A 115,343-nucleotide genomic window follows, 5' to 3' on the forward strand; every position below is an offset into this window, starting at 1 on the left:
CAGGCCCGCATTGCCGAACTGGAAGCGCAGCTGGAAACCGCCATCCAAAAAGCGGCGGAAGAGCGTGAACGCGCCCTGCGTACCGCCGCCGAGATGGAGAACCTGCGCCGTCGTACCGAGCTGGATGTGGAGAAGGCGCACAAATTCGCTCTGGAGAAGTTCGCCAATGAACTGCTGCCGGTGCTGGACAACCTTGAGCGTGCCATCGAACTGGCCGACAAGGAGAACGAAGCCCTCAAGCCGATGATCGAAGGTGTCGAGCTGACCCTGAAATCCATGCAGAGCGGCGTGGCCAAGTTTGGTCTGGTGGCGCTCGACCCGATCAACCAGCCGTTTGACCCCAATGCCCATCAGGCGATGAGCATGGTGCCGAGTGCCGATGTGGCCCCGAACACCGTCATTGCAGTGATGCAGAAGGGCTATGACCTCAACGGTCGGGTGATCCGTCCGGCCATGGTGATGATCGCCAAAGCGGTCGACTGATTGGCTGTGGGTGCCCGAGCCCGCCCTGTGGCGGGCTTTTTGTTTCGCAGTGCAGCACCTGTTCATCTTGCCCGGTTTACGGCTCAACGTGACCGCGCAACCATGACAAAGGGTGTGGTTTTTTAGGGTCGGGGCTTGAAGCTGCGTCTGGCGACCCCATATAGGTAGCAAGGCCGCGGCGGCACAAAAAATTTGATGCCGGGAGCTTGAAAGCCAGATTGGCAGCCCCCACCTAGCCGTTAACGCATTAAGGCGAGTTCCTCGCCAGTTTATTCAAAGTATTTGGAGATTCGTCAAATGGGTAAAATCATCGGTATTGACCTGGGTACTACCAACTCCTGCGTCGCTATTCTGGATGGCGACACTGCTCGCGTGATCGAGAACGCAGAAGGCGATCGTACTACTCCGTCCATCATTGCCTATGCCGATGATGGCGAGATCCTGGTTGGTCAGCCGGCCAAGCGTCAGGCCATCACCAACCCGAAAAACACCCTGTTCGCCATCAAGCGTCTGATCGGTCGTCGTTTTGAAGATGAAGAGGTGCAGCGTGACCTGAAAATCATGCCGTACGCCATCGCCAAAGCTGACAACGGCGACGCCTGGGTTGAAGTGAAGGGCAAGAAAATGGCACCGCCGCAGATCTCTGCCGAAGTGCTGAAAAAGATGAAGAAGACCGCCGAAGACTATCTGGGCGAGCCGGTAACCGAAGCCGTTATCACTGTTCCGGCCTACTTCAACGACGCCCAGCGTCAGGCTACCAAGGATGCCGGTCGCATCGCAGGTCTGGATGTAAAACGCATCATCAACGAGCCGACTGCTGCTGCTTTCGCTTACGGCGTGAACAAGGTCAAGGGCGAGCGCAAGGTTGCCGTATATGACCTGGGTGGCGGTACTTTCGATATCTCCATCATCGAGATCGACGAAGTTGAAGGCGAAACCACCTTCGAAGTACTGGCGACCAACGGTAACACCCACCTGGGTGGTGAAGACTTCGACAACCGCGTCATCAACTATCTGGTAGACGAGTTCAAGCGTGAGCAGGGCATCGACCTGCGCAACGACCAGCTGGCTCTGCAGCGTCTGAAAGATGCCGCCGAGAAAGCCAAGATCGAGCTCTCTTCTGCCCAGCAGACCGACGTCAACCTGCCGTACATCACTGCAGATGCCACCGGTCCGAAGCACATGAACATCAAGGTGACCCGCGCCAAGCTGGAATCCCTGGTAGAAGACATGGTGAAGGACTCTCTGGAGCCGGTTCGTGTCGCCCTGAAAGACTCCGGTCTGGCAGTTGGCGAGATCGACGACGTGATCCTGGTTGGTGGTCAGACCCGTATGCCGCTGGTTCAGAAGACCGTTGCCGAGTTCTTTGGCAAAGAGCCGCGTAAAGACGTCAACCCGGACGAAGCCGTGGCCATGGGTGCTGCCATCCAGGGTGCCGTACTGTCCGGTGACAAGACCGACGTACTGCTGCTGGACGTTACCCCGCTCTCCCTGGGTATCGAAACCATGGGCAGCGTGATGACTGCGCTGATCGAGAAGAACACCACCATCCCGACCAAGAAGTCCCAGGTGTTCTCCACTGCCGAAGACAACCAGTCTGCCGTGACCATTCACGTGCTGCAGGGTGAGCGTAAGCGCGCCAGCGACAACAAGTCTCTGGGCCAGTTCAACCTGGAAGGCATCCGTCCGGCACCGCGCGGTCTGCCGCAGATCGAAGTGACCTTCGACATCGATGCCAACGGTATCCTGCACGTCTCTGCGAAAGACAAAGAGACCAACAAAGAGCAGAAGATCACCATCCAGGCCTCCTCTGGTCTGTCTGATGACGAGATCGAGCGCATGGTACGTGAAGCCGAAGCCAACGCGGCCGAGGACAAGAAGTTTGAAGAGCTGGTACAGGCTCGCAACCAGGCTGATGGTCTGGTCCACTCCGTACGCAAGCAGATCACCGAAGCCGGTGAAGCCCTGCCTGCCGACGACAAGACCAAGATCGAAGCAGCTCTGAGCGAGCTGGAAGTTGCCATCAAGGGTGACGACAAGGCTGCTATCGAAGCCAAACAGCAGGCTCTGCTGGAAGCGTCCCAGAAGCTGATGGAAATTGCCCAGCAGCAGGCTCAGGCCCAGGGTGCAGCCGGTGCTGATGCCGGTCAGTCCTCCTCTTCTGCCAAGGCTGACGACGACGTAGTCGACGCCGAGTTCGAAGAAGTGAAAGACGACAAGAAGTAAGCCCTACCCAGATGGGCGGAGTCCGCTTCGCCCATCGGCTTGGTCAATGAATTCACGGGCGTTGGGTAACCAACGCCCGTCTGCGTAACCACAGGATGAGTATGTCGAAGCGCGATTTCTACGAAGTACTGGGTGTGGCGAAAGATGCCGACGATCGCGAGATCAAGAAGGCGTACAAGCGCCTGGCCATGAAGTATCACCCGGATCGTAACCAGGGTGATGCCGCATCCGAAGAGAAGTTCAAAGAGGTCAAGGAAGCCTACGAGGTCCTGACCGATGCCAACCTGCGTGCCCGTTACGACCAGTACGGCCATGCCGGTGTCGACCCGAGCCAGGGTGGCGGTGGCCACGGTGGCTTTGGCGGCGGTGCCGACTTCGCCGACATGTTTGGTGACGTATTCGGTGACATCTTCGGCGGTGGCCGTGGTGGTGCTCGTCGTGGCCCGGCCCGTGGCTCCGACCTGCGCTACACCATGGAGCTGACGCTGGAAGAGGCGGTACGCGGGGTCTCCAAGGAGATCAAGGTGCCGACTCTGGTTCACTGTGAAGTCTGTAACGGCTCCGGTGCCCACACCGGCAGCAGTGCCCAGACCTGCCCGACCTGCCACGGCTCCGGCCAGGTGCAGATGCGTCAGGGCTTCTTTGCGGTGCAGCAGGCGTGTCCGCACTGTCACGGTCGCGGCAAGATCATCAAGGATCCGTGCCGCAAGTGTCACGGTGAAGGTCGCTACCAGCGCACCAAGACCCTGTCGGTGAAAATTCCGGCGGGCGTCGATACCGGCGATCGCATCCGTCTCTCCGGCGAAGGGGAGGCAGGGGAGGCAGGGGCTCCGGCAGGGGATCTCTACGTACAGGTGCACGTCAAAGAGCACGAGATCTTCGTGCGTGACGGCAACAACCTCTACTGCGAAGTGCCCATCAGCTTCACCGCAGCCGCCCTGGGTGGCGAGATCGAAGTGCCGACCCTGGATGGCCGCGTCAAGCTCAAGGTCACTCCGGAGACCCAGACCGGCAAGATGTTCCGCATGCGCGGCAAGGGCGTGAAGTCAGTACGCTCCGGCCAGGTAGGGGATCTGATGTGCAAGGTGGTGATCGAGACTCCGGTCAACCTCACCGAGCAGCAGAAAGAGCTGCTGCGCCAGCTGGACGAATCGTTTAGCGGTGCCGCTGCCAAGACCCACAAGCCGAAATCGGAAGGCTTCTTCGAAGGGGTGAAACGCTTCTTTGACGATCTGACCAGCTGATTTCAGCGACCCGAATAAACAGAGCCGGCCTTGTGCCGGCTCTTTTTTTGCCCGCTATTTCGCCAGGAACCGCCCTATTGAGTGGATCCTGATGAGGGATCCTCCTCACAACTCCCGCCAATTCCTGCTGTACAAATGTTATCCCGCTCACACTGTTGCTGAAACGGTTTAGTTGTCATATTGAGTTAGCTAAATTGGTTTAGCTATGCTCTGGCTGTCGATAACAACAGCGCCCGTCCGGGCCACAGATGACAGGTGAGGAAGATGATGATGTTCAAGAGCAAGTTGGCGCTGGCGGTAGCGCTGGGATTGGGGATGAGCAGCCCGCTGTGGGCGGCGCAGGCGAGTGTCGCAGGTGAGAGTGTCGAGGCCAGACTGGCTGCGCTTGAGGCGCGGGTACAGGCTGCTGAAGCGAGAGCCGAGGCAGCAGAGAGCCGTGCCAGTCAGGCGGAAGTGAAGGCGAGCGCCGCCAGCGAGCAGGCGCAGGTGGCCGACAGTCGCAGCCAGAAGGTTGATGAGAAGACCGCCGGTGCCCAGGGCTTCGAGTTTCACGGTTACGCCCGCTCGGGCCTGTTGGTAAACAGCAATGGCAACGGCGGGCGCGGCGGCCCCTACATCACTCCGGCAGGATCCGTGGGTGGGGCTGTCGGTCGCCTTGGCAACGAGGATGACACCTACATGGAGGCCAACCTGCTGAAAACCCAGACCTTCGAGGATGGCAGCTGGGCCCGCTACAAGCTGATGCTGGCGGACGGGGTGGAGACCAGCAACGACTGGACCGCCAGCGATTCGAGCCTCAATACCCGTCAGGTGTTTGCCGAGATCGGCAATCTGGCGAGCTTCGACGGCCCCTTCAAGAATGCAGTATTGTGGGCGGGCAAGCGCTTTGACCGCGATAACTTTGACATCCACTGGCTCGACTCCGACGTGGTGTTCCTGGCCGGTACCGGCGGCGGCGTCTACGACGTGCAGCTGGCCGACAGCTGGAAGGCCAACTTCTCCCTCTATGGCCGGGATTACGGCGACATCAGCGCCAGCGGTCTCTCCGATATCGAGAGCTACATCCTCACCATGAACAACCGCGTCGGTAACTGGCAGTGGATGGTGAACGGTCTCTCGGCCAAGGAGAATGACGCCCGCATCAATGACAAGGGGGCGGGCAGCGAGGCGGCGGACAAGGGGGCACACACCCTGCTGGCCTACCACGGCGAGAGCTTCTTTGGCATCAACCCCGGTTTTGCCAAGGCGGCGGTGTTGTATGGTCATGGGCTGGGGGCCGAGGTCAAGGGGCTGGGCTCTGACAGCGAGCTGCTGGCGGACGCCGATGCAGTGCGGGTTGCCGTGTTTGGCGCCACCGATCTCAACTCGCGCTGGCGTTTTGCCCCGGCCCTGCTGGCCGAGCAGAGTCAGGATCGCTACGTGAAAGGGGACGAGTACCGCTGGCTCACCTTCAATACCCGGGTAGCGCAGGTGCTGAGCCAGAACGTCGAGTTGGTCTACGAGGCGGCCTGGCAGTACATGGATCTCGATCCCAAGGGCTACAAGGGACGCCAGGCGGTGAACGGCAACTTCACCAAGCTCACCTTCGCCCCCACCTTCAAGGCGCAGACCGCCGGTTTCTTCGAGCGGCCCGAACTGCGGGTGTTCGCCACTTGGATGGACTGGTCCTCCGAGCTTGACAACTACGCCAGCGACGATGCCATGGGCCAGAGCAACTTCACCGCCGGTGGCGAGTGGAACTTTGGCGTGCAGATGGAAACCTGGTTCTAGTTCGTTATCCCGATCACAAAAATGGCAGCCGGTGCCGAGATCTGTTGGTTGGCTAAAACGGTTTAGCTGATAATGCCAGCCAACAGAACAGAGTTCGGGTTTGACCGTGGATCCGATGCAGCAGTGGAGTAGCAAGGTGACGAATCGTGTGTGGGTAATGGGGGATGCGGTGGTGGACTTGATCCCGGAAGGGGCATTGCACTACCTCAAGTGTTCGGGTGGTGCGCCCGCCAATGTGGCGGTTGGTGTGGCACGGCTGGGTGGCGATGCGGCCTTTATCGGCCGGGTTGGTGCTGACCCGTTCGGCCGCTTTATGGCCGACACCCTGAGCGGGGAGGGGGTGGATATCGGTGCGCTGCGGCTCGATCCAGACCATCGCACCTCTACCGTGCTGGTGGCACTGGATGATGAGGGGGAGCGCAGCTTCACCTTTATGGTGCGCCCCAGTGCCGACCAGTTCCTCACCCCAAATGAGTTGCCCCAATTCGATGCCGGTCAGTGGTTGCTCACCTGCTCCATCGCGCTCGCCAACGAGCCGGTACGCACCAGCTGCCTGCAGGCCATGGCGGCCATCAAGGCGGCAGGCGGGAGGGTCTGCTTCGACCCCAACCTGCGCCCCGAGGTGTGGGGCAACCCCGCCGAGATGCTGCCGCTGGTGCGTCAGGCAATTGCACAGGCGGATGTGGTCAAGCTCTCCATCGAGGAGCTGCAACTGCTGAGCGGCGAGGATGAGCTGGTCTCCGGGCTTGCAACTCTCTCGGGCCCTGCATTGGTGCTGGTGACCAGAGGGGCGGCCGGGGTGGTGGCTCGCCTTGATGGCGAGTTGCTGGAGTGGGTGGGGCAGAAAGTGACGCCCATCGACACCACGGGGGCGGGGGATGCCTTCGTCGCCGGTCTGCTGGCGGCGCTGGCAGGGCGCTCGTCGCTGCCGACGCAGGCCGAGTTGCCCGCCATCCTGGCTCAGGCCCACGGCTGCGGGGCGCTCGCCACCACCGCCAAGGGGGCGATGACGGCGCTGCCGACCCGCACCGAACTGGATGCCTTTTTGCGATCAGGCGCAAGCGGCTGTTGAGCTGCGGCTAGAAGCCCGGCTCGACAGCCCCTACTCTCATGTGACAAGGGCCCGCCAGCGTGGCGGGTCATAAGAGGAAGAATATGAATATCAGTGCGATAGCCAAGGATCTGGTGCCCCTGCTCGGGGGCAAGGAGAATATCGTCAGCGCTGCCCACTGCGCCACCCGGCTGCGGTTGGTGCTGGCCGATGACAGCAAGGTAAACAAGGCTGCCATCGACAAGCTGGAGGGGGTCAAGGGGTGCTTTAGCAACGCGGGCCAAATTCAGGTGATCTTCGGCACCGGTCTGGTCAACAAGGTCTATGCGGAGTTTGTGGCGATGACCGGTACCGGCACCGCCAGCAAGGCTGAGCTGACCGACATGGCGGCGGCCAAGCTCAACGTGGCCCAGCGGTTGGCGCGAACCCTCTCCAACATCTTCGTGCCGATCATTCCGGCCATCGTCGCCTCGGGCCTGCTGATGGGGCTGCTCGGCATGGTGCGCACCTATGGCTGGGCCAATGCCGACAGCGCTCTGTTTGTGATGCTCGACATGTTCAGCTCGGCGGCCTTTATCATACTGCCGATCCTCATCGGCTTTACGGCAGCACGTGAGTTTGGCGGCAATCCGTACCTCGGGGCGACCCTTGGCGGCATCCTCACCCACCCGGCGTTGACCAACGCCTGGGGCGTGGCCGGTGGCTTCAAGACCATGGATTTCTTCGGGCTCGATGTCGCCATGATCGGCTATCAGGGCACCGTCTTCCCGGTGCTCTTGGCGGTCTGGTTTATGTCCCATCTGGAGAAACAGCTGCGCAAGCGCATTCCGGATGCGCTGGATCTGATCCTCACGCCGTTCCTCACCGTCATCATCACCGGCTTTGTGGCGCTGCTCTTTATCGGCCCGGCGGGTCGGGTATTGGGGGATGGTATCTCGTTCGGTCTGAGCGCCCTCTATGAGCAGGCAGGTTGGCTGGCGGGGCTGGTATTTGGTGGCTCTTACTCGCTGATCGTCATCACCGGCATTCATCACAGCTTCCATGCCATCGAGGCGGGGCTGCTGGCCAATCCGCAAATTGGCGTCAACTTCCTGCTGCCCATCTGGGCCATGGCCAACGTGGCACAGGGCGGGGCTTGCCTCGCGGTCTACTTCAAGACCCGCGACGTGAAGATCAAGGCCATTACCGTGCCGGCGGCCATGTCGTGCCTGCTGGGTATCACGGAAGCGGCGATCTTCGGGGTGAACCTGCGTTACATCAAACCCTTCCTCGCCGGTCTGTTTGGCGGGGCCTGCGGCGGCGCCTACGTGGTGGCGGCCAAGGTGGGGATGACGGCGGTGGGGCTGACCGGTATTCCCGGCATGGCCATCGTCCAGCCCATGAGCCTTATTCACTACATCATCGGGTTGGTGATCGCCTTTGGCGCCGCCTTCGCCGCATCCTACCTGCTCAAGTACAAGGTGGAGTGATGAAGGAAAGCGATCTTCTCAACCAGATTGTCCGGTCGCTGCTGGCCGGACAGCTCAAGGCGGCGGCCGATCCTCATCGGCCCCGCTGGCATCTGGCAGCCCCGGTGGGGCTGCTCAACGATCCCAACGGCTTTATCGAGCACGACGGGCGCTACCACCTTTTCTACCAGTGGAATCCGCTGGGCTGCGAGCACCGCAACAAGGGCTGGGGCCATGTCACCTCCACTGATCTGCTGCATTGGCAGCACGAGCCGGTGGCGCTGTTGCCCACCGAAGCCTATGAGAGCCACGGCTGCTATTCGGGCTCTGCGGTGAGCGACGAGCAGGGGCGTCTGACCCTCATCTACACCGGCAATGTCAAATACCCGGATGGCAGTCGTACCGCCTATCAGTGTCTGGCCCGCGCCGATGGTGAGGGAGGCTTCGAGAAGCTGGGGCCTGTGCTGGATCTGCCCGAAGGCTACAGCGGCCACGTGCGCGACCCCAAGGTGTGGCACGACGGCCAGCAGTGGCTGATGGTGCTGGGGGCCCGCACCCTGGATGACAAGGGGGAAGTGCTGCTCTATCGCGGTGACACCCTGCAAAGCTGGCAGCGGGTGGGCCCCATCGCCGGTAGCGGGCGAGGTGGGCTGGGTGAGTTTGGCTATATGTGGGAGTGCCCGGATCTCTTCCCGCTGGGGGAGCGCCATGTGCTGATCAGCTGCCCGCAGGGGATTGCCCCGGTGGGCGAGGATTATCGCAACCTCTACCAGTGCGGCTGGCTGGCGGGGGATTTCGACGGCGAGCGCTTCGAGCACGGGGCTTTCCACGAGCTGGACCGGGGCTTTGAGTTCTATGCGCCGCAAACTACCCGAGACAGTCAGGGTCGCCGCCTCTTGCTCGGTTGGCTGGGGCTGCCGGAGGAGAACGAGATGAGCCAACCTACTGTCGCTCACGGCTGGATCCACCAGATGAGCTGCCCGCGGGAGCTGTTCTGGCAGGATGAGTGGCTCTGCCAGCGACCGGTGGCGGAGCTGGCGGCATTGAAGGGAGAGCTGACCCGCTTCGAGGGGACGCTTGGCGAGTTTCCGGGGTTGGCCATCGACTCGGCCTGGCTCGATCTGGATCTCTGCGGTGAGGGGAGCCTCTGGTTTAGTGCCGTGGCCGAGCTGGTGTGGCAGCCGGGGCGCATCACCTTGCGGCGCCAGAACTGGCAGAGCGGAGCGTGGGAGACCCGCAGCAGCCCATGGGCTGGCGGGCGGATCACCGTCCTGTGCGATCGCTCCAGTCTGGAGTGTTTTATCGATGAGGGGCATCACAGCCTGTCGGCGCGCTACTTCCCCGGGGAAAAGCCGCAACTTTCATCAGGTGACGGCGATGATGGCTGCAAAATTTGCCTCAATCACTGGCCGCTGTCAGCGTGCCTAGTACAATAGCCCGGTTCTAGTCAGCCGGGAGGCCAGGTGGAGAAGAAGAAACGGATCACTATTGCCCAGATCGCCGAACTGGCGGGGGTGTCCAAGGCGACCGCCAGTCTGGTGCTCAACGGGAAGAGTGCGGAGTACCGCATTGCCGACGATACCCGCAAGCGCATTCAGGCGGTGGCGGAGGAGTGTCACTACCTGCCGAGCTTTCACGCCCGCTCCCTGCGCGAGACCCGCAGCTACACCTGGGGGTTGGTGATCCCCGATCTCACCAACTTCGGTTTTGCCCGCATCGCCCGCGCCCTCGAGGCCCACTGCCGGGAGGCGGGCATCCAGTTGCTGATCGCCTGCTCCGAAGATGATCCCGCCCTCGAGCAGCGGGTGGTGGACAATCTCATCAGCCGCCAGGTGGATGGGCTGATTGTCGCCTCCAGCGGCCACAGCGATGACATCTATGCCCGCATTCACGACCGCCTGCCGGTGGTGCAGCTCGACCGCCACATCGGCGAGTCGCGCCTGCCCATGGTGATCTCCGATGCCTGCAAGGCGACCGCCGAGTTGGTGCGGGACATGGCCAGCGAGTGCGGCGAGCAGATCTACTACTTCGGCGGCCTGCTGGACCTCTCCCCCAGCCGCCACCGGCTGGCGGGCTATGAGCTGGGGCTCCATCGCGCCGGTTTTGAAGCCGATGCCGCAAGGGTGCGTCATCGCGACTATCAGCCGAGCTCCGGTTATCAGCTGATGGCCGAGCTGGTGGCCGAGCTGGGAGCGCCCCCCAGGGGGCTCTTTACCGCCTCCTTTACCCTGCTGGAAGGGGTACTGCGCTATCTCAACGAAGCGGGGCTGATGGAGACGGGCATGCGGTTGTGCACCTTCGATGATCACGACCTGCTCGACTGCATTCCCATGCGCATCGACTCGGTGGCGCAGGATTGTCCGGCGCTGGCCCTCGCCGCTTTCGAGCTGATGCAGCAACTGATAGCGGGCAGTCCTCCCGCACAGACCGCCCAGGTGATCACCCCCAGGGTGCGCTGGCGCAGTCGCCGCTAGCCACTCTTCGCCCATCCATATGAAAAAGCCCCCGCCATTGCTGGCGGGGCTTTTTGCTGTGGGCGGATTGCTCGTTCCTCTGACCAACGGCTCAATCGGTGGTACTGGTGCGCCAGAACACCTGCTTGATATGGGGGTGGATGCCGAGTTTCACCATCAGGGCATCCAGCTCGTCGCCATCGATGGAGGTAGCCAGCAGCACCGCCGAGATCTCCAGATCCCCCTCGCCAAACGGCTCGATGTCGAGCTCGCTCAGGGGGTAGTTGGCCTGCTCCAGCATCTCTTCGAGCCAGTGCAGCACCTCTTTTTGATGTTCGCGCTGGGTCAGCGCCGTCACCTTGTAGGTCACTTCGGTGTCGGTATTGTCCACCGGGCGGCGGTTGATCTGATTGACCAGCGGTCGCAGCAGGGTGTTGGCGGCGAGCACGAACAGGGCGCCCAGAATTGCCTCCATGGCCAGCCCGGCGCCACAGGCGGCACCGACCGCAGCGACACCCCAGAGAGTGGCGGCGGTGTTGATGCCGCGGATATTGCCCGACTCGCGCATGATGACGCCGGCGCCGAGAAAGCCGATGCCGGAGACGATATAGGCCACCACATGGACCACGTTGTAGTTGCCGCCGTGCAGGTCATAGATACGCTGGGCCAGACTGACGAACAGGGCGGCCCCTACGGCGACCAGCACGTTGGTGCGCAGGCCCGCGGTACGTTGGCGGTACTGGCGCTCCAGCCCGACCAGACTGCCAAGCACAAAGGCGAGCAGCAGGCTGGCCAGGGTGTCGAGCAGGGAGAGCATGTCAATTTGTTGCCACATCTTCATGGCGTACTCCTTCTGATAAGCGCTGGCTTGGCGCAATCCATGATGAAACGCCGGGAGGCGGATGGATCAGGGGATGATTGCGCGGATGGCCAGCAGAAAAACAAAAACGCGGCGTCCCGGGGCGCGAGCATCATCATATGCCCTGACGCTCGGAGAGGACGCAACAAGCGGGGCCAGCGTGGCTGGCCCCTTTCACTGTGGTTAACGCAGGTGTGCGGTCAGTTGAGTTCGGGATCGCAGTCGATGCGCGGGCGCAGTTGCCAGCGCACCGGATGTGCCACCCCGACCTGATGAACGAACTGCACCAGATAGCGTCGCTGGGGCGGGGTGCACTGCAGGTTGAGCACCAGCTCTCGCCCGCCGCCGCGACCCGGCTTCATCGATTGCATCGGTTGCAGCCCCGCCGGTTGCAGGGTGTGGTTCACCATATCCAGCACCTGTTCCATATCGGCGCGATCCTCACAGCGGATCTGCAGCCGGTAGTGGTGCTGACGCGGTTTGCCGCCCAGCCAGCGTGGCAGCATGCCACAGCCGAGCCGGCTCAACAGGGGGTGAGCACGGGTAGCAACAGAACCTGTTGCGACCGCGCGATCCGCAGCCGGTTTGATTGAGATAAAACGCATAGCAGCCTCCTTGTGGGAAGCAGAAACTATGCAGGCATGGCGACCGTGGCGGTTGGCCACTGGTTGCCAGACGTCAAGTGTAAAAAGGGAGAAGAGGGGAGTGGATTTCCGCTTCTCGCAGGGTTGCGAGCATGCGGCAGAGAAAGACCTGCGGCTAGCTCGCGACCTTGGTACCGACGATGAGGGTCGGTCTACAACTGTCACTTGATGAGTTGCCCACTGATGGTCTCCGCTATTGATAAGAGGCTCGAATGATAGCCGAGGCGGCAGGCAGGGTAAACCCCGCACCGCCCGCAGCAACATCTTGAAACATAATCGAAAGCCCCGTTTTGCCGCGCAAGGCCGCGAAAAGCAGACCCGGCGAGGGCCGGGTCTGCGGGGTCATTCGGTCTTGTCGATGCCGAGGTATTTGAGCATCAGTTTCTCGTAGATGGGCTCGGTATCCCCCACCTGCATCTTGTGCAGGAAGTACTTCTCAAAGGCGATCTTGGCCAGATGGACCCACTTTCCTTTCTTGAACCAGGCGACGTTGCGCGGCGGGATCTGCGGCATGGCGACGAAGGCGGCACCTGTGTCCCCCATGTCTGCCAGACAGATGGCATTCCATACTGCCTTGGTCACCGGCGGCTGGCCGCTGAGCTCCGCCTTGATGTTGTGGCTCAGGGTGCGCACCATCGCCTCAATCATGTAGCCGGTCTTGGGCACCCCGGTTGGTACCGGCGTCTTGTGCGGCGGTGCAATGGCGATGCAGACCCCGGCGGCGTAAATCTGCGGGAAGGCGGGGTTACGCTGGTGCTCGTCGACGATGACAAAGCCGCGGGGATTGACCAGCCCCTCGATGCCCCGCAGTGGCGCAATGCCGACAAAGGCGGGCAGCATCATGGCGTGTTTGTAGGGCAGGGTGTGGGTGCGCTTGATGTTGCCCTCATCGTCCAGCTCCTCCACCGTCATCTGACCATCTTGCGCCGCCACGGTGCGGGCATTGCAGATCCACTGCACGTCGCGCATCCGCAGTTCGCTCTCCAGCATCCCCTTGGAATCGCCCACACCGTTTAGACCAAGGTGGCCGATGTAGGGCTCGCTGGTGACAAAAGTCATGGGCACATTCTTTCTCACCTTCTTGTCGCGCAGGTGGCGATCGAGGATGAACGCGTACTCGTAGGCGGGACCGAAGCAGGAGGCGCCCGGCATGGCGCCGACAATCACTGGGCCGGGCTCATCGACCAGGGCACTGACACTGTGGCGGCACTCTTCGGCGTGGGAGAGGGTACAGACGCTGGTGGTGCCACCGGATTCGGGGCCAGCCCCCGTCACCTCGTCAAAGGCGAGGGCCGGGCCGGTGCAGATTGCCAGAAAGTCGTAACGCAGGGTCTGGCCATCGGAGAGGGTGAGCTGCTGCGCCGCCGGTTGCAGCTCGGTCAGGGCTGCATGGATAAAGCGGATCCCCTTTTTCTTCACATGGGGTTCGATGGGGATCGAGGTCTCCTTGCGCTCCCGCCACTGGACGGCAATCCAGGGGTTGGAGGGGGTAAATTCAAAGTCCGGCTTGTCATTGATGAGGATCACCTCATGCTGCTTGCCCAGTTCGGCCTTGAGTTCGTAGGCGGCAGACATGCCCCCGAGACCCGCGCCGATGACGATTACCGTTGCCATGTTCAGCCTCCTGCGTTTATTACACGCTCATGTGAGCCGGGTCATCCGACCCTGTTATTTAAATCCTATCCGTTTGAGGATCATCGCTGCCGGGCAGAAACCGGTGAAGGCGCTCTGGATCAGGTTGACCCCGACAAAGGCACTCAACCAGACAAAGCCCGGATGGACCCAGGCGGTAAGGATCAACGAGAGCAGCAACATGCAACCTGCGACGATTCTGACTCCGTTATCTACTGTCATGGTCCTTCTCCTTATCTACTTTAGATATTGCTAATTTAGTGTTGTTTTATACAATAGAACAAATATCAGCAATTGCTAATTTACTCTTATGAGCCAATTCGACGAGATGAACAGACATGCGACAGCCGCCGCCTCCCTGCTCAAGGCGTTGGCTCATCCCGAACGCCTGATGGTGCTCTGCCAGCTGGTGGAGGGGGAGAAGGGGGTCGGGGAGCTGCTGGCCCATAGCCAACTCGGGCAGTCGGCGTTTTCCCAGCAGTTGTCGGTGCTCAAGCGCTACGGCTTGATCCGTTCGCGCAAGGTCTCCCAGCAGATCTACTACTCGCTGGTGAGCGAGGCGGCCGCCGATGTGTTGGGGGCGCTGCAAACCCATTTTTGTCACTCAGAAAATAAGGAATCTTGATGATGGAAAGCCAATGGCTGCTCTCTTTGGGCGGCGGCATGCTGGCGGGGCTGTCGGCCCTGATCCTGATGTTGTTCAACGGCCGGGTGGCCGGGATCAGCGGCATTCTGGCCGGTGCACTGCAACACCGTGCACCGTGGCGGGTGCTGTTTCTGTTGGGGCTCGGGGCGGGCGCCTGGTTGGCGCTGACTCTGGGTTGGGCCAGTATGCCCGCATTCACCACGCTGCCCGGGTGGCCCGTTGTGCTGCTGGCCGGTCTGCTGGTCGGCATCGGTACCCGTCTTGGCAATGGCTGCACCAGCGGCCACGGCATCTGTGGCATGGGGCGGCTCTCCCTGCGCTCCATCGTCGCCACCCTGACCTTTATGGTGGCTGGCTTTATCACCGTCTTCGTCACTCATCATCTGCTGTAAGGGGCTGATTGCCATGAAGTTGCTGACAAGTTTGTTTGCGGGTGTGTTGTTCGGACTGGGGATGGCCATCTCCGGCATGATGGATCCCGCCCGGGTCACTGGTTTTCTCGATCTGGCCGGCTCCTGGGATCCCAGCCTCGCCTTCGTGATGGGGGGCGCCTTGCTGGTCTTTATGCCGGGTTATTTTCTGCTGGTGAAACCCCGTCGCCAGAGTGTGCTGGGGGAGCCCATCGCAGCCGTACCAGCCCCTCGGCTGGATCGCCGGCTGATCGGTGGGGCCGCGCTGTTTGGCATCGGCTGGGGATTGGTCGGTATCTGCCCGGGGCCTGCTCTGAGTCTCATTTCCAGCGGGCAGCCCATGATAATGTTGTTTATAGCGGCCATGGTGGCCGGGATCTTGCTGTTTGACAGAGGGCTGGCCAGGGTGCTGACCAAGGCGCCAGTTCGGGGAGTGGATAAGGTGCGCCAGTCCCATACCGCCTGATCCCGTGAAGTGACAGATTACGCCAGGGAAGGAGAGTAATGATGGAAAAGATCCGGTTGCTGGGGATCACCTTGTTGGTGATGACATCGCAGGCCATGACATCCCCCCGGGCCCTTGCCGCTGAAGGGGAGCCAGAGCCCCCGTTGACAGTGGCGCCACAGCCGGTGACCGACTGGCTGACGCTGGATGGCACCGTCAGTGCCATCAATCAGGGGACGGTGGCGGCCCAGACCAGCGGCCGGGTCTCCCGCATGCTGGTGGATGTGAACGATCAGGTGCAGGCGGGGCAGCCGCTGCTGGAGATTAGCGGCAAGGAGCAGTTTGCCGCCGTCACGGGGGCCGAGGCGCGGCTGGCTCGGGCGCAGGCTCAGCAAGTGGAAGCCGAGCGCCAGCTCGCCCGCTTTCAGGCGCTGATTGCCAAGGGGGTGATCACCCGCGCCCAGCTCGACAATGCCCAGGCGACGGATCGCGCCGCCCGCGCCGAGGTGAACGCTGCCGATGCGGCCCTCACTCAGGCCCGTGAGGCCTACGGTTATACCCGCATTCTGGCCCCTTACGCCGGAGTGGTGACCAAACGGCTGGTAGAGCTGGGGGAGACTGTCGCCCCCGGTACCCCGCTGCTCTCCGGCTTCTCCCTCGACACCTTGCGGGTGGAGGTGGAGTTGCCCCAATCCGCCCTTTCGCTGGCTCGTGAGCCTGCGGATATGCAAGTGCTGCTGCCGGATGGCAGGGCCGTTACCCCGGTCAAATTGACCCGCTTCAACTATGCCGACAGCCAGAGCCACGCCTTCAGGTTGCGCCTCGACTTGCCGCCGCAAACCGCCGGGGTATTGCCCGGCATGTGGCTCAAGGTGCAGCTCAAGCAGGGTGAGCGTCAAGTGTTGCAGGTGCCGGATCGCGCCCTGCTGCGGCAAGGTGAGTTCAACGGCGTCTATCTGCAGCAGCCCGCTGGCTGGGCCCTGACGCCGGTGCGGGTCGGCCATTGCGTCGAAGGACAGTGCGAGATCCTGGCCGGGCTGCAAGCCGGTGACAAGCTGGCTCCCGATGCCTGGGCGCTGCAGCAGGAGGTGGCCCATGAGTAGCGAGCTGAACGGCAACAAGGAGAGGCTGGGGCCTGCCGGTCGGCTGGCTGCGCTGTTCCAAGGCTCGGCCATCACCCCGCTGCTGGCGCTGGTGGGGCTGTTGCTCGGCCTGTTTGCGGTGCTGGTGACCCCCAAGGAGGAGGAGCCGCAGATTGATGTCACCTTCGCCGATGTCTACATTCCCTTCCCGGGAGCCACTCCGGCTGAAGTGGCCTCTCTCGTCACCACCCCTGCCGAGCAGGTGGTTTCCCAGATAAAGGGAATTGATACCCTCTACTCTTTTTCCCAACCCGATGGCGCCCTGCTGGTGGTGGTATTCAAGGTAGGGGTAAGCCGCGAGCAGGCCATCGTCGATCTCAACAACCAGCTCGACTCCAACCGCGACTGGTTGCCACAGGGGATCGGAGTCGGTCAGCCGCTGGTAAAACCCCGGGGGATCGATGATGTCCCCATCGTCAGTTTGACCTTATGGAGCAAAGATTGGAGCAAAGAGGGGAGCAAGCAACTTGGGGCCCCCGAGCTGACCCGGGTCGCCCATGAGCTGGAGACCGAACTCAAGCGCATTCCCGGTACCCGCGATATCTACACGCTGGGCAGCCAGAGCGCCGTGCTGCGGGTGATGCCGGATCCTGCGGCCCTCAGCGCCCACGGCATCAGCTGGGGCGATCTGAGCCAGCGACTAGCGGCCGCCAATCAGGTAGGCACCACACAGGCTATCGAGCAGAACAACAGTGAGATCAAGGTGCAGGTGGGGCAGTTCCTGCAAAGCGAGCAGGAGGCTAGAGAGCTGGTGGTGGGACTGCACGACGGCAAGCCGGTCTATCTGGGGGAGGTGGCCAGGGTCTCTCTGGGTCAAGAGACTCCGACCAAACGCAGTTGGATGGGGATGGGACAGGCCAGTTATCCGGCGGTGACGCTGGCCATCGGCAAGCAGCCCGGCCAGAACGCGGTCGAGGTGGCCAAGCGGGTGGAAGAACGGGTCGAGAGCCTCAAGAATCGACTCATCCCGGCTGGCGTCGAGGTGACGGTGACCCGTGACTACGGCGTCACCGCCGAGACCAAATCCAACACCCTCATCGGCAAGCTGATCTTTGCCACCACGGCGGTGGTGCTGCTGGTGCTGGTGAGCATGGGCTGGCGCGAGGCGCTGGTGGTGGGTGTGGCCATCGTTATCACCCTGGCGCTGACCCTGTTTGCCAGCTGGGCGTGGGGCTTTACCCTCAACCGGGTGTCGCTGTTTGCGCTGATCTTCTCCATCGGTATCTTGGTGGATGACGCCATAGTTGTGGTGGAGAACATTCACCGCCATCGCGGTTTGGGCAAGGGGGCACTCAAGGATCTTATTCCGGGGGCGGTGGACGAGGTGGGGGGGCCGACCATACTGGCGACCCTGACCGTTATCGCGGCCCTGCTGCCGATGGCCTTTGTCAGCGGGCTGATGGGCCCTTACATGAGCCCCATCCCCATCAATGCCAGCATGGGGATGCTCATCTCCCTGCTGGTGGCCTTTATCTTCTCCCCCTGGCTGGCGAGCCATTTGCTCAAAGGTGAGGTGCATGGTGCCCACGGCGAGGCCAAGGCTGGTCTCTTTCACCGGCTGATGACCCCTTTCCTGATCGGTGATGGCGCCAAGCGTACCAGACGCAAACTCTGGCTGGTGGTGTTGCTGCTGGTCGGGGCCGCCACCGCAATGCCGGTGGTGCAGTGGGTGGTGCTCAAGATGCTCCCCTTTGACAACAAGTCGGAATTTCAGCTGGTGCTCGATATGCCGGAGGGGGCGACCCTGGAGCAGACCGAGCGCACCCTGCTGGCGGTCGGACGAGAGCTTGCCAAGGTGGAGGAGGTGAAGGATTACCAGATCTACGCCGGCACCGCCGCCCCCATCAATTTCAACGGGCTGGTGCGCCACTACTTTATCCGCAGCGGCGCCAACGTGGGGGATATTCAGGTCAATCTGGTGGACAAGCATGAACGGGATCGCAGCAGTCACCAGATTGCCCAGTCGGTTCGGGCGCCGCTGCAGGCTATCGCCAGTGCGGCAGGGGGCAACCTGAAAGTCGTTGAGGTGCCCCCCGGCCCGCCGGTCTGGTCCCCCATAGTCGCAGAAGTGTATGGCCCGACGCCTGCCGCCCGTGAAGCGACGGCTCGCGCCGTAGAGGCCCGTTTTGTGGCCACGGCGGATCTGGTGGACGTAGATATCTATCTGACCGACCCGCAGCCCAAGTGGCGGCTGGTGGTGGATCGCAGCAAGGCGGCCCTGCTCGGGGTCGATCTCGGGGATCTGGTGAACACCCTCAATGGCGGGGTGGGTTATCAGGATGCCAGCTGGCTGCAGGGTCACGGCGCCAAGTATCCGGTGCCGATCCGCATCGAACTGGCTCCCGGTGACAAACGGGATCTGGCGGGCGTACTGGCCCTCAAGGTGCGCAGCCAGAGTGGCCAGCTGGTGCGGGTCTCCGAGCTGGTGAGTCGCCGTGATGAGGTGGCCCCCAGCTATATCATGCACAAGAACATGCAGCCCATGGTGATGGTGGTGGCCGACATGGGCGGCCACACCGACAGCCCGCTCTACGGCATGTTTGCCGCCGGTGCCGACATCGACCTGCCCCAATATTACGTGCAGCAGCCCGACAAACTGGGGGAGGTGGCGCTGTTGTGGGACGGTGAGTGGAAGATCACCTACGAGACCTTCCGCGACATGGGGCTAGCCTACGGGGTGGGGATGATCCTCATCTATCTGCTGGTGGTGGCCCAGTTCCGCTCCTATCTGGTGCCGCTCATCATCATGGCCCCCATCCCGCTCACCATCATAGGGGTGATGCCGGGCCACGCCCTGTTGGGGGCCCAGTTTACCGCCACCTCGATGATCGGGATGATCGCCTTGGCCGGGATCATCGTACGCAACAGCATCCTGCTGGTGGACTTTATCGAGCAGCAGCGCAGCGCCGGGGTGGCGTTCGAGCTGGCGGTGATCGAAGCGGCGCAGGTGCGGGCCAAACCCATCATGCTGACGGCGCTGGCAGCGATGATCGGGGCTCTGTTTATCCTCGACGATCCCATCTTCAATGGCCTCGCCATCAGCCTGATTTTCGGGATCCTGGTCTCCACTTTGCTCACCCTGGTGGTGATACCCTTGCTCTATTATGCCCTGCTCTCCCGACGCACATGACGGGAGTCACTAGCGAAAGGATGCGCGATGAAGAGAGGTTGGCTGTGGTGGGGAAGTGGCGCCGTAGTAGCGCTGGCTGCTGTGGCATGGTGGTGGCGGCCACAGCCGACGCCGATCAGGCTGGCTGAGGTCGGGCGTGGGGATGTGCTGGTCACCGTGGTCAATACCCGGGCCGGCACCATCAAGTCGTGTCAGCGGGCCGGGCTCAGTCTGCCCGGTGGCGGCGTGGTGGAGCGGATCGCCGTCAAGGCCGGGGACAGGGTAGCCCGGGGGGATCTGCTGCTGACCCTCTGGAGTGACGATATCCGCGCCGATCTTGCCCGTGCCCGTGCCCAGCAGGCCCTTGGCAAGACCCAGCGCGAGGAGCGTTGCAGCGAGGCGGCCTACTACGAGCGGGAGGCCAACCGACTGGCCACCTTGCTGGCCAAAAACCTCACCTCCCGCACGCTTGCCGAGCAGGCCCAGAATCTGGCCGATACCCGCCGCTATATCTGCCGCGCATCCCGTCAGCAGGAGCGGGTCGACGAGGCGCAGGTTGCCCAGGTGGAGGCTCGCTTGAGCGAGCGCCGCCTGCAGGCACCGTTTGCCGGGGTGGTGGCGGAGGTCAACAGCAAGCTGGGCGAATACATGACCCCCTCACCGCCCGGAGTGGCCATGCCCCCGGTTATCGATCTTATCGACGATAACTGTCTGTATGTCTCAGCCCCCATCGATGAGGTGGATGCCGCCCGCCTCAAGGTGGGGCAGTCTGCCCGGGTACTGCTCGACGCCATGCCCGGACGCGATTTCGCCGCCACCGTCACCCGCATCGCCCCCTATGTGAAGGAGCTGGAGAAGCAGGCTCGTACCGTCGAGGTGGAGGCTGCACTCACTGCCCTGCCCACCGATGTCCCCCTGCTTATTGGCTACAGCGCCGACCTTGAAGTCGAGGTGACCCGTGCCACCAATGTGCTACGGGTGGCGGCCAGCAGCCGGGCCGACGATGGCAGCGTGCTGCGGCTGGAAGGGGATAAGCTGGTGCGGGTGGTGCCCCGCTGGGGCGTGGAGAACTGGAACTGGATTGAGGTGGCCGAGGGGCTCGCCGCCGGTGATCGGCTGGCGGCCCAGCCCGGACAGATTGTCGGGGAGGGCCCTTTCAGCGCCGCCACGGAGCAGCCGGATGAGTAATCTCATTCGCCTCGATGCCGTCAGTCGTCGCTTTACTCTGGGTGGCAGCGAGGTGGCTGCCCTCGATCGCGTCTCTCTGCGGGTTGCCGAGGGGGAGTATCTGGCGGTGATGGGCCCCTCGGGATCCGGCAAGTCGACCCTGCTCAATGTGCTGGGGTTGCTGGATCGGCCCGACGAGGGGCGCTACTGGCTGGGAGGGGAGGATACCGCCACCCTGTCAGAGCCGGCGCTGGCCCAGCTGCGCGGCCATCGTATCGGTTTCGTGTTCCAGTCGTTTCACTTGATCTCCCGCCTCACCGCCCGTGAAAACGTCGAGCTGCCGCTGATGCTGTGCGGGATTGCTCCCGCCGAGCGCCATCGCCGCAGCCAGCAGTTGCTGGGGGAGTTGGGGCTGGAGAACCGGGCCGGACACCGCCCTGCCGAACTCTCCGGCGGTCAGCGTCAGCGGGTAGCCATCGCCCGTGCCATGGCAATGGCGCCGCGGCTGATCCTGGCTGACGAGCCCACCGGCAATCTCGACTCCCGCTCCGGGGAGGAGGTGATTACCCTGCTGGAGGGGCTCAACCGGGAGCAAGGGATCACGCTGGTGGTGGTGACCCACGATCCGCGCCTCGGGGAACGAGCGGGCAGGCGGATACTGATGAACGATGGCCGTATCAGCACCGATAGCATTGATAGCACTCATAGTGACGGAGGCTGAATGCGGCGGCCCGATGTGATCCGCTTTGCCGCCGTGGCCCTGCTGCGCCAGCGCTCACGGGCACTGGTGCTGATCCTGGCGGTGAGTCTGAGCGTCACTTCGGTGCTGCTGCTCACCGCGCTGGGGGAAGGGGCGAGGCGCTATGTGGCCGACCAGTTCAGCTCCCTTGGCAAGGATCTGCTGGTGATGTTCCCGGGCCGCAAGGAGACCACCGGCGGGCTGCCGCCGGTCACCGGCAACAGCCTGCGGCAGATCACTCTCGATGACATGCACTATCTTGGCCAGCACCAGCCAAACGTGCGGCTGGTACCGCTGGTGATGGGCTTTGCCGAGGCCAAACAGGGGGCGCGGCTGCGCCAGACCATGCTGCTTGGCAGCAGCAACGGGCTGCGCGATACCCACGGGCTGGAGCTGCTCTCCGGCCGCTGGTTGCCGGGGGATGCCGCAGAGGATAGACCGGCCGTCCTGCTCGGGGCCAAGGTGGCCCGGGAGCTGTTCGGTCAGGCCGACCCGGTCGGCCAGTGGCTGCGTTTTGACAATCGCCGTTTTCGGGTGGTGGGGGTCTTCACCAGCCAGAGCAGCAATCTGGGGATGGATATGGCGGAAGCCGCGCTGATCCCGGTCGGCAGCGCCATGCGGCTGTTCAATACCGAGGGGCTGTTTCGGCTGCTGATCCAGCCGCTGGCGGGGCAGGCCGTGCCGCCGCTGGTCAAGCGACTGGAGCAGCTGATGCAGGCGCGCCACGGGGTGCTCGATGTGACCGTGGTGCGCCGTGACGCCATGCTGGCCACCTTCTCCACCATTCTCTCGACTCTCACCCTGGCGGTTGCCGGTATCGGCGCCATCAGCCTGCTGGTCTCCGGCATCATGATGATGAATCTGGCGCTGATCAGCACCCGCCAGCGCACCGGCGAGATCGGTCTGCTCAAGGCGCTGGGGGCCGACAGTCGCCAGATCCGCCAGCTGTTTTTATGGGAGGCGCTGCTGCTGAGCGGCGGTGGCGCGCTGTTTGGCACAGCCCTGGGCTATGCCCTGGTGGCCCTCGCCGGAGTGATTTGGCCCAGTTTTCCGGCGGCGGTCCCTTTGCTTGCGACCCTCTGCACCATACCGGCGGCCCTGCTGACCGGGCTGTTTTTTAGCTGGCTGCCCGCTTCCCGGGCGGCACGGCAAGATCCGGTCAGTAGCCTGCGCAGCGGGCAATGGAGTGGGGGCTGATGCGCGCCGCTGATCTGCTGTTCTGGCTCTGGCGCGCCTTGCTGGCGGGGCGCAGTCGCAGCCTGCTGTCGGCGCTGGGTATCGCCATCGGGATCGCCTCGGTGACCCTGCTCACCGGCATCGGCGAGGGGCTCAGGCTCTATCTGCTCGACAGCTTCTCCCAATTTGGCACCCGCTTGATCGCCGTGACGCCGGGCAAGACCGAAACCGCAGGCGGCCCGCCCGGTATTCTCTCCAGCAGCCGTCCCCTGCTGCTGGAGGATGCCGATGCCCTCGCCAGATTGCCAGGTATCGAGGCGGCACTGCCGGTGGTGCAGGGGCAGGGGGAGGTGCGCAGCCGCGGGCTGACCCGCAGCACCGCCATTCTGGGCACCGGCCCGGCGGCGCTCTCCGGCTGGCGCCTCACCTTGGTGCAGGGGCGTTTTCTGCCCGCAGATGACAGCGCCATGCCCCGCGCCTATGCGGTGCTGGGTTCAAAGGTGGCGGCGGAGCTGTTTCCCGGTGGCGATGCGCCGGGGAACTTGCTGCGCGCCGGTGATCGCCGTTTTCGGGTGGCCGGGGTGCTGGCCCCCAAGGGGCAATTTCTCGGCTTTGATCTGGACGACATGATCTATCTGCCCGCCGCCCATGCCCAGGCGCTGTTCAACAAGGAGGGGTTGCAGGAGATCGACGTTATCTATCGCGCCGGGCAGAGGGAGGCCGACATCTCGGCCCAGATCCGGCGGGTGCTGATCGCCCGCCACGGCGCCGAGGATTTTACCCTCACCTCCCAGCAGGACATGCTGACCAGCCTCGACAAGATCCTCTCCATCATCAAACTGGCGGTCGGTGGGCTCGGCATCATCTCGCTGCTGATTGGGGCGGTCGGCATCTTAAGCATCATGAGCATCGCCCAGCAGGAGCGGATCCCCGAAGTGGGCTTGCTGATGGCGCTGGGTTGCCCGCGGCGCCGCATTCTATTGCTGTTCCTGCTCGAAGCCGTGGTGCTGGCGCTGCTGGGTGGGGCCATGGGACTGGCCCTGCTCGGGGGGCTCAAGCTGCTGCTCACCCTGCTGGTGGCCGGGTTGCCGCTCACCCTCCATCCTCTCTATCTGCTGCTGGCGCTCGGTTGCAGCGCGCTGGTCGGCCTGCTGGCCGGGGTCGCCCCCGCGCTGCGGGCAGTGCGTCTCGACCCCGTGGTTGCCCTGCGGGGTGACTAGGCGATCCCTTCTGCGACCGGCTGGTTGCGCTCAGATCTGAACAGGGGGAAGTAGCGGCGATCCGCCTGACTCATGTGGCCGACCACCAGCTCCTGAATGATGAAGTTGAGCAGCTCGTCGTTGCCCAGCTTCCCCGCTTTGGCGGCGTGCAGCAGCTGACCTGCCTTGTTGAGCAGGCGCTGGTGATCCTGGCGGTGGCTGGCCAGCTCCCGATAGTCGCTCTCCGCCAGCATCTGCTCTTCAAAGGCGAAGTGGTGACGGGCCATGTCGAACAGGCTTTCCAGACTCTCCAGAAACGGGGCCGGGTGTTCGTGTTGATCCTTGACCCGCTCCAGCAGCCGGTTGGTCAGCACGAACAGCTGGCGATGTTCGGCATCGATGCGCGGGTGACCGCACTCGTGGCCGGGCTGCCACAGCAGGGCACCCTGCTCCGGATCAAGCCCTGCGCTAAAGAGGCAGACCCGGCCACGGCCGCGATGCTTCGCCTGATACATCGCCTGATCTGCCTGGTGCATCAGGGTCTTGGCATCCTCTCCGTGCTCCGGATAGAGCGCCAGCCCGATACTGCTGGAGATAAGCAGCTCCTGCCCCTCCAGCTGGAACGGATCGCGCAACTGGCGGTGCAGCTTATCGGCCACCGCCAGCACTTCATCGCCGGTATCGGGCAGCAAGATGACGAACTCGTCGCCCCCCAGCCGCGCCACCAAATCCTGCTCCCGCACACAGTGACGCATTCGTTCGGCCACCAGATTGAGCAGGATATCCCCGGTCTCGTGGCCGAAGGTGTCGTTGATCGGCTTGAAGTGATCGAGATCGATAAACATCAGCGCCAGCGGACGGGGCGCCTCCTGCTCCAGCAGCTCCTTGAGCCGTTGTTGCAGCAGGCGGCGATTGGGCAGGCCGGTGAGGGGGTCGTAGAAGGCGAGGCGGTGCATCATGGCCTCCCGCGCCGCCCGCTCGGTGATATCCCTTGTGACGCCCAGGATCGCCTCGGGTTGGGCCGTGCCACTGCCATGGAGCGTGGTGATGGTCTCGGTCGCCACCAGATGGCCATGCTTGTGACGCAACTGGGTGCGGATGACCCGGCGAGTCTGGTCGTGTTCCCCCCGTTGCCAGGCGGTGAGGGTGGCGGAGATCTCCTCGCGCAGCAGTTGCCGCGAGGCATCCGGCAGCAGTTGCTTGAGTGGCATGGCGAACAGCTCGGGAGCCTCGTAGCCGCTCAGGGCGGCGATGGCCGGACTGACATAGCGAAAGCGCAAGCTGCTGGCATCCATGGTCCAGATCACATCGGCGCTGTTCTCCGCCACGAAGCGGTAGTGCTGTTCGCTCTGGGCCAGCTCACGGGTCAGCCGCTGGCGATCCCGCGCCTCCTGACGCAGCCGCAGATAGAGGTGCAAGAAGATGCCGAGCAGGGTCATCAGGGTAAAGGTGACGAGCATGGCCACCGCCACGCTCTTGTCGAGCAACTTGCGCTGCTGGCGCAGCCGCTCTTGCGCCGGGTCGTAGATAAAGTGGTCTAGGTTGGGCAGTACCTGGAGCATGCCCGCCTCCAGATAGGTTTTGGCGATCTGCAGCCAGCGCTCCTGCTGCATGTAACCCGGTTCGACAAGATCCGGCTGCATCAGTGCTCTGGTTTCGCGGGCCTCGAACGCCAGCTGGTCACGACCCGCACCGCTCGGGTACTGCTCCATGATCAGGTTGATCATCTCTTCTGGGTTGTCCATCGCATAGCGCCACCCCTTGAGGCTAGCCTGCTGGAAGGCGTAGACCCGATCCTGTCGGGTGATCAGCTCCCGCTCGGAGGTAAACAGGTTGTCACCGTAGAAATCGAAGCCGACGGTACGCGGTCTGAAGACCCGATAGGGGACCCCTTTTTGCTGCAGATAGAAGGGTTCGGTGGAGCTGTAGGCGCTGATGGCATCCACCTCGCCCGCCAGCAGTGCCTGCAGTCCTCTCTCATAGGGAACGGTGACCCAGTCACGGCGCTCGTTATGCCGGGTCAGATAGGTCAGCAGCTCGTTGGAGCCCGGCTCCAGCATCAGCCGCTTGTTGGCCAGATCCGCCGGGTTGCGGATATCGGGCCGTTCCAGCGTCAGCAGCACCAGTGGCGAGTGTTGCAGCAGGGCGGCGAGCACCACCACTGGGCGGCCGGCTGCCCGGTCCAGCAGCAGGTCACTGCCGCTGATGCCAAAATGGGCCTTTCCCGAGATCACCTCGCTGACCACATCGGTTCGGTCGTTCGCCTCGCGCAGGGTGACCCGTAGACCGGCATCCTGATAGAAGCCCTTGGCGATGGCCGCATAGTAACCGGCAAACTGGAATTGATGTTGCCAGGGCAGTTGCACGATGACCTGCTCCTCGGCCCGCAAGGGGGGAGAGGTCAGGGTGGCAATGACCATACTGACCAGCATCGGCAGGAACCAGCTGGGGCGCTGGCGGGGGTCGGCGTTCTCCGTCATACAGCGTTCTCTCGGGAGGCGGTGTCTAAACTAGATTCAAGCAATTCGTTGTAACCTGCAAGAGGGGTGAAGTCGTTTGCAATGGGGTGTCCGGGACATTAAAAGTCATTTTTGTGTCATTCATCACACTTGATATACACATACTGTTTTTTGGCGAGTTATGTGACGAAGAAGAGAGCCATATGGCCAATTAAAGTGGCCGCATTCTAGCCATTTTTTCCCGTTTTTATCGTTGCCATTGTGGCTTGACTGCATTTTTTTAGCGGTTTCACGTCAAGTTGTGTCGTTATATCAAAAGATACTTTTACGGGGCGGTCGGGTGTGAAGCCAATGTATCCATGCTGCTGCGCGCCAGTTAAGGTGAAACGGGTCAGTGATGGCCCCGCCAGTGTTATCATGTTGCCCCCTGTTCCGGATAAGGTCCTGTTATGTCCCGCTTGCGTCTGCTTCTCTCCGACTCTCACGATCCCCTGTTCAATCTGGCTGTCGAGGAGTGCATCTTCCGCCAGATGGACCCCGGCCAGCGGGTGCTGTTCCTCTGGCGCAACGCCAATACCGTGGTGATCGGTCGGGCCCAGAACCCGTGGAAGGAGTGCAATACCCGCCGGATGGAGGAGGATGGGGTAACCCTGGCGCGCCGCAGCAGTGGCGGCGGCGCCGTGTTCCACGACCTTGGCAACAGCTGCTTCACCTTCATGGCGGGCAAGCCGGAGTATGACAAGAGCATCTCCACCGCTATCGTGCTGGACGGGCTCAAGCGGTTGGGGATAGAGGCCTTTGCTTCCGGTCGCAACGATCTGCTGGTGGCCACCCCGGACGGGGATCGCAAGGTATCGGGGTCAGCCTACAGGGAGACCCTGGATCGCGGCTTCCACCACGGCACCCTGTTGCTGGATGCCGATCTTGGCCGCCTCGCCAACTACCTCAATCCCGACCCCAAGAAGCTGGCCGCCAAGGGGATCAGCTCGGTGCGCAGCCGGGTGGCGAACCTGTGCGAGCTGCTGCCGGGGATCGACCATCAGCAGGTGAGCGAGGCGCTTGCCGAGGCATTTTTCCACCACTACGGTGCGCGAGTTGAGCCCGAGCATATCTCCCCGGTGCAGATGCCGGATCTACCGGGCTTTGCCGAGACCTTCGCCCGCCAGCGCAGCTGGGAGTGGAACTATGGCCATGCCCCGGCGTTCAGCCATCTGCTGGAGGAGCGCTTTGGCTGGGGCGGCGTGGAGCTGCACTTTGATGTGGAGAAGGGGATTATCACTCGGGCGCAGCTGTTCAGCGATACCCTGGAGCCAGCTCCGTTCGACGTGTTGGCGGTCGAGCTGGTTGGTTGCGACTATCGGTCGGAGGCGGTTGCCGCGCGCCTGCAGCCCTGGCTGGCGGCCTTCCCGCAGCAACAGGTCGAGCTGGCGGAGTTTGCCCAGTGGCTGTTGGCCTCCCTGCGTTGAGGGGGACGCTGGCTGATGGCCGTCTGGTAGTAAGGACTATATCAGCCAACATGTGAACGAGATCACGAAATGCAAAGAGGCGCCCCAAAGGCGCCTTTTTGCCAGCCCTTGTCATGGCTGATACATGACAAAAAGTAGGGTAGGCCATTAGATATTGTCGCTGTCGGCCCCGCTGGCACAGGGGTATAACGGCCGCACATTTGCTGTACTAATGGTATAAAAATGAGTGACTTAGTTTATCTGAAAGACGAAAGCGTCAACGCCGTCCACCCCGAGTTCTCAAGCCGGTTTGCAGCCGTAAAAGCCAACTTTTTCTCGCGCAATCCCGATCTCTGGCCGGTTTTTCGCGAACCCGGATTTGCCACCCTCAATGAATTTCGGGCCCGTGGCCTGGCCCCGGATGCCCGTCTGAACGCCTGGCCAGATGGCCGCGCCCGCCTTGCCGATCTCTGCGAGACCATGCCGGTGCCCGCCACCATGCGCACCCCGGGCGAGCCGATGGCCGAGCTGCTGTTCGCCGCCGCCCTGTCGAAGGATTGGGAGAACCCCTCCAGCGTCGAGAACGTCATCACCATGTCGGCGGATCCCGCCATCTACGGCGCCCAGCTGGGCATTCTGGCCAACCCCAATCTGGTCTACTCCGAATATGCCGGGGTGGCCGAGGAGCTGGAGAAGAAGGTGGTGCGCCAGATTGCCCTGCTGGCGGGTTATGACCCGGCCCGTGCCACCGGCATCTTCACCCAGGGGGGCACCTTCTGTAACCTCTATGGCTACCTGCTCGGCATTCGCAAAAGCCTGCCCGAAGCCAAGCACAAGGGGCTCGGCCACTATCAGGATTACCGCATTATCAATTCCCAGGGCGGTCACTACTCCAACATCACCAACCTCTCCCTGCTCGGGGTCGATATCGAAAACAAGACCATCCGCATTCAGGTCGGCGAGAACAATGACATCGATCTCGACCACCTCGAGCGCACCCTGACCGCCTGTTTTGCCCTGAAGCACGTGGTGCCCACCATCATGCTCACCATGGGCACCACCGATACCTTCGGGGTCGATCAGGTGAAACCCGTGTTCGAGCTGCGCAATCGCCTCTGCGAGCAGTTCGAGGTGACGGTCAAGCCGCACATCCACGTCGACGCGGCCATCGGCTGGTCGATGATCTTCTTCCTCGATTACGACTTCGCCGCCAACCCGCTTGCCATCAACAGCGCCACCCTGGCGGGGATTGAGCGCAACGTGGCGCGCTTTGCCGAGCTGAAATATGCCGACTCCTTCACCGTCGACTTCCAGAAGTGGGGTTATGTGCCCTACACCTCCAGTCTGGTGATGATCAAGGAGCAGGACGATCTCAAGGCGATGGAGAATGACCCGGAGAACTTCTCCTACTTCGAGCGGGACATTCAGGGCCAGACCCACCTGCAATCCACCATCGAGTGTTCTCGTGGCGCGAGCGGTTTATTCGGTGCCTATGCGGCGCTCAACTACATGGGGGTCGAGGGGTATCGCACCGTGCTGGCCCACTGCCTGCAAAATGCCAACTACTTCCGCTTCCGGTTGAGCCAGCTCGGCAACGTCAAGCTGGTGGCGCAGGAGAATCAGGGGCCGAGCGTCGGCTTCAAGATCTACAACCCCGAGTGGGTGAGTGATCCGGAGGCTGAGTTCGCCTTCGAGCTGGCCCGCTCCAGCGATCCCGCCTACAAGGCCCGTTTGCAGCGCAACACCGACTACCACCGCAGCCTGTTCAAGGGGCGCGGCAAGGTGGGGCTCTTCACCAACTGGGTGGAGGCGGTGGCCCACTCCGACTACGACGCACGGGGCAAATACTCCTACATCGCAGGGGAGAAGGCCGTCTTTATGAACCCCGCCTGCACTCGCGAGCAGATCGACGCCTTTATCGACCATATTCGCGGTTGAGGGCGGTTGTTCTGACTGCCGATGGCGGCCAATAGTGGTCAGTGGTGGTTGAGGATGCTCGCCAACAGATAAGCAAAGGGCAAGCCGGTTGGCTTGCCCTTCTGTTTTCACGACGGTATGCGAAAGCGGCGGAAAAGGCCGGGCTCAGAGGGCCAGCAGTTGCTCGTTCTCGACAATTTCGCACCCGGCGGGCAGTTTCGATAGGGCGATCATGGCGCGGGCCACCTGCTGGGCTTCGATGGCGCGCCAGCGGGCGAGCTTGCCCACCAGCAGCGGTCGAAACAGCGGATAGATGGCCTGAAAGATCTGCTCCGAGCGGCGCGGCGGTTGGCGATCCCCCAGCAGCATGGCGGGCCGCACGATGGCGAGCCGTGGCCAGGATTGGGCCAGCAGGGCCTGCTCCATCTCCCCCTTGGTACGTGGATAGAGGGCCGGGGACGATGCGTTAGCTCCTATGCTCGAGACCACGATCAGCCGCTGACAGCCGTGGCGGCGGGCCAGTTCGGCAAAGGCGAGCACATAGTCGAGATCGACCCGGCGAAACGCCTCGGCAGAGCCCGCCTCCTTGCGGGTGGTGCCGAGGGCACAGAAGGCGATATCCACCGGGCGGGAGAGGGTGACGCTGGCCAGATCATCAAAATTGACCGGCAGCCAGTGGTGCGCCTTCTTGCCCGGCTTGCGACAGAGCAGGGTCAGTTCATGTTCGGCAGGCAGTTGCTGCACCAGTTCGCGACCGATCAGGCCGCTGGCTCCGGCAATCAGGATCCGGCTCATGGGGATTCTCCCTGTGTCATTCGATGGTGTTAATGGAGTGGTGGCTGCTCATCAGCATCAGGCAATTTGCAGGCAGCTGCAATGGGGGGGAATGACTCAGTGTTGCCGGTCAGGATACATAGCGCGGGGGCTGGATAAAACAAAACCGGCGCGAGGCCGGTTTTGCGAGATATCAGAGCGGGGTATTGAAGGCTGCTGGCAGCGGGAAGTCACCCGTCACTGTGGTCAGCCTGTCATTGGCGAAGGTGACGGTGAGCTCTTTGCGCTCCTTGTCGCCGTGGCCCGGCTGGAATTCATAGAGGTAGTACCAGGTGTTGGGGTCAAAGCCGTCGCGCAGCATGGGGGTCCCCAGCACATAGCTGACCTGCTCGCGGGTCATCCCCTGGCGCAGTTTGTCGACCTGTTTTTGTTCCACATAGTTGCCCTGGGGAATATCAATGCGATAAACCAGGCTGCAACCGGAGAGGGTGAGGGCGGTCAAAGCCGCGGCAATCAGGTGTTTCATCCGCATATCGAGTTCAGATCATCCATACAGTCTTTTTGGCTCGGCAAATCATACCGACTCCCTCCACGGAAGTAAAAAGCCATTGATCCATCAGCCAATAAAAAGGGTCGCACTGCGACCCTTTCTGGCAATCAGGCAGCGATTACATGGCTGCGCGGAAGATGGCGACGATCTCTTCGTGGCTCGCCTGTTTCGGGTTGGTGAAGCCGCAGGCATCTTTCAGGGCGTTGCTGGCCAGGGTATCGAAGTCATCGGCCTTGACGCCGAGCTGCTCCAGACCGGCCGGGATCTTCACATCCAGCGCCAGCTGCTTGATGGCGGCAATGGCGGCGGCGGCGCCCTGCTCATCGTTCATGGCGCTCACGTCCACACCCATGTAGCGGGCCACCTCTTTCAGGCGAGCGGCGCTCACCTGGGCGTTGTAGGCCTGAACGTGGGGCAGCAGCACGGCGTTGCAGACACCGTGGGGCAGGTCGTAGAAACCGCCCAGCTGGTGCGCCATAGCGTGTACGTAACCGAGGCTTGCGTTGTTGAAGGCCATGCCGGCCAGGAACTGGGCATAGGCCATCTGCTCGCGGGCGTGCAGATCATCGCCCTGGTTGACGGCGGTGCGCAGGTGCTTGGCAATCAGTTCGATGGCCATCACGGCGCTGGCATCGGTCACCGGGGTGGCGATGGTGGAGACATAAGCCTCGATGGCGTGGGTCAGGGCATCCATGCCGGTGGCGGCGGTCAGACCAGCCGGCTTGGCCAGCATCAGCTCGGGGTCGTTGACCGACATCAGCGGGGTAACGTGCTTGTCGATGATGGCCATTTTCACGTGGCGCGCTTCGTCGGTGATGATGCAGAAGCGGGTCATTTCGGAGGCGGTACCGGCGGTGGTGTTGATGGCGATAAGCGGCAGCTGCGGCTTGGCGGAGCGATCCACCCCTTCGTAATCCTTGATGCTGCCACCGTTGGCGGCGACCAGCGCGATGCCTTTGGCGCAGTCGTGGGGCGAGCCGCCACCCAGCGAGATGACGCAATCGCAGCCGTTGGCCTTGATCATCGCCAGACCCGCTTCGACGTTGCTGGTAGTGGGGTTGGGTTTGGTCTCATCGAAAACAGCGCTTTCAATGCCATGTTCAGCCAGCAGGGTGGTGAGCTTGGCGACCACGCCAATCTGGTTGAGGATCTTGTCGGTGACGATCAGTGCCTTGCGATAGCCGTAACCCTTGATATCGGCGGCGGCCTCTTGCAGACAGCCGGCACCCATCAGGTTGATTGCGGGAATATAGAACTTGAATGTAGCCATGATGGACTTCCTGTAGTTAGCCATTAAGTGGTAGTTGGCCGCTAGGCTATCATCTCGAAAGGGATACAAAAGCATCTTGTTTACAACTTTACGGGGTCGATCACGAGTCGTTAATTAAGCGCTGAACCGGGCTTGACTTTCCCTGTTCGAGACCCTTTTTCAGAAAAACGTTTGTCAATTATTTCATTGGGTTAGCAAACGTTTTGCGCGATCTTTGTGACTGTCAATGCGTGGAAGTGTGAGGCGCTTCAAGGAATTGGAAAGCGCTTTCGACCATAGTTGGCGCCTCCCCGAAGAGGGGGGTAAAGGCTTGAAAGTATCATAAAGAATCATCTTAACTTGCGCCCTGACCATGCTGGCAGGGGGCAACCAGGAGTCCACTATGTCTGATGTATTTCACTTGGGTTTGAAGAAAGCGGATCTGCAAGGCGCCACCCTGGCGATCGTCCCCGGTGACCCCGAGCGCGTCAAGCGCATCGCAGAGCTGTTGGATAACCCGGTGCACCTGGCCAGCCATCGTGAATTCACTACCTGGCGCGGCGAGATGGACGGCAAGGCCGTGATCATCTGCTCTACCGGTATCGGTGGCCCGTCCACCTCCATCGCGGTAGAAGAGCTGGCCCAGCTGGGTATCAATACCTTCCTGCGTATCGGCACCACCGGCGCCATCCAGCCGCACCTGAACGTGGGTGACGTGATTGTGACTACCGGTTCCGTGCGCCTTGACGGTGCCAGCCTGCACTTTGCACCGATGGAGTTCCCGGCTGTTGCCGACTTCGACTGCACCACCGCGCTGGTCAACACTGCCAAAGAGATGGGCTCCAAGCTGCACATCGGTGTGACTGCCTCTTCCGATACCTTCTACCCGGGTCAGGAGCGTTACGACACCGTATCCGGCCGAGTAGTGAGCCGTTTCCAGGGTTCCATGAAAGAGTGGCAAGCCATGGGCGTGCTGAACTATGAGATGGAATCTGCCACCCTGCTGACCATGTGCACCAGCCAGGGCCTGCGTGCCGGTATGGTAGCTGGCGTTATCGTCAACCGTACCCAGCAGGAAATCCCGAACGCCGAGACCATGGCGAAGACCGAATCTGATGCCATCAAGATCGTACTGGGCGCTGCCCGCAAGCTGATCTGATAGCACCACAAAGAGTGGGGGGTGGGGGCCGTTGCGAAAGCACGGCCCCTATCTTTATCCGCCGTTTGTCCCTTTTCTTCTTGCGTCACGCCTTTCTCTATTCCCGCCGCACTCGCGTCTATTGCCATCTACTGACGGCCTCTACTGATTGCTCCTAAAAAGGCGCGGCACAGCGGATCTGCATCGGCTCGCCGCTCACCGGATGAGCAAAATCCAGCTCGCTGGCATGCAGCATCAGCCGCGGCGCCTGTTCGCAGCCGGGTTGCAGCAGGCCGCCATAGAGATCGCAGCCGAGGATGGGGTGGCCCAGCAGCTGGCTGTGGATGCGCAGCTGATGGGTTCGGCCGGTCTGTGGCACCAGTCGTACCCAGGTCAGGGGAACGGTCTGCCCCTGCATCTGCAACTCCAGCCGCTCAATCACCTGATAGCGGGAGCGGGCGGGTTTGCCGCTGGAGGCGCAGATCTTCATCAGCGGGAAAATGGCCGGGTCCTTGGCGATAGGGGCGTCGATAACTCCTTCATCACTGGCCAGATGACCGCACAGCAGGGCGCTGTAGGCCTTGCTCACCGCCCGCTGACTGAACTGCTGGCAGAGCAGGGCATTGATGGCCTTGTTTCTGGCCACCACCATGATACCTGAGGTGCCAAAATCGAGGCGATGCACCAGGGTGCAGTCTGGGAAATCCTGCACCAGTCGATAGTGAACCGAGTCGAGGTTCTGCGGGTTCTTGCCTGACAGACTCAGCAGGCCGCTCGGCTTGTTGATGAGCAACAGGTGCTCATCCTCGAACAGGATCTCGATGGCGGCATTGCAGGGCGGGGCAATAAAGGTGTCGACGATAACGGACATAGGTGGCACAGGCTGGAAACGGGGGGCGATCATACCCGAACCGGCGCGGCCGGGCGAATGGGTGGTGCGCTGCCTCGGAAAATGAACGGCATGACGCCATGCAAACTTTTGATAGTGAGCCGTGTTGAGCTAGGTGGCGTGCCGTGCAAACCGCCCAGGTCAGCAACAAGGCCCCGTTTTGTGACCCCTTCCCGAGTTCATCCGAGGCTTGCTTGTTAAGGTATGGCTCCCTGTTATGTTGTAAGGACTCATCCCATGGCACTGCCCGTTATTCTTGATTGTGATCCCGGCCACGACGACGCCATCGCCCTCATTCTGGCGCTGGCCAGCCCTGAACTGAAGGTGCTGGCGGTTACCACCAGCGCGGGCAACCAGACACCGGACAAGACCCTCAACAATGCCCTGCGCATCCTCACCTTGCTGGGGCGCGACGATATTCCGGTGGCGGCGGGGGCGCCGAAACCGCTGGCCCGGGAGCTTATCATCGCCGACAACGTCCATGGCGAATCGGGTCTCGATGGCCCCAAACTGCCTGATCCTGCCTTTGCGCCACAGGCCATGACTGGGCTTGAATTGATGGCCAAATGTCTGCGCGAGAGCCTAGAACCTGTGACCCTGGTGCCGACCGGGCCGCTGACCAATATCGCCCTGCTGCTGGCGGCGCATCCCGAGCTCAAACCCAAGATTGCCCGCATTGTCTTGATGGGGGGCACCGCAGGGGCTGGCAACTGGACGCCGGCCGCGGAATTCAATATTTATGTGGACCCGGAAGCGGCCGATATGGTCTTTAAGTCGGGTATCCCCATCACCATGTGTGGCCTTGATGTGACCCACGAGGCGCAGGTGATGGACGAGGATATCGAGCGGGTGCGCGCCATCACCAATCCGGTGGCCCAGTGTGTGGCCGGGCTGCTCGACTTTTTCATGATCTACCATCGGGATCCCAAGTGGGGATTTGCTGGTGCACCGCTCCACGACCCCTGTACCATTGCCTGGTTGCTGGCTCCCGAGCTGTTCCACGGGGTCGAGTGCCGGGTCGATATCGAGACCAGCGGGGAGCATACCGTGGGGATGACGGTGGTGGATCGTTATGGTCTGACCGGCAAGCCAGCCAATGCGCTGGTATTGTTGGGGCTGGATCGTCCGGGCTTTATTGATCTGCTGGTGACGCGGCTGCGGGCGTTTGACTGAGCGCCGGTTCATTTTTGCAAGAAGGGGCGGGGAATGTGGAAGAGAGGCTTGGTGCTGCTGGCCGGGTTGCAACTGACAGGCTGTGCGACGCCATTTGAGCGGATGTGGCAGGGGCTGGCGACCTGTGAATTTACCGATCTCTATGTGGATGAGACGGGCAGGCCCGCCAATCTACAACTGGCCAACTACACCCCCTACAAGGTGAGCGATGGCTTTGCCTGGTACAAGGTGCACGAGGAGCTGCACGGCCTGCCGGTGGTCGGTTTTATCGTGCCCGCCTCCAGCTTCGAAGTGCACGCCCTGTTTGTTGATACCCCCATCGCCAATGCCCGCCGCTTGACCCACAACGCCTACGGCAGCGAGTTTGGCGACGAGCAGAAGCATGACGAGGGCTCAGCCCCTCTGCTTTTGCGCGATCCCAACAACCCCAAGCGCTCCATCATTGACTGCACCCGCGGCGAGTCTGACGGAGAACTTGAGGATTCGGCCATGCCCGAGTAGGGCCACCTGTCACGCCATCGGCCTGAAAAAAGAGGGGCCAGCCTTGTCAGCTGGCCCCTCTTTTTTATTGTTGCTTAGCGCCCTGATCAGGGATAGCTCAGCGTCTCCTTGATAAGCGGCAGTTGAGCCTTGATCCATGCCGGATTGATCGGGCCCCAGTCGCTGATGCGGTAGTGTCCCTGCAGGTGGCGAGCCCCCTCGGTCTGCTCGAAGGCGCAGCTGATGTCGAGCTCGGCCAGCGCGCTCAGGGTATCTTGCGCGGTGCGGCGCGGCATGCCGGTCGCCTCCATGATGGCAGGTACCGTATCCGTGCCCTGGCTGATCAGCCAGGCCACGTAGAGCCGCCGGTAGAAGCTGGTGCGGGTCTTGCTCGGCTCACTCATATCTCGTCCTCAAGACGATCGAAGTAGCGCCAGGTTGCGATGGCGGCTTTACCCATCACCAGTGCCCAGAGGCCGAACCAGAACCAGCGGAAGAAGCTCCAGGTGGAGGCGTCAGGCTCTGTGCTCTCGATCTTGGTGACGTTGGGGAACATGGAGAACATGTTCACGCGCCAGCCGTAGGAGGTGATGATGGCCAGGCGTTTCTCGAACTCCATCGACTTGGCCTTGGCTTGGACGTCGGCGGCGTTGAACTTGAAGTAGAAGGGCCAGCCCCACTCGGTATCTTCATTGCGAAACACCCGGATCTTCTCGCCGGGGCGTTCGGTGTAGATGTAATAGACGTCGGTGGTGGGGCCGTCAGCCGGGTTTTTCTGGCTGATGGGGCCATCCTTGTCGGTGCGCTTCACCTCGACCCCAGTGATGGTAGCGATGGTGTGCTCCGGCAGGTAGTAGTCGAGCCAGGCGGCGGAAATGAGGGCGATGAGCCCCAGGGCGATAAAAGCGGGTTTCTTGAATCTCAGGCTCATGGTGTGCTCACGTGAGGGGGAGTAACGTGCCTCTACCATACCGATATTTGACAGGGCAGCCCAGCCCCTTATGGCGCCACAAGCCAAAAAATGGCGTTTAAAACAGAGACAAAGCCATTGCTCCATCAACAAGAAAGGCCCTTGCGGGCCTTTTTGTCTGGTTCACTTTGTGCGCTTACAGCTGGAATTGAGCCAGCTGTTTGCGTTGCTGCTCGGCGAGCTGGGAGAGCTCGTTGCTGGCACTGGCGCTCTGGCTGATGCCGGCGGAGCTCTGGCTCACGATCTCGTGAATATTGGTGATGTTGCGGTTGATGTCGGCAGTGACGCAGGACTGCTCCTCGGCGGCAGTGGCGACCTGGGCGTTGGCGTCGTTGATCTGGCGCACGGCACCGGTAATGCCGCTTAGCAGATCCTGCACCTGAGCCGACAAGCGCTGGTTATGGCTGAGGATCTCCAGGGTCTCCTGCACGCCGTTGTTGGCGGATTGGGACTGGCTCTGCAGCCGCTCGATGATGGCCTGGATCTCCTTGGTGGAGTCCTGGGTACGGGCCGCCAGCATTCTCACTTCGTCGGCCACCACCGCAAAACCGCGACCCGTTTCACCGGCACGGGCCGCTTCGATGGCGGCATTGAGCGCCAGCAGGTTGGTCTGCTCGGAGATCCCCTGAATCACTTCAATTACCTTGCCGATCTGCTCGGACTGGGATTTGAGCTGGGCCACGATGGCGGCAGCATCTTCCAGACTGCCCGCCATCCGGCTGTTGGCGGCGATGCTTTCGGTAAAGAGGGCGAGCCCCTGTTCGACCCGGCCATTGGCATCCCGCGCCAGCTCATCGGCGATGGCGGCGTTGTGGTTGACGTTGTCAGCGGTGCTGGAGAGTTCGGTCACGGCGGAGGCGACCTGTTCGATCTCGCTGTGCTGCTGTTTTGCATTGGCCTCTGACTGGGTCATCACGGCGGCCAGCTCGGTGGCGGCGGAGGCGACGCTGTTGCTGATCCCGGTCAGGTTCTCGATGGTGTTGCCGAGCTGGGTAAGGGTGAGGTTGATATCTTTGGCCAGACGGGTCAGCTCGTTGTTGCCCTCCGCTTTGGCGCGCACGTTGAAGCGCCCTTGCGCCACGGCGTGCATCACCTCTTGCAGCTGACCGATGGGACTGACGATGCGACCGGAGAGGACCCAGCCACAGATCAGCGCCGCCAGCAGGGTACCGGCGGTGAGCAGCAGGGTACGCAGCAGGGTGGCGTCGTAGTGGGCCTGCTCTTCGGCCAGCTCTTGCTGGATCAGCTGGTTGATGTGGGCGGACATGCTGTCTATCTGCTTGATCAGCTGTTCACCCAGCTCGCGGAAATGGAGGCGAGCCGCCTCGTAGGCGACCGGATCGCCGCCACCCTGATGTTTTTGCGCTAGCAGCGGCAGCATGTTGTTGCGGGTGTGGCCAAGGTAGGCCTGCAGGGCGGCAGCGACCTGACGGTTATCCTGCTCGGCACCGGGGAGCACCAGACGGCTGAGGATGGCGTTGATCTCCTGCTCTGCGCTGTTGAGGTTTGCGGGCAGAGCGGCAAACAGCTTGGCATCGTAGAGGCCATAGATGGCGCTGGTGCGCAGCCGGTAGGTGGCGTGGATCAGTTTGGCAATATCGTCCTTGTGCTGGACCACGGTCTGGGTCGTCTCATCTATGTCATTGATGGCTTCATCCAGACCCTGTTTGCTGATGGCGATCATCACCATCATCAGCAGGCTGGCCAGCAGCAAAGGTATCAAGACCTGAACGCGTATTGATAGATTATTCAATGACATAAATGGCTCTAATCCGGAATTGGAGGAGCCGACATCTTACACATGCACGTCAGGAGCTGTCACAGGCTTTTATTGCTGAAATGTGCTGAAGAAAAGGTTTTTTCTTGTGAGAAAGGAGCCATTTAGGCATGATTGAGCGCTTTATCCCCTGAATATGTGGTACAACTGGCTGGGTTGTATCAATCCTGTCCCGTTTTCGTGATTTCCCGCTCTCGTCATATGGAGGTGTGTTGTGTCCAGCTGGATCGATCCGGCCATTCTGGCTCTGTTTATCCCGACCTTTTTCTTTGTCTCGGTGACCCCCGGCATGTGCATGACCCTGTCGATGACCCTGGGGATGAGCCTGGGGGTGCGCCGCACCCTGCACATGATGTGGGGGGAGCTGATCGGTGTCGGGCTGGTCTCGGTGCTGTCGGTGATCGGGGTGGCAGCCATCATGCTCAACTACCCGGCCATCTTCGCCGCCTTCAAATATGTGGGGGGGGCCTATCTGGTGTGGCTCGGCATTCAGATGTGGCAGGCCAAGGGGAAGATGGCCATTCCGGCGGATCTCTCGGCCGGTCAGCAGACCAGCGCCATGGGGCTGGCGCTGCAGGGCTTTGTCACCGCCATCGCCAATCCCAAGGGGTGGGCCTTCATGATCTCCCTGCTGCCCCCCTTTATCTCTGCCGACAAGCCGATGGCGCCGCAGATCGGCGCGCTGGTGGCGCTTATTCTGGTCATCGAGTTCTCCTGCCTGCTGCTCTACGCAAGCGGTGGCCGCACTCTGCGCCACTTCCTCGCCAAGAGCGGCAACGTCACCTTGATGAACCGCATCGCCGGTACCCTGATGCTGGGGGTGGGAGTCTGGCTGGCGCTCGGCTGAGCGCCGTCAGTGACCCTCGCCAGAAAAGAAAAATGCCACCGATCGGTGGCATTTTTTATGGGCGCAGGGTGGCTCAGTGAGGCTTGAAACGCTCGACCCAGGGGTTGGCGGTGAGGCCGTGCAGGATGACGCTCAATATGATGGTGCAGAGCACGGTGGCGATGATGGGGCGCTGGCCAATCAGGGCTGGCTCGTTTTGCAGCACCATCACCGCAAAGACGATACTGGCAAGGCCCCGCGGCCCGAACCAGCCGATAAAGAGCTTGAGCTCCGGCTTGAGGCCGGTACCGATGAGGCTCAGCCAAACCGGCACCATCCGCAGCAGGGTGAGGCTGGCAATGGCATAGAGCCAGTATTGCCAGTGCAGCAGCTCCGGCAGAATGGGCATCAGGGTCGCGCCAAACACCATCCAGATCACCACGGAGAGCAGGTCGCCGTAGCCTTCGCAGCTGTCCATATAGGCGTGCTTGTGCTCGCCGAGCCGGTGGCCGATAAAGAGGCCGCCGACAAAGGCGGCGATAAAGCCGCTGCCACCGAGAGTCTGGGCCAGTGCAAAGCAGAGCAGGGCCAGCCCCGGCATGGTGAGCTGGCGCCAGAGCGGCAGTTGCCAGCCGTTGAGATAGGAGATTTTCAGCAGCCGGATGGTGAGGCTGGTCAGCACAAAGGCGACCAGCAGGCCAATGCCGATCTCCTCCAGCATCAGGGTGATAGCCAGAGTGGCGGTGCCTGCGTGCTGCTCGGTGGGGGCGATAAGAGCCAGCAGCAGAAGCAGCACCGGTACGCAGATGCCGTCGTTGAGGCCGCTCTCCTGATTGAGCCCTTCACGCACAGGTGCAGGCACCGCGGGGTTGCTGACCACCGCTTTGCCGAGCGCCGCATCGGTGGGGGCAAGAATGGTGGAGAGGATGGCCATCTCCAGCAGTGGCAAGTCGGGGAAGATCCAGTGGCCAAACAGGGCGCCACAAAGCAGGGTGAGGGGCAGGCCAATCAGCAGCAGCCGGATGGGGAGCTGGCGGTTGGCCAGCAATACCTGCCAGTTGGTGTTGGCGGCATCGTTGAACAGCACGATGACCAGCGTCAGCTCGGCCAGCAGCTTGATGCCGGCGCTGTCGATAGAGAGGGAGAGCAGCTCCAGCCCTCCCGGCCCCAGTAACCAGCCGGTCAGCAGAAAGAGCAGAGGGCCGTTGACCAGTTTTGACTCGAAGCGCCCCGCGATCAGGCTGTAGACCAGCAAGAAGGCGGCGATCACCGCCAGATTCTGGTAAAGCAGGTGTGCATCCATACAACCTCCTTTCTTCCCCCGCAGGGGGCGGTTTAGTCGGTCAGGCAGTCGGGGTCGAACACATACTCCCCATCCAGCCAGCGCACGATTTCGTCGACGCAGGCTTGATCGCGAAACGGCAGGTAGCGCGTCTTGAGGGCAGCAATCTGCTCGGGGGTGAGCTGTGCCAGCCCCAGATCCTGAAACAGCGGCAAGTCGGCCTCGATCATCGCCGAGATCTGCGGGCCGCAGGTGGCGTTGAGGGCGGCGTGCAGTGCCTTGTCGGGATCGTACTGCTTGCCGAGCCGGTAGCTCATTGGCAGGGTAGCGAGGGGCAGGGCGGAGAGCGCCGCCTGCTTCATCGGGTTGACCGCGTGGCCAGCGACCAGCTCCGCCAGCTCGGCGGGGCGGTTCTCGAAGGCGCGCAGGTGCAGGTAGCTGCTCGCCTTGCTGCCATCGTTAACCGGGTAGTTGTCCCACAGGAAGGGCTTGCGGCCGAGCAGTTCGGTCACCTGTTTGAGGTGGCTGGCCGGATATTCGCTGGAGCAGACCTTGGGGCCAGTCCAGAAGATCTCGAAACGGCGATCGAGCTGCTCGCCAAGCTCCTCCAGATAGCGGGGGGGCATGGCGCCAAACACCTTCTCCAGCACCGGATCGGTCGAGTAGTAGCTGGGGCAGAAGATAAGGCGGCTTGCCTTGCTGTGGGCCGCGATGTCGTGGGCGATGGTGAGCTGGTGACGGGCCAGGTCCGGGGTATCCCCCTTCATGTCGTCAAACAGCACCGCCAGAATGTCGGGCTGGAGCATCTCGTCGATGAGGCGCACTTTCTCAAGCAGTGCCGAGCGTTTGCGATCATAGTCGTGATGCGCCCCCATGGGGCTCAAGCCCACCCCGAAGGCGAGCCCGTTGGCGCGGCACTGGCGCGCCAGCTCGGCGAGATCGGCCAGCTGCTGCTCGGGCCAGGGGAGGGCCCAATGCTTGCGCAGATAGCCATCCTCTTTCGGGGCATAGATATAGAAACCGTAACCGTGGCGCGGCAGCCACTGGGCGTAACGGGCGCGGGCCTGCCAGCTCCATCCCTTGCCAAAAAAGCCTTCAATCACCCCCAGGTTGGCTGCGGGGGGCAGGGGGCCGGACAGCAAACTTTGATATGGCATAACTCTCTCCCTTCTTGCTGGGGACTTGATACGGGACGGTCGGTCAGACCGGGTCCTCTTCCTGAAAGCGCACCCCGATCTTGCTCGGCACGCTCTCGTCCATTTCGGCCACGGTCCAGATCAGGCCCTGCCATTCGATGTTGTCACCGACCACCAGATTATCGCCCAACTGACTGGCAATAAAATCACCCAGTGTCTGATCCGCCACCTCGCTCACATCCAGCCCGTAGAGGGGGGCGAGATCCACCAGCCGCGCGGCCGCTTCCAGCAGGAAGTCACCGAAGAAGCGGGGGCCGAGATCCTGCTCCGGCGCCTGACTAAAGAGCTGGCCGAGGGCGGGGAGGTCACGTTCGTGACCGATCACGCAGAGGATGTCATCGGCCTGCAGACAGGTACTGCCCGAGGGGTGGAGCAGCTCGCGGCCACGAAACAGGGCACAGATCCGGGTGCCGGTAGGCATCTGCAGATCCCGCAGCGGCGAGCCGATGCACCACTTCTCCTCCCCCAGCTGGTAGACGAAGGTCTCCCACTGGCTGTCGAGATCGATTTCGAGCCCGGAGCGGTTGATGGGGGACGGCGGTGCCGGTACCTCCACCCGCGCCAGTTTTGAGGCCAGCGGCAGCGAGCTGCCCTGCAAAATCAGCGAGACCAGCACCACGAAGAAGGCGACATTGAAGTAGAGCTGGGCGTTGGGCAGCCCCGCCATCATGGGGAACACCGCCAGAATGATGGGCACGGCGCCGCGCAGGCCGACCCAGGAGATAAACCAGCGCTCGCGGGGGGCGAAGTTCTTGAACGGCAGCAGCCCAATCCAGACCGATACCGGGCGGGCAAACAGGATCATCCACATCGCCAGCGCCAGCGCGGGCAGGGCGATGGGCAGCAGCTTGTGGGGGGAGGCGAGCAGCCCCAGCACCAGAAACATGCCGATTTGGCTGAGCCAGGTCAGACCGTCCAGCACCGACAATGTGGTGCTGCGGCTGCGCAGGGCGAGGTTACCGAGCAACAGACCGGTGAGATAGATGGCGAGAATGCCGCTGCCACCGACCGCCGTGGTGAGGGCGAAGATCAGCAGACCGCCGCTGACGGTGAGCAGCGGATAGAGCCCCGGCGCCAGGCGGGCTGTGTTGATAAGACGCCACAGCAGCCAGCCGCCGCCAAGGCCAATCCCGGCGCCAAGACCAAACTGCTTGACCAGTTGCAGCAGCAGGAAGCCCCCATCCAGCCCTTGTTGGGCGGTGGCGAGCACCTCGATCAGGGTGACGGTGAGAAACACCGCCATGGGGTCGTTGCTGCCTGACTCTATCTCCAGCGTCGCGCTCACCCGCTCGTTGAGGCTGCGTCCGCCAAGCAGGGAGAAAACCGCCGCCGCATCGGTGGAGCCGACGATGGCACCGATCAGCATCCCCTGCATCAGGTTGAGGTCAAACAGCCAGGCGGCGGCGAGACCCGTCAGGCCGGTGGTGATGGCCACCCCGACCGTCGCCAGCGACAGGGCAGGCCAGAGCGCCACCCGGAACGAGGAGACCCGGGTGCGCATGCCGCCGTCGAGCAGGATGATGGCGAGCGCCAGGTTGCCCACCAGATAGGCGATGGAGTAGTCAGCGAAGTGGATGCCACCGGGGCCATCCTCACCGGCCAGCATGCCGACGGCGAGGAAGATAACCAGAATGGGAATACCGAGGCGGGAAGAGAGGGCGCTCAACAGTACGCTGGCTCCCACCAACAGGGCAGCGACAAAAAAGAAACTGTTGATGGTAGCGGCATCCAAGGGCGAACTCCTTCCTGGTAATGTGCAAAGTAGGCACATTATATGCAGTTAGGCCCCCCTTGTGTGGCTTATTTGTGCATCAATTTGCACTTTCTTACATTTTTCATCCCTTTTTTCAGCATGGCCGCGCCATATTCTGACAGTGACGGGGTTATCGAAAGCGGAGTCAAAGGAGCGTCGATTTCAGGATGCGCAGGGAGGAAAGGGCGGGGAAAAGCGAAACGGCACAGCAGAGGGAGAGGGGAGCACAAGGGCGCTCCCCACGGGATGGGGCGGGATTCAGTCGTCCTCGTCATCCTTCACTTCGCGGATCTTGTCCTTGTAGTTGGGTAACTGTTTTTCCAGCCGTTTCATGTCTTTGATGGCATTGAGAAACAGCCCGAGCAGGAACAGCATCGGCAACCCTATCCACAGCCAGAGATTCATGGGATTTTCCTTTCGTCAGGACAGGTGGTGACATAACGGGCCAAAATTTCATCAAGGTTGGCCAATATGGTCGACTTGCCTTCAATATCCGCCTGTTGCAGACAAAGCGCCAGTGCCGCGGGATCGAGCCGCTGCTCATCGGACTCCAGCGAGAAGCTGATATGCCAGGGCTCGTAGGCGACCCCGCTCTCTGCCCCGACCGGCTTGGCATAAGGGAGGAAGAAGCCGAAGTCGCTCATATGGTCGCTGAGCCACTCGCTGAGATCTGCAAACCAGCCCCCGGCTTCATACTCCCAGGGCTCCAGTGCCAGTTTGGTATCGGCAGGCAAACAGTCCGGGTCGTAGATGTCGAGATCGGTCCCCCAGTGGTGACGACTGGTGCCGGGCAGGGCACTCCAGCGCAGGATGGCGTGCAGCCGCTCCACCTCGCTTAGTTGCAGGGCATCGATGGGCTGGCTGTTGGCATCGAGCAGCGGCCGCTCGCCGCGCCACTTGCCATTCCAGATGGCGAGCTGGCGATCAAAGCCCCGCCAGCTGGAGGCCGCCTGCAGGTTGAACCCCTCATAGGCGGCAGCCACCTGCATGTCGTTGAAGGCCGCCGCGGTGGCGGCGGTCAGACGATGGGGGCCGCGCCCCACCAGAATTAGGTGACTCTCGTCGAGCCCCAGCAGTTGTTCCTGCGTCATGCCAGCAATCTCTCGAGCACCCCTTGGTACATGTCGGCCAGCAGATCCAGATCGTCCGCCTTCACGCACTCGTTCACCTTGTGAATGGTAGCGTTGACGGGGCCAAGTTCAATCACCTCGGCGCCGGTGGGGGCGATAAAGCGCCCGTCGGAGGTGCCGCCGGTGGTGAGCAGGGCCGGTCGCTGACCATTAACCTGTTCGATGGCCGCCACGGCCGCATCGAGCAGCGCGCCGGTGTCGGTGAGGAACGGCTGGCCGGAGAGGGTCCAGCTCAGCTGATAATCGAGGCCGTGTTTATCCAGCAGCGCTTCGACCCGTTCGCGGATATCCATGTCGGTCAGTTCGGTGCTGAAGCGGAAGTTGAACTGGACCTGCAGCTCGCCCGGAATGACGTTGGAGGCGCCGGTGCCGGCCGAGATGTTGGCGATCTGGAAGCTGGTGGGGGGGAAGTAGGCGTTACCCTCATCCCACACGGTGGCGGCGAGTTCCGCCAGCGCTGGCGCGGCTTTGTGAATGGGGTTGTCCGCCAGATGGGGGTAGGCGACATGGCCCTGCACTCCGCGCACCAGCAGATCACCAGTGATGGAGCCGCGGCGGCCATTTTTCACCACATCCCCCACCACGGCGGTAGAGGAGGGCTCGCCGACGATGCACCAGCGGATCTTCTCGTTGCGGGCCTCCAGGGTGTCGATCACCCGGGTGGTGCCATTGATAAAGGGCCCCTCCTCATCGGAGGTGATGAGAAAGGCGATGGACCCTGTGTGATCCGGATGCTCGGCCACGAAGCGCTCGACTGCCACCACCATGGAAGCCAGCGAGCCCTTCATGTCGGCGGCGCCGCGCCCGTAGAGCACACCATCCTTGATGGTCGGCTCGAACGGCGGGGTGTGCCATTTGTCCAGCGGCCCGGCGGGCACCACGTCGGTGTGACCGGCGAAGCAGAACAGTGGCCCCTCGCTGCCACGGCGGGCCCAGAGATTGGTGGTGTCCTCAAACACCATGGGCTCGATAACGAATCCGATCCTGGCGAGGCGCTCCGCCATCAGGGTCTGGCACCCTTCATCGAGGGGGGTAACGGAGGGGCGGCGGATCAGATCCTTGGCCAGTGCGATGACATCCGACATCAGTTGTCCTTAGTTGTCCTTAACGGGAGAAGAGGGATTGGTAGTGATCAGCCTTGAAACCTAGGGTCAGTTCGCCGTCACGGTCGAGCAGCGGGCGCTTGATCATGGCCGGATGTTCCAGCAGCAGGGCGCGCGCCTTGGCGGTGTCGAGTCCCTGTTTGGCCTCATCCGGCAGGGCGCGGAAGGTGGTGCCGCGGCTGTTGAGCAGGGCTTCCCAGCCGAGTTTTGCCAGCCAGCTGTCCAGATCGTCCGGGTTCAGGCCGTCGGCGCGGTGGTCGTGAAAGCGGTAGTCGATACCGGCCTCATCCAGCCACTTGCGGGCTTTCTTGATGGTGTCGCAGTTCTTGATGCCATAGAGGGTGATGGCCATGGGGAGTCCTTCTCTTGTGGGCGCTGGCCGTGGGCCGCGCCCGAAAATCCGAATCAACGCAGTGCAAGGGCCCGATTCTGGCATTGTGGCAATCCCATGGCAACGCCGATGGTCCGGCTCGCGGGTTTTGCCGGAACTGGTCACACCTGAACGGCGATTTTGAGCACAAGGTCAGAAGCTGTGGGGCTGGTGTGCCCGATGGGGTTGGGTATTGCGGGAGAAGATCGACTATTGCAGGAGAAAAAGAGAAGGGGGCAAACACCAGATAGCCAAAACGCGCCAGCGGGCGCGTTTTGGTCGGCATCATCAAGCACCTCAATCAGTGCAGGGTGGTCCACTCATGGTCAAAGACCCGGGCCCGTTCCCAGGGTGCATCAGGCAGGCTGGAAGAAAGGCCAGTGTATTTGCCCACGTCGTCCACCACGATGGCGGAGAGGATCGGCAGGTTGTTTTCGGTGCAGTACATGCGGATGCGTTGCAGCAGGGTGCGCAGTTCATCCTGGCACTGCTCCAGCCCGGCCTGCTTGGCCAGTTTGGAGTAACGAATGGTAGTGCGTTCCTTTGCAGACTCGACGAGGATGTCCCACAGCTTGTAGTCGCAGGTCGAAGCACCTGCGGTGGCTTGGCTTGTCATAACTCTCTCCGGCGCGAAATGGTCGCTATATGTCGAAGCGCATCTTCGCCAGTTCGGCGCCGTCATATGTTGATCCAACGCAAAAAAGAGGGGAGTCGCGTCACACAATTCCCGGATATGGGGTGATAAAGGTTTTCCGGTAGTTGAAATAACGAAAAATTGTTACATGGCCGACATATTATGCTAATGAATCACGGTGACGGCACCTTTATTGATAGGGATCAAAGGCAAACAGTGGTCAGATCACTAGATTTCGCTCTTCGATAAATTTATCAGGAGTGAATATTGGAACTTTTATTCGTCTTGCTCGTTCTGGTCGCCGTGGTCTACGGCATCATCAAGGATTACAACCCGCAGGCGGTGCTGGCGCTGGCGGGCATGGCCATTTTTGCGGTGGCCTACTGGCTGGGGCTGCACCCCATTCTCCCCGCTGACAAGAGCACCGGTTTCGCCCTGTTCGACCTGTTCGAAGTGTTCAAGGGGATCTTCTCCTACCGCGCGGCGGGCCTCGGCCTCACCATCATGGCGGTGGCGGGTTTTGCCACCTACATGTCCCATATCGGGGCCTCCCAGGCGCTGGTGCGGGTGGCGGTCAAACCGGTGGCAGGCATCCAGTCCAGCTACCTGATGCTCTCCATCTGCTATCTGGTGGCGGTATTCGTCTCCCTGTTCGTCACCTCCGCTACCGGCCTTGGCCTGCTGTTGATGGTCACCATGTATCCGGTGATGCGCAACCTCGGCATCAGCCCGGCCTCCGCCTGTGGCGTCATCGCCACCTCACAGGCGTTTGAAATTGGCCCGACCCAGACCAACGCCATCTTCTCCGCCGGTCAATCCGGCATGGATCCGACCAGCTATTTTGTCGACTACCAGATCTGGCTGGTGGCCCCCATGCTGCTGGTGACCATGGTGCTGCACTTCTTCTGGCAGCGTCACTGCGATCGCAAGGATGGCTGGGATCCGGCGCTCCATCGCGGCGATCACGCCGAGCTGGACGAACAGGGCACCGAGAGCGTGCAGGCGCCCACCTGGTATGCCCTGCTGCCGATCATCCCCTTCGTGCTGATGATGACCTTCTCCAAGCTGCTGGTGAGCGACATCAAGATGAGCGTGGAGGTGGCCATGCTGCTGTCGGTCTTTATCGGCATGCTGTGCGAGCTGCTGCGTAGTCGCTCGGTGCGTACCGCGTTTGCCGGGCTGTCGAGCTTCCTCGACGGTATGGGCAAGGTGTTTGGCCCCGTGGTGGCGCTCATCGTCTGTGCCGAGCTGTTTGCTGAATCCCTCAAGGCCATCGGTGCCATCGACACCCTGCTGCACTCTGCCAGCAATGCCGGTATCGGCAGCGGTCTGATGACCCTTGTGATGGTGGCGCTGATCATGGTAGCGGCGGTCATCATGGGCTCCGGCAATGCGGCGTTCCTCAGCTTCTCGACCCTGGCACCGGCGGTGGCGGCCAAGTTTGGCGTACCTGCGGTGACCATGCTGCTGCCGATGCAGCTCGCTTCCAGTATCGGCCGTACCGTCTCCCCCATCGCGGCTGTGCTGATCGCCTGTGCGGGGATTGCCAAGGTATCGCCCTTTACCGTGGTCAAGCGCACCAGCGTGCCGATGGCGGGGGCGCTGGTGACGGCGCTGGCCCTCAATTATCTGCTGTTCATGTAGTGATGTGGGTTATGTAGTGGTGTTTGGAATTTACCGGTCGGGCGGGTGGCATGGCTGCCCGCCTTTTTCTCACTGTGTCGCATTGTTGCAATAGACGATCGGCCATCAATGCTGATTGTTGCATGGAGAAGATAATGACAGTTGTAAAGAGCCCGTTTTCCCTCGATAGCTATCTGGCCGATTTGGCCCCGCTCATCAACCTCGATTGCGGTACTCGCACCCCGGCCGGGGTAGCGAAAGTGGCCGACATCATGACCGAGAAATATGAGGCCATCGGCTGGCAGGTGACCCGCCACCAGTTCGCTGCCGAGTGCGGCCCCTGCCTCGAGATCACCAATGCGCCGGGTGCCGATCACTACGACGTGATGCTGTGCGGCCACATGGATACCGTCTTCCCCGAGGGGACGGCGGCCAAGCGCCCGCTGAAAATCGAAGGCAATCAAGCCTTTGGTCCCGGCGTCTCGGACATGAAGAGCGGCCTGCTCTCTATCTGGTATGCACTCAAAGAGATGGATCCGGCATTGCTTGCCAAGCTCAAGGTGCTGGTCTGCTACAACTGCGACGAAGAGATTGGCTCCCCCTGGTCCAAGGATTGGCTGGTGAAAAAAGCCAAACAGAGTGGCTGCGTGCTGGTGGCCGAGGCAGCTCGTCCCAATGGGGATCTCATCAGCGCCCGCAAGGGCAATGCCAAGTACCGCATCACCTTCCACGGCAAGGCGTCCCACGCCGGTTCGGCCCTGACCGAAGGTGTCTCTGCTATCACCGAGCTGGCGCATTGGGTGCTGGCCATCAACGAGCAGGTCAACATGACCACGGGCACCACCATGAACGTCGGCGTGGTACAGGGCGGCACCGGCGTCAACGTGGTGCCGGACTTTGCCGAGGCGATCGTGGATTTGCGCTTCTGGAGCAACGAAGAGGCCGCTGCGGTACACGACCGGCTCACCTTTATGGCCAACAACCCCTTCCTCGCGGGTTGTCGGGTCGAGGTGGATCGCCAGACCTTCAAGCCGGCGATGCGCCCGAGCGGTGACACCGAGGCGTTGATGGCGCTGGTGGAGGCGGCAGCCAAGGAGGAGGGGATCCCCTTCAACTGGCTGGAGGCCGGTGGCGGCTCGGATGCCAACTTCACCGCCGCCGCGGGGGTGCCGTCGCTGGATGGTTTCGGCCCCATGGGGGGCGGTTTCCACTCGGAGGCGGAGTTCCTGCTGCTGGAGAGCATCGAGCCACGCATCCGCCTGCTGCAGCTGGTGCTGGGCAAGCTGGCGAAATAAGCCGGTTTATTCCTTGTTCGGGTCGTCATGGCCCGCTCAAAACTGGCCCGATCAAACCCAAACGGGAGGCTGTTGCCTTCCGTTTTTTTATCTCGATTTTTCGCGTGTCCCTGAACGAGCGTGCCAGATGGCCTGAGGCCGTTATCCCTGTGGCTCGGCCAGATAGGCCAGATGATCCTGCCGCACCACCTGCCAGCCATCGAGGTGCAGCGGGGCGGCAAAGCCCGGGCCGTCGGTCACCATGGTGTGGTATTCCCCCTGCTCGCCGCATGCATCGAAGCCCTCGCGCTCGGCCAGTTGCTGCAGATCGCTGAGGGTGGCGGCATCGAGGGTGCGCCCAGTCCACTCGAGGGCCAGTACCCGGGTATCGACGCAGGAGAGGTGGGCGACGATGCCGCGGGCCAGCATATCCGCCAGCAAGGCTTGACGAGATTGTTGCCAGAGCGGGGTATGGACGGTGAGATCCAGCGGCTGGCAGCGTTCGCGGATCCAGTTTGGTGCGCCGCCCACGCTGTCGATATCGCCGGTCACCACCCCGTCGAGGGCCCACTCCTCCTTGAGCCGCGCCAGTGCCCGCTCATAACCGAGATCGAACGGCGCTTCTATGGTGACCAGCAGATGGGGCAGCCCGAGGGCTTCCGCCTGACGGCGCACCAGCGGCAAGGGGTGAGCGAGAAATCGGGGCTCTGGCGGCGCAAAGGTGGCCAGTGCCACCACCTGATGGCCCGCTTGACGGGCATGACAGAGGGCCAGCATGGCATCTTTGCCACCGCTCCAGAGCAGGATGACGCGAGACATGGATGAGATTCCGGTGGTGAACGAGGGGGCATGCTACCCAGCGGCGTGGGCAGAGGTAAAGGTATTGTGTCCGGAAATGGCGGCGGGGAAATGGTTGGGGTCACAGAGCGGGAAAAAAGCAGGCCCCCGAAGCGGGGGCCTGTATTGCAATAGCGTGGTAAACGCCGCTGCGATTAGAGCAGGATGCTGGTGAGGATAAAGCCCAGCGAGCAGGAGGTCACCACTCCGATCAGCCCCGGAATGATGAAGCTGTGGTTGATGATGAACTTGCCGATGCGGGTGGTGCCGGAGCGGTCGAAACCGATACAGGCCAGATCGCTCGGGTAGGTTGGCAGCACGAAGTAGCCGTAGCTCGCCGGCAGGAAGGCGATCAGCAGCTTAGGCTCCACACCCAGCGCCAGACCCATGGGGGCGATGGCGGTGAGGGCGGCGGCCTGGCTGTTTACCAGCTTGGAGATGAGGAACAGCACCAGGGCGTAGGTCCAGGGCTGGGCCTGTACCACATGGGCCAGAGTCTCTTTGAGCAGCGGCATGTGAGCCTGGAAGAAGGTCTCACTCATCCATGCGACCCCGAATACGGAGAAGATGGCGACCATGCCCGCCTTGAAGACGGCACCGTTGGCGATCTCGCCCGGCTTGACCTTGCAGCGCATCAGGATGATGGCACCGGCGATCAGCATCATCATCTGGATCACCAGGTTCATGGAGAGCGGGCCGGTCTTGTCCTTGATGGTGAACACCGGACGCAGACCTTCGTTGGCACCGAGCAATACCACGGCAGCGATGGCGGCGAAGAAGATCCAGGTAGACCAGTAGGCCTCTTTCGGGAACTTGGTGTTGAGCAGGGTTTCACCACCGCCGTAGATGAAGGCACGCTGCTCCGGGTCTTTGATCTTGGCCTGGAACTCTTCGTCCTTGTCCAGATCCTTGCCGCGACGCAGGCTCCACAGGGCCGCCACGATGACACCGGTCAGGGAGGAGGGGATGGCGATCATCAGGATGTCGAGCAGGCCGTAAGCCTGACCGATACCGTGACCGGCCGCCAGAATGGAGACCATGGAGACCACGGCAACGGAGACCGGGGAGGCGCAGATGGCCATCTGGGAGGCAACGGAGGCGACAGCCATCGGGCGCTCGGGGCGGATGTTCTTCTGCAGCGCGATGTCAGCGATGATTGGGAACATGGTGTAGACCACGTGGCCGGTACCGCACAGGAAGGTGAGGGTCCAGGTGGTGAGCGGCGCCAGGATAGTGATGTATTGCGGGTGACGGCGCAGCAGACGCTCGGCCACTTGCATCATCAGGTTGAGGCCACCGGCAGTCTGCAGGGTGGCGGCACAGCCGATCACCGCCAGAATGGTCAGCATTACCTGAACAGGCGGTTCGCCCGGCACCAGGCCGAAGACGAAGGTCAGCAGGAAGAGACCGATACCACTGATGAGACCGAGTCCCATGCCCCCAAAGCGGGTACCCAGCAGCAAGCAGCCGAGTACCACTAAAAATTCCATCAAGATCATTCCGTTACCTCGTGTGATTCAACCCATATTGCCGCGGGTAGCCTGAACCATGAATTGTCATTGTCTGTTTTATTTAGCCCAAAAGGGTTAGTTGCTATTCTGCTCCCCTGAAAAAGTGAAAAAATTGAGTTACTTCAATAACTCGATGAATTTTTGATTAAACCACTTAAAAACCACGTACTAACAAAACCATTATTTTTGTCACCAAGTGGTATCACTCGGGGCCAAGCCATCGTGTGGTCATGGTGGCAGCACAGAGTAGCAGCAGGGCTGCAGGGGAGGGGCATAAAAAGGGCTCGATTGCGGCAGAAGAGGATGAAAAAGCCAGCGCTCAGGCTATTTTTGCCAGCAAGGGCTGACTTCGGCGGGTCTGCTCACTTGGCCGCAGGTGCTTGCTGAAGATAGCGGCGCTGATAATCCTCGCTCAGCTTGGCAATATCCAATCTGGCAATGGCCTGTGCCACCCGTTGCTGCAACGCCTGCTGGTCGGGACGAAACATGATGTGCAGGCTCTTGTGTTCGAGGATCTTCGGGTGAAACTGCAATCCGGCGCTTATCAGCTTGCGATCATGGTTGATGAGCCAGTGAAAGACATCCCGGTCGATCACCGCCAGATCGAGCCGGTCGCGCTGCAATTTGCGCAGGTTGAGCAGGTCGGAATCGACGGCGGCAGTGTTGAGGCGCTTGCTGGCCATCAGAGCATCGAATTCACGGGTGTTGACGTACCCCTCCACCACGCCGATCCGGTAGGGGGCAAGATCCGTGAGCTGCTGCCAGGGGATGGGGGCGCCTGAGCGCTGCGCTATGCCCAGCACGCTGTCGCCCACGCTGGCGGAGCTGCGCCACAGGGTCGGCAGGGTGTCGGAGAGGTACTCGGGAAAATAGCCGCTATAAGGCTGGGTCGGGTCGGCCGCCAGCCGCACTGCCCGCTGCCAGGGATAGAAGTCGAATGTCACCTCCAGTCCCGCCTCGGCAAAGGCTCGTTTGACGATATGACCGGTGAGGCCGCCATCGGGCAGGCTCTGGCTGGTGTAGGGGGGCCACTCCAGGGTGGTCAGACGAACGGGCTCGGCCCACAGTTGAACAGGCATGCAGGACAGCAGTAGCGAGAGCAGCAGGCGATATCCCATAGGCGACGAGTTCCTTGTGCCGGTTGATCCTGAGTATCACCCATAACGGTGACAATAAAAAAGCCGACCCACAGGTCGGCTTTTGCAATGCAGTGGCAAGATGCCGCTGATCAGAACTCGGCGGTACGCGGAGTACGCGGGAACGGGATCACGTCGCGGACGTTGCCCATACCGGTCACGTAGACCACCAGACGCTCGAAGCCCAGACCGAAGCCGGAGTGCGGCACGGTACCGAAGCGACGCAGGTCGCGGTACCACCAGTAATCTTCCTTGTTCAGGCCCATCTCGGCCAGACGGGCATCCAGCACGTCCAGACGCTCTTCACGCTGGGAACCACCGATGATCTCGCCGATGCCCGGTGCCAGTACGTCCATCGCGGCAACGGTCTTGCCGTCGTCGTTGAGGCGCATGTAGAAGGCTTTGATATCTTTCGGGTAGTTCTTCACCACCACCGGAGACTTGAAGTGCTCCTCGGCCAGATAGCGCTCGTGCTCGGAGGAGAGATCGATACCCCAAGAGACCGGGAATTCGAACTTCTTGCCGCAGTTTTTCAGCACTTCGATGGCATCGGTGTAGTCGATCTGGGCGAAGTCGGAGGAGACGAAACGCTCCAGACGGCCGATGGCATCCTTGTCCACGTGCTGGGCGAAGAACTCCAGATCGTCGCGACGCTCGGTCAGTACGGCGTTGAAGACATACTTCAGCATGGCTTCGGCCAGTGCGGCGTTATCTTCCAGATCGTTGAAGGCCACTTCCGGCTCAACCATCCAGAACTCGGCCAGGTGGCGGCTGGTGTTGGAGTTTTCAGCGCGGAAGGTCGGGCCGAAGGTATAGACCTTGGAGAGTGCGCAGGCATAGGTTTCGGCGTTCAGCTGGCCGGATACGGTCAGGAAAGCCTCTTTGCCGAAGAAATCTTCGTTGTAGTCCACCTTGCCGGCGTCGGTGCGCGGCAGGTTTTCCATGTCCAGAGTGGAGACGCGGAACATCTCGCCAGCACCTTCGGTGTCAGAGGCGGTGATGAGCGGGGTCGCAACCCAGAGGAAACCCTCTTCGTGGAAGAAGCGGTGGATGGCTTGCGCCAGGCAGTGACGAACGCGGGTCACGGCGCCAACGATGTTGGTGCGCGGGCGCAGGTGGGCCTGTTCACGCAGGTATTCGATGCTGTGGCGCTTGGCAGCCATCGGGTAGGTGTCCGGATCTTCGACCCAACCGACTACCTTCACCTCGGTCGCCTGCAGTTCGAAAGCCTGGCCGCTGCCCTGAGAGGCGGCAACCACGCCGGTCACTTCCACGGAGCAGGCAGTGGTCAGACGCAGCACTTCATTCTCGTAATTGGCCAGGGTATTGGGGACAACTGCCTGTACCGGATGGAAACAGGAGCCATCGGAAATGGCCAAAAATGAGATCCCCGCCTTGGAATCACGGCGAGTCCGGATCCACCCTTTGACAGTTTGGGTGGTGCCGACCGGATACTTACCGGCCAGCACATCTACTACGGATGCGTGCGTCATCGAAATATTGTCTCCAGCTTGTTCTTGCAGCGCTATTTGCAACACTAGGGAGTCTGGCCCGGGCACAGATGGCCCACCATGGCAGACTAAGCCGTCAATCTTACCCGCGCGGGTTTGATAAACAAGCAAAAATGTCGGACTCTGGTGGGGTTTTCGGCATGGTTCACTCAACAAGAGTGTCACGGGCGCAGGAGAGGTGGGTGAAAGATCGGCGGCATGGGCCAGATTGGCTGACACGGGTGTTGCAGGGGCTGGTGATGCTCTGCTGGGGCGGCTTTATCGTGCTGCTCTCCCTTTACCACTATGCCCGTCCCGAAATTGCCTACGGTTTTCTGGTCTATGGCGGGATCGAGGTGCGCGATTATTGGGACCCGGCCCTTACCCCCTGGCTGGTCTACGGGCTCTGGAGCTGCTGCGCCCTGACGCTGGCGGTGTTGCTGCTGGAGCGCAAGCGCAGCCGCCGTCAGGATGACTCCCGGCATGTCAATCTGGCCATCCTGCTATTGGTGCTGATCGCCAGCTTGCTCTTCTACTACGTCGGTTAAGCGTTCGTCTTAGCGGGGCTGATCCGGTTCCTGCCTGCTGGCCTTGGCGCGCTTGCCGAGCTGGCGCTCCACACTGTCGAGCATCTGGTTGTAGGCCACCGCCACCCGGCCAATCTCGTCGCCGTCATCCCCCTCCAGCCGGTGTCCGAAGTCGTGCAAGTCAGTCGCCTCTTCCATGGAGCGGGTCAACTGGTTGAGAGGGCGCACGATCCAGGTGCGGATGACCCAGAGGGTCAGCAGCAGTCCCATCCCGAAGATGCCGGTTAGGATCAGCGCCGAGGTGAGAATATTCTGCTCGACCCGGGTAAACAGCGAATCGAGGGAGTAGTCAAAGCGCACCGCACCAAGCACGGTATTCTCCGGCACCAGATGACAGCTGGTGCAGTCGGTGCCGCGAAAATCCTTCTTGGCCAGCAGCGGTCGGGTGACCACCAGACGGCTGTGCATGCCGTTGTGCACCACCTCCAGGCTCCCTTTGCCCGCCAGAGCCAGCTCATCAAACTCATCTTTTACCTGTTCTGTCTCCCGTCCCGGCCCGAACTGTTTGCTCACCGCGTCGCCACGGACGATGCGTGCATCCTCCACATGGGCATGGTCGAGAAACTTGCCGCGCAGGGTATCGCGGGCATCCATCTTGCCGGTCAGCATCAGCATGTTGAGGCCGTCGAAATAGGCTTCGGTCTGCTCGCGGCTCTGCTCCTTGATGAGGGTCAGGATGAGATCGCGCTCGCGCACCGCCTGATAGGCTGCGGAGAAGACCAGTACCATGGAGAAGATGAAGAGCAGGAAAAAGTTGATTTTGGCAGCAATGGAGAGGCGCATGAGCAGTCTTTCTTGATGGTAAAACCGCAGCAGTTTACCCCTCTTGGGGCCTCAGGTCTGGTGTTTTGCTCACATTACGGCAAGTGAAAGCGCACTGAAGTGGATAAAGTTGCCCTCTTTATATATCAAATGCCGGTAGTCAAACGGGCGGCAGCGATGGCCGCCCGTTGCTTGCATTAAAACTCGCCCTCGGCGATGGCCTGACGGATGGCGCCGGTCAATACCCGTAACTCTTCAGGGGGGATGACGAAGGGGGGCATCAGGTAGACCAGCTTGCCAAAGGGGCGGATCCAGGCGCCCAGTTCGACAAACTTGCGCTGGATGCGCGCTACATCCACCCGCTCTTTCATCTCCACCACCCCGATGGCGCCGAGCACCCGCACATCCGCGACCGCCGGGTGCAGGGTTAGCTCTACCAGTTCTGTTCGCAGCTGATGCTCGATGGTGCGCACCCGCTCCTGCCACGGTGAGGCCAGCAGCAGATCGATGGAGGCGTTGGCCACCGCGCAGGCGAGGGGATTGCCCATAAAAGTGGGGCCGTGCATAAAGACGCCGGCTTTGCCGTCACAGATGGTGCGGGCGACATGCTCGGTGGTCAGGGTCGCCGAGAGGGTGAGGTAGCCGCCGGTAAGCGCCTTGCCCAGACACATGATGTCGGGGCTGATCCCCGCCCAGTCGCATGCAAACAGCTGACCGGTACGGCCAAAGCCGGTGGCGATCTCGTCGGCAATCAGCAGCACACCGAACTCGTCGCACAGGGCGCGCACCCACTGCAGGTAGCGGGGGTGATAGAAGCGCATGCCGCCAGCCCCTTGCACTATGGGCTCAAGTACGATGGCGGCGATCTCTTCGTGATGATCCGCCATGAGTGTCGCCAGCTCCACCACGCACTGTTCATCCCACTCGGCGTGGAAGCGGCAGCTGGGTGCTTCGACAAAATAGTGCTCCGGCAGGAATCCCTTGTAGAGCTCATGCATGCCGCCGTCCGGATCGCAGACGCTCATGGCGCCAAAGGTGTCGCCGTGATAGCCGCTGCGCAGGGCGACAAATTTGGCTCTGGGCGTTCCCTTGGCGTGCCAGTACTGCTGGGCCATCTTGAGCGCCACTTCCACTGCCACCGAGCCGGAATCGGCCAGAAAGACCCGATCAAGCCCCTTTGGAGTGATCTCCACCAGCTTGCGGCAGAGCTCGACCGCCGGGGCGTGGGTGAGGCCGCCAAACATCACGTGGGACATCTTGCCGAGCTGGGAGGTGGCGGCGGCGTCCAACTCCGGCAGCTGATAGCCGTGCACGCAAGCCCACCAGGAGCTCATGCCATCCACCAGTTTGCGGCCATCGCTGAGGGTGATGGTCACCCCTTTGGCGCTGGCCACTTCATAGCAGGGTAGGGGGTGAGTGAGGGAGGTATAGGGGTGCCAGATGTGGTGCAGGTCGAATTCTTGATTGGTCATTTGTTGTTCTGTTGTCAATTGGTTTGATCTGGTCGGTGTTGACAGTCTACGCGTGCTCTCTACACTAGCCAACAATTTCAGCCACTTGGCACTGCGCATCACCCTGAGCGCGCGGGCCCGGCGGCGGGTTCTGTGGCCGTCCATCCCAAGATGGCGGGCGTAGGATCCCACTAATAACAACCGGAAGCCATGTATGAATGCTCTCACCGCGGGCGGTCACGCCCTTCGTCATGACTGGACCCTCGCCGAGGTTCAGGCCCTGTTTGCCCTGCCGTTCAACGATCTGCTGTTTCAGGCCCAGACCGTCCACCGCGCCCACTTTGACCCGAACGAAGTGCAGGTGAGTACTTTGCTCTCCATCAAGACCGGCGCCTGCCCGGAAGATTGCAAATACTGCCCCCAGAGCGCCCGTTACCACACCGGGCTTGAGGCCGAGCGGCTGATGGAGGTGGAGAAGGTGCTGGAGCGGGCCCGCGAAGCGAAGGCCAATGGCTCGTCACGCTTTTGCATGGGGGCCGCCTGGCGCAATCCCAAAGAGAAGGACATGCCCTACATCATCCGGATGATTGAGGAGGTGCGCGGGCTCGGTATGGAGACCTGCATGACCCTGGGGATGCTCACCGCCGATCAGGCGGCCCGTCTTGGCGCTGCGGGGCTCGATTACTACAACCACAACCTCGACACCTCGCCGGAGTTTTACGGCGAGATCATCTCCACCCGCACCTATCAGGACCGGCTCGATACCCTGGAGCATGTGCGCGGCGCGGGCATGAAGGTCTGCTCCGGCGGCATCGTCGGCATGGGCGAGCAGGCGAAAGATCGGGCGGGCCTCTTGATGGCGCTGGCCAACTTGCCCCGTCATCCCGAAAGCGTGCCCATCAACATGCTGGTCAAGGTAAAGGGGACGCCGCTGGAGGATCAGGAGAACCTCGACCCGTTCGAATTTATCCGCACCATCGCCGTGGCACGGATCATGATGCCAGCCTCCCATGTGCGACTCTCTGCCGGGCGGGAGAAGATGAACGAGCAGATGCAGGCGATGTGCTTTATGGCCGGGGCCAACTCCATTTTCTATGGCTGCAAGTTGCTGACCACTCCCAACCCGGACGAGAACAGCGACATGCAGCTGTTCAAGCGGCTCGGCATTCGTCCCGCCCAGCGGGCCCAGAAGCCGGATCAGGTACAAGAAGAGGAGCTGCTGGCCGAGGTGAGTCGCCAGAGCGAGCCTGCCGAGATGTTTTATGACGCCACCCGCCCCCGTGCCGGGGCTGCGCGGTCATGACTGGCCCAGCAGTAACAGGCCCCTTTGCATTGGGCGCGGCGCTGGCCGGGCGCGAACAGGCTGGCCTGCTGCGCAACCGCATCGCGACCGACGGGGCGAGTGGCGGGCAGCTCAGGGTCGCGGGGCGCGACTACCTCAACTTTTCCGCCAACGACTATCTGGGACTGGCAGATCACGGCGCCATCAAGGCCGCCTTCAACGCGGGGATTGAGCGTTATGGCACGGGCTCCGGCGCCTCGCCACTGGTGACTGGTTACAGTCGTGCCCACCAAGAGCTGGAGGAGATCCTGGCCGAGTGGCTCGGGGTGCAGGCGGTGTTGCTCTTCAACTGCGGCTTTTCTGCCAATCAGGCGGTGCTCAAAGCCCTGCTCGACAAGGAGCATCTGCTGTGGCAGGACAAACTCAACCACGCCTCTTTGCAGGAGATGGGTAGCCAGCTCCCTTGCAAGATGAAGCGTTTTGCCCACAACGATATGGCGGCCCTTGAACGGCAGCTTGAGCCAAATCGCGGACTGATTGTCTCGGAAGGGGTGTTCAGTATGGACGGGGATCAGGCCCCCTGGGGTGAACTCGCGGCATTGGCAGCCCGGAGCGGCAACTGGCTGATGATCGACGATGCCCACGGCCTCGGCGTGCAGGGGCCCGAGGGGCGCGGCACTCTGGCGGCGCAGGGGGTTCCTCCTGCCAGCGTACACATCCAGATGGGCACTTTTGGCAAGGCGCTCGGGGTTGCCGGTGCCTTTGTCGGCGGCAGTCGCGAACTGGTGGAGTATCTGGTCAACTTCGCCCGCCATTATGTCTACAGCACCCATATGCCCGCCGCGCAGGCCTGTGCGGTCAGCAAGAGTATCGAACTGGTACGTGCCGCCGATGAGGCCCGCGCCCATCTTGGCCAGCTGATCGCTCGCTTCCGGCAAGGGGCAGAGGAGTTGGGTTGGCAGCTTGGCGCGAGCGATACCCCGATCCAGCCGCTGCTGGTGGGGGAGAGCAGTGTTGCCCTGCAACTGGCAGAACGGCTGCGGGAACGCGGCGTCTGGGTGAGCGCCATCCGCCCGCCCACTGTGCCAGTCGGTACGGCCCGGCTGCGCATTACCCTGAGCGCGGCTCACCGCGAGCAGGATGTGGATCGCTTGCTCGATGCCTTGGGGGTCTGCCCTGCAGTTACAACGCTTGGGGAGGCTCATCATGACTGAGCGTTTTCAAACGGTGGACAAGGCGCAGCTTGCTCGCCGTTTCGGCGCCGCCGCTCGTCATTACGATGCCCACGCCCGCTTTCAGCAGGAGGTGGGTCAGGCGCTGTTGGAATGGATGCCAGACAGGCTGGTTGGCACTGATCTGACGGTGAGCGGGCTGGATCTGGGCTGCGGCACCGGCTTTTTCTTGCCCCAACTGGCGAACCGTTGTCACCAGCTGGTGGGGCTTGATCTCGCCCCCGGCATGCTGGCGCAGGCCGCCTTGCGTGGCAGCGGCGCCCGCCTGCTCTGCGGCGATGCGGAGCAGCTTCCTTTCGCCGATAACGCGTTCGACTGGGTTTTCTCCAGTCTGGCGTTGCAGTGGTGCGAGCGTCCGGCCCAGGCTTTTGGCGAGTTGCTGCGGGTGGTCAAACCGGGCGGCCAGATCTTTTTCTCGACCCTGCTAGATGAGTCACTCTGGCAGTTGCGAGCCGCTTGGCAGCAGCTTGATGGTCGCGCCCATGTCAATCGCTTCCTCAGCCTGCCACAATTGGAGCAGGCGCTGGCTAGCGCCGGGGTATCTGCTCCCGAGCTGCGTTGTATCACCTGGGATCTCGCCTATCTTGAATTGCCGCAGTTGTTGCGCGATCTCAAGGGGATTGGGGCCAATCAGGTCAATGACAATCAGGGGAGTGCCGCCCCGGCCGGTCTGAGCGGTCGCGCCAGATTGCAGCAGCTGGCTCAGGCGTATGAGGCGTTTCGCCAGCCCGATGGCAGGCTGGTCGCCAGTTATCGGGTGTGCCTCGGCCGCCTCAGCAAGCCTTGCTGAGCGCCGGGAATCGCAGTGTGTGCAGGGTAGTCAACGGGCCCTGCCAAGGAGAGAACCGTATGAAATCATTCTTTATCACCGGCACCGATACCGATGTGGGCAAGACGCTGGTGGCGCGCACCCTGCTGCGTGAATTCAGCGCACAGGGAATCAAGTGCGCGGGTTACAAGCCGGTCTCGGCCGGATGTGCCCGCACCCCGGACGGGCTGCGCAACCTTGATGCTGTCCTGTTGCAGGAGGCGGCGAGCCTGCCGCTGCCCTATGAGGTGGTCAATCCGTTCGCCTATGAGCCGCCGATTGCGCCCCATATCGCCGCCAGCGAGGCGCGCCAGCCCATCACTATGCAGGGGTTGAGCGAGGGGCTACGCAAGATTGAACAGGCCGGGGCCGAACTGGCGGTAGTGGAAGGGGCGGGGGGCTGGTATCTGCCGCTCGATCGCAAGCATCTGCTGTCGGACTGGGTCAAGCAGGAGAACATGGCGGTGATTATGGTGGTGGGGGCCAAGCTGGGTTGCCTCAACCATGCGCTGCTCACCTTTGCCGCCATTCGCAATGATCAGCTGCCGGTGGCGGGGTGGGTAATTAATCGGCTCCATGGTTCCATGAGCCATTATCAGGAAAATCTGGACACCCTGAGGGGCTTGCTGCCTGCCCCCTTCCTCGGCGAAATTCCGTTTATAAACAATCCGCTTGAAGCCGATTTGCAGGGGCGTCTCGATATCTCGCCGCTACTTTGACGGCATATTCAGCGAACATTCATCGAATCTCCCTAGAATGTCGACATTAACATGATCAGGTGGGGATCCCGAGTGATCCCCGGTCATGTCCCTTATCTTCACAAGGAGTCTATATGAAGCGAATTATGCTATTCCTGGTGACCAACCTGGCCGTCATGCTGGTGCTGGGGGTGGTACTCAATATCCTGTTCTCGGTTCTGGGGATCAACAAGTCCAGCATTTCCGGGCTGTTGGTGTTCTGTGCCGTGTTCGGTTTTGGGGGTTCCTTTATCTCCTTGCTGATGTCCAAGTGGATGGCCAAGCGCAGCTATGGCGTCCAGGTCATCGAGCAACCCCGTAACGAGACTGAGCACTGGCTGGTGAGTACTGTGGCCCGTCAGGCCCGCGAAGCGGGTATCAAGATGCCGGAAGTGGGGATCTACGACTCTCCCGAGATGAACGCCTTTGCAACCGGCGCCCGCCGCGATGATTCGCTGGTGGCGGTCTCCTCCGGCCTGCTCTACAGCATGAGCCGTGACGAGGCGGAAGCGGTACTGGCCCACGAGGTTAGCCACGTGGCCAATGGCGACATGGTGACCCTGACCCTGATCCAGGGTGTAGTGAACACCTTCGTGATGTTCTTCGCCCGGATCGTGGCTGGCGTGATCAGCAACTTCTTCAGCTCCAACAACGAGGAAGAGAGCAGCAGCTCCGGCGGTTTTGCCTACATGATCACCGTGTTCGTGCTGGAGATGCTGTTCGGTATTCTGGCCTCCATCATCGTCATGTGGTTCAGCCGTCAGCGCGAGTTCCGTGCCGATGCCGGTGCCGCCAAGCTGGCCGGTCGCGACAAGATGATTGCCGCCCTTGAGCGCCTCTCCCGCGGTGCCGAGCCGCAGCTGGAAGGCTCCATGATGGCCTTTGGCATCAACGGCAAGCGCTCCATGAGCGAGCTGTTCATGAGCCACCCGCCCATCGAGCAGCGTATCGCCGCCCTGCGTGGTTGATAGATACTGAATGACGGGGATACCCCGAATAAAAAACGGCTGCCTTCGGGCAGCCGTTTTGCTTTTCAGCGTTCTTTAAAGCTTGAAGTGCCCCATCTCCTGGCGCAGCACCCGTGACAGCTGCTTGAGCTTGGCCGCCTCTTGGGACACGTGACGGGCGGCATCCCCCGACTGCTCCGAGAGGGAGGTGATGTTGCCGACGGTAGAGACCACCTCGTTGGCGGCGGTGGACTGCTCGCGCAGGGTGTGGCTGATCTCTCCCATCAGGCCGGTGAGGTTGGAGGCGTGGCTCTGGATGCTGGCGATCGCCTCGCCGGTCTGGTTGGCCAGCGTGACCCCGCGAGAGACGTTGTTGACCGTGTTCTCCATGCTGCGGATGGAGGCATCTGCCCCGCTCTGGATTTTGCTAATCATCCCGGTGATCTGCTGGGTTGAGGCCGCCGAGCGACTGGCCAGATTGCGCACCTCGTCGGCGACCACTGCAAAGCCGCGACCCTGTTCACCGGCCCGCGCTGCCTCGATGGCCGCGTTGAGAGCCAGCAGGTTGGTCTGATCGGCGATGCCGCGGATCACCCCGATGATCTCCGAAATCTGCTGGGTATGGCCGTTGAGCTCGGAGATGGTGCTGGCCGCATCCCCCACCGTGGTGGAGATATTCTCGATGCTGCCGAGAGTCTCTTTAATGACCCCCGAGCCCTCCTCCAGGGTATTGGCGGAGACCTTGCTCAGCTCGTCGGCATGGGTGGCATTGTCGGAGAGGTGGCTGATGCTCACCACCAGCTCCTCGATGGCGGCGGCCATGGTCTGGGTGCTGGTTTGCTGATCGGTGGCAAACTGGGCAGTCTGCTCGGCAATTTGGGCGATGCTATCGGCAGAATGGGATAGCTCCTCGGTGGAGTGAGAGACCTTGGCGATGATCCCCTTGAGGGTGGTCTGCATACCGCCGAGCAGGCCGATCAGGCTCTCTTTCGATCCTGCCGGCACCTTGATGGGGCGCGAGAAGTCCCCTTCCGCCATCATATGGAGATCGGTCTTGAGCTGTTCGACCGAGGTGCCCACCAGATCGAGCAGGGAGCGATAGGTGCGCCAGAGGAAGAACATCAACACCAGACCGAGGGCGATAAAGAGATAGCGCAGCATGTCGGTATTGGTGATGGCGCTCTCGACTGCCTCATGGTTGCGCTGCTCCATCATCACGTAGAAGTCATCGATGGGGGACATGATGCGCCCCTTGTTCTGGTGATAGGCCTTGTCATGCATCATGGCGATGGCTTTTTGCTGGTTGGCAACCGGGTCTCCATCGCTCTGTTGCACCAGTTTGAAGGCGGCGACCTCGGTGTTGACCAGGGCATCCGAGTTGTTTTTGGCCTCGTTCAGTTTGGCGAGCTCCCCGTCGGTAAAACCGGCATCCTTCATCAGATCGATCAGGCCGCGGCGAACATTGCTGTCAGGGCGGGGATTCTGGCCGTTGGCGGCGACAAAGTCCCAGTAGATACGGTTGTAGCCATCCGGTCTCGGCTGCTCGCCGTTGCGAATGGCCAGGATCCGCATGTACTGCTGTTCGTAGGCTGGATCCTTGGTGATGACGTAGGTGCGCCCGAGTCGGGTCAGGTCATCGGAGGATTGGCGCAGTTCGTCGGCCAGCAGGTAGGAGACATATTGTTGTCGATAACTCTCTTCCAGCTGTTTCCCAGCCCAGCTGTAGGCGAAAAACACCAGTGACAGCAGGATCAGGGTGATGACGGATAGCAGCAGGTTGAGCTGAAAGGCGGGCTTGTTCTGTTCCATGGTATGGGCGTCCTTTCCCTATGGCTGAGTGTCGTATGGAGCATCGCCAAGTCAATGGCTGGCAAGGCTTTTTGCTCTGAGAGTATAGGAAGGGAAACTTACAGATGAAGGCGGTGGGGACAAATTAAGGGCCGATCAGGTGAACAAGTGTGGATAAAGATGACCGGGGTCAATTCCCCGGTCATCTGGGGGGGCGTGAGTTAACGCGGCTTGATCACCCGATCATAGGATTTCAAGGTCGGTGAGCGGCACGGCGCAGCAGGCAAGGATCTTGCCCTCTGCCCGCTCGGCGGCGGTGATGGCGGGGGCGTCGGGGTGATCCACCTCGCCCGAGATCAGCGTCTGTTTGCAACTGCCGCAGATGCCGGCGCGGCAGCTCCAGGGCAGCTCTACACCTTGCTTGTTGGCCTGATCCAGCACAGTGCCCTGATTGTTGCCGGTAAAGGCTTGGACGCCGATACGCAGTTGCACCGCCTGATGGGGGCGAACCACCGAGAGAATCGCGCCGCCAAAACTCTCCTGTTTGATCCGTGCGGCTGGAACGCCGAGGGCTGCCACTTTCGCCGCCGCATCGGCCATAAAGCCGTGGGGGCCGCAGATAAAGACCTCTTTCCCGGCCAATCCTTTGACCAGTTGCAGATGCTCATCATTGAGTCGCCCTTGCAGCCCCTGCCAGTGATTGTCCGGCTGGCTCAGGATAATGGTGAGGGTCATCCCCTGCTGCGCCATGGCGTGCAGTTCGCTGGCGGCGGGAATGTCCGCTTCACTGCGGCACAGGTGCATAAAGTGAACCTCTTCCAGCTCCCCGCGTAGCGCCAGGGTGCTGGCAATCGCCAGCATGGGGGTGACGCCGGAGCCTGCGGAGAGCAACAGTAGATTGCGCTCGGACCCTAAGTGAAACTCGCCAGCGGGGTTGGCGGCCAGCAGCCGATCACCCACCTGCAACTGCTGGTGCAGCCAGTGGGAGATGCGGCCACCCTCCACCTTCTTGACGCTGATGCTGTAACGCTCCGGGTGGTCCGGCGTAGAGCTCAGGGTATAGCGTCGTTGAATCCGCTCGTTTTTGATATCGAGGCTGATGGGCAGATGCTGGCCCGGCAGGTAGTCGGGCAGGGGCTCGCCATCGGCTGCTTCGAACCAGAAGGTCTCCAGATCCCGCGCCAGCGGTTCGCGGGCCACGCAGACCAGCTCGCGCTTCTTCGGCGCGGCGGCGGGATAGACCACCGGACGGGTGCGCTCCAGTACCTCGATCTCGCTGCCTGCTTCAATCCACCCCTCGTTCAGCGCCACCAGATTCTGGCCGAAGTAGACCTCGCCATCCTCGCCACGGCGGTAGCGGGTGAGGGTGGCCAGCGGCTCTTTCAGGGCGTTGAAGCGATCGGTGCCTGCTTCCACCGTGGTCATGATGCAGCGGCTGCAGGGCTTGACCACTTTAAATTCCACTTCGCCGATGCGGATACGCACCCAGCTGTCCTCCTCGAAGGGCTGGGTATTGCTTGCCACCAGATTGGTGCGGAACTGGCTCATCTGGTGCAGGGCATCGGAGCGCAGATTGAGATCCTCAAGGGAAGCCTGGCTTATCAGCAGCAGCGGATAACCGTCGGCAAAGCTGACCCGGGTGCCGGTCTTCTCGCGAAAGCGATCCGAGGTTTCACCCAGCCAGAGCAGTTGCACCGTCTCCCCTGCCACCCGGCTTAGCCACCCATCGGCTTTGGGGTCGGTGTGCAGGGCGGTGAAACGGTCGCTCCAGACTCCGGTAGCTTGCGGGGCGCGGCTGAAGTCGACCTCTTGCAGGGTGAGCGGTTCAAAGCCCGGATAGCGCAGTTGCAAGCCTCCTTCGATGGGGGTGGCCACGATCTGTTGCAGCTGGGGATGGGTACGGGCGGTGATAAAGGTGCCGTCCGGTTTGACCACCATGTAGCGGCGATCCCCTGCCAGTCCCTCTTCGGTCACCCGGGCGCGAGCCAGCGGCATACCTGCAGTCGATTTGATGGGGTAGAGGTGAATGCTGTCTAGCCTGGGCATCTTCATATCCTTGTGACGCGGCGCGATCGCCTGGAAAAAGGGGAACATAACGGTTCCCCGGCGATCCGGCAATCCTTTCCAGGGGGCGGTCTATAGTTGGGAAAACAGAACAAGAGGGCATCGGGATGAAAATAAGCTGGTTGCTGGCGGGGAGCCTTTTTTGCCACGGGCTCTGGGCGCAGGAGCTGACCCTGACCACGGGAGAGTATCCTCCTTACTGCTCCGAGACGCTGAAATATCAGGGGCTTATCCCTCATGTGGTGAGCGAGGCATTCAAGAGTGAAGGGGTGAGCGTCAAGTTCCAGTTTCTTCCCTGGAAGCGGGCCTTTCGCTTGTCGGAGGAGGGAGTGGTGGATGGCACAGTCCACTGGTATGAGTCGAGCGAGCGGCGCAAAACCCATCTCTACAGTGATCCCATCCTGAGCGAGACCTACGTCTGGTTCTATCTCAAGTCCGATCCGCTGGAATGGCGTGGCTATCAGGATCTGGCGGATCGCAAGCTGGCTGCGGTCAGTGGCTATACCTACAATGCAGATTTTTTTGCAGCCATCGCGCAGGTGCCGCTGCAGGTGCAGTTCGTCACCCGGCTGCGCCAGAGCTTCGATCTGCTGCTCTCCGGCCGCGCCGACCTGACCCTGGAGAACATAGATGTTGGCTACTACTCCCTGCGTCAGTTCTACCCGGCCAGCACGGTCGATCTCTTTGCAACCCATTCAAAACCCGTGATGAAGGTTGAAGGTCACCTGCTGATCAGCCGCAAGCGCGCCAACGCTGACGAGCTGGTCAAAACCTTCAATCGGGGGCTCGCCAAACTGAAAGCCAGCGGTCAGCTGGAGAAGATGTTACTTGAGTCACGTTCTGGTCTCTATGAACCATAAAGTGCAACATTTTTTGATCCTGATTCGCTAATCAGTACAAAAAAGCGGCCATTATCGACTCAGTTCCCAGTTTCTAACGCTTTCGCTTCTTCCCCATCCGGCCACCGTCCGCTTCGGCTACACGGTATCAAGCGCCATCGGGTGGGGCCTGTCACACAAAAAGAAGAAAGCAATGTATGAGCAAACAACTGGACATGACCCCATTGCCGGATCTCTCCCTGAAAACGGGAACAGGCCCGGTGCGTACCCGGCTACCCGTCTGGCGGCCGGCCCTGCCACCCTGCAATCACGCCTGCCCGGCCGGAGAAAATATCCAGGCCTGGCTCTCTTTGGCGCAGGCCGGCCGTTTTGAGGCGGCCTGGCAGACCCTGATCGAAGAGAACCCCTTGCCCGCCATTCATGGTCGGGTCTGCTATCACCCCTGCGAGAGCGCCTGCAACCGCGGTCAGGTGGATGAATCCGTCTCCATCCACGCCATCGAGCGTTTCCTTGGCGACGAGGCGCTGGCCAAAGGTTGGCTGCCTGCGCCCCCCGCGCCCGCCAGCGGCAAGAAGGTGCTGGTGATCGGTGCCGGTCCCTCCGGCCTCTCCTGCGCCTGGCACCTCAACCGGCTTGGCCATCAGGTGGAGATCCGCGAAGCGGGGCCGCTTGCTGGCGGCATGCTGCGTTTCGGTATTCCCGCCTACCGCTTGCCCCGCGACGTGCTGGATCGGGAGGTGGCCCGCATCGTGGCGGCCGGGGTGACCCTGACCCTCAACCACAAGGTGGAGGATGTGCTGCGCGAGCGCGACGAGGGGGGCTTTGATGCCGTCTTTATGGCCATCGGCGCCCATCTGGCCAAGCGGGTCGATATTCCGGCCCGGGAAGCGGGCAAGATCCTCGATGCGGTGAGTTTCCTCGAACAGGCTAGCCTGGCCGAAGAACAGGGCTTGCCGCCCCCTAAACTGGGACGGCGGGTAGCGATTTATGGGGGGGGCAATACCGCCATGGATGCGGCCCGTACCGCCCGCCGTTTGGGCGTTGAAGAGGCAATGATCATCTACCGCCGCGACCGGGATCATATGCCTGCCCACGCCTTTGAAGCCGATGAGGCCGAGGAGGAGGGGATCAAGATCAACTGGTTGCGCAGCATTCGCCAGCTCGACAACACCAATATCGAGGTGGAGGTGATGGCGCTGGATGCCGAGGGCAAGCCGGTGCCCACCGGCAAGTTTGAAACCCTTGAAGCGGACTCCCTTATTCTGGCGCTGGGTCAGGAGGTTGATTTGAGCGTGCTGGAGAGCATTCCCGGCGTGCGGGTCAACAAGGAAGGGGTCGTACAGGTTGGTGAGAACCTGATGACGGATGTGCCGGGTCTGTTTGCCGGTGGCGACATGGTGCCCTCCGAGCGCACCGTCACCATCGCCACCGGCCACGGCAAGAAGGCGGCACGCCATATGGATGCCTGGCTGCGCGGTCGCCACTACCACAAACCGCTCTCCTACCCGCTGGTGGGGCCGGAGCAGTTGCAGCTCTGGTTCCAGACCCACGCGCCCGCCAGCAGTCAGCCGGTCAAACCGGCGTGGGCGCGGGATGACTTTGGCGAGATCATCGGCGGGCTGGATGAGGTGGCCGCCCGTTACGAGGCGGCGCGCTGTTACTCCTGCGGCAACTGCTTCGAGTGCGACGGCTGCTATGGCAGCTGCCCCGAACAGGCCATCGCCAAGTTGGGGCCGGGCAAAGGCTATCAGGTGGATGCCGAGCGCTGCACCGGCTGCGGTGCCTGTCACGACCAGTGCCCTTGTCACGCCATCGAGCTGCGCCAACCGGAGGAGTCCCAATGAAACATGAACTGATCATGGTCGATGGCAACGAAGCCGCGGCCCGGGTGGCCTACCAGCTGAGTGAAGTGTGTGCCATCTATCCCATTACCCCGAGCTCGACCATGGCCGAACTGGCCGATGCCTGGGCGGCGGAGGGACAGACCAACCTGTGGGGCAACATCCCCACCGTAGTGGAGATGCAGAGCGAAGGGGGGGCGGCTGGCACGGTACACGGCGCCCTGCAGGCGGGGGCGCTCGCCACCACCTTCACCGCCAGTCAGGGGCTGATGCTGATGCTGCCCAACATGTACAAGATCGCCGGTGAACTGACTTCGGCGGTGTTCCATGTGGCGGCCCGTTCGCTGGCGGCGCAGGGGCTGTCGATCTTTGGCGACCATCAGGACGTGATGGCGGCGCGCAGCACCGGCTTTGCCATGCTTGCCTCCGGCTCGGTGCAGGAGGCGCAGGACTTGGCCTTGGTTGCCCACAGCGTCACCCTGCAGTGCCGGGTGCCCTTTATCCACTTCTTCGACGGGTTCCGTACCTCCCACGAGGTGAACAAGATCACCGCCCTGCATCGGGACGAGATCCGGGCGCTTATCGACAACGACTGGGTGCGCGCCCACCGTGCGCGGGCGCTCAACCCGGATCATCCGGTGATGCGCGGCACCGCCCAGAACCCCGATACCTACTTCCAGTCCCGCGAGAGCGTCAACCCCTTCTACGAAGCGGTACCGGCGCGGGTGCAGCAGTGCATGGACAATCTCGGCGAGCTGACTGGCCGCCACTACCGGCTGGTGGAGTACCACGGCGCGCCCGATGCCACCGACGTCATCATGCTGATGGGCTCGGGGGCCGCCACCGCCCGCACCACTGTGGACTGGCTCAACCAACAGGATCGCAAGACCGGGGTCTTGGTTGTGCGCCTCTATCGCCCCTTCCCGGTACAGGCGCTGCTCGATGCGCTGCCGCAGAGCGTGCGGCGCATCGCCGTGCTGGATCGCACCAAGGAGCCGGGGGCGGGCGGCGAGCCGCTGCTGCTGGATGTGCAGAGCGCGCTGATCGACGGCTTGCAGCGCGGCCTTATCAAGCGGCTGCCCTGGCTCAGTGGCGGCCGCTATGGTCTCTCTTCCAAAGAGTTCACTCCCGCCATGTGCGCGGCTGTGTTCGAGGAGCTGGCATCCGATGCGCCGCGCCCCCGCTTTACCGTGGGGATAGTGGATGATGTGTCGGGCCTCAGTCTGGCATGGCATCCCATCGGCGATCTGGAGCCCGCCAGCCGGGTGCGGGCACTCTTCTTCGGCCTCGGTGCCGACGGCACTGTCGGTGCCAACAAGAACAGCATCAAGATCATCGGCGAGTTGGAGGGGTTCCACGCCCAGGGCTACTTCGTCTACGACTCCAAAAAGTCGGGCTCGCGCACCGTCTCCCACCTGCGCTTTGGCCCCGAGCCCATCGACGCCCCCTGGCTTATCGAGCAGGCGAGCTTTATCGGCTGCCACCAGTGGGGCTTTGTCGAGTCGGTCGATCTGCTGGAGCACGCCGCAGAAGGGGCGACCCTGCTGCTCAATGCCCCCTATGAGGCGGACAAGGTGTGGGGTCAGCTGCCCGAGCGGCTGCGCGCCCGTATCCGTGCCCTCAATATCCAGCTCTACTGCATCGATGGGGATCGGGTGGCCGAGCAAAACGGCATGGGCAATCGCATCAACACCATTATGCAGACCTGTTTCTTCGCGCTAGCCGGAGTCTTGCCGCGGGATGAGGCCATTGCGCTGATTAAGGAGAGCATCGAGAAGAGTTATGCCCGCAAGGGGCCCGAGGTGGTGGCGCGCAACTTCGCGGCGGTGGACGATACCCTGGCTCACCTCTGCAAGGTGGCGATCCCGGCCGGTGACGAGCAGATCAGCGACTATCCGCTACCGCTGGCACCGGGTGGCAGCGAGTTTGTCCAGCGGGTCACTGGCGAGATGCTGGCGGGGCGCGGCGATTTGATCCCTGTATCCATGCTGCCGGTGGATGGCACTTACCCCACCGCCACCAGCCGCTTCGAGAAGCGGGATATCGCCCGCGAGATCCCGATTTGGCACTCCGATATCTGCATCCAGTGCGGCAACTGCGTCTTTGTCTGCCCCCACGCGGCGCTGCGGGCCAAGTTCTACCATCAGGACTGGTTGGCGACCGCCCCCGAGGCTGCCCAGTCGGTGCCCGTCACAGCCAAGGGTTTCCCCGACAGCCGCTACACCCTGCAGCTCTATCCGGAGGATTGCACCGGCTGCGGCCAGTGCGTGCAGGCTTGTCCGGTGCGGGTTGGAGCGGATGAGAGCCATGAGGGCGAGCGCGCCATCGCCATGATGGACAAGGCGCCGCACCTAGCAGGCCAGAAACAGGCGCTGCGCTGGTTCGAGAGCCTGCCCTGGCCTGCTCGCGAGCGGGTGGACTTCTCCACGGTGCGCGGCACCCAGTTCCTCGAACCCCTGTTCGAGTTCTCCGGTGCCTGCGCTGGCTGTGGCGAGACCCCATATCTCAAGCTGCTGACCCAGCTGTTTGGCGATCGCATGCTGGTGGCCAACGCCACCGGTTGCTCCTCCATCTATGGCGGCAACCTGCCGACCACGCCGTGGGCCAAGAACAGCGAAGGGAAAGGGCCGGCCTGGTCCAACTCATTGTTCGAGGACAACGCCGAGTTTGGCTTTGGTTTTCGTCTCACCGCCGATCAGCATCACGGTCAGGCGGTGGCGGCTCTCGAAGCAATGAAGGGGGAGCTGGGCGCAGAGCTGGTCGATACCCTGATTAGCGCCCCGCAACGGCTGGAGTCGGAGATCCGCGCCCAGCGCACCCGGGTGGCGCAAGTGCGGGAGCGGCTGGAAGAGGTGAAATCCGGCAAGGCCCGCGAGCTGCTATCACTCATCGATCAGCTGGTGCGCCGCTCGGTCTGGATCATCGGCGGCGATGGCTGGGCCTATGACATCGGCTCATCGGGGCTCGATCATGTGCTCGCCTCGGGCCGCGATGTGAACGTGCTGGTGATGGATACCGAGGTTTACTCCAACACCGGCGGCCAGATGTCGAAATCGACCCCGCTCGGCGCCGTCGCCAAGTTCGCGGCGGGAGGCAAGACGCTGGCCAAGAAGGATGTGGCGTTGCAGGCCATCTCCTACGGCAACGTCTATGTTGCCCGCATCGCCTTTGGTGCCAATCCGCAGCAGGCGCTGCAAGCCTTGCGTGAGGCGGAGGCCTATCCGGGCCCGTCGCTTATCATCGCCTACAGCCACTGTATCGCCCACGGCATCGATATGGAGTTTGGTTTGACCCAGCAAAAACGGGCCGTGGCCTCTGGTCACTGGCCGCTGATGCGCTACAACCCGGTCTTGCGCAGTGCGGGGCAGAACCCCTTCAGTCTCGACAGCCTGCGCCCCTCCATTCCCCTTGCCACATATCGCCAAGAGGAGACCCGTTATCGGGTGCTGGCCCAGAGCCATCCGGAGGAGGCCGAACGGCTGATGCTGGTGGCGCAAAAAGTGGCGTGGCAGAAGTGGGCCACCTACGAGGAGATGGCCACCCGCGAAGCCAGCCATTTCCATCCACCGGTGTGAGGATGGGTGAGTGAAATATAACCAAGCGGGCCAATGGCCCGCTTTTATGTATTGGAAATACACGAATTGCTCACAGGAAAAACACATTTTGTCCGATGGAAAGTACCGTTACAGAATTATCACGACATTGATGCAAATAATAAAATTATTGATATGGGAGCCCCAAGTGGGCATGATGTACGCATGAAATTTTTTAATATATCTATTCTGTAAATAAGGTTTTATTTTGGGGTGAGTTATGAAGCTAACAGTACCAGAGTTAAAAATTAATGATGGTGAAGGGTTTTCAACAGAAAAAGATTTGTTTAATCGAAAGCAGTTTGGTGACCGACTTTATAATTTGATAATGAATTCTGATGAGAATTTGGTGCTGGCCTTGGATGCTCAATGGGGTGAAGGCAAAAGCACATTTATAAAAATGTGGACTGGTGAGAATAAATATAAGCAAGAGCCACCTCTTGAAACAATATATTTCGATGCATTTGAAAATGACTATCAAAAAGAACCATTCTTAGCTCTCGCCTCAGAAATATATGAGTTACTAGAGGACAAGGCTGAAAGTAAGAAAGTAGAGTTTAAGCAAAAAGCAGCTCAGGTTTTTAAAACTTTTAGTCGAGGGATGATTAAAACTGGCATTCGACTAGGTACTGCTGGTCTAATTGATGGTTCGATACTCGATCAAGCTGAAAATGATATTTCTACATTGGTTTCTGAGCAAGTAGATTCAGTTATTGCTTCAAAGTTTGAGAGTTCTAAAGCAGATAAATTAGCATTGAGCAATTTCAGAAAGTTTTTATCAGATATAGCGATCAATCATACACCTGGAAAACGCATAGTTTTTGTTATTGATGAGCTTGATCGTTGTAGACCTGATTTTGCATTAGATCTACTGGAAAATATTAAACACCTATTCTCAGTATCAGGTATCACATTCTTGCTTGTTATGAATAGAAAGCAATTGGAGGAGTCGGTCAAGTGTCGATATGGTGATGGAATTGACTCAGTTACATACCTGCAAAAATTTATTAATGTTTGGCTCTCCCTGCCTCGTACATCAGGTAAATATCAACAAGACGATGGTGCTAAGTATCTAATAACTGCTTTTGACTTAATGAGGGAAGGAAGGAAAGTTAACAATGAGAATGCGGTGCAAATCCTAAAGTCACTGGCTAAGCATTTAAAACCATCACTGCGCGATATAGAAAGAATTTTAACTTATTTTGCGATTATAGAAAATTCTCGCAATGAGCCTATGAGCGACTTTTACCAAGGTATAATGGCGACAATTTGCTTCATGAAGGTTGCTAATCCAAGAATGCTGGATGCAGTTATTAACAAACGTGCTAGCGTTCAAGAATTACTAGATTTCCTTCAATTGTCGGAAGGCTCTGATTACTCTGGTGAGTATGCTCTAGAGTATTTGGCTACGGTGGTGGAATTTGACCTAGCTTCGGAAGAACGTAGGAAGGTGATAATGGAAAGTAATTTGATTGATTTCAGGTATGGGCGCCTACCGAGTCAAGTATTTGACTATTTCCATCAATTGCTGAACAATATTCAACCGGTTCGGTGAGGAATGTAATCAATTACTTAATATGGAATTCTGAATGTTATACTTTATAGATTAATAGTTTTAAAAAGTGCAGTTATTTATATTAACTACGAACAAAAGATAAATGCCGCCATTTTTGCGGCATTTATCTAACTGTAGGCTGAGACTTCCTTTTCCCTCCAAGGCAGGTAAGCTGCGGGGCAAAACACGTCAAGCAGGAGAAGGGACGATGACAGAGCAACATATCGCCGGGACGATCGGCATTCTGGGGGCGGGGTGGCTCGGGCTGCCGCTGGCGCGGGCCCTGCTGGCGGCTGGCAAGCCGGTGGCGGTGACGGTCAGCAGCGCCGAGAAGGCGGCCCGTTTGCAGGGGGAGGGGATCAACGCCCATCCGCTGACCATCTCTGCCAACATGGGCTCTGCCGAGATGCCCATCGCTGATCAAAAAGCGCCGTGGCCCATCCCCTGCGAATCGTTGGTTATCTGCGTACCGCCCAGCAAGACCGATGACTATCCGCAGGCGGTGGCAAGGGCCTGCGCGTTGGCCAAAGCGAATGGCACCCGGCGGGTGCTGTTTGTCAGCGCCACCTCGGTATGGGGCGCAGGACAGCAGGAGGGGGAAGAGCCCCAACCCCGCCATGCCCGTGGCGAGCGGATGCTGGCGGCGGAGCGGGCGGTGCTGGCGGCCGGTTTCGAGACGGTGATGATAGTGCGTCCCTCCGGCCTTTATGGCCCGGATCGCCATCCCGGCCGTTTCCTGGCGGGCAAGACTCTCGATGGCGGCGCCCAGTCGGTCAATCTGGTCCATCTGGACGATGTGGTGGCGGCCTGCATCTTGCTGCTGGAGCGGGGCAAGGACGGAGATGTCTTCAACCTGAGCGCGCCGGTGCATCCGCGCCGCGAGCAGTTCTACCCCTTTGCGGCGCGTCAGCAGGGGCTGCCCGTGCCGGTCTTTATCGAGCCTGCCGGTGAATTTCAGCCCATCGACGGTCAGCTGATTTGTCAGCAGATGGGATTCAACTATCGCTGGCCCGATCCGGCCCACTGGTTTGCCGAGCTCGCTGCCTCGGGTAATTGAGGTTTGCCAAGGGGGTGATCGCCCCCTATCATGCCGCCATCCATGAGAGAGAGGCGGTAATGATGGTAGATACAAAACGTCACCCCGATGGGGAGTTGTTGCTGAGAACCCTGGCAATGCCAGCCGATACCAACCCCAATGGCGACATCTTTGGTGGCTGGATCATGTCCCAGATGGATATAGGTGGGGGCATTATGGCCAAGGAGCTGGCAAAAGGACGTATTTGTACCGTATCCGTCGAAGGCATGACCTTCCACAGTCCGGTCAAGGTGGGTGATGTGGTCTGCTGCTACGGCCGCTGCATGAAGATCGGCCGCAGCTCCATGAAGCTCAAGCTGGAGGTGTGGGTCAAGCCGGTACTGCGGGAAAACGACGCCCAGCGCTACTGCGTGACCGAGGGGATCTTCACCTATGTCGCCATCGACGAGCAGGGCAAATCCCGCCCGGTTCCGGTGAGTGCCTGATTAAATCAGCCGGGCATTGATGATGGATATTTCCTGCTCAAGCCCGGTTTTTTGCCGTATCATGCGTTCCAGCATCTCTTCCGAGCCCACATATTGCAGGGTGTCAAACAGGCAGAGATCGCATTGAGGGTCCCGTCTTATCTGGTAGACGGTGGACAGCTCCACTTGATGACAATTTCCTTGTTGATCATAAAACGTCACGTTGTACCGAAGTTCTTTCGCCATGAGACAAGGTCCTTCTGGTTGGGTGGAACAGGGACTATCAGCTTAGTCGGCGTGGATGACGTTTGTGATGGTCGCAACAAAAAGCAAAGGCGGGCGGTTGTTAGCCAATGAAAAATAGTTATCGCATTCTTGGCACCTCCCTGCTGACCCTGGGGTTGGTAGGCTGTTTTGAGGTGCCGGATCAGAACCATCTGGTCACAGCTCAAGGGATTGTGCCGGGACTCGACTGCCAGCGTCCGCCGCTGGTGGCGTTGGCGACCACGGCGCTGCCCCGTGAATTCGGGGTGACGGTGTGGAATCTCTACAAGGGCCAGCGCAAGAACTGGCGCGAAGGGATGGACAGTTATGCCAAGGGGCAGGATCTGGTGCTGCTGCAAGAGTCGGCCACCCGTCCCGATATGCTCGACTGGCTGCGCGCCGGTGATTTCCAGTGGCAACAGCTGCAAGCCTTCACCCAGGGCGGCGTGTCGTTCGGGGTTATGACGGTGGCCAAGACCCCGCAGGCGTTCGTCTGTGGCGTGCGCTCCCCCGAGCCCTTGCTGCGTATCCCCAAATCCGGGCTGGTGAGCCTCTATCCGCTGCAGGGCGACCCTGACGGCGTGCTGGTGATCAACCTCCATGCGGTCAATTTCGAACTGGGGATGGCCACCTTCCGCGAGCAGCTTAACGATTTGACTGCGCTGGTGCGCCGCCATCAGGGGCCGGTGATCCTGGCCGGTGATTTCAATACCTGGAGCGACAAACGTCAGTTCTGGTTGAGTAAATTGGTGGACGAGCTGGGGCTGCAAGAGGCCGTGCCGGTGCCTGATTTGCGCCGTACCGCCTTCGGTCGCCCGCTGGATCACCTCTACTACCGCAATCTGGACCTGGTCGAGGTGAATTCACCGGCCACCGACAGTTCGGATCACAACCCCATCATTGCTCGCTTTGCCGCCCAGTCTGTGACCCCCTGATCGGGGATGATGTGTGCGTGTTGCCCATAAAAAATCCGGCGCCTGATGGCGCCGGATTTTTTTATACGCTCTGGCGTTCAACCCGCTCGGGATGACCCGCAAGAATTACTGGTAGAGACCCAGATTCGCTTTGGCGTAGGCTTCGAAATCGGTGCAGCCACCGATGTGCTGCTCGTCCAGGAAGATCTGCGGCACTGTGTTGACCGGCTTGCCGGCGCTCTTGGCCAGATCTTCTTTGGTGATGCCTTCTGCATGGATATCCACGTAGCGGAATTTGAAGTCATCGCGCTGTTCGGTCAGCTGCTCGGCGATCTGTACGGCACGGACACAGTAGGGGCAACCCGGGCGACCAAAAATCACTGCAAACATATTTTCTCTCCGTTTTTTAAGCCGTTTATGTATGGCCGTTGATATGAGGCAGGCAACAGCATAGCCCTGCCTCGTGGCGACTTGAAGCCGAAATTATCGATACCCTGATTCGAGTGGGCCTATTGGATCAGCTCTCATCGGCGATCTGGATCGGCTGCTGCTGATAGATGCTCTCCAGCACCCCCTTCTCGAACACAGTCCAGGGCCACGGCGCCTTGCTGGCACGGTAGCGCTCATGGGTGGCCGGATCTTGGGACAGGCCACGCTGGAACATCACAAACGCCTTGCGCTGGCCGCCCGCCGTGTCGATAAAGCCCACCAGATTGGAGGTGCCGGTGATGGTACCGGTCTTGGCGTGCACCTTGTTCTTCATCATGGGGGCGGTGACGCTGCGGCGCCATGCCAGGGTGCCATCCACCTGGGAGCTTGGCAGCAGCTTGATCAGGCCAAGCTCGGCATCGTTTTTCTGGATGAAGTTCAGCACCGACATCATCTGACGGGCGCTGATGAGATTGTGAGCGGAGAGACCGGAGCCGTCAGCCAGAGTGGCGTTGCCCAGATCGATGCCGTTCTTGGTCAGGATGGCGCGCACTGCCATGGTGCCGCTGCGATAGCTGCCCGGCTTGTTGTAGTAGTGACGGCCCACGGTTTTGAGGAAGGTATCGGCGTAGAGGTTGTCCGATTTCTTCAGCATCTTGGCGAGCATCACCGGCAGGGAGACCGAGTAGTGGGTGCCGAGGGTTTCTGCCCCTTCAGGGGCCTTGTGGGTGACCCGCAGCAGGCCATCATGCTTGATACCGGCACGGTTCATCGCCCAGCGGATGTTGTCCCAACCCCAGGCTTCCACGTCGTGAATGGCGAAACGCAGACCCTGCGGCTCCTTGTTCGGGGTGATACAGCCCTTGAGCTCGTAGAAGTTGCCCTTGGCCATGTCCACTTCCAGTGCGCAGAACTGGCGCGCCATGTCGCCATAGCTCATCACTTCCACGTTGTCGGCACCGATGCCGATGGGGACGCCGGTAGCTACATTGCCCACCGCCGGTTTGCCAATCTGGGTGGCAGTGATGGTGCCGTAGGCGCAGTTCTTGTCGATGATGACCGAGGAGACGGGCGCTGCGAAGCAGAGGGTCTGATCCCCCCACGACCAGCCGTTGCCACGCTCGTAGCCGTTGTAGGCGCCGGTGTTGACGTAGACATTCCCCTTGATGCTGGTGACGCCGAGCTGCTTGAACAGGGCCAGCAGATCCATGCGGGAGAGGGTGGGGTCGCCGACGAAGTTGATCCAGATATCGCCGTTGATGGTGTCACCCTGTTTGGCGCCCGGCTGGGCCTGAATGTCGGTGGCGAAGCGGAAATCGGCACCCAGCTCGAGGCGAGCTGCCAGCGCGGTGAGCACCTTCATGGTGGAGGCGGGGGCGATCATCTGATCGGCGTGGCGGGCGAACTCGACGCCGTTATTGCCCTGCACCATGATGGCGTACTGGCCACCCTGAGGGGGCGTCAGCGGGGCGGCATGAGCCGCCAGAGAAGAAAAGAGAGCACAAAAACCAATCAACAGCCGCTGCATAACATCCTCTAACGTGACGAAGGGCCCGGCAGTGGTGCCGACCCTGATAATTCAACCCGTCGATGCGGGATCGACGGGATAACGCAATTCATGCCATGTATGCCGGTCGCCATCATGTCATCGAGTTGGCGGTACGATAGCGACCCTCATAATCAAAAATTTTCTCTTTTATCTGCCAGAAGCGACCCGATTTGCGGGCGATGACAAAATCCGGATTACGGAACTGGCTTTGCGCGGCCAGCACGCTCGCCAGGGTGGCAAATTCGGGCTCCAGCCCCGGGGCGGGCCAATGATGACGCACAAAGTGCTGTTGAAACAAGCGCCGTGCGCCCGGGGAGTGAAATCCGAAGTATTCACTGAGGGTCAGCCCATCCTCATCGTGGTAGGTCACCTCCAGCCGCTCCCCCTGTTTGCCGCGCCCTGCGGTGAAGGTGAGACCCGCGCAGCGGATCACCATGCAATCCTTGAGATTTAGCGCCTCTTTGAGCTTGTCGTCAGGGTCCACCAGCAGCTGATCGCAGCTCTGGCAGCGGCGGGCGGCGATGTCGTTCTCCGCGCCACAGCCGGGGCAGATCTTGGCGCGAAAGCGGTAGTCACACTCCTCGCGGTTACCCTCGTCATCTTCAAACAGCCCCTGACAGCGGCGGCCGTAGTGCTCGATCACCTTGCCATCCTCGTCGGTCTTGCCCCAGAAGGTGTTGGCAAAACCGCAGGCGGGGCAGGGCACCTGTACCGGCTCGGTACCGGCATGGGGGCGGGGCTCCCCCACTTCGGGGGCGAACAGGTTGAAGTTGTTGCCCGCATAGTCGAGCACCAGACAATCGCTCTTGCCCGGCGAGAGGCGCAGGCCCCGCCCCACGATCTGCTGATAGAGGGAGACCGACTCGGTGGGGCGCAGCATCACGATAAGATCGACATGGGGGGCGTCGAAGCCGGTGGTGAGTACCGCCACGTTGACCAGAAACTTGATCTCCCGCGCCTTGAAGGCGTTGATGAGGGCATCGCGCTCCGGTCCCGGTGTCTCGCCGGTGATAAGGGCCGCCAGCTGGCCTCTGGCGCCAAGCAGACCGTGAATTTCGCGGGCGTGCTCGACGGTGGCGGCGAAGATCATCACCCCCTGCCGGTCGGCGGCATACTCCAGCACCTGACTCAGGATATGGGGTGTGACCCGCTGCTGGCGCTTGAGCTCGCCGTTGAGATCCGCCTCGCTAAAGAGGCCGTTCTCCCGTGGTACCAGTTTGCTGAAGTCGTAGTGGACGATGGGGGCATCCACCATGCGTGGCGGCGTCAGGTAGCCGTTTTTGACCATAAAACGCAGGGGCAGCTCGAACACGCAGTCGCCGAACAGCCGCTCGCCGTGGCTCTTGACCATGCCGTGGTAGTGGCGCCGGTAGATCCAGCCCAGCCCGAGCCGATAAGGGGTAGCGGTGAGGCCGAGGATCTTGAGGGCCGGATTGGTGGCCTTGAGGTGGCCTAACACCTGATGGTACTGGCTGTCGTCATCGAGCGAGACCCGATGGCACTCGTCGATGATGAGCAGCGAAAACGCCCCGTCGAAGGCAGCCAGATTGCGCGCTACCGACTGCACCGAGCCGAACACCACCTGGGCGCTCGCCTCCTTGCGATCCAGGCCGGCAGCGAAAATATCGGCCTTGAGCCCCCACGCCTCGTACTTGGCATGGTTCTGCTCCACCAGCTCCTTGACGTGGGCCAGTACCAGCACCCGACCACGCGCCTTGCGGGCCAGTTCGGCGATCACCAGACTCTTGCCAGCCCCGGTGGGCAGCACTACCACTGCGGGATCCGGGTGTTTGCGAAAGTGGCTGATCACGGCGTTGACGGCGTCGGTCTGATAGGGTCTGAGAACGAACATGGGGGCGTGGCGTTTGGGCATGGTACGGCGCAGGGTGGCGCCATTATAGGGTGCTTGCCGCCACAAAAACAGCGGGCCGGCATGATGCCGGCCCGTTGAATACATTGCGTGCTTAGTGGAAGGGGAAGAGGTAGTTCATCCAGCTTGCCATGCGCAGCAGTACCTTGCGCATCACAGAGACGTGGTGGAAGTACTCGGTATAGACAGCGGCCTGGCCGCTGGCACCGGCAATCACCTGATACTTGGCCCACTCGGGGTCGGTGATGGAGATGAGCACCGGCATGCGGCCCGGACGGATAGCGCTGGTCTGATCCAGCAGCATGGCGTTGGCCTGCACATTGCCGGCGGCGATGGCCGGGATCACGGCGGTTACCTTGCCCTTGAAGATCTTGCCGGGGATGCCGTCGATCACCACTTCGGCCTCGTCACCCACCGCCAGACGCTGCATGCTGTTCTGCCAGAACCAGCCGACATAGGCGGTCTCATCCTTGTGGATGAAGGTCATCACCGGACGATACATGAAGGGGGTGGCGATCATGCCGGGACGCAGGGCAAGCTGCACCACATGGCCATCGCTTGGGGCATAGACCACGGTCTGGGCCAGCTGGTATTTGGCTTCATCGAGCTGGGCCTGCAGATCTTCCAGCGTGGCGCGTTGCTGATCCATCTGGGCGGCGATCTCATCTACGCTCGCTTGAGTCACGTCGAGGTCACGCTGCTTGCCGACGCCGCGGCGCATCAGGTCACTGGCGCGATCTCTGTCCAGTTTGGCGGAGCGTAGTCTGGCGTCAATGGACTTGAGTTGATCCTTGTTGGCATTGAGCCGGGCGCTCAGGCTTTCCACTTTCAGTCTGAAAGGCTCGTCATCGAGGCGAAACAGCACATCGCCCTTCTTCACCGGCTGGTTGGCTTGCACCGGCACCTCGACTACCCGGCCCTTGACCAGCGGTACGATAGGGGTGGAGAGGTAGTAGTTGCGCGCCATCTCGGAGTAGGGGTGGTTGTAGTTCATCAGCATGATGAGGGTGCCGATGAGCACCACACCACCCAGCGCGGCAGTCGGAACAGTCCACTTGTTGAGCGGGATGCGGAAGATTTTGAAAATGGCTACACAGAGTGCCGTATAGGTCAGGATCAGTAGCAGGTCCATGATTTATCCCTGTTGCTCTTGCTGTTCGATATGGTTGAGACGGCCCTTCAGTTCAGCCAGCTCTTCTCTGAGGGCCGCGATATCATCTTCATCTTTTTGCAGGCGCTGGTTAAAGCCCCAGCCGCGATCGGGGCGATAGATGGTTGCCCAGATCCAGAGGAAAGGCCACAACACATGCAGGGTGAAGAGACTGACCCAGCCGGCAACATGGATGGCATCCTGATGGGGATGATTGCGATGTTTGGCGATTTCGTAAGGAATATCGTGGATCACGATGATTCCGTAGAAGATGACCAGCGCGACAAAGACGAGCAGGCCAAGGGCAAAGTAATCAAGGAACATGTATAACCTCCACTGGCTTTAAGCACAGCTTTATCATTGATTCATATATTCGGGAAAGCAATTTAAAATCACATATTTATCGTCAGGTCGCACGGAATCTTAAGGGCTTGTGCTGTATAGGAGCTTAAGGGAATAACGAGTTGTTTTATTGGTTTTTTTATCAATTAAAAAGGGGCCTTTTGGCCCCTTTTTTACCACCTCAAGTCAGACATCACCCTTCACTGGGATTGCTAACCAGTGGTTGGCGGAACTTCATCAGGAAGGCCACGGTAATGGCCGCCGTTGCAGTCAGGCCGATGATGGTGGAGGTCCCCATCTCAAGCCCGAACCCGATGGGGGCATTGGCCAGATAGGTGATCACCACAGCGGTCATGAACATGGCGGGAATGGTGCAGATCCAGTGCAGCTTGCCCTCTTTGATGAGGTAGGCAGCCGCAGCCCACAACATGATGACGGCGGTGGTCTGGTTGGCCCAGCCGAAGTAGCGCCAGATCACCCCGAATTCAGCCTTGGAGATGATGAAACCAAGGATAAACATGGGGATGGCGATCAGCAGACGTTTGGCCAGCGGCTTCTGGGTCATCTTCAGGAAGTCCGCCACGATCAGGCGAGCACTGCGAAACGCGGTGTCACCGGAGGTGATGGGCAGGATCACCACGCCGAGGATGGCCAGAATGCCGCCGACTGTGCCGAGCAGGCTGGTGGAGACTTCGTGTACCACGGCTGCCGGGCCGCCGTTGGCCATGGTAGCGTTGAGTGCTTCGGTGCTGTCGTAGAAGGAGAGACCCAGGGTGCACCAGATCAGGGCGATGATCCCTTCACCGATCATTGCACCGTAGAAGATGAAGCGGCCGGATTTCTCGTTTTGCATGCAGCGCGCCATCAGCGGTGACTGGGTGGCGTGGAAGCCCGATACCGCGCCACAGGCGATGGTGATGAACAGCAGCGGCCAGAGCGGCAGTTCGGTCGGGTGCAGGTTGGAGAAGTCCATCCCGGTGTTGTAGAAGCCTTTGCCGGAGGCGATCAGGCCAACGATGAGGCCGACCGACATGAAGACCAGCAGGGCCCCGAAGATGGGGTAGAAGCGGCCGATGATCTTGTCGATGGGGACTATGGTCGCGAGGATGTAGTAGGCAAAGATTGCCACGATCCAGTAGACCAGATCGGTGGAGGTGAGGTTGGCGAGCAAGCCGGCCGGGCTCAGCACGAATACCACGCCCACCAGCATCAGCAGCACCACGGCAAACAGGTTCATGAAGTGCTTGGCGGCGGTGCCCAGATGCTCACCGACCACGGTTGGCACCGAGGCCCCCTTGGCGCGCACCGACAGCATGCCGGAGAAGTAGTCATGTACCGCACCGGCGAAGATGCAGCCAAAGACGATCCAGAGCATGGCGACCGGGCCGTAGAGGGCACCCAGGATGGGGCCGAAGATAGGGCCAACACCTGCGATGTTGAGCAGTTGAACCAGATAGACTTTCTTGTCCGACATCGGGACATAGTCCACCCCGTCAGCCATGGTGATGGCGGGGGTTTTCAGCTCGGGTTTCGGGCTGAATATCCGTTCGATGAATTTGCCGTATATGAAGTAGCCGGCCACAAGTAAGCCGACACAGAGGAAGAACCAGATCATTGCTACGCTCCTGCATTGTTATTTTTTAGTGTGCAGAGCGAGTCTAAAACGGTTGCGCCTGACTGGCAGGTGAAACTCCCCGAACGGCGCTTTGGCGCGCCGAGCGGTCGGCGGCTGTGATCAGGCGCACACTCCGCGGCTCAGTCCAGCCCCAGCTGATCTTTGAGCTCCTTGAGATAGCGACGACTGACCGGCACCCGGGCGCCGCTCGGGGTGACAATCTCTGCCAGCTGGTTGTCCAGCAGCCGGATCTCGAAGATGGCGTTGGGGGAGACCAGATACTGGCGGTGACAGCGCAGCAGCGGGCTCTTTTCTTCCAGCGATTTGAGGGTGAGCTGGGTGTGGAACAGCTCGCCCTGACAGGCCACATGGACCCCGCCCAGATCGGAGAAGGCATATTCCACTTGCGCGATGGGCAGCAGCCTGACCCGATTGTGCAGATAGCCCGGAATATGTTCGATAGTCGGGGCCAGTCGCTCGATGGGCTGCGGGGAGATATCCTGCTTGAGGCGAGCGAGGGTCTTGGCGAGCCGGGCGGGCTCCACCGGCTTGAGCAGGTAGTCGAAGGCGTTCTCTTCAAATGCCTGAATGGCATATTCGTCAAAGGCGGTGACAAAGACGATGCGGGGCAGGGGATCGAGCATGGCGACCAACTCCATGCCGCTCAGCTTGGGCATCTGGATATCGAGGAACACCACGTCGGGCTTGAGGCGCTGAATAAGCGGCAGCGCCTCGATGGCGTTGGCCGCTTCCCCTACGATCTCGATGGCAGGATCGCAGGCCAGCTGCTGCCTCAGCTCTTCGCGGGCGTAGTGTTCGTCATCGACTATCAGGGTGCGGATCATGGTTGCTCCTTGGGGATGGTGAACGACACCCGGGTCCACTGTTCCGGCTCGCAGGCAATAGTCACGCCATAGCGCTCGCCAAAGGCGCTTTTCAGTCGCCGATCGACAATGGTCATGCCCAGACCGTCGCCAGCGGGGTGCGCTTGCCAGGTGCCTGCATTATCTTCCACATGGATGGTGACGCTGGTGGGATGCTCATCGGTATAGAGGCGAATGCGCCCTTGCTCCAGCAGGGTCGAGACGCCGTGCTTGATGGCATTCTCGATCAGCGGTTGCAGGGTGAAGCTGGGCAGTCGCAGTGTGGCCAGATGGGGCGGGATCTCGTTTATCACCGTCAGCCGATCGCCAAAGCGGGCCAGCTCGATCTCCAGATAGGATTGGCAGTGCTCCTGCTCCTCCTGCAGGGTCGCAAGGCCGCTCTGGCGTTTGAGATTTTTGCGAAAGAACAGCGAAAGATGCAGCAGAAGGTCTCGCGCCTTGTCCGGATCGCGCCGGGTGATGGCACTGATGGTGTTGAGGGTGTTGAACAGAAAGTGGGGGTTGATCTGGGCCTGGATCAGCTTGAGTTCGGACTGCACCAGCAGCCGTTGGTGCTGCTCCAGCCGACCGGCCAGCAACTGCTGTGACAGCAGGTTGGCAATCCCTTCCCCCAGGGTGTGGTTGATCTTGAGAAACAGCCGCTTCTTCGGCTCGTAGAGCTTGATGGTGCCGATCACTCCTTTGTCCCCTTGCAGCGGGATCACCAGCACCGAACCCAGCTGGCATGCGGAGGAGAGGCTGCAGCGATAGGGCTGGCTGTTGCCATCGGCAAACAGCACCTTGTTCTGGGCGATGGCCTGCATGGTGATGGCTGACGCGATGGGGGTACCCGGCAGGTGGTGATCTTCGCCGGTGCCGATAAAGGCGAGGATCTGCTCGGTGTCCGTGATGGCGACCGCCCCCACGCCGGTCTCCTCCTGAATGATGCGGGCAATCTTGTTGCTCGCCTCCGGGGTAAAGCCCTGACTCATGATCCCCACTGTGCGGTTGGCGATATTGAGCGCCTTGGCGGAGAAGACCCGGGAGAACTTCTCATACATCCGCTGCTGGTCGCGGATCATGCTGATAAAGAGCGCCGCGCCGCAGGAGTTGGCCAGAATCATCGGGGTGGCGATGGTGCGCACCAGCAGCAGGGACTTGTCGAACGGGGTCGCCACCAGCAGGATGATCACCATCTGCATGATCTCGGCATAGAGGGTGGTAAAGAAGGCGATACGCGGTTCAAACAGGGCATCCGTTCGTCCCGAGCGCATCAGGCGCCAGTGCACTATGCCCCCGAGCAACCCCTCGCAGGTGGTGGAGATGGCGCAGGCGAGATCGGTAAATCCCCCCAGCGTATAGCGGTGCAGGCCGCCGGTCAGCCCCACCAGAAAGCCCACCAGCGGTCCCCCCAATAATCCCCCCAAGACGGCGCCGACCGCCCGGGTGTTGGCGATGGCATCGTCGATATCGAGGCCCACATAGGTGCCGAGGATACAAAAGCTGGAAAAGATGATGTATATCAGTATCTTGTGAGGTAGTCTCACGGAATAGTTGGCAAGCGGGCGCAGCAGCGGGCTTTTCGAGAAGAGATAGGCGATCACTAGGCTGACGCTCATCTGTTGCAGCAAGGAGAGGACCAACTGCATAAAAAACGCTCCTCATAAGCCAGCTGAAAAAATAGCCAGCCCGTGAATAAGTGTGATCAGGATCTTGTTCTGTTGGCCCAACTGGGCGCAACGGGCCGTCAGTTTGCCAGAACAAGTGGATAAAACCATATTAAATCAGCATGTTAAATTGATATTTGTGTAAGCGGCAGCGGGTTGATATTGATGGATGGAGCATGAATGTATCCGCTGGATACGCCACACGGAGGTGGCATGCTCCGCCCGGCCCCTTGGCTGGGCGTTTTTTATACATGGTCAGTTGGCAACCTTCTGATGGGGGTTTGAGCAATTATTCCGGTTTGTCCAATGAGTTATCCCCAGCTTCTGGGGATAACTCAGAATGCAAAGTAGTAGCAGAAGCGGCGGGTCAGGTTGAAGAACTGCCGTTGTCCCTCATCGAGCTCTTCCTGTTTGATAAAAGCAGTGATGGTGCGTTCATCTTCCCGCAGATCGATCATGGCGACGGCTTCCGGCCGCTGGGCCTTGATATAGGGCAGGATCTTCGGCTTGAGGGGCATGGTGGGTTCGGTGGAGAGCACCAGCGCAATGCTCTCGTCGGAAAGTTTCACCAGTGAACCCGGCGGATAGACCCCCAGCACCTTGACAAGCAACTTGACCAGATTCTGGTCGAACTTCTTCTGGGATAACTTGTAGAGCTGGCTGATGGCCTGACTCGGCGCGGCCGGGTTACCGCTGTTGCGGGGATGGAGCAGCTCGTCGTAGAAGTCGACCAGCCCGATCAACCGCGCCAGCGGCGGGATCTCCCCGCCCTTGATCCCGAGCGGATACCCGCTGCCATCGAGCCGCTCGTGGTGCAGATGGGCGACCTGACGGATTTTCGGTTCAAAGGCGTTGAGCTGGGTCAGCATCTCCAGCCCGTACTGGGGATGCATATTGAGGAAGTTCTGCTCGGCCTTGTTGAGATCCCCCCGTTTTTGGGTGATCTGGCTCGGGATTTTCAGTTCGCCGATGTCGTGGATAAGTCCCGCAAGTCCCGTCTCCTCAATCTCGATGGGGTTCATGCCGAGTTCGCGAGCCATCAGCATGGCAATAAAAGCCACATTGAGGCTGTGTTGCAACAGGATATCAGTGTGGGGGCTGCGAATAAGGTGGAGCCCGAGAGGCCCTTCATGCTGACTGAGGGTGAAGGCGGCATTACGGACGATCTGGGCGGTGTTGGCCAGTCCCTCATCCGGTTTGAGGTTCAGCGCCCCGAGTGCATCGCGCAGCTCGCTCATGGATTGGCCAAAGGCTTTGTCAGCGGCGCGCATGGAGCGGCGAAAGGCTTTCTCGTCAAAGGGGGGCGGGCCCGAGGCAATCAGCTCTTCCAGCTCGTCAAGGTCAGGCCCGGCATCCGGGATATCGCCGCGCAGCAGCGGCTCGATGGGCAGATCGCTCTTGTCGGGGTCGACCATCAACAGGGTGAGATCAAGATGACGGAGAATGTCGAGTTGCTGCTGATCCTTGATCTTGAAGGTATTGAACATAAACGGGTGGTTAGTCCATCCCGTGGGGAGATGGATATAGTGGCCTACTCTCAATTGCTCTATCGAGGCTTGGATCAGTGCCATCGGTTAACCTGCATTTCGTGAATGCCTACTCAACAAGCTAGCAAAATCCGATGGATAGACAACTAAAAATCCATTTCGGTGCCGCGGAGCACCCCGTGCTGTGATGGGGCGCACGAGCACCGTGCTTCTCCTCTTAATTCGCGCTTAAGTTTTACTTCCTACGCTGGCCCCGTCGTTTTTGTTGGCTTGGCCGGCCCGCTGCGCTGCAGGCCGGTATGTAGGAGCTGTTTATGCGTGTAACTCTCGGTGTACTGCAGACCAATCTGTTGCTGGTGCTCTTTTTCGCCCTGGTACTGAACTGGCCAATCTTTTTGCATTTCTATACGGTGCTCAGCGCCCTGACCCATGTCAAAGCCGGATTTGCCATCTCGATCCCGCTGGTGCTGATCGCGGCGCTCAATGCCGTGTTTATTCCCTTCACGTTCCGGTTTGTGCTCAAGCCCTTTTTTACCGTGCTCATTCTGACTGGCTCCATCGTCAGCTACGCCATGCTCAAATACGGCGTCATCTTCGATGCCGGCATGATCCAGAACATAGTGGAGACCAACAGTGGTGAGGCGGGGGCCTATTTGAATGGTTCCGTTGCACTCTGGTTTCTGCTGACCGGGCTGCTGCCTGTTCTGGTGCTCTGGTCACTGCGGATCCGCTATCCGGCTCGCTGGTATCAGGGGTTGGCGTGGCGGGCTGGTGCACTGGCTATCTCTCTGCTGTTTATCGGGGGCGTCGCGTCACTTTACTATCAGGATTACGCCTCGGTCGGGCGCAACAACAAGTCTCTGGCCAAAGAGATTGTGCCTGCCAACTATGTGCACGGCCTCTACAAATATGGGCGGGATGTGCTGTTTGCCACGCCGATCCCCTACCAGCATCTGGGGACAGATGCCAGGGTGGTGGCACGGGGAAGCAAGCCGACTTTGATGTTCCTGGTAGTGGGGGAGACGGCGCGCAGCCAGAACTACTCCCTTAACGGGTATGGCAAGGCGACCAACAGCTTTACGGCAAAAGAGCAGGGGGTGGTGTCGTTCAAAGATGTGCGCTCCTGCGGCACGGCCACTGCGGTTTCGGTGCCCTGCATGTTCTCCAACCTCACGCGCCGCGGCTACGATGACCAGCTTGCCAGCTCCCGTGACGGCCTGCTCGATGTGCTGCAACATGCCGGAGTCTCGGTGTTGTGGAAAGAGAACGATGGCGGTTGCAAAGGGGTGTGCCGCAATGTGCCGACCATCGAGATCCTCCCCAAATCCTATCCTGCGCTCTGTCAGGGGGAGTCTTGCTATGACGAGGTGCTGCTGGAGGGGCTGGATCAGCAGATTGCCGGCATGAAGGGCAACAAGCTGGTGGCTTTTCACCTGATGGGCAGCCATGGCCCGACCTATTTTCGTCGTTACCCTGCCAGCGAGCGCGTCTTTATGCCGGACTGTCCGCGCAGCGACATTGAAAACTGCAGCAACGAAGAGCTGGTCAACACCTATGACAACACCATCCGCTACACCGACAAGGTGGTGGGGCTGCTGATAGACAAGCTCAAGTCGCTGGAGAGCCAGTATGATGTGGGACTGGTCTATCTCTCCGATCACGGCGAATCCCTCGGGGCCATGGGGCTCTATCTGCACGGCACGCCCTACAAGTTTGCGCCGGATGATCAGACCCGGGTGCCGTTGCTGACCTGGTTCTCGCCCCAGTTACAGGCCGATCGCCAGCTGGATATGGGTTGCCTGGCGGCGGAGGCGAGCAGTCAGCGCTTCTCCCATGACAACCTCTTTCACTCCATGCTGGGGATCATGGATGTGCAGACGAGTGTTTACGACAACAAGCTGGATCTGTTCAAGCCATGTCGGGCGGGGTGAGATGAGATATTTACTGGCGTTGTTGCCCAAATCGATGCAGCTTGAAGGGAACTTACTGAGAGCTCGGTGATCTGATCACCACCATCCCCTTTGAAGTCTGCATCATGGGCACATCCCTTCATCCCATCACCAACTGGCCTAAATACAACAAGTCTTTGATTAACCGTGGTTCACTCACCTTCTGGGTTGATGCAGAGGCCATGCACAACTGGTTCCGCCACGGCCATCATGGGCGCCGGGGCCGCAGCCAGCTCTACACTGACCAGACCTTCTCTACCGTCCTGATGCTCAAGAGCATTTTCAACCTCTCCCTGCGGGCGACACAGGGCCTGCTCGACTCGCTGTTTGAGCTGATGAATGTGCCGCTGTGTGCCCCCGACTACAGCTGTGTCAGCAAGCGCGCCAGTACCGTGGAGGTGGCATACCGCCAGCCACCCAAGGGCAAGGTGATCGATTTGGTTATCGATTCCACCGCCTTGAAAGTGTTTGGCGAGGGTGAATGGAAAGTCAGACAGCATGGCCATGACAAGCGTCGGGTCTGGCGCAAATTGCATCTGGCGGTAGACCCGGCGATCCACGACATCGTGGCAGCCAGGGCATGTATTTCCGCCGCACAAGAATGCCGGTTTATGGGAAGAGGGGCACCCACGTAATGAAGCGGTTCTGGTGATGCGCAAGGAGGGGCTGACTCACTGGAAGCAGCAGTCCGGGTATCATCGGCGCTCATTGGCCGAGACGGCGATGTATAGGTTCAAACAATTGATGACGGGAAAAATCAGTCTACGTAACTACAACTGACAAGTGGGAGAGGTCATGGCCTACGAGTGTGCGATGAACAAACTGAATGCCCTTGGTTTGCCGGTTAGAGAACCCCAAGTGTAGCTATCACCTAGGGCTGGGGTAATGGCTGATTTGGGCAACAACGCCTCTGTAGTCATCGATCCGGATGAATGCGGTTGGATGCTCGTCGTGCCCGCCAGGCCTGAATGCGCGCCTGGGTTCCGATGACGAAGACGAAGAAGACCGGCACGAAGAAGATGGCCAGCAGGGTGCCGCTGATCATGCCGCCAAACACGCCGGTGCCGATGGCGTGCTGGGTCTCCGCGCTGGCGCCACTGGCGAGCATCAAGGGCACCACACCGAGAGTAAAGGCCAGCGACGTCATCAGAATGGGGCGCAGGCGCAGGCGGGCAGCAGTGACAGCCGCATCAAGCAGTGAGCGCCCTTCGCTGTGCAACTGGCGCGCAAACTCCACGATGAGGATGGCATTCTTGGCCGATAGACCGATGATGGTGATCATGCCTACTTTAAAGAAGACGTCGTTGGGCATGCCGCGCAGCATCACGGCCGCGACGGCACCGAGCAGGCCCAGCGGCACCACCAGCATCACCGAGAGCGGGATCGACCAGCTTTCATAGAGTGCCGCTAGCACCAGGAAGACCACCAGCGCCGACAGCAGCATCAGCAGGGGGGCCTGCTCGGCCGACTGGCACTCTTGCAACGACTGTCCCGTCCAGGCCAATGCGAAGCCTGGCGGCAATTGCGCTACCAGACGCTCCATCTCCGCCATCGCCGCTCCGCTGGAGATGCCGGGCGCTGCCCCTCCGGCAATACGCACGGCAGGGAAGCCATCGAAGCGCATCATTTGTTGCGGCGATTCGCGCCATTCCGGTGTCACCACCTCCCGCAAGGGGACCATGCCGCCGTTGGCATTGCGCACCCGCAGGCCGAGCACGTCATCGAGCTGCATGCGCGCCGACGCGTCGGCCTGCAGAATGACCTGCTGCATGTGCCCGCCGTTGGGGAAGTCGTTGACGTAGAGCGACCCCATTGCGGCCGACAGGGTACTGCTTACGCTGGCGAACGAGAGTCCCATGGCTTCGGCCTTCTGTCGGTTGATCTCGAGGTGAATGCTCTCGCCGGGAGGCAGATTGTCGGGATACACATCACTGACTACCTGGCTTTTGGCGGCCAGTTCCAGCAGTTGTGCCTGGGCGGCCAGCAGCGCGGCATCTCCCCGGTTGGCCCTGTCTTGCAGGAACAGGGTGAAGCCGGAGGCGGTGCCCAGCTCATCGATGGCGGGCGGCAGCAGACTCATTACCGTGCCTTCAGGAATATTTGCCATAGCCGCTTGTGCCAGATCTGCCTCTTCGGCTGCCGTGGCGCCATGACGCTGATCCCAATCTTTGAGCATGGTGAAGGCCATGGCCGCATTGGGGCCTGCGCCGGAGAAGCTGAAGCCCTGCACCACCAGGTTGGTGTCCAGCGCCTCGCGAGAGGCGACGTGAGCCTCGAAGGCCTTGACCACCTCAAGAGTACGCTCGCTGGTGGCGCCGGTTGGCAACTGGATGGAGGTCATGAAGTAGCCCTGATCCTCGTCCGGCAGGAATGAGGAGGGCAGCTGGGCGGCGGCGATGGCCAGCACGGTGCAGAGGGCGGCAAAGGTTGCCATCATCCGTCCGCTGCGCCCGACCAGCCGGGTTACCCGCGCACCGTAGCCTGCCGTGAACCGCTCGAAACCCCGGTTGAAGGCACCGAAGAAGCCGCGCTTCTCATGATGATCTGGACTGACCGGACGCAGCAGGGTGGCGCAGAGCGCAGGCGTCAGGGTCAGGGCGAGGAAGGCCGAAATCAGGATCGACACCGCCATCGACAGGGTGAACTGCTGGTAGATGACCCCCACTGAGCCGCTGCCAAACGCCATGGGAAGGAACACCGCCGTGAGCACCAGGGTGATGCCGATCACCGCCCCGGTGATCTCCTTCATGGCCTGCGAGGTCGCCTCCCGGGGCGACAGCCCCTGGGTGGCCATCAGGCGCTCGACGTTCTCCACCACCACGATGGCGTCGTCGACTATGATGCCGATGGCCAGCACCATGCCGAACATGGTGAGGGAGTTGATCGAAAAACCGGCCAGCAGCATCACCGCGAAGGTGCCAAGCAGAGCGATGGGGGCGACGATGGCCGGGATCAGGGTGTAGCGCAGGTTCTGCAGGAAGAGAAACATCACCAGAAACACCAGCACCATGGCTTCCAGCAGGGTGTGGATCACCTTTTCGATGGAGACCTTGACGAAAGGGGCCGAGTCAAAGGGGATCGAATAGGCCATGCCCGCCGGCAGTGTGGGGGCGAGCTGGGCGAGACGGGTGCGCACCGCATCTGCGGTACGCACGGCGTTGGCGCCGGGGGAGAGCTGGATGGCGGCGCTGGTGGCGGCCACGCCGTTCTCGCGGTTGGAAAAGGCGTAGGATTGCGCCCCCAGCTTGACCCGGGCGACATCACCCAGCACCAACTTGGCGCCATCACCACCGGCTCGCAGCACGATGGCGGCGAATGCCTCGGGGGTCGTCAGCTGCCCCTGAACCGTGAGGGGAATCGTCAGGCGCTGCCCCGGCAGGGAGGGCTCGTCACCGAGGCGCCCCGGTGCAATCTGGATGTTCTGCTGCTCGATGGCCTGTGCCACCTCGCTGATGGTCAGCCCGTAGGCGGCGAGTTTGGCCGGATCTACCCAGATGCGCATAGCCTGCTCGGCGCCGAACAGCTGTACTCGTCCCACCCCGTCGATGCGGCGCAGCTCCTGCACAATATTGCGTGCCATGTAGTCGTTGAGGGCAACCTCATCGAAGCGGCCATCCGGTGAGGTCATGCCGACCATCATCAGAAAGCCGGATGAGGCGGACTCCACCTGCAGGCCGGTTTGCCGCACCGCTTGTGGCAAGCGAGGCTCGACCGCCTTGATGCGGTTTTGCAGGTCCATCTGCGCAAGCTCCGGATCGTTGCCCGGCTTGAAGGTGGCAGTGATCTGCGCGCTGCCCGAGACGTCCACCGAGGACTCGAAGTAGAGCAGGTTCTTCACTCCCGACAGCTCGCGTTCGATCAGGCTCACCACCGCATCGTTCAGGGTCTGCGGCGTGGCGCCCGGATAGGTGGCATAGAGGGTCACCGACACCGGCGCCACCGAGGGATAGCGGGAGATGGGGAGCTTGGGGATGGCGATGACCCCTGCCAGCACGATGAACAGGGCGATCACCCAGGCAAACACCGGGCGATGGATAAAAAACTGCGGCATGGATAACTCTCCGATTCAGCGAATGCCACCGTCAGCCGGTTGGCTGACAGCGGGTGGTTGCCAGGGGGAGGCAATGACCTGAACTCCCGGGGTCAGACGGTCGATCCCTTCGATCACCACCTGTTGCCCGGCACTGAGCCCGGACGCGATGCGGTACTGGCTATTCACCAGTTCAGCGGTATTGACCGGAACCAGCTGTGCCTGCCCCTGGCCATTCACCATCCACACGCTGGTCTGACCCGATGTGCGAACTACCGCCTGCTGGGGCACGGTCAGGGCGTTGGCATAGCGGGCACGGGGGATGCGCGCCTGCACATAGAGGCCGGGCAACAGGCGCCGCTCAGGGTTATCCACCAGCACCCGCAGCAGCACGTCGCCGGTTCCGGCATCGACCTCGATACCGGAGAAGAGGATGTGCCCCTGCATGCCCAGCGGTGTGCCATTGCTGCCGAGGATCTCCACTGCCAGTTCCGGTGCCGTTGCCGTTGAGCCAGCCTGTTGGCGCAGGGATTCCAGCACCGAGGCCGGTTGACGCACATCGACGTAGACCTGATCAATCTGCTGGATCCGGGCCATGGGAGTGGTATCGGTGGGGGACACCAGTGCCCCTTCACTCACCAGCGCCTGATCGATACGTCCGGCGATGGGGGCCTCCACGCTGGCAAATTGCAGGTTCAGCTGGTGCCGAGCCAGGGTCGCCCTGGCCTGGGCCACATCGGCGGCCGCCTGATCCCGCTGGGAGATCGCATCGTCATAGGTCTGGCGGCTGATGGCGTCGGTGCGCAGCAGCGGCTTCAGGCGGTCAATCTGGATGCGGGCGCGGGCCAGCACGGCCTCGGCCCGTTGCAATGCGGCGGCGGCGCTGTCGACATCGGCCTTGAAGGGGGCCGGGTTTATCTGGAACAGCACTGTGCCAGCGCTGATCTCGGCGCCCTGCTCGAACAGGCGGCGCTGCACGATGCCGCTGATCTGGGCGCGAATGTCGGCGCTGCGCAGTGCTGCCACCCGGGCGGGCAGATCCTCGCTGATGTCAAGCTCCCGACCAGTCAGAGTCAGCACCGATACCTGAGGCAGGGCGGGTGCCTCCTGCTCTTGCGGCGAGGCGTCGCAACCCGCCAACCCGAATGCGGTAATGACGGCGAGCAGGGCGCCCACATACCGCTGTTTGACAAACATCATCCACTCACCTCGTTAAACCGTCTCTCCGGTGTGATGTGACCGGAGAGTGCATCGAGCGGCCATTATGGCGAGAGGCTATTGCGAATGATTCGAGGCTTTGTGGAGAATCCATGGAGGCGATGATAAAGTTCAACGCCACCTTTTTTCGAGTCCGACTATGTCCCATCTCAATGCTTCCGCCAGCCCGGCGGGCCAGTCACTGGTACTGATTGCAGAGGATGAAGCCGAGATCGCCGACATCCTCGCCGCTTACCTGCAACGTCATGGCTTGCGCTCCCTGCACGCCGCCGATGGCCGTGAAGCGCTGGCCATGCATCAGGCATTCAAACCCGATCTCCTGCTGCTGGATGTACAGATGCCGCAACTGGATGGCTGGCAGGTGCTCAGCGAGATCCGGGCGCGCGGCGATACGCCGGTGATCATGCTGACCGCCCTCGATCAGGATCTCGACAAACTGATGGGGCTGCGCATGGGGGCGGATGACTATGTGGTCAAACCCTTCAATCCGGCCGAAGTGGTGGCGCGAGTGCAGGCCGTGCTCAGGCGCACCCGAGCCGTAAAGCCTGCCACGGCGAACGTGTTGCGGGTCGGCCAGTTTCAGATCGATCTGGAGAGCCACGAGGCCAGCATTTTCCGCGATGACCAGCAGCAGGTGCTGGAGCTGACCCTGACCGAGTTCAAGTTGCTCGCCTCTTTGATGCGGGCGCCGAAACGGGTGTTCAGTCGCGCCGAACTGCTGACTCACTGCCTGCCGGAGGGGGATACCCAGGAGCGCACTGTGGATAGCCACATCAGCAAGTTGCGCAAAAAACTGGAGACACACGGCATTCAGGGGGTCCCCGCCAGTGTCTGGGGCGTTGGCTATCGCTTCGGGGGCGATGCATGAAATCGGCGCCCGGCCTTCGCAGGCAGATCATCCGCTCTCTGGGCTTGATGACGCTTGGTATCATCTCCCTCGCGGTGATCGGCACCTATGTGTTTTATGGTATCGCCGTGGCGTTTGTGCCGGGCAGCATCTCCGAGACCTGGGTGCCCTCCAGAGTCGAGATGTTATGGATCGGCTCCACCATTCTCATTGCATTGGGGATGGCGCTGTACGTGGCTGTTCGCCTCTCTCGCCGCATCCTGACTCCCCTCAACTCGGTGGCAACCAGCCTGCGCGAGGTGGCTGAGGGCAAACTCGATGCCCGCGTGCCGGAGGATGAGCAGGCGATCGGGGAGACGGCGCAACTGGTGCGCGACTTCAACGCCATGGCCGAGCGGCTGCAGAGCATGACCCGCGAGCGGGAGTTCTGGAATGCCGCCATCGCCCACGAGTTGCGCACTCCGGTGACCATTTTGCGCGGCCGTTTGCAGGGGCTGGCCGAAGGGGTATTTCCTCCCAGTAGCGAACTCTTCGAGGGGTTGCTGCGTCAGGTGGAGGGGCTCAATCACCTGATCGAGGATTTGCGGGTATTGAGCCTCAACGACAGCGGCCATCTGGAGTTGCAGCGGACCGAGGTCAGTCTGGCCGACGAGCTTGCCGTGGTGCTTGAGGCATTTGCCAGCCCTCTGGCGGCGAGCGGATTTGTGTTGCAGCGGGAGCTGGATAGCGAACTTCATGTCTGCTGCGATCTGTTTCGCATCCGTCAGGCCCTGATGGCGCTGTTGGAAAATGCCCAGAAGCACGCGCTGCCGGGCCTGCTGACCGTGCGGCTGTATCGCTCGGAGAGTGTGTGCGTCCTGAGTGTGGAAGATGAGGGGCCAGGCATCAGCGAGGAGGTCGCCGCCTGTATCTTCGATGCGTTTCGTCGGGGAGATCCGTCACGCTCGCGCAAGAGCGGCGGTAGCGGGCTCGGACTCGCCGTGGTCAAGGCGATTGCCGAGGCCCACGGCGGCAGCGCGGTTTGCCAAGCTACCGGGCGGGGAGGGAGCAGATTCGTGCTCTCCTGGCCCATCTCGGCCATGTCCGGTTGCCCTGAAACCTAGCCTGCGGGCGGCGGGGTATGGTGAAGCTATACAGCTGCCCGCACAGGGGGGCGACAAGCGACGTCATAGGGTTTTCACCGCTTGTGCCGGGTGAGCAGGAGGGGTTGGGACATGGTTCATTTGGCGCGAAATCATGGTTTTTTGCCGTCAAAATTGAAACCGTTTTCAGAAATCCTTTTCAACTGTGATCCGCTTCAAAGCTTTTTCGGGCGCCAACCTCTAGCATTGGCTCCACGAATTAGGGGCTAGCGCTCCCGATTTTCCCGCTGTGGGAGGTAACCGGATGATCCGGCTATTTCCTTCGTTACTTTCGACGGTCATCATGGATGGCCGTTTTTTTTTTGAGTTATTTCACGGTAAAGGGTCGAGCCGCTGGCGCTTTACCGTTAAAATTCCGCTTTTGCACTTGCCCGTGAGTCTTGATGTCTGCGTCCACCCTCTCTTCGGATAGTTATGCCCTGCTCGCCACCCTGCAATTGCAGCGCGTTGCCAGTACCCGTTTGCTGCAAGAACAACTGGCGATAGGCCATGCCCTGATCGATAAACTGACCCGACTGCAGGATGCGGGGCTGGTCAGATTGCGCGGGGAGCAGCAGTGGAGCCTGACCGCCGAGGGGACGCTGGCGCTGATCCTGGGAGTGCGTGCCGGTCTCTGCCCGGCGCCGGACTGGAGCCGGGTGCCCTCATTGACCGGGCAGGATCTCACCCATGCGGTGGTGCGCGAGCTCTGTCGCGGCAAAGCGGGGGAGATCCCCACCTATTTCTCGGCCAGCGATCTGCTGACCCTGCTCGATACCCCGGACGCTCACCAGTTGCTGGCGGGCTCCAGCCCCGCCTGGCAGCAAATGTTGCTGGAGCACTTCTCGCTGCAACTCTTGCTCGATGCCCCCTATGAAGAGCGCTGGCCGCTGGCCAATGCGCTGGTGCGCTGTGCCCCCGAGGTGCAGGCACGGGCCAAAACCTTCGAGGCGGAGTGGCGCTGGCTCTGCGGGGATGGCGAGAGCACATCGCCAACCGGCGAGGACCAGGATGCCGCCCCCGGCTGGCCGGCCCTGCAGGCGCTGGCCCAGCAGAGCCAGAGCGGCCCGCTTGGCGAGCGACTGCTCACTGCGCTGGGCCAGTGGCAGGCAACCGATGAGGGTGAGGCGGGCCAGTGGCCCCGTTCATTCAGCGCCCTGCTCTGGCTTGGCTGGTTGCAGCAGGCCGATCCCGTTATCGCCAGCGAACAGCGCAAGAAGTGGCAGCGCAGCCTGACTGGCCAGTTCCCCCTGCTTGCCGACCTGCTCAGCCAGTGGGCGGGTGATCGCCACGGTCAGGCGGTTGGCCTGTTTGATACCCTGCAACTGCCGGTGGAGGAGCTCCACTGGGGCTATCTCTGGCTCGATCTCTGCGCGCTGGCCCGTCACGGTGCCCAGAGCCCGCAGGTGGCCATGTTGCACAAGTGGGATCTCTCTCATCTGCTCGATGCCGAGCCCCATCATCGCCTGATGGCATTTTGTCAGGATCTGCTGCGTATCTTGTTGGGCGAGGCGGCCAAAGGGGCGCCCTTGTGCCAACTGCGCGGCAGTGAGGAGAGTGCGCAAGAGGGCACTGACGAGCAGGATGATGACGGGGACGAGGATAAAACCGCGGCCTCTGCCAGCTGGCTCAACTGGTTGCAGGGGCTGGGACGCTCGAGTGGCGTACGCAAGCCGCAAGAGCGGTTGGTGTGGCTGCTCCATGCCGAGGGCCCCGAGCTGGAGTGCAAGATCCAGAAGCTGAGTACCAAGGGGGAGTGGACCGCCGGTCGCCGGGTCGATCCGGCCCTGCTCTCTACCCAGTATGCCGCCATGCTCGACGAGCATGACTGGGCACTAGTTCGCACCCTGCCACGGGTGATGGGACGACTGCCGCGGGATGTCTGGGCGCCGCTGGCCGATCACCCCCGCTTGTTCAACGCCAAGGGGCAAAAGCTGCAACTGGCCATCAGCGCCCCCCTGCTGCAGGTGGTGGCCACCGAGCAGGGGATGAGCGCGCAGCTCTGCCCCGATGCGGCCGCCCGCGGGGCCCATATCATGCCGCTGGCGCAGGATCTGTGGCAGCTGATCCTTACCCCGCAGCCGCTGCTCGACCGCTTGCCAGCGCTCGAATCCATCCCGCTGCTGCCCGCCGAGGGGCTAGCCGAGCTGCAACGCACCCTGGACGCCATTCCCGAGCTGCCCTGGCACAGTCAGGTTGCGGGGCTTAGCGGCAACGCCGAACTGGCTCCCTGGCCGGGCATTCCTTCGGTGCAACTGGATTGGCAGGATGGTCAGCTGTCGGTCAAGCTGGTGACCCGCTTTGAGGATCTGCCGCCCCAGCCCCTTGGCAAGGGGGAGGCGATCGTGCGGCAGGGGATCAAGGCGTACCACTACTGGCAGCGGGATCTCGCGGCCGAGAAGCTGCAGGCCCAGTTGCTGCGCAATCAACTCCCCATCGGCCTGCCCGGCAGCGAGTGGCTGCTGCAGGGGGAACAGGCGCTGGCACTGGTCAATGCCCTGCCCGAGCTGGTGGATGCCGGTGTGGTCATTCACTGGCATCAGGACAGCGCTCGCCTCAAGAGCCTTGATGAAGCGGCTCTGAGCCTGCGCATCGAGCGGCGGCAGGACTGGTTCCAGGTCGAAGGGGCACTGGCGCTTGATGAGCACCAGATCCTCGACCTGCGCCTTATTCTGCGTCAGATGACCCCGGGGCAGCGCACCGTTCAGCTCGACGAGAAGACCAGCCTGATGCTGAGCGACAAGCTGGTGGAGCGGCTCACCATGCTGGGGGCCATGCTCGATGAAGAGCAGCGCATCAACAGCAAGCTGGCCTATCCGCTCACTCGCCTGCTCTCGGTCATTACCACCGAAGGGGATGCAGCGTGGCAATCCCTGCAGCAGGAGTGGCAGCAGGAGGTCGATTGCCCGGGCGAGCTGCTTACCTCCCTGCGGGACTATCAGAAAGAGGGGGTGCGCTGGATGGCGACCCTGGCCCACCACGGTTTTGGTGCCTGTCTGGCCGATGACATGGGTCTGGGCAAGACGCTGCAGGCGCTGATTGTGTTGCGCATGCGCCAGCACCTTGGCCCTGCGCTGGTAGTAGTACCCAAGTCAGTGGTCACCAACTGGCAGGAGGAGGTGACCCGTTTCGCCCCCGAGCTGGATGTGGTGGTGTTCGAGAACCCGGCCGAGCGGGAGGGGATCATTCGCGAGGCCAAGGCCGGTCAGGTGATCCTCATCAACTACGGCATGCTCGGCAGCCTGGCGGAGGCGCTCAAGTCCCGCCGCTGGTCCAGCATGGTGCTCGATGAGGCGCAGCAGATCAAAAACGCCGGCACCCAGCGCGCCAAGCTGTTGTTCCAGCTCGACGGCGATTTTCGCCTCGCCCTCTCCGGCACCCCCATCGAGAACCATCTGGGGGAGCTGTGGAGCCTCTTCACCTTTATCAACCCGGGGCTGCTCGGAAGCCTTGGCGAGTTCAAGCGTCGCTTTGGCAAGGCGGTCAAGGATCCCCAGCACATGGCGCTGCTGCGGGCGGTGATCAGCCCCTTCATCCTGCGCCGTCTCAAGCAGCAGGTGCTGACCGAGCTGCCGGACAAGACCGAGATCATCCACCACATCAGCCTCTCCCCCGAGGAGCGCCAGCTCTACGAGGCGACCCGGCGGGAAGTGGTGCAGCAGGTGCAGAGCGCCGATGGGCGCGCCCTGATGCATGTGCTGAGCGGCCTGACCCGGCTGCGCCGTCTCTGCTGCTCGCCGGAGCTGGTGATGCCCGAGTGGTCGCAGACCAGCAGCAAGCTGGACGAGGCGATGGCCCTGCTGGAAGAGGCGATCGACGGCGGTCATCGGGTGCTGGTGTTCAGCCAGTTCGTCGATCTGCTGAGTCTGTTGCGGGCCCGCATCGAGCAGAAGTCCTGGGACTACTGCTATCTGGATGGCGGCTGCTCCGCCAAGTCCCGTCAGGACTCCATCCTGCGTTTTCGTCATGAGGAGGTGCCGCTGTTCCTCATCAGCCTCAAGGCAGGGGGGACCGGCCTCAACCTCACCCAGGCCGATACCGTGCTGCACCTCGATCCCTGGTGGAACCCGGCGGTGGAAGACCAGGCGAGCGATCGGGCGCACCGGATGGGTCAGACCCAGCCGGTGACCGTGTACCGGCTGGTGTGCGAGCAGACGGTGGAGGAGAAGATTGTCGCCCTGCACGACGAGAAGCGGGCGCTGGCCGATGGCCTGCTGAGCGGCCAGTCCGAGGTGCGCGGGCTGGATGTGGAGAGCCTGCGGGCCCTGCTGATGGGCTGATTGGCGACGCCGCCTTACATACCGTCTATCGATACAGAAAAGGGGAGAACATCCAGAGATGTTCTCCCCTTTCTTATTTGGGGTGCTGATGCGGGATACTTCGTTTATCGCGGCAAGGCGGCCCAGCTATCCCTGATCCAGTCACCCCTGATAGAGATAGAGGTGCAGCCGATCGATGATGGGCTCGCCGCCAATCTTGCGATCCCGCCGCGCCTGCCGGCTCTTGGGGGGATAGTTGCCCAGATGGGTGACTGCAGGCGGGGTATCCGAGCAGAGCAGCAGAGGCAGGCTCGCCTTGATCTGCTGCTTGCGCGGGGTGCGCTCCAGCCAGAGCAGATTGATCATCGGGTGGGTCTTGACCGGGCGGCGGATCCGCAGCTCGGCATCGGCCGGCAGACGGCGAATGTCGTATACCTCCTGATCCACCATCTTGCTCCACTCCTCGTTGTTGGAGAGGGCCGGTATGTAGCGGCGGCTGCGCTCCAGCATCTCAAGCACCTGCTCGCGACTGAGGCGATTGATGGTCTGCTTGTCGGCCCAGGTAAAGCCGAGGGATTGCAGCTCACCTGTCAACAGGGTCAGCTTGCGGTAGACCTGCAGCGTGATCACCCCGGGCAGGGCGGTATGTACCAGCTCGAACTTCTCGTCCCGTCCCCCCGCCTGCTGCACCAGCGCCTTGAACTCGAGCTTGCGCTGATTGATCTCCTCAACCAGCGGCTGGATCAGCGGAGCGGCGGCGGCGGGAAAGCGCAGCCAGCCGGGCAGACGACGGGTGGCCTTGGTGGAGCAGCCGGGGCGGGCGCTGTGATCCCGATAGGCCGACAAGGTGGCAGCCAGTGCCTCGTCGCCGCTCAGGTAACCCACCTCAATCTGGCTGATGGGGTCGTGCTCTTCGCCCTGCGCCACCGGGGGGAGGGGATAGACATGGGCCTCCTGCAGTTCGAGCTGGCCGAGCAGGGTGGCCAGCTGATCCAGAGAGGCTTCAATGGCCTCCATCTGTTGACGCAGGGCGGCGGTCGGGGTAAAGGTATCCATCGATGATCCTGTGGTTTCATCCGCCTCTGACGGCATAAACGATGGCGTCAGGGCAGGGGAATAAACTACTGTATAAATAACCATACCAGTATGCCGGTTGCGCGCCAAGAGGGGCGTTTTCGGCTCCTCATCGAGGGAGCAGCGTGGGAGGAAAGGTAAGTTTTTTTTATGTTTCATTGTGTTAATTTAAGATCACCAAGAGATCACAGGGTTAACAATCGAATGTAATGACGGGGTTGCCACCCATGGCACGTCCATTGGCGAGTGCATAGGCAATGCGGTAAATTGCATATGTAAGGTGGTGCCATGCAGCATAATATGCTGCGGGCCGTTAATGGTCGAATGGTGACTTAATTATTCTTTATAAATCAAAGCATTAAAATTGTATCAGTCAGTTTTTTACTATTAGTTTTCCTAATGTAACGTATCAAAATTCGTCAATTGAGTCGGCCCTGCTCCCTGACTAAGCTTTGCGCATCAAATAAAGCCCAGTGCGTAAACAAATATTCAGAGGAGCCACATCATGGCCAACATGACTTATACCGAAACCGGTTACCAGCATTCCAGCCAATTGAATCTGGTTGCTCGCGTTAAAATGACCGTTCTGACTTGGCTGGAGCGCAGCCGCAGCCGTCGCCAGCTCTCCGAACTGCCCGAGTACCTGCTCAAAGACATCGGCCTGAACGAAGCTGACCGTTATCAAGAGACCACCAAGCCGTTCTGGCGTGGTTGATCTGCCGGGCATGGATGCCTTGTCTTTCTGCTGAGTCGTTTGCTGTTCTGCCCCTGTGGCGTCCAGCCGCCAGTTCTGTAATTGTCTGTTTTATCCTCCCCCCGTTTTTCCCCGTTATTTATTGATCCTTTTTCCTCTCCTCTTTATTCCACATCGCTACTGCCATTGCCGTCATCGTTCGATTGTTATCACACTTGTATCGTTAATGTTTGAATTTGTTTAAAAATTGATTTTAAGCCGCAACGCCTTGCGTATAATCCGGCCATAGTATTCCAGCGCAAGAGGGTGAGACGGATGATTCCCCAGCACGATTTTTTGGCCTTGACCCGCAGTCATGAGTGGCAGCTTGAGCCCTTTGAATTTGCCCTGCCCGATGGTACGCGGGTCAGCGTCTGGGATACGGGCGTGCTCTGTCTGGAGCCTGCCAGTGGCACGGACGACCAGCCGGGAGGACGCAAGGATATCGTCCTCTCCTGCGGCATCCACGGCAACGAGACCGCTCCCATCGAGATCTGCAACCAGCTGCTGAGCCGTCTGCTCTCAGGCGAGCTGACCGCCCGCCATCGGGTGCTGTTCCTGTTTGGCAATCCGGCGGCGATGAACCTCGGGCTGCGGGAGGTGGAGGAGAACATGAACCGCCTCTTCTCCGGCGCCCACAGCAAGGGGGAGGGGCTCTGCAATCGGGAGCGGATCCGCGCCATGCGTCTCGAGCAGTATGTGAGCCGCTTCTTTGCCGATCCGGCTCGTCCCCGTTACCACTACGATCTGCACACCGCCATTCGCGGCTCGCGCCACGAGAAGTTTGCCGTCTACCCCTTCCCCCACGAGCGGCCTCACTGCCGCGAGCAGGTGCAGTTCCTCGGTGCCTGCGGGGTGCGCACCATTCTGCTCTCCGCCAGCTCGACCACGACCTTCAGCTACTACAGCTCCCGCCAGCATGGTGCCCACGCCTTTACGGTGGAGTTGGGCAAGGTGCGCCCGTTTGGCGAGAACGATATGACCCGCTTTATCGAAACCCGCCAAGCGCTGCAAGAGCTGGTCACTCAGAATGAGGTGGTGCTGGAGCCGTGGCGGGCGGATGATTTCACCCTGTTTGCCATCGATCGGGTGATCACCAAAAAATCGGCGGACTTTCGCTTCCTGTTTGCCAGCGATGTGGACAACTTCACCGAATTCCCCCAAGGGTTCGTGTTGGCCGAGGATGGCGAGCTTCGCTACACGGTCGAGAAGCCGCGTGAGGCGGTGGTCTTCCCCAATGCCAACGTGGCGATTGGTCAGCGCACCGTGCTGATGGTGGTGCCGACAAGGCTTTGGGAATAGCGGTTATAGTTTTGCCTGCAGAGCGGTGATGCATCCGCAGGCGGCGCCAAGCCATTGTTCTAGTCGGTGGCTCAGACACCGCAGCGGTTAACCGCAGTAATAAAAAACGGGGCCAGTCAGATGACTGGCCCCGTTTTTTATCGGGTTCAAGCGGTGAGGCTTAGCTGTTGTTCTTCACAAACAGGGTCAGCTCCTGACCGGGCTTGAGGTAATCCCCTTTATCCAGCTGATTCCAGCGCATCACATCGTTGATGGCCACCTGGAAGCGAGCCGCGATGGAGGAGATGGAGTCGCCACGGCGAACCTGATACACCATCGATTTGTCGCTCTTCTTCCCTTGCTTTGGATAGACCACCAGCTTCATGCCTGGTTTGAGCGCCGACTTGGCATTCAGACCATTCCACTTGGCGAGCTCTTCGTGGGAGACGCCGTGTGCCTGGCTGATGCTCCACAGGTTGTCACCCGAGCGCACCTTGTAACTGACTTTGGCCTTCTGGCTGCTGCCACGGCTTGCCAGCTGTTGCGGTTTGCTGGCGGAGCTTGCCTTGCTGCTGACCTGACCGTGGGTCGGGATCACCAGTTGCTGACCGCGACGCAGGTTGTTGCTGCGCAGATTGTTGGCCAGCTTCAGCTCGTTCACGCTGACGCCATGATTCTGGGCGATGCGCGACAGGGTATCGCCACTGGTGACCTGATAGGAGCGGGTACGAATACGCTCGCTCTTGGGCAGATCGGCCAGTGCCAGCTCCAGGGTATCGGCATACTCTACCGGTACCAGCAGGCGGTAAGGGCCACGGGGCGACATCACACCACGGCTCAGGGCCGGATTGACCTCCTTGAGCTGTGACGTGCGCAGACCGGCCAGTTGGGCGGCCACGTTCAGATCGATCTGGCTGCCGGTCTCCACCACTCGCAGCTTCGGCTCGTTGGCGAGTACCGGCAACTGGATATTGTACTTGTCCGCATTGCTGATCATGTCAGCCATGGCGAGGATCTTGGGCACATACATCCGGGTTTCCCGGGGCAGATCGAGCGACCAGTAGTCGGTCGGTTTGCCTGCGCGCTGGTTACGCTGGATGGCGTTGCGCACCCGTCCTTCCCCGGCATTGTAGGCGGCTAGCGTCTGCAGCCAGTCACCGTCAAAGAAGCGGTTCAGGTACTCCAGATAGTCGAGCGCCGCATTGGTTGAGGCCAGCACATCGCGCCGTCCGTCATACCAGTTGTCGTGGCGCAGACCGAAGTTTCTGCCTGTCGCTGGCACAAACTGCCACAGACCGACGGCATTGCTGCGGGATCGGGCATGGGGATCAAACATGCTCTCGATCATCGGGACAGTAATAAGCTCCATTGGCAGCTCACGCCGTTCAATCTCCTCTACCATCAGATAGAGGTAGGGTTCAGCCCGGCTGGCAATGGTCGCCAGATGCTTATCATTGCGCAACAGCCACTCACGTTGCTGGCGGATGCGCGGGTTGTCCGGAGTTTCCAGTTGCATATCATCGCTGATACGCACCCACAGATTGTCCGTATCTTCCATTTCGTCCAGCTGTTCATCGCCAAACAGGAAATGGGAAGAGTGTTTTTTATGCGCTTTTTTCTTGACCTGGGGGGACTTGATCGGCTCGATTGCCGTTAGCGCCCGGTCATCCTGATGGCTCAGGTTTTGGCAGCCGCTGAGCAACAGCGCTGCCAATAAGGCCGTTCGTACCTTCATCTCGTTCCGGTCATTTTTAGGAAAAACAGCTCGCATCATAAGGGGCAATGGCCCCCTGATCAAGGTTTGTTCAAAAAACGTCCTTCCACTGACGCAGGATAGTGAAGGTATCTACCGGATTTTCCACGCATTTTAGCCCATGTTTTTCAGCAGAAAATTTCACTGAATCCTGTTCGCAGCGCAGAAAAATGTTGAAAGTGCGTTCGTCACCCAGCCGGGTTGGCAGGCTTGGCAGCCCCTGTTGCCGCAGTTTGCTGATCAGCCCGATCTGGCGGCGGATCGCCGGGTTGTCCGGCTCGACCGCATAGGCAAAACGCAGGTTGGAGAGGGTGTACTCGTGGGCACAATAAATGAGTGTCTCATCGGGCAGGGCGGCGAGTCGTTGCAGCGAGTGGTACATCTGCTCCGGCGTCCCTTCAAACAGGCGGCCACAACCGGCCGAGAAGAGGGTATCGCCACAAAAGAGCATGCCGTTGCCGTGGTAGGCGATGTGGCCGCGAGTGTGCCCGGGCACATGGATCACCTCGAGAGCGAGGCCGTGCCAGTTGATCTGATCGCCATCTTCCAGCCACTGACCGTGGTGATCCGGCATCGGGTCAAGTTTGGGGCCATAGAGCCGGGCGTGGGGGAAGTGGGCAAGCAGGTCTGTGACCCCCCCCACATGGTCGTGATGGTGATGGGTCAGCAGGATGGCATCGAGCACCAGCCCCAATGCCTCGAGCCGCTCCAGCACGGGGGCGGCATCGCCCGGATCGACCACCAGACAGTGATTTTCGTGGCGGATCAACCAGATGTAGTTGTCATTAAAGGCTGGAACTGTGATCACTGGATACATGAGTCTGCTTCTCTTTAGGGAGGGTATCTTATATAACAGGATGGCGTTCGAAACCCCGAGTTGAGCCCTATTATGCAGGTGGCACGTACCGAACAACAAATCGAGATCCCGACCAGCTGGTCTGCATTGCCTATGGGGGACTGGGTGGCGGCAGAGATCCAGGATCGGCTCGACAACTGGTGCCCCAACCTGTTTGGGTATCATCTGCTGAAAATTGGTGCCCTGAGCGCTGAACTCTCCTGCAAACGCTCCTCCATTCGTCACCAGATCGGGGTCGCCCCCGGCGGGCGGTTGCTCGACATGTATGGCGATCCCCTCGATCTGCCGGTGCGGACCGGCAGCGTCGATGCCTGCCTGCTGGCTCACTGCCTCGATTTCTCCGCCGATCCCCACCAAGTGTTGCGCGAAGCCGAAAGAGTGTTGACCGACGATGGCTGGCTGATCATCAGTGGCTATAACCCCATGAGTCTGGTCGGGATCGGTCACTGTGTGCCGTTCTTGCGGCGCAGAATGCCCTGGTCGGCACGGATGTTCACCCCTGGGCGGGTGACGGACTGGTTGCATCTATTGGGATGCGAGGTGATGTTCGACGAGCGCTTTGGTTATTCGTTTATGGGAAAACAGAGTTGGCACAGTTGGTGGCGAGAGAGTATCGGGCGGGATTATTGCAGGGCATTTGCATCGGTATACGTGATTGCAGCCCGTAAACGGCGCTTTCCACTGATCCCGGTGCGGCGGCGCTGGCAACTGCCAAAGTCCCTCGCCACACCGGGAATGGCCCGTCAGGGCTGGTAGCCGGTATCTTCGGCCAGATCCTTGCCGCAGGCGGCCTCTCTGGCCAGCTCGTCGCACCGTTCGTTCTCCGGGTGGCCGGAGTGACCCTTCACCCAGAGCCACTCAATCTGGTGGCGACCCACTTCCGCATCCAGCTCCTTCCAGAGATCGACGTTTTTGACCGGTTGCCGGTTGGCGGTCATCCACCCTTTCTTCTTCCAGCCGATGATCCACTGGGTGATCCCCTGGCGGACATACTGGCTGTCGGTAGTGAGGCGCACCTTGCACGGTTCGTTGAGGGTACGCAGCCCCATGATGGCGGCCATCAGCTCCATCCGGTTATTGGTGGTCAACTTGAATCCGGCGGAAATCTCTTTGCGGTGCTTGCCGTAGACCATCACGGCCCCGTAACCACCCGGGCCCGGATTGCCGAGGCAGGAGCCGTCGGTATAGACATCAATCTGTTTTAACATGAGCAATCAATCTGTTTTAACATGAGGCTTGGGGTAAACTAGCGAGTAAGTAAAGCCGAAGTTTGACATAGATTGGATCATGAACACACCCCAACTGAATCGCCAGATCATTCTGGATACTGAAACCACAGGTATGAATACGGCGGGCGGCCCTGTCTATCTGGGGCACCGCATTATCGAAATCGGCTGTGTGGAGGTGATCAACCGCAAGCTGACCGGTAACCACTATCACGTCTATATCAAGCCTGATCGTCTGGTCGACCCGGAAGCGATCCAGGTGCATGGTATTACCGACGAGTTCCTGCGTGACAAACCGTCGTTCAGCCAGATTGCCGACGAATTCCTCGAGTTCATCCGCGGCGCCGAACTGATCGCTCACAACGCACCGTTTGACGTGAGCTTCATGGACTACGAGTTCAGCAAGCTCGGACTCAACTTCAAGACGGCGGATATCTGCACCATCACAGATACCCTGGCGATGGCGCGGGATCTCTTCCCCGGCAAGCGCAACAACCTGGATGTGCTGTGCGATCGTTACGGTATCGACAACTCCCACCGTACCCTGCACGGGGCTTTGCTCGATGCGGAGATCCTGGCGGACGTCTATCTGTTGATGACCGGTGGTCAGACCAAACTCAATCTGGCCACCGAAAGCAATGAAAACGAGAGCAATCAGGACACCAGCATTCGCAGGTTGGAGAGCAACCGACCCGCCCTCAAGGTGGTGCGTGCCACTGCCGAGGTTCAGGCCCTGCACGAAGCGAGACTGGATCTGGTACAGAAAAAGGGAGGAAGTTGTCTGTGGCGGCAATGAGCAAGTGGTGTGCAGGTCTGCTGCTATTGCTCTCGCTGGGGGCGATGGCGACCGAGGTATTTGCCCCTTCCGATATTCCGCTGCTGGATAACCGCTTTCGCATCGATTACGGCGTGAAGGAGATCACCTTCATCATCAAGCGCAAGCCGGGCACCCCGTCCGTGATCCTGGTTCGCCCCGATGGCAGCAAGCTTTACGTGGGCAAGGTCAAACCCGCAGATGTGGGTTGGCTGGCGCTGCTGGAGCATGATCTCATTACCCTGCGCAATCCCATGCCGGGCCCCTGGCAGGCGATTGGCGAGGTGGATCCCGACAACCGGGTGCGCATTCTCTCCGATATCCGGCTCGATATCGCCGCCCTGCCGATGCAGCTCTATCAGGGGGAGGTGGTCAAGCTCAAGGCGTGGTTGCTGATCAATGGTCAGCCGCCGAAAGATAAATACTATCTCTCTGACCTTGGCATGACCGTCAAGCTGCAATCGTTCAGCGATGCCGATAAGAAAGAGGTCGTGCTGGATCAAGTACTTGGTCACTATCGCGATGATGGCAAGGGGCTCGACGAAGTGCCGGGCGATGGCATCATGACGGCGGAAGTGACGCTGCAGGATATTCCCGGTGGCAAGTACCGCGCCATGTTCAGCACGGGCAATCAGGTGTTTGTCCGTGCCCGTTATCAGGATGTACTGCTTTACCCCTATCCGTTCAGCTATAACTTGTCGCCGCCTTCGGATGAGCTGGGTGCCAAGCTCTCACTGCTAATCGACCGTGATGAGCTGGATCCCGCTTCCGTGGTGGTCAAGGGGAGTGTGACCAGCAATGTGGGCGGCCTCTACGAGTTCAGCGAGACCGCCAGCGACCCCAAGCTTGATATCGATCTCTCCAACATCAAGGAGGTCGGTCAGCATGAGGTGAAAGCAACCCTCTATGGCACCACTCGCCTCGGCCGTGAGCTGAAAATCGAGTTGCCGGTGAAAACCTTCAATGTCTTCCCGCCACCGCCGCCTCCTGTAGAGGTGGTGTCGGCCGCCGCACCGGCCTCCAGTGCCGAGGCGACCCATGAAGCTCCGGCAGAGGAGGAAATGGGCTGGCTGATCTGGGCATTGGCAGGTGGTGGTGTGCTGCTGGCGGTATTGGGTGGGGTCGGGTTTGTGGTGATACAAAAACGGCGTGCCCTGAAGCGTGCTCTGGCCGCTGCACAGGCTGAGAATCAGCAAGCTGGACAACCGGCTGCCAAGCTGGATCTCAATCTGCCAGAGCAGTAACCCTCGTACTTCTCGCTCTGAAGTGGCGCGATGCCAGATATAGAAAACCGCCCTGATAAGCAGGGCGGTTTTTTTGAGTTCATAAACAGAACAAACTGGCTATCAGTGTTCGCCGATATAGACATCCTTGTTCTGCTCGCGGATCTCGAGGAACTTGTCCAGATTGGCCATCATCAGCTCGACCAGCTGGGGGTCGAAATGCTGCCCCTTCTCCTCTTCAATCAGGGCCAGCACCTTGTCCAGCGGCCACGCCTTCTTGTAGCAGCGATCCGAACCCAGGGCATCGAACACGTCAGCCAGCGCCACAATTCGCCCCTCCAGCGGAATATCGGCCCCCTTCAGACCGCGGGGATAGCCACTGCCATTCCATTTCTCATGGTGATTGCCAGCGATGGTGGCACCAATCTGAAACAGCGCCAAATCGCTGCCGGAGAGCATATCCTGCCCGAGCTGGGCGTGGGTTTTCATGATCTCCCACTCCTCCGGTGTCAGCTTGCCCGGCTTGTGCAAGATGGCATCAGGAATTCCCACCTTGCCAATGTCATGGAGCGGCGAGGCTCGTTTCACCAGCTCGCTCTGCTCTTCGCTCATGCCCATCAGGTGGCAGAATTGTTCGGTATAGAGCGCGACCCGTTTGACGTGCAGCCCTGACTCTTTTGAACGGGTTTCGACCAGTTCGCCGATGCGATAGATGATCTCCCGCTGGTTGTCGGCGATCACCTCATTGAGCCGGATATTCTCCAGCGCCACTATGATGTTTTCAGTAAACAGGGTCAGCAGACTGGTATCGATCTGGCTGAGCTGGCGGGTGGTCTCGATGTGGAACAGCAGGTGGTGGCGCGGATTCTGGCAGTAGAGCACCATCTGGGTGGCGTTATAGACATTGCTGCGCTTGCTCATAGCCTGGCGCAGGATCTCCGGCGCGTCCGTGAGGAGCATGGCGGGATGGCCGGGGAGCAGGGGCTCCAATACTTGATCCTTCACCTCATAGGCGTATTGCTTGACGTCGTATATCTGGGTTTCCCCCAGATGGAGCAAGGCGCTGAGCTGCTCCTGGGCGCCTTCGACAAACTGGCGCAAGGCCCGTTTCTCAAAGATCCCCTTGGAGGCTTCGATGACTTTTTCCAGCCCCTGGCGGTTACTCTCCAGGGTGCGGATATCCCGATAGGATCGCAGGCTGGCCCGCAGCAGGGTGCGCAGCTTCTGGGAGGTGAGCTCGGTTTTATCCTTGTAGTCGTTGATGTCGTAGTTGGTGACCACGTCATCTTCCGGCGCCTGGCCTGGCTGGCCGGTACGCAGCACGATGCGTACCATCTTGTTTTGCAGGTCTTCACGGACGTATTTGACGACATCGAGGCCGGCGTGGTCGACCTCCATCACCACGTCCAGCAGCAACAGAGCAACGTCCGGGGTGGTGGCCAGCAACTCTTTGGCCTGCGCCGCGGAATAGGCATGCAGAAAATCGATGGGGCGATTGTCAAACTCGAATTTGTTCAAGGTGATTTTGGTGATGCGATGCACTTCAGGCTCATCGTCAACAATCATCACCTTCCAGCCCGCTTGCTGTGCGTCGGGGAGGGAGAGATCGTCATCATCAATAATCAGGATCTGGTCATCCATCATACAATCCTGTTTGGCATCCTGTGCTTACATTAACTGCTTCACTAAGGATAGGAAACTTATTGGGAAATAAAATTTGATCTCGAAAAACTATGGTCGAAATAAGCAAATGGAACCCTTTGTAATTGTGGCGTTGTCCGGCTGCTTTCTTTGCCCAATCATGGAGCTAGCGTGCATAAAGCCTATGTCTGGATTGGGGTGTGGACGCGAGTGGTTGGGGATGTTTGAATCCAGCTTGTAGCTATTAGACGAGAAATAATCTTATTTGATAGTAATTCCTATTTGCGTGTAGCATGGGCGACACACTCAACGAGGAGCCCCATCGTGTCCCCATCTCTGCCTCCCAATCGCCCCCGTCTGCTGACTGTCAAAGCCATTACCCAGATCACCCCCCATTTGCGTCGCATCACCTTTGGTGGCAGCGAACTGGCTGACTATCCCTTTACCTGCGGTGGGGCCCATATCAAGGTGATGCTGGCCCAGCCCCATCAGGTAGAGCCGGTGCTGCCTGCAATGACCCCGAGCGGCCCGCGCTGGAGTGACCCGGCGGACAAGCCGGTGATCCGCACCTACACCATCCGCGCGTTTCGCCGTGATGAGCAGGAAATTGATATCGACTTCGTGCTGCATGGTGAAGGTGGGCCCGCCAGCGCCTTTGCCACCCATGCCAAGCCGGGAGAGAAGGTGATCCTCTCCGGGCCGGGTGGCCCCAACCCCATGCTGCAACCGGCCGATCACTACTGCCTGGTGGGGGATCTCACCGCCTTGCCCGCCATCATGGCGATGTGTGAGGTGATGCCTGCCGATGCCAGAGGGGAAATTGCGATTCTGGTGCCGGATCAGGCCGATGCTCAGCCGTTGACACTACCGGTCGGGGTGCGCTGTCACTGGTTTGTCGGCGAGCCCGAGTCCAGCGGCCTGCTGGAGCATGTGATTGCTCTGCCGCTGGTGCGCGATGGTGGCTTCTTCTGGCTGGGTGGGGAAGAGGCGCTGGTGCTGCCGCTGCGCCGCCATTTTCGCTCCGTGCTCGAGGTGGATCGCCAGTCGCTCTACGCCGTGCCGTACTGGCGCCGGGGCAAGAATGAAGAGGCCTATCACCAGACCCGTCACGATGTGATGGATAATTAAGCGGATGCGAAAGAATACCTGATTCACGCTTGCAAATAAAAATGATTTGCATTTAGTATTGCACCGTCCCGATGTCAGTCGGTACGGCGCTTTTGTTATTGATGGCTGCGAGTGGCATAGCACAACGCAGGGCCTGCCGTGATGCACTGATGTTCGGGGTGATGGGGCATGGACGACTGTTCATGCCAATGAACTCCATCACTTTGCACCGGGTCTGGCGAGGTCAGACAGGGATGTCGGTGGTGTTGGCCCTGGTTGTTTTATGTGGAGTGTTGATGATGCGTACATCATCCCGACGATTTGCAGTGCATCCGCTGGTGTTGTCCCTTTTTGCCCTGCCAGTTCTGGCCCAAGGGACTGCGCCTGTCGCAGCTCATGAAACTATGGTGGTGACGGCGACCAAAACCCGGCACAGCGAGCTGACCGCCCCGGCCAGCGTCTCTGTGGTGACCCGGGCCGAGCTCGACAAGCTCAATGTCAATGATCTGACCGGCGCCCTGAAACAGCTGCCGGGGGTCAATATCAGCCCTGCGACCAGCTACGGCCGCAGCGAGATCAAGTTGCGCGGGCTGGAGGGGGATTACACCCTGTTGCTGGTCAATGGCCGGCGTATCAGCTCCCGCGATGCTCTTACCTCCGGTTATGGCAATGATTTCGATCTCTCCGCCATCCCCATGGCGGCCATCGAGCGTATCGAAGTGATCCGTGGCCCCATCTCCTCCCTCTATGGCGCAGATGCGCTGGGCGGGGTGGTCAACGTCATCTTGCGCCAACCCGGGGAGAAGACCGAAGCGGCGGCCACCTATACCTTCAGCGACCCCACCGACGGTCACGGCGGGACTATCAACAAGGCGAGCGCCTATGTGGGCGGGGCGCTGATCGACAACAAGCTGCTGGCCAACCTGGTGGTAGAAGGGAACCACAGGGATGCCTGGCAGAGCGAGCAGAGCATTAACCCCAAGGCCGATGCCATCGAGCAGCGTGAAAAGCTGGGGATCCTCTCCAACGTCAAATGGCTGATCGACGATCGTCAGGATCTGGATGTGGGGATGAACTACGCCAAAGATGATCGGGAGGCCCACTGGAACAACTACGGCCAGACGCCGCGCAATATCCAGCAGATGGAACGACTGGGACTCAACGCCACCCACGTCGGCCGTTGGGATCAGTTCGACAGCCGGGTCGGCTATGCCTTCGAGCAGGTTGACTTGTTTGACGACTCCGAACTGATGACGGCGCTGAGCAAGACCAGTGGCGATGTGAGCCAGACCAACCATACCTTCGATGGCCAGCTGAGCGGCAATCTGGGCAGCCACCTGCTGACCAGCGGTGCCGAGTACCGCATCACCGAACTCAAGCATAACGTCAACCTCAAGGGGGGCGATGTCAGCGTCAACCAGAGCGCGCTCTATCTGCAGGATGAGTTTGGCTTTGGCGATCTGGCCCTGACCTTCAGCGGCCGGGTCGATCACCACGAGACCTATGGCACCGAGTTCAGCCCCCGTGGTTATGCCCTCTACAGCCTGACTGACAAATGGGTGGTCAAGGGCGGCATTGGCAAGGCGTTCAAGGCGCCGACCATTGCCCAGTCCAACCCGGATTATGCGGTAGCCGCCTGTCGCGGTCGCTGCGCCGTGGTGGGCAACCCGGATCTGAAGCCGGAAACCGCCGTCAGCTACGAGCTGGGCACCGCCTACGATGGTTCGTTCTGGGGCGCCGGGGTTACGGCTTTCCACAACGATATCAAGGACAAGATCCAGAGCGAGGCATGGACCTCCACCTGGCGTCCGGCGGTGATGACCTATCAGAACGTCAGCAAGGCCCGCATCAAGGGGGTGGAGCTGAGTGGTTGGTTTGATCTCACCGATAACCTAACCCTCTCCAGCAACGTCACCCTGATCGATGCGGAGGACAAGACCAGCGGCAAGGATCTCTATCGGACGCCGGAGCATACCGCCAACGCCAAGCTGGAGTGGCAGGTCATCGAGAGCCTGAGTACACAGCTCGGCTGGAACTACACCGGCAGCCAGATCCTTCCGGTTCCGCGCATGAGCGGCACCACCTATGAGACCACCGCCGGATTCCACACCCTGGATGTCGGGGCAGTCTGGAACGCCACCCGGGCACTGGATCTGAAGTTCGGACTCAACAACCTGACCAATACCAAGCGTGACTGGGTTGCCACCGAGGCCGATCAAATTCTCGATGGGCGTACTGTCTATGCC

General features: G+C 60.9%; 94 protein-coding genes and 1 pseudogene (2 of these 95 only partly in view). 50 read left to right on the forward strand and 45 right to left on the reverse strand.

What is annotated here, in order from left to right:
* From grpE to AB5Y73_RS05865, 8 genes are all read left to right on the forward strand, one after another.
* A protein-coding gene (gene grpE / locus AB5Y73_RS05830) for a nucleotide exchange factor GrpE (protein WP_005338036.1) crosses the window boundary here: on the forward strand, nt 1-483 show its 3' portion. 93 nt of this gene lie to the left of the window's left edge; only the last 483 of its 576 coding nucleotides appear in the window; the start codon falls outside the window, past its left edge; it ends in the stop codon at nt 481-483.
* Nucleotides 484-780: 297 nt separating this feature from the next.
* Entirely contained in the window at nt 781-2,709 is a 1,929-nt protein-coding gene (dnaK, locus tag AB5Y73_RS05835; RefSeq protein WP_042053028.1) for a molecular chaperone DnaK, read from the forward strand.
* A 101-nt stretch (nt 2,710-2,810) separates the two neighbouring features.
* On the forward strand, nt 2,811-3,953 hold the full coding sequence (dnaJ, locus tag AB5Y73_RS05840) for a molecular chaperone DnaJ (RefSeq protein ID WP_005338032.1): 1,143 nt from the start codon (nt 2,811-2,813) through the stop codon (nt 3,951-3,953).
* Between the two features lie 264 nt (nt 3,954-4,217).
* Nucleotides 4,218-5,723: a carbohydrate porin gene (locus tag AB5Y73_RS05845; RefSeq protein WP_181497479.1), complete on the forward strand. Its 1,506-nt coding sequence runs from the start codon at nt 4,218-4,220 to the stop codon at nt 5,721-5,723.
* A 115-nt stretch (nt 5,724-5,838) separates the two neighbouring features.
* Nucleotides 5,839-6,795: an aminoimidazole riboside kinase gene (locus AB5Y73_RS05850; RefSeq protein ID WP_107684261.1), complete on the forward strand. Its 957-nt coding sequence runs from the start codon at nt 5,839-5,841 to the stop codon at nt 6,793-6,795.
* Between the two features lie 83 nt (nt 6,796-6,878).
* Complete coding sequence (locus AB5Y73_RS05855) at nt 6,879-8,243, forward strand: sucrose-specific PTS transporter subunit IIBC (RefSeq protein ID WP_107684176.1); 1,365 nt, start codon at nt 6,879-6,881, stop codon at nt 8,241-8,243.
* Nucleotides 8,243-9,658: a sucrose-6-phosphate hydrolase gene (locus AB5Y73_RS05860; RefSeq protein ID WP_181497478.1), complete on the forward strand. Its 1,416-nt coding sequence runs from the start codon at nt 8,243-8,245 to the stop codon at nt 9,656-9,658. The genes AB5Y73_RS05855 and AB5Y73_RS05860 overlap by 1 nt, the downstream gene beginning before the upstream one ends.
* A 27-nt stretch (nt 9,659-9,685) precedes the next feature.
* Nucleotides 9,686-10,696, forward strand: coding sequence for a LacI family DNA-binding transcriptional regulator (locus AB5Y73_RS05865; protein WP_100654144.1), 1,011 nt, complete (start codon nt 9,686-9,688; stop codon nt 10,694-10,696).
* A 91-nt stretch (nt 10,697-10,787) separates the two neighbouring features.
* Here the strand turns inward: AB5Y73_RS05865 and AB5Y73_RS05870 are convergent, their stop codons facing one another.
* The 4 genes from AB5Y73_RS05870 to AB5Y73_RS05885 form a co-directional block, all read right to left on the reverse strand.
* Nucleotides 10,788-11,516, reverse strand: coding sequence for an MgtC/SapB family protein (locus AB5Y73_RS05870; RefSeq protein WP_064338374.1), 729 nt, complete (start codon nt 11,514-11,516; stop codon nt 10,788-10,790).
* A gap of 218 nt (nt 11,517-11,734) precedes the next feature.
* Entirely contained in the window at nt 11,735-12,139 is a 405-nt protein-coding gene (locus tag AB5Y73_RS05875; protein ID WP_107684174.1) for a hypothetical protein, read from the reverse strand.
* Between the two features lie 381 nt (nt 12,140-12,520).
* The gene (locus AB5Y73_RS05880) at nt 12,521-13,792 is read right to left on the reverse strand and encodes an NAD(P)/FAD-dependent oxidoreductase (RefSeq protein ID WP_005338013.1); all 1,272 of its coding nucleotides are present in this window, start codon (nt 13,790-13,792) and stop codon (nt 12,521-12,523) included.
* Nucleotides 13,793-13,846: 54 nt separating this feature from the next.
* Entirely contained in the window at nt 13,847-14,032 is a 186-nt protein-coding gene (locus AB5Y73_RS05885) for a DUF2892 domain-containing protein (RefSeq protein WP_107684173.1), read from the reverse strand.
* Nucleotides 14,033-14,120: 88 nt separating this feature from the next.
* Here AB5Y73_RS05885 and AB5Y73_RS05890 point away from each other — a divergent pair, with 88 nt between their 5' ends.
* From AB5Y73_RS05890 to AB5Y73_RS05930, 9 genes are read left to right on the forward strand one after another with little or no spacing between them, the layout of a single operon-like run.
* A complete protein-coding gene (locus tag AB5Y73_RS05890; protein WP_005338008.1) occupies nt 14,121-14,435 on the forward strand; it encodes a helix-turn-helix transcriptional regulator in 315 nt (104 codons plus the stop codon).
* Nucleotides 14,435-14,848 carry a YeeE/YedE family protein gene (locus AB5Y73_RS05895; RefSeq protein ID WP_167564748.1) on the forward strand — a complete coding sequence of 138 codons (414 nt, stop codon included), beginning with the start codon at nt 14,435-14,437 and terminating at the stop codon, nt 14,846-14,848. Before AB5Y73_RS05890 ends, AB5Y73_RS05895 begins: the two co-directional genes overlap by 1 nt.
* Before the next feature lie 13 nt (nt 14,849-14,861).
* The gene (locus AB5Y73_RS05900; protein WP_167564747.1) at nt 14,862-15,332 is read left to right on the forward strand and encodes a YeeE/YedE family protein; all 471 of its coding nucleotides are present in this window, start codon (nt 14,862-14,864) and stop codon (nt 15,330-15,332) included.
* A gap of 41 nt (nt 15,333-15,373) precedes the next feature.
* Nucleotides 15,374-16,414, forward strand: a complete 1,041-nt coding sequence (locus AB5Y73_RS05905) for an efflux RND transporter periplasmic adaptor subunit (protein ID WP_107684171.1) — start codon at nt 15,374-15,376, stop codon at nt 16,412-16,414.
* Nucleotides 16,407-19,583: an efflux RND transporter permease subunit gene (locus tag AB5Y73_RS05910; RefSeq protein WP_279499274.1), complete on the forward strand. Its 3,177-nt coding sequence runs from the start codon at nt 16,407-16,409 to the stop codon at nt 19,581-19,583. The genes AB5Y73_RS05905 and AB5Y73_RS05910 overlap by 8 nt, the downstream gene beginning before the upstream one ends.
* Nucleotides 19,584-19,610: 27 nt before the next feature.
* Nucleotides 19,611-20,750 carry an efflux RND transporter periplasmic adaptor subunit gene (locus AB5Y73_RS05915; RefSeq protein ID WP_107684169.1) on the forward strand — a complete coding sequence of 380 codons (1,140 nt, stop codon included), beginning with the start codon at nt 19,611-19,613 and terminating at the stop codon, nt 20,748-20,750.
* A complete protein-coding gene (locus tag AB5Y73_RS05920) occupies nt 20,743-21,450 on the forward strand; it encodes an ABC transporter ATP-binding protein (protein WP_107684168.1) in 708 nt (235 codons plus the stop codon). Before AB5Y73_RS05915 ends, AB5Y73_RS05920 begins: the two co-directional genes overlap by 8 nt.
* Nucleotides 21,451-22,665 (forward strand): ABC transporter permease, encoded by a 1,215-nt coding sequence (locus tag AB5Y73_RS05925; protein ID WP_181497474.1) that lies wholly within the window; start codon nt 21,451-21,453, stop codon nt 22,663-22,665.
* Nucleotides 22,665-23,864, forward strand: a complete 1,200-nt coding sequence (locus tag AB5Y73_RS05930; RefSeq protein ID WP_107684166.1) for an ABC transporter permease — start codon at nt 22,665-22,667, stop codon at nt 23,862-23,864. Before AB5Y73_RS05925 ends, AB5Y73_RS05930 begins: the two co-directional genes overlap by 1 nt.
* Here the strand turns inward: AB5Y73_RS05930 and AB5Y73_RS05935 are convergent.
* Complete coding sequence (locus tag AB5Y73_RS05935) at nt 23,861-26,323, reverse strand: diguanylate cyclase (protein WP_181497473.1); 2,463 nt, start codon at nt 26,321-26,323, stop codon at nt 23,861-23,863. The genes AB5Y73_RS05930 and AB5Y73_RS05935 overlap by 4 nt on opposite strands.
* Nucleotides 26,324-26,751: 428 nt before the next feature.
* Here AB5Y73_RS05935 and AB5Y73_RS05940 point away from each other — a divergent pair, with 428 nt between their 5' ends.
* Complete coding sequence (locus AB5Y73_RS05940) at nt 26,752-27,768, forward strand: lipoate--protein ligase A (protein WP_181497472.1); 1,017 nt, start codon at nt 26,752-26,754, stop codon at nt 27,766-27,768.
* Nucleotides 27,769-27,990: 222 nt separating this feature from the next.
* Nucleotides 27,991-29,685, forward strand: a complete 1,695-nt coding sequence (locus AB5Y73_RS05945; protein WP_107684163.1) for a pyridoxal-dependent decarboxylase — start codon at nt 27,991-27,993, stop codon at nt 29,683-29,685.
* Between the two features lie 144 nt (nt 29,686-29,829).
* On the opposite strand, the gene AB5Y73_RS05950 is transcribed toward AB5Y73_RS05945, so the two are convergent.
* The 3 genes from AB5Y73_RS05950 to yiaY all read right to left on the reverse strand — a co-directional run bounded on the left by AB5Y73_RS05950 (nt 29,830) and on the right by yiaY (nt 32,258).
* The gene (locus AB5Y73_RS05950; protein ID WP_368147370.1) at nt 29,830-30,459 is read right to left on the reverse strand and encodes an NAD(P)H-binding protein; all 630 of its coding nucleotides are present in this window, start codon (nt 30,457-30,459) and stop codon (nt 29,830-29,832) included.
* A 172-nt stretch (nt 30,460-30,631) separates the two neighbouring features.
* Complete coding sequence (bamE, locus tag AB5Y73_RS05955) at nt 30,632-30,970, reverse strand: outer membrane protein assembly factor BamE (RefSeq protein WP_005337980.1); 339 nt, start codon at nt 30,968-30,970, stop codon at nt 30,632-30,634.
* 136 nt (nt 30,971-31,106) lie between these two features.
* Nucleotides 31,107-32,258 carry an L-threonine dehydrogenase gene (yiaY, locus tag AB5Y73_RS05960; protein ID WP_107684161.1) on the reverse strand — a complete coding sequence of 384 codons (1,152 nt, stop codon included), beginning with the start codon at nt 32,256-32,258 and terminating at the stop codon, nt 31,107-31,109.
* A 382-nt stretch (nt 32,259-32,640) separates the two neighbouring features.
* Here yiaY and udp point away from each other — a divergent pair, with 382 nt between their 5' ends.
* Nucleotides 32,641-33,396 (forward strand): uridine phosphorylase, encoded by a 756-nt coding sequence (gene udp / locus AB5Y73_RS05965; protein WP_042657049.1) that lies wholly within the window; start codon nt 32,641-32,643, stop codon nt 33,394-33,396.
* A 154-nt stretch (nt 33,397-33,550) separates the two neighbouring features.
* On the opposite strand, the gene AB5Y73_RS05970 is transcribed toward udp, so the two are convergent.
* Nucleotides 33,551-34,279, reverse strand: coding sequence for an RluA family pseudouridine synthase (locus AB5Y73_RS05970; RefSeq protein WP_181294931.1), 729 nt, complete (start codon nt 34,277-34,279; stop codon nt 33,551-33,553).
* Between the two features lie 222 nt (nt 34,280-34,501).
* Between AB5Y73_RS05970 and rihA the strand changes: the two genes are divergently transcribed.
* Both rihA and AB5Y73_RS05980 read left to right on the forward strand, forming a co-directional pair.
* Nucleotides 34,502-35,437 (forward strand): pyrimidine-specific ribonucleoside hydrolase RihA, encoded by a 936-nt coding sequence (gene rihA, locus AB5Y73_RS05975; RefSeq protein ID WP_139411204.1) that lies wholly within the window; start codon nt 34,502-34,504, stop codon nt 35,435-35,437.
* 33 nt (nt 35,438-35,470) lie between these two features.
* Complete coding sequence (locus AB5Y73_RS05980; protein ID WP_005350434.1) at nt 35,471-35,938, forward strand: hypothetical protein; 468 nt, start codon at nt 35,471-35,473, stop codon at nt 35,936-35,938.
* Between the two features lie 86 nt (nt 35,939-36,024).
* On the opposite strand, the gene AB5Y73_RS05985 is transcribed toward AB5Y73_RS05980, so the two are convergent.
* The 3 genes from AB5Y73_RS05985 to AB5Y73_RS05995 all read right to left on the reverse strand — a co-directional run bounded on the left by AB5Y73_RS05985 (nt 36,025) and on the right by AB5Y73_RS05995 (nt 38,646).
* Complete coding sequence (locus tag AB5Y73_RS05985) at nt 36,025-36,321, reverse strand: helix-turn-helix domain-containing protein (protein WP_005344341.1); 297 nt, start codon at nt 36,319-36,321, stop codon at nt 36,025-36,027.
* Nucleotides 36,318-36,848, reverse strand: coding sequence for a DUF1523 family protein (locus AB5Y73_RS05990; protein ID WP_005337948.1), 531 nt, complete (start codon nt 36,846-36,848; stop codon nt 36,318-36,320). The genes AB5Y73_RS05985 and AB5Y73_RS05990 overlap by 4 nt, the downstream gene beginning before the upstream one ends.
* A 175-nt stretch (nt 36,849-37,023) precedes the next feature.
* Nucleotides 37,024-38,646 (reverse strand): methyl-accepting chemotaxis protein, encoded by a 1,623-nt coding sequence (locus AB5Y73_RS05995; RefSeq protein ID WP_151286119.1) that lies wholly within the window; start codon nt 38,644-38,646, stop codon nt 37,024-37,026.
* Nucleotides 38,647-38,878: 232 nt separating this feature from the next.
* On the opposite strand from AB5Y73_RS05995, the gene AB5Y73_RS06000 reads away from it, so the two are divergent.
* A complete protein-coding gene (locus AB5Y73_RS06000) occupies nt 38,879-39,511 on the forward strand; it encodes a LysE family translocator (protein ID WP_151286120.1) in 633 nt (210 codons plus the stop codon).
* Between the two features lie 73 nt (nt 39,512-39,584).
* On the opposite strand, the gene AB5Y73_RS06005 is transcribed toward AB5Y73_RS06000, so the two are convergent.
* The 8 genes from AB5Y73_RS06005 to AB5Y73_RS06040 form a co-directional block, all read right to left on the reverse strand.
* A complete protein-coding gene (locus tag AB5Y73_RS06005; RefSeq protein WP_118854047.1) occupies nt 39,585-40,793 on the reverse strand; it encodes a sodium:proton antiporter in 1,209 nt (402 codons plus the stop codon).
* 32 nt (nt 40,794-40,825) lie between these two features.
* A complete protein-coding gene (locus AB5Y73_RS06010) occupies nt 40,826-41,929 on the reverse strand; it encodes a beta-N-acetylglucosaminidase domain-containing protein (protein ID WP_118854046.1) in 1,104 nt (367 codons plus the stop codon).
* A 43-nt stretch (nt 41,930-41,972) separates the two neighbouring features.
* A complete protein-coding gene (locus AB5Y73_RS06015; protein ID WP_005359340.1) occupies nt 41,973-43,700 on the reverse strand; it encodes a potassium/proton antiporter in 1,728 nt (575 codons plus the stop codon).
* Nucleotides 43,701-43,979: 279 nt separating this feature from the next.
* Entirely contained in the window at nt 43,980-44,126 is a 147-nt protein-coding gene (locus tag AB5Y73_RS06020) for a hypothetical protein (protein WP_181497470.1), read from the reverse strand.
* The gene (locus tag AB5Y73_RS06025) at nt 44,123-44,812 is read right to left on the reverse strand and encodes a M15 family metallopeptidase (RefSeq protein WP_181497469.1); all 690 of its coding nucleotides are present in this window, start codon (nt 44,810-44,812) and stop codon (nt 44,123-44,125) included. Before AB5Y73_RS06025 ends, AB5Y73_RS06020 begins: the two co-directional genes overlap by 4 nt.
* A complete protein-coding gene (dapE, locus tag AB5Y73_RS06030; RefSeq protein ID WP_139443987.1) occupies nt 44,809-45,936 on the reverse strand; it encodes a succinyl-diaminopimelate desuccinylase in 1,128 nt (375 codons plus the stop codon). The genes AB5Y73_RS06025 and dapE overlap by 4 nt, the downstream gene beginning before the upstream one ends.
* 19 nt (nt 45,937-45,955) lie before the next feature.
* Nucleotides 45,956-46,306, reverse strand: a complete 351-nt coding sequence (locus tag AB5Y73_RS06035) for an ArsC family reductase (protein WP_005337930.1) — start codon at nt 46,304-46,306, stop codon at nt 45,956-45,958.
* A gap of 319 nt (nt 46,307-46,625) precedes the next feature.
* Nucleotides 46,626-46,940, reverse strand: coding sequence for a hypothetical protein (locus AB5Y73_RS06040; RefSeq protein WP_005337929.1), 315 nt, complete (start codon nt 46,938-46,940; stop codon nt 46,626-46,628).
* Between the two features lie 285 nt (nt 46,941-47,225).
* Between AB5Y73_RS06040 and dcuC the strand changes: the two genes are divergently transcribed.
* Together dcuC and AB5Y73_RS06050 are read left to right on the forward strand one after the other, a co-directional pair.
* On the forward strand, nt 47,226-48,602 hold the full coding sequence (dcuC, locus tag AB5Y73_RS06045; protein WP_107684152.1) for a C4-dicarboxylate transporter DcuC: 1,377 nt from the start codon (nt 47,226-47,228) through the stop codon (nt 48,600-48,602).
* Nucleotides 48,603-48,736: 134 nt separating this feature from the next.
* A complete protein-coding gene (locus tag AB5Y73_RS06050) occupies nt 48,737-49,876 on the forward strand; it encodes a M20 family metallopeptidase (RefSeq protein WP_107684151.1) in 1,140 nt (379 codons plus the stop codon).
* 141 nt (nt 49,877-50,017) lie between these two features.
* Here the strand turns inward: AB5Y73_RS06050 and AB5Y73_RS06055 are convergent, their stop codons facing one another.
* The 4 genes from AB5Y73_RS06055 to asnS all read right to left on the reverse strand — a co-directional run bounded on the left by AB5Y73_RS06055 (nt 50,018) and on the right by asnS (nt 54,832).
* Nucleotides 50,018-50,674, reverse strand: a complete 657-nt coding sequence (locus tag AB5Y73_RS06055) for a hypothetical protein (protein ID WP_107684150.1) — start codon at nt 50,672-50,674, stop codon at nt 50,018-50,020.
* 173 nt (nt 50,675-50,847) lie between these two features.
* Nucleotides 50,848-52,191, reverse strand: a complete 1,344-nt coding sequence (locus AB5Y73_RS06060) for an anaerobic C4-dicarboxylate transporter (RefSeq protein WP_005337916.1) — start codon at nt 52,189-52,191, stop codon at nt 50,848-50,850.
* A 374-nt stretch (nt 52,192-52,565) separates the two neighbouring features.
* The gene (locus AB5Y73_RS06065) at nt 52,566-53,321 is read right to left on the reverse strand and encodes an ABC transporter substrate-binding protein (protein ID WP_181497467.1); all 756 of its coding nucleotides are present in this window, start codon (nt 53,319-53,321) and stop codon (nt 52,566-52,568) included.
* A gap of 110 nt (nt 53,322-53,431) precedes the next feature.
* Nucleotides 53,432-54,832 carry an asparagine--tRNA ligase gene (gene asnS / locus AB5Y73_RS06070; protein ID WP_043818544.1) on the reverse strand — a complete coding sequence of 467 codons (1,401 nt, stop codon included), beginning with the start codon at nt 54,830-54,832 and terminating at the stop codon, nt 53,432-53,434.
* Nucleotides 54,833-55,032: 200 nt separating this feature from the next.
* Between asnS and AB5Y73_RS06075 the strand changes: the two genes are divergently transcribed.
* Nucleotides 55,033-55,377, forward strand: coding sequence for a hypothetical protein (locus AB5Y73_RS06075; protein WP_005359354.1), 345 nt, complete (start codon nt 55,033-55,035; stop codon nt 55,375-55,377).
* A gap of 9 nt (nt 55,378-55,386) precedes the next feature.
* Here the strand turns inward: AB5Y73_RS06075 and AB5Y73_RS06080 are convergent, their stop codons facing one another.
* Together AB5Y73_RS06080 and bioA are read right to left on the reverse strand one after the other, a co-directional pair.
* On the reverse strand, nt 55,387-56,199 hold the full coding sequence (locus tag AB5Y73_RS06080; RefSeq protein WP_107684148.1) for a HAMP domain-containing protein: 813 nt from the start codon (nt 56,197-56,199) through the stop codon (nt 55,387-55,389).
* A 176-nt stretch (nt 56,200-56,375) separates the two neighbouring features.
* Nucleotides 56,376-57,650, reverse strand: a complete 1,275-nt coding sequence (gene bioA / locus AB5Y73_RS06085; protein ID WP_162895383.1) for an adenosylmethionine--8-amino-7-oxononanoate transaminase — start codon at nt 57,648-57,650, stop codon at nt 56,376-56,378.
* Nucleotides 57,651-57,843: 193 nt separating this feature from the next.
* Between bioA and bioB the strand changes: the two genes are divergently transcribed.
* The 5 genes from bioB (at nt 57,844) to htpX (ending at nt 62,656) form a co-directional block, all read left to right on the forward strand.
* Nucleotides 57,844-58,932: a biotin synthase BioB gene (bioB, locus tag AB5Y73_RS06090; protein WP_005350480.1), complete on the forward strand. Its 1,089-nt coding sequence runs from the start codon at nt 57,844-57,846 to the stop codon at nt 58,930-58,932.
* Nucleotides 58,929-60,125 (forward strand): 8-amino-7-oxononanoate synthase, encoded by a 1,197-nt coding sequence (bioF, locus tag AB5Y73_RS06095; RefSeq protein WP_107684146.1) that lies wholly within the window; start codon nt 58,929-58,931, stop codon nt 60,123-60,125. The genes bioB and bioF overlap by 4 nt, the downstream gene beginning before the upstream one ends.
* Nucleotides 60,118-60,933, forward strand: coding sequence for a malonyl-ACP O-methyltransferase BioC (gene bioC, locus AB5Y73_RS06100; RefSeq protein ID WP_064338332.1), 816 nt, complete (start codon nt 60,118-60,120; stop codon nt 60,931-60,933). Before bioF ends, bioC begins: the two co-directional genes overlap by 8 nt.
* A gap of 59 nt (nt 60,934-60,992) precedes the next feature.
* On the forward strand, nt 60,993-61,670 hold the full coding sequence (gene bioD / locus AB5Y73_RS06105) for a dethiobiotin synthase (RefSeq protein WP_005337893.1): 678 nt from the start codon (nt 60,993-60,995) through the stop codon (nt 61,668-61,670).
* Between the two features lie 113 nt (nt 61,671-61,783).
* Nucleotides 61,784-62,656 carry a protease HtpX gene (gene htpX, locus AB5Y73_RS06110; protein WP_005344374.1) on the forward strand — a complete coding sequence of 291 codons (873 nt, stop codon included), beginning with the start codon at nt 61,784-61,786 and terminating at the stop codon, nt 62,654-62,656.
* A 75-nt stretch (nt 62,657-62,731) separates the two neighbouring features.
* Here the strand turns inward: htpX and AB5Y73_RS06115 are convergent, their stop codons facing one another.
* Nucleotides 62,732-64,444: a methyl-accepting chemotaxis protein gene (locus AB5Y73_RS06115; RefSeq protein ID WP_139742826.1), complete on the reverse strand. Its 1,713-nt coding sequence runs from the start codon at nt 64,442-64,444 to the stop codon at nt 62,732-62,734.
* A gap of 222 nt (nt 64,445-64,666) precedes the next feature.
* Nucleotides 64,667-66,517, reverse strand: coding sequence for an MOSC N-terminal beta barrel domain-containing protein (locus AB5Y73_RS06120; protein ID WP_181497465.1), 1,851 nt, complete (start codon nt 66,515-66,517; stop codon nt 64,667-64,669).
* 77 nt (nt 66,518-66,594) lie between these two features.
* On the opposite strand from AB5Y73_RS06120, the gene AB5Y73_RS06125 reads away from it, so the two are divergent.
* The 6 genes from AB5Y73_RS06125 to yciA all read left to right on the forward strand — a co-directional run bounded on the left by AB5Y73_RS06125 (nt 66,595) and on the right by yciA (nt 75,836).
* A complete protein-coding gene (locus AB5Y73_RS06125) occupies nt 66,595-67,347 on the forward strand; it encodes an ABC transporter substrate-binding protein (protein ID WP_164537195.1) in 753 nt (250 codons plus the stop codon).
* A 176-nt stretch (nt 67,348-67,523) separates the two neighbouring features.
* A complete protein-coding gene (locus tag AB5Y73_RS06130; protein WP_181497464.1) occupies nt 67,524-69,170 on the forward strand; it encodes an NAD(P)-binding protein in 1,647 nt (548 codons plus the stop codon).
* On the forward strand, nt 69,167-72,742 hold the full coding sequence (gene nifJ, locus AB5Y73_RS06135) for a pyruvate:ferredoxin (flavodoxin) oxidoreductase (RefSeq protein WP_279499270.1): 3,576 nt from the start codon (nt 69,167-69,169) through the stop codon (nt 72,740-72,742). Before AB5Y73_RS06130 ends, nifJ begins: the two co-directional genes overlap by 4 nt.
* A 238-nt stretch (nt 72,743-72,980) precedes the next feature.
* The gene (locus tag AB5Y73_RS06140; RefSeq protein WP_279499269.1) at nt 72,981-74,315 is read left to right on the forward strand and encodes a P-loop NTPase fold protein; all 1,335 of its coding nucleotides are present in this window, start codon (nt 72,981-72,983) and stop codon (nt 74,313-74,315) included.
* Nucleotides 74,316-74,523: 208 nt separating this feature from the next.
* Nucleotides 74,524-75,372: an NAD-dependent epimerase/dehydratase family protein gene (locus AB5Y73_RS06145; protein ID WP_279499268.1), complete on the forward strand. Its 849-nt coding sequence runs from the start codon at nt 74,524-74,526 to the stop codon at nt 75,370-75,372.
* 59 nt (nt 75,373-75,431) lie between these two features.
* Nucleotides 75,432-75,836 (forward strand): acyl-CoA thioester hydrolase YciA, encoded by a 405-nt coding sequence (yciA, locus tag AB5Y73_RS06150; RefSeq protein WP_005337875.1) that lies wholly within the window; start codon nt 75,432-75,434, stop codon nt 75,834-75,836.
* On the opposite strand, the gene AB5Y73_RS06155 is transcribed toward yciA, so the two are convergent.
* The gene (locus AB5Y73_RS06155) at nt 75,837-76,061 is read right to left on the reverse strand and encodes a hypothetical protein (RefSeq protein ID WP_005344394.1); all 225 of its coding nucleotides are present in this window, start codon (nt 76,059-76,061) and stop codon (nt 75,837-75,839) included.
* A 107-nt stretch (nt 76,062-76,168) separates the two neighbouring features.
* On the opposite strand from AB5Y73_RS06155, the gene AB5Y73_RS06160 reads away from it, so the two are divergent.
* Nucleotides 76,169-77,014 carry an endonuclease/exonuclease/phosphatase family protein gene (locus tag AB5Y73_RS06160; RefSeq protein ID WP_279499267.1) on the forward strand — a complete coding sequence of 282 codons (846 nt, stop codon included), beginning with the start codon at nt 76,169-76,171 and terminating at the stop codon, nt 77,012-77,014.
* Nucleotides 77,015-77,119: 105 nt separating this feature from the next.
* Here AB5Y73_RS06160 and AB5Y73_RS06165 read toward each other — a convergent pair whose 3' ends face one another.
* The 9 genes from AB5Y73_RS06165 to AB5Y73_RS06205 all read right to left on the reverse strand — a co-directional run bounded on the left by AB5Y73_RS06165 (nt 77,120) and on the right by AB5Y73_RS06205 (nt 88,049).
* The gene (locus tag AB5Y73_RS06165) at nt 77,120-77,416 is read right to left on the reverse strand and encodes a GrxA family glutaredoxin (RefSeq protein ID WP_223849348.1); all 297 of its coding nucleotides are present in this window, start codon (nt 77,414-77,416) and stop codon (nt 77,120-77,122) included.
* Between the two features lie 94 nt (nt 77,417-77,510).
* A complete protein-coding gene (gene dacB, locus AB5Y73_RS06170) occupies nt 77,511-78,950 on the reverse strand; it encodes a D-alanyl-D-alanine carboxypeptidase/D-alanyl-D-alanine-endopeptidase (protein ID WP_005350510.1) in 1,440 nt (479 codons plus the stop codon).
* A 112-nt stretch (nt 78,951-79,062) separates the two neighbouring features.
* Nucleotides 79,063-80,823 carry a DEAD/DEAH box helicase gene (locus AB5Y73_RS06175; RefSeq protein WP_279499659.1) on the reverse strand — a complete coding sequence of 587 codons (1,761 nt, stop codon included), beginning with the start codon at nt 80,821-80,823 and terminating at the stop codon, nt 79,063-79,065.
* Nucleotides 80,824-80,935: 112 nt separating this feature from the next.
* Nucleotides 80,936-81,973, reverse strand: coding sequence for an HlyD family secretion protein (locus AB5Y73_RS06180; RefSeq protein WP_279499266.1), 1,038 nt, complete (start codon nt 81,971-81,973; stop codon nt 80,936-80,938).
* Nucleotides 81,974-81,976: 3 nt separating this feature from the next.
* Nucleotides 81,977-82,315 (reverse strand): DUF3302 domain-containing protein, encoded by a 339-nt coding sequence (locus tag AB5Y73_RS06185; RefSeq protein WP_005344404.1) that lies wholly within the window; start codon nt 82,313-82,315, stop codon nt 81,977-81,979.
* Between the two features lie 211 nt (nt 82,316-82,526).
* Nucleotides 82,527-83,948, reverse strand: a complete 1,422-nt coding sequence (locus AB5Y73_RS06190) for a carbon starvation protein A (RefSeq protein WP_019445441.1) — start codon at nt 83,946-83,948, stop codon at nt 82,527-82,529.
* A gap of 140 nt (nt 83,949-84,088) precedes the next feature.
* Nucleotides 84,089-84,793 (reverse strand): two-component system response regulator BtsR, encoded by a 705-nt coding sequence (gene btsR, locus AB5Y73_RS06195; protein WP_005350523.1) that lies wholly within the window; start codon nt 84,791-84,793, stop codon nt 84,089-84,091.
* Complete coding sequence (locus AB5Y73_RS06200; protein ID WP_181497459.1) at nt 84,790-86,460, reverse strand: sensor histidine kinase; 1,671 nt, start codon at nt 86,458-86,460, stop codon at nt 84,790-84,792. The genes btsR and AB5Y73_RS06200 overlap by 4 nt, the downstream gene beginning before the upstream one ends.
* 353 nt (nt 86,461-86,813) lie before the next feature.
* Nucleotides 86,814-88,049, reverse strand: coding sequence for an HD-GYP domain-containing protein (locus AB5Y73_RS06205; RefSeq protein WP_040066103.1), 1,236 nt, complete (start codon nt 88,047-88,049; stop codon nt 86,814-86,816).
* A 230-nt stretch (nt 88,050-88,279) separates the two neighbouring features.
* Between AB5Y73_RS06205 and AB5Y73_RS06210 the strand changes: the two genes are divergently transcribed.
* Nucleotides 88,280-89,896 (forward strand): phosphoethanolamine transferase, encoded by a 1,617-nt coding sequence (locus tag AB5Y73_RS06210; RefSeq protein ID WP_181497457.1) that lies wholly within the window; start codon nt 88,280-88,282, stop codon nt 89,894-89,896.
* A gap of 104 nt (nt 89,897-90,000) precedes the next feature.
* Nucleotides 90,001-90,778, forward strand: a pseudogene (locus tag AB5Y73_RS06215) (IS5 family transposase).
* Nucleotides 90,779-90,830: 52 nt separating this feature from the next.
* On the opposite strand, the gene AB5Y73_RS06220 reads toward AB5Y73_RS06215, so the two are convergent.
* Together AB5Y73_RS06220 and AB5Y73_RS06225 are read right to left on the reverse strand one after the other, a co-directional pair.
* Nucleotides 90,831-93,965, reverse strand: coding sequence for a multidrug efflux RND transporter permease subunit (locus AB5Y73_RS06220; RefSeq protein WP_279499265.1), 3,135 nt, complete (start codon nt 93,963-93,965; stop codon nt 90,831-90,833).
* Nucleotides 93,966-93,980: 15 nt separating this feature from the next.
* Nucleotides 93,981-95,144 (reverse strand): efflux RND transporter periplasmic adaptor subunit, encoded by a 1,164-nt coding sequence (locus tag AB5Y73_RS06225; protein WP_368147379.1) that lies wholly within the window; start codon nt 95,142-95,144, stop codon nt 93,981-93,983.
* A 157-nt stretch (nt 95,145-95,301) separates the two neighbouring features.
* On the opposite strand from AB5Y73_RS06225, the gene AB5Y73_RS06230 reads away from it, so the two are divergent.
* The 3 genes from AB5Y73_RS06230 to AB5Y73_RS06240 all read left to right on the forward strand — a co-directional run bounded on the left by AB5Y73_RS06230 (nt 95,302) and on the right by AB5Y73_RS06240 (nt 101,410).
* Nucleotides 95,302-96,030 (forward strand): response regulator, encoded by a 729-nt coding sequence (locus AB5Y73_RS06230; protein ID WP_040065122.1) that lies wholly within the window; start codon nt 95,302-95,304, stop codon nt 96,028-96,030.
* Entirely contained in the window at nt 96,027-97,112 is a 1,086-nt protein-coding gene (locus AB5Y73_RS06235) for an ATP-binding protein (protein WP_107682282.1), read from the forward strand. Before AB5Y73_RS06230 ends, AB5Y73_RS06235 begins: the two co-directional genes overlap by 4 nt.
* Before the next feature lie 422 nt (nt 97,113-97,534).
* Complete coding sequence (locus AB5Y73_RS06240; RefSeq protein ID WP_107682283.1) at nt 97,535-101,410, forward strand: DEAD/DEAH box helicase; 3,876 nt, start codon at nt 97,535-97,537, stop codon at nt 101,408-101,410.
* Between the two features lie 141 nt (nt 101,411-101,551).
* On the opposite strand, the gene AB5Y73_RS06245 is transcribed toward AB5Y73_RS06240, so the two are convergent.
* On the reverse strand, nt 101,552-102,445 hold the full coding sequence (locus AB5Y73_RS06245) for a DNA replication terminus site-binding protein (RefSeq protein WP_107682284.1): 894 nt from the start codon (nt 102,443-102,445) through the stop codon (nt 101,552-101,554).
* A gap of 523 nt (nt 102,446-102,968) precedes the next feature.
* Here AB5Y73_RS06245 and AB5Y73_RS06250 point away from each other — a divergent pair.
* Both AB5Y73_RS06250 and astE read left to right on the forward strand, forming a co-directional pair.
* Nucleotides 102,969-103,178: a DUF1127 domain-containing protein gene (locus AB5Y73_RS06250; RefSeq protein WP_005337823.1), complete on the forward strand. Its 210-nt coding sequence runs from the start codon at nt 102,969-102,971 to the stop codon at nt 103,176-103,178.
* A 294-nt stretch (nt 103,179-103,472) separates the two neighbouring features.
* A complete protein-coding gene (gene astE / locus AB5Y73_RS06255; RefSeq protein ID WP_118854032.1) occupies nt 103,473-104,498 on the forward strand; it encodes a succinylglutamate desuccinylase in 1,026 nt (341 codons plus the stop codon).
* Nucleotides 104,499-104,658: 160 nt separating this feature from the next.
* Here the strand turns inward: astE and AB5Y73_RS06260 are convergent, their stop codons facing one another.
* Together AB5Y73_RS06260 and gloB are read right to left on the reverse strand one after the other, a co-directional pair.
* Complete coding sequence (locus AB5Y73_RS06260) at nt 104,659-106,212, reverse strand: LysM peptidoglycan-binding domain-containing protein (protein WP_005361719.1); 1,554 nt, start codon at nt 106,210-106,212, stop codon at nt 104,659-104,661.
* Between the two features lie 70 nt (nt 106,213-106,282).
* Nucleotides 106,283-107,047 carry a hydroxyacylglutathione hydrolase gene (gloB, locus tag AB5Y73_RS06265; protein WP_005337817.1) on the reverse strand — a complete coding sequence of 255 codons (765 nt, stop codon included), beginning with the start codon at nt 107,045-107,047 and terminating at the stop codon, nt 106,283-106,285.
* Between the two features lie 72 nt (nt 107,048-107,119).
* Between gloB and AB5Y73_RS06270 the strand changes: the two genes are divergently transcribed.
* Complete coding sequence (locus AB5Y73_RS06270; RefSeq protein WP_005361718.1) at nt 107,120-107,842, forward strand: methyltransferase domain-containing protein; 723 nt, start codon at nt 107,120-107,122, stop codon at nt 107,840-107,842.
* On the opposite strand, the gene rnhA is transcribed toward AB5Y73_RS06270, so the two are convergent.
* Entirely contained in the window at nt 107,830-108,294 is a 465-nt protein-coding gene (rnhA, locus tag AB5Y73_RS06275; protein ID WP_005353268.1) for a ribonuclease HI, read from the reverse strand. The genes AB5Y73_RS06270 and rnhA overlap by 13 nt on opposite strands.
* 79 nt (nt 108,295-108,373) lie before the next feature.
* Here rnhA and dnaQ point away from each other — a divergent pair, with 79 nt between their 5' ends.
* Nucleotides 108,374-109,108: a DNA polymerase III subunit epsilon gene (dnaQ, locus tag AB5Y73_RS06280; protein ID WP_088869726.1), complete on the forward strand. Its 735-nt coding sequence runs from the start codon at nt 108,374-108,376 to the stop codon at nt 109,106-109,108.
* The gene (locus AB5Y73_RS06285; protein ID WP_107682286.1) at nt 109,105-110,370 is read left to right on the forward strand and encodes a TIGR03503 family protein; all 1,266 of its coding nucleotides are present in this window, start codon (nt 109,105-109,107) and stop codon (nt 110,368-110,370) included. Before dnaQ ends, AB5Y73_RS06285 begins: the two co-directional genes overlap by 4 nt.
* Before the next feature lie 102 nt (nt 110,371-110,472).
* On the opposite strand, the gene AB5Y73_RS06290 is transcribed toward AB5Y73_RS06285, so the two are convergent.
* Nucleotides 110,473-111,990: an HD domain-containing phosphohydrolase gene (locus AB5Y73_RS06290; protein ID WP_005361714.1), complete on the reverse strand. Its 1,518-nt coding sequence runs from the start codon at nt 111,988-111,990 to the stop codon at nt 110,473-110,475.
* Between the two features lie 324 nt (nt 111,991-112,314).
* On the opposite strand from AB5Y73_RS06290, the gene AB5Y73_RS06295 reads away from it, so the two are divergent.
* Both AB5Y73_RS06295 and AB5Y73_RS06300 read left to right on the forward strand, forming a co-directional pair.
* Entirely contained in the window at nt 112,315-113,118 is an 804-nt protein-coding gene (locus AB5Y73_RS06295; RefSeq protein WP_107682287.1) for a siderophore-interacting protein, read from the forward strand.
* Nucleotides 113,119-113,396: 278 nt separating this feature from the next.
* A protein-coding gene (locus tag AB5Y73_RS06300) for a TonB-dependent receptor (RefSeq protein WP_107682367.1) crosses the window boundary here: on the forward strand, nt 113,397-115,343 show its 5' portion. The gene runs 21 nt beyond the window's last position; 1,947 of the gene's 1,968 nt are visible here — the first part of the coding sequence; it begins with the start codon at nt 113,397-113,399; its stop codon lies beyond the right edge, outside the window.

Source organism: Aeromonas sp. s7(2024) (genome assembly GCF_040907825.1).
In the GTDB taxonomy this organism is placed as follows: Bacteria; Pseudomonadota; Gammaproteobacteria; order Enterobacterales; family Aeromonadaceae; genus Aeromonas; species Aeromonas veronii.

Excerpts from the sequence above, each read along its gene's own strand:
- dnaK (WP_042053028.1), top strand. The coding sequence starts at position 781 with ATGGGTAAAATCATCGGTATTGACCTGGGTACTACCAACTCCTGCGTC.
- dnaJ (WP_005338032.1), top strand. The coding sequence starts at position 2,811 with ATGTCGAAGCGCGATTTCTACGAAGTACTGGGTGTGGCGAAAGATGCC.
- AB5Y73_RS05845 (WP_181497479.1), top strand. The coding sequence starts at position 4,218 with ATGATGATGTTCAAGAGCAAGTTGGCGCTGGCGGTAGCGCTGGGATTG.
- AB5Y73_RS05850 (WP_107684261.1), top strand. The coding sequence starts at position 5,839 with ATGCAGCAGTGGAGTAGCAAGGTGACGAATCGTGTGTGGGTAATGGGG.
- AB5Y73_RS05855 (WP_107684176.1), top strand. The coding sequence starts at position 6,879 with ATGAATATCAGTGCGATAGCCAAGGATCTGGTGCCCCTGCTCGGGGGC.
- AB5Y73_RS05860 (WP_181497478.1), top strand. The coding sequence starts at position 8,243 with ATGAAGGAAAGCGATCTTCTCAACCAGATTGTCCGGTCGCTGCTGGCC.
- AB5Y73_RS05870 (WP_064338374.1), bottom strand. The coding sequence starts at position 11,516 with ATGAAGATGTGGCAACAAATTGACATGCTCTCCCTGCTCGACACCCTG.
- AB5Y73_RS05875 (WP_107684174.1), bottom strand. The coding sequence starts at position 12,139 with ATGCGTTTTATCTCAATCAAACCGGCTGCGGATCGCGCGGTCGCAACA.
- AB5Y73_RS05880 (WP_005338013.1), bottom strand. The coding sequence starts at position 13,792 with ATGGCAACGGTAATCGTCATCGGCGCGGGTCTCGGGGGCATGTCTGCC.
- AB5Y73_RS05885 (WP_107684173.1), bottom strand. The coding sequence starts at position 14,032 with ATGACAGTAGATAACGGAGTCAGAATCGTCGCAGGTTGCATGTTGCTG.
- AB5Y73_RS05890 (WP_005338008.1), top strand. The coding sequence starts at position 14,121 with ATGAGCCAATTCGACGAGATGAACAGACATGCGACAGCCGCCGCCTCC.
- AB5Y73_RS05895 (WP_167564748.1), top strand. The coding sequence starts at position 14,435 with ATGATGGAAAGCCAATGGCTGCTCTCTTTGGGCGGCGGCATGCTGGCG.
- AB5Y73_RS05900 (WP_167564747.1), top strand. The coding sequence starts at position 14,862 with ATGAAGTTGCTGACAAGTTTGTTTGCGGGTGTGTTGTTCGGACTGGGG.
- AB5Y73_RS05905 (WP_107684171.1), top strand. The coding sequence starts at position 15,374 with ATGGAAAAGATCCGGTTGCTGGGGATCACCTTGTTGGTGATGACATCG.
- AB5Y73_RS05910 (WP_279499274.1), top strand. The coding sequence starts at position 16,407 with ATGAGTAGCGAGCTGAACGGCAACAAGGAGAGGCTGGGGCCTGCCGGT.
- AB5Y73_RS05915 (WP_107684169.1), top strand. The coding sequence starts at position 19,611 with ATGAAGAGAGGTTGGCTGTGGTGGGGAAGTGGCGCCGTAGTAGCGCTG.
- AB5Y73_RS05920 (WP_107684168.1), top strand. The coding sequence starts at position 20,743 with ATGAGTAATCTCATTCGCCTCGATGCCGTCAGTCGTCGCTTTACTCTG.
- AB5Y73_RS05925 (WP_181497474.1), top strand. The coding sequence starts at position 21,451 with ATGCGGCGGCCCGATGTGATCCGCTTTGCCGCCGTGGCCCTGCTGCGC.
- AB5Y73_RS05930 (WP_107684166.1), top strand. The coding sequence starts at position 22,665 with ATGCGCGCCGCTGATCTGCTGTTCTGGCTCTGGCGCGCCTTGCTGGCG.
- AB5Y73_RS05935 (WP_181497473.1), bottom strand. The coding sequence starts at position 26,323 with ATGACGGAGAACGCCGACCCCCGCCAGCGCCCCAGCTGGTTCCTGCCG.
- AB5Y73_RS05940 (WP_181497472.1), top strand. The coding sequence starts at position 26,752 with ATGTCCCGCTTGCGTCTGCTTCTCTCCGACTCTCACGATCCCCTGTTC.
- AB5Y73_RS05945 (WP_107684163.1), top strand. The coding sequence starts at position 27,991 with ATGAGTGACTTAGTTTATCTGAAAGACGAAAGCGTCAACGCCGTCCAC.
- AB5Y73_RS05950 (WP_368147370.1), bottom strand. The coding sequence starts at position 30,459 with ATGAGCCGGATCCTGATTGCCGGAGCCAGCGGCCTGATCGGTCGCGAA.
- bamE (WP_005337980.1), bottom strand. The coding sequence starts at position 30,970 with ATGCGGATGAAACACCTGATTGCCGCGGCTTTGACCGCCCTCACCCTC.
- yiaY (WP_107684161.1), bottom strand. The coding sequence starts at position 32,258 with ATGGCTACATTCAAGTTCTATATTCCCGCAATCAACCTGATGGGTGCC.
- udp (WP_042657049.1), top strand. The coding sequence starts at position 32,641 with ATGTCTGATGTATTTCACTTGGGTTTGAAGAAAGCGGATCTGCAAGGC.
- AB5Y73_RS05970 (WP_181294931.1), bottom strand. The coding sequence starts at position 34,279 with ATGATCGCCCCCCGTTTCCAGCCTGTGCCACCTATGTCCGTTATCGTC.
- rihA (WP_139411204.1), top strand. The coding sequence starts at position 34,502 with ATGGCACTGCCCGTTATTCTTGATTGTGATCCCGGCCACGACGACGCC.
- AB5Y73_RS05980 (WP_005350434.1), top strand. The coding sequence starts at position 35,471 with ATGTGGAAGAGAGGCTTGGTGCTGCTGGCCGGGTTGCAACTGACAGGC.
- AB5Y73_RS05985 (WP_005344341.1), bottom strand. The coding sequence starts at position 36,321 with ATGAGTGAGCCGAGCAAGACCCGCACCAGCTTCTACCGGCGGCTCTAC.
- AB5Y73_RS05990 (WP_005337948.1), bottom strand. The coding sequence starts at position 36,848 with ATGAGCCTGAGATTCAAGAAACCCGCTTTTATCGCCCTGGGGCTCATC.
- AB5Y73_RS05995 (WP_151286119.1), bottom strand. The coding sequence starts at position 38,646 with ATGTCATTGAATAATCTATCAATACGCGTTCAGGTCTTGATACCTTTG.
- AB5Y73_RS06005 (WP_118854047.1), bottom strand. The coding sequence starts at position 40,793 with ATGGATGCACACCTGCTTTACCAGAATCTGGCGGTGATCGCCGCCTTC.
- AB5Y73_RS06010 (WP_118854046.1), bottom strand. The coding sequence starts at position 41,929 with ATGCCATATCAAAGTTTGCTGTCCGGCCCCCTGCCCCCCGCAGCCAAC.
- AB5Y73_RS06020 (WP_181497470.1), bottom strand. The coding sequence starts at position 44,126 with ATGAATCTCTGGCTGTGGATAGGGTTGCCGATGCTGTTCCTGCTCGGG.
- AB5Y73_RS06025 (WP_181497469.1), bottom strand. The coding sequence starts at position 44,812 with ATGACGCAGGAACAACTGCTGGGGCTCGACGAGAGTCACCTAATTCTG.
- dapE (WP_139443987.1), bottom strand. The coding sequence starts at position 45,936 with ATGTCGGATGTCATCGCACTGGCCAAGGATCTGATCCGCCGCCCCTCC.
- AB5Y73_RS06035 (WP_005337930.1), bottom strand. The coding sequence starts at position 46,306 with ATGGCCATCACCCTCTATGGCATCAAGAACTGCGACACCATCAAGAAA.
- AB5Y73_RS06040 (WP_005337929.1), bottom strand. The coding sequence starts at position 46,940 with ATGACAAGCCAAGCCACCGCAGGTGCTTCGACCTGCGACTACAAGCTG.
- AB5Y73_RS06050 (WP_107684151.1), top strand. The coding sequence starts at position 48,737 with ATGACAGTTGTAAAGAGCCCGTTTTCCCTCGATAGCTATCTGGCCGAT.
- AB5Y73_RS06055 (WP_107684150.1), bottom strand. The coding sequence starts at position 50,674 with ATGTCTCGCGTCATCCTGCTCTGGAGCGGTGGCAAAGATGCCATGCTG.
- AB5Y73_RS06060 (WP_005337916.1), bottom strand. The coding sequence starts at position 52,191 with ATGATCTTGATGGAATTTTTAGTGGTACTCGGCTGCTTGCTGCTGGGT.
- AB5Y73_RS06065 (WP_181497467.1), bottom strand. The coding sequence starts at position 53,321 with ATGGGATATCGCCTGCTGCTCTCGCTACTGCTGTCCTGCATGCCTGTT.
- asnS (WP_043818544.1), bottom strand. The coding sequence starts at position 54,832 with ATGACGCACGCATCCGTAGTAGATGTGCTGGCCGGTAAGTATCCGGTC.
- AB5Y73_RS06080 (WP_107684148.1), bottom strand. The coding sequence starts at position 56,199 with ATGCGCCTCTCCATTGCTGCCAAAATCAACTTTTTCCTGCTCTTCATC.
- bioA (WP_162895383.1), bottom strand. The coding sequence starts at position 57,650 with ATGACCAATCAAGAATTCGACCTGCACCACATCTGGCACCCCTATACC.
- bioB (WP_005350480.1), top strand. The coding sequence starts at position 57,844 with ATGAATGCTCTCACCGCGGGCGGTCACGCCCTTCGTCATGACTGGACC.
- bioF (WP_107684146.1), top strand. The coding sequence starts at position 58,929 with ATGACTGGCCCAGCAGTAACAGGCCCCTTTGCATTGGGCGCGGCGCTG.
- bioC (WP_064338332.1), top strand. The coding sequence starts at position 60,118 with ATGACTGAGCGTTTTCAAACGGTGGACAAGGCGCAGCTTGCTCGCCGT.
- bioD (WP_005337893.1), top strand. The coding sequence starts at position 60,993 with ATGAAATCATTCTTTATCACCGGCACCGATACCGATGTGGGCAAGACG.
- htpX (WP_005344374.1), top strand. The coding sequence starts at position 61,784 with ATGAAGCGAATTATGCTATTCCTGGTGACCAACCTGGCCGTCATGCTG.
- AB5Y73_RS06115 (WP_139742826.1), bottom strand. The coding sequence starts at position 64,444 with ATGGAACAGAACAAGCCCGCCTTTCAGCTCAACCTGCTGCTATCCGTC.
- AB5Y73_RS06120 (WP_181497465.1), bottom strand. The coding sequence starts at position 66,517 with ATGTTCCCCTTTTTCCAGGCGATCGCGCCGCGTCACAAGGATATGAAG.
- AB5Y73_RS06125 (WP_164537195.1), top strand. The coding sequence starts at position 66,595 with ATGAAAATAAGCTGGTTGCTGGCGGGGAGCCTTTTTTGCCACGGGCTC.
- AB5Y73_RS06130 (WP_181497464.1), top strand. The coding sequence starts at position 67,524 with ATGAGCAAACAACTGGACATGACCCCATTGCCGGATCTCTCCCTGAAA.
- nifJ (WP_279499270.1), top strand. The coding sequence starts at position 69,167 with ATGAAACATGAACTGATCATGGTCGATGGCAACGAAGCCGCGGCCCGG.
- AB5Y73_RS06140 (WP_279499269.1), top strand. The coding sequence starts at position 72,981 with ATGAAGCTAACAGTACCAGAGTTAAAAATTAATGATGGTGAAGGGTTT.
- AB5Y73_RS06145 (WP_279499268.1), top strand. The coding sequence starts at position 74,524 with ATGACAGAGCAACATATCGCCGGGACGATCGGCATTCTGGGGGCGGGG.
- yciA (WP_005337875.1), top strand. The coding sequence starts at position 75,432 with ATGATGGTAGATACAAAACGTCACCCCGATGGGGAGTTGTTGCTGAGA.
- AB5Y73_RS06155 (WP_005344394.1), bottom strand. The coding sequence starts at position 76,061 with ATGGCGAAAGAACTTCGGTACAACGTGACGTTTTATGATCAACAAGGA.
- AB5Y73_RS06160 (WP_279499267.1), top strand. The coding sequence starts at position 76,169 with ATGAAAAATAGTTATCGCATTCTTGGCACCTCCCTGCTGACCCTGGGG.
- dacB (WP_005350510.1), bottom strand. The coding sequence starts at position 78,950 with ATGCAGCGGCTGTTGATTGGTTTTTGTGCTCTCTTTTCTTCTCTGGCG.
- AB5Y73_RS06175 (WP_279499659.1), bottom strand. The coding sequence starts at position 80,823 with ATGTTCGTTCTCAGACCCTATCAGACCGACGCCGTCAACGCCGTGATC.
- AB5Y73_RS06180 (WP_279499266.1), bottom strand. The coding sequence starts at position 81,973 with ATGGACCTGCTACTGATCCTGACCTATACGGCACTCTGTGTAGCCATT.
- AB5Y73_RS06185 (WP_005344404.1), bottom strand. The coding sequence starts at position 82,315 with ATGTTCCTTGATTACTTTGCCCTTGGCCTGCTCGTCTTTGTCGCGCTG.
- AB5Y73_RS06190 (WP_019445441.1), bottom strand. The coding sequence starts at position 83,948 with ATGATCTGGTTCTTCCTCTGTGTCGGCTTACTTGTGGCCGGCTACTTC.
- btsR (WP_005350523.1), bottom strand. The coding sequence starts at position 84,793 with ATGATCCGCACCCTGATAGTCGATGACGAACACTACGCCCGCGAAGAG.
- AB5Y73_RS06200 (WP_181497459.1), bottom strand. The coding sequence starts at position 86,460 with ATGCAGTTGGTCCTCTCCTTGCTGCAACAGATGAGCGTCAGCCTAGTG.
- AB5Y73_RS06205 (WP_040066103.1), bottom strand. The coding sequence starts at position 88,049 with ATGGCACTGATCCAAGCCTCGATAGAGCAATTGAGAGTAGGCCACTAT.
- AB5Y73_RS06210 (WP_181497457.1), top strand. The coding sequence starts at position 88,280 with ATGCGTGTAACTCTCGGTGTACTGCAGACCAATCTGTTGCTGGTGCTC.
- AB5Y73_RS06220 (WP_279499265.1), bottom strand. The coding sequence starts at position 93,965 with ATGCCGCAGTTTTTTATCCATCGCCCGGTGTTTGCCTGGGTGATCGCC.
- AB5Y73_RS06225 (WP_368147379.1), bottom strand. The coding sequence starts at position 95,144 with ATGATGTTTGTCAAACAGCGGTATGTGGGCGCCCTGCTCGCCGTCATT.
- AB5Y73_RS06230 (WP_040065122.1), top strand. The coding sequence starts at position 95,302 with ATGTCCCATCTCAATGCTTCCGCCAGCCCGGCGGGCCAGTCACTGGTA.
- AB5Y73_RS06235 (WP_107682282.1), top strand. The coding sequence starts at position 96,027 with ATGAAATCGGCGCCCGGCCTTCGCAGGCAGATCATCCGCTCTCTGGGC.
- AB5Y73_RS06240 (WP_107682283.1), top strand. The coding sequence starts at position 97,535 with ATGTCTGCGTCCACCCTCTCTTCGGATAGTTATGCCCTGCTCGCCACC.
- AB5Y73_RS06245 (WP_107682284.1), bottom strand. The coding sequence starts at position 102,445 with ATGGATACCTTTACCCCGACCGCCGCCCTGCGTCAACAGATGGAGGCC.
- AB5Y73_RS06250 (WP_005337823.1), top strand. The coding sequence starts at position 102,969 with ATGGCCAACATGACTTATACCGAAACCGGTTACCAGCATTCCAGCCAA.
- astE (WP_118854032.1), top strand. The coding sequence starts at position 103,473 with ATGATTCCCCAGCACGATTTTTTGGCCTTGACCCGCAGTCATGAGTGG.
- AB5Y73_RS06260 (WP_005361719.1), bottom strand. The coding sequence starts at position 106,212 with ATGAAGGTACGAACGGCCTTATTGGCAGCGCTGTTGCTCAGCGGCTGC.
- gloB (WP_005337817.1), bottom strand. The coding sequence starts at position 107,047 with ATGTATCCAGTGATCACAGTTCCAGCCTTTAATGACAACTACATCTGG.
- AB5Y73_RS06270 (WP_005361718.1), top strand. The coding sequence starts at position 107,120 with ATGCAGGTGGCACGTACCGAACAACAAATCGAGATCCCGACCAGCTGG.
- rnhA (WP_005353268.1), bottom strand. The coding sequence starts at position 108,294 with ATGTTAAAACAGATTGATGTCTATACCGACGGCTCCTGCCTCGGCAAT.
- dnaQ (WP_088869726.1), top strand. The coding sequence starts at position 108,374 with ATGAACACACCCCAACTGAATCGCCAGATCATTCTGGATACTGAAACC.
- AB5Y73_RS06285 (WP_107682286.1), top strand. The coding sequence starts at position 109,105 with ATGAGCAAGTGGTGTGCAGGTCTGCTGCTATTGCTCTCGCTGGGGGCG.
- AB5Y73_RS06290 (WP_005361714.1), bottom strand. The coding sequence starts at position 111,990 with ATGGATGACCAGATCCTGATTATTGATGATGACGATCTCTCCCTCCCC.